The organism is Pseudomonas sp. Leaf15 (assembly GCF_001421425.1).
In the GTDB taxonomy this organism is placed as follows: domain Bacteria; phylum Pseudomonadota; class Gammaproteobacteria; order Pseudomonadales; family Pseudomonadaceae; genus Aquipseudomonas; species Aquipseudomonas salomonii.
Window position 1 is genome coordinate 55,932 of sequence record NZ_LMKI01000009.1, and the last position, 99,009, is coordinate 154,940.

Consider the following 99,009-nt stretch of genomic DNA (forward strand, 5'->3'; position numbering starts at 1 on the left):
CCGATCCCCAGCGGCGGTCCCTGGAACAGCGAGCCCACAAAGGGCAGGGCGCCCAGGTAATCATTGATCAACGGCGACAGGTGTTCGGCCATGAAAGGCCCGAACACAAACAAACCCCACATGCCATAGATGATCGACGGGATACCGGCCAGCAGCTCAATCGCCGAGGCCACCGGCATTTTCAGCCAGGGCGGCGCGACTTCAGTCAGAAAAATCGCAATACCGAAACTCACCGGGACGGCAATCAGTAAGGCCAGAAAGGAGGTGACCAAGGTGCCGTAAATTGGCACCACGGCACCAAAGTGGTTATTGACCGCATCCCACTCGGTGCTGGTGATGAAACCGAAACCAAAGGTCTTGAACGCCAGCCCGCCGCCCCACAGGGTCGAGGCGGCAATAGCGCCCAGCAGCGCCAGTACCAGCATGGCGGCGCCGAACATCGAGCGTTTGAACCACAGGTCGTGGCGTTGATCGCGGGCGGCGCGGCGGTCGCCCCCGGTGTCGCTCGCGTGAGTAGTCATAACCAGGGTGTGGACCGTGTCGTTCATATCAGAGGTGCTCAGCGCCTTCCTCGGTTATCGAGGAAGGCGGTCGTAGGCCGAATCAGTGGGCGAAGTCAGACTTCCAGTAACCTTCGATTCGCGACACCAGGGAGCCCGGCAATGCGACGTAGTCCAGGGCTGCGGCCTGTTCCTGGCCTTTTTCCAGCGACCACTTGAAGAAGCTGAACGCCGCCTGGCTTTGCTCGGCATTCTTGGGCTGCTTGTACATGATGATCCAGGTGGTGGCCGTGATCGGCCATGCGCCTTCACCGGGGGCGTTGGTCATGATCAGGTTGAAGTCTTTCGCACTGGCCCAGTCGGCGGTGTCGGCGGCGGCCTGGAACGCCTTGGCGTTAGGCTCGACGAACTTGCCGGAGGCATTCTTCAGCGAGGCAAAGGTCATTTTGTTCTGCAGGGCGTAGGCGTATTCCACAAAGCCGATCGAGTTCTTGATCTGCTTCACGTAGGCGGAAACCCCTTCGTTGCCCTTGCCGCCCACACCGACCGGCCACGGCACGGTGGTGCCGAAACCAATTCTGGTTTTCCAGCTGTCACTGACTTTGGCCAGGTAGTTGGTGAAGTTATACGAGGTGCCGGAGCCGTCCGAACGGTGCACCACGGTGATGTTCGCGCTTGGCAGCTTCATGCCAGGGTTGAGCGCGGCGATGGCAGGGTCGTTCCAGGCCTTGATGTCACCGAGGAAGATCTTTGCCAGGGTGTCGCCGTCGAGTTTCATCTGGCCTGCGGCCACGCCTTCGACGTTCATCACCGGCACGATGCCGCCGATCACGCTGGGAAACTGACCCAGGCCGCCGGCTTTGAGATCGTCAGCCGACAGTGGTGCGTCAGAGGCGCCGAAGTCAACGGTGGCCGCCTTGATCTGGGCGATGCCGCCGCCGGAGCCGATCGACTGATAGTTGATGCGGTTGCTGGAGTTCTTGCTGTAGTCCTGCGACCACTTGGACAGCACCGGGTAGACGAAGCTGGAGCCGGCACCGGTAACGTCGGTGGCGTGGGCCATGCCGCTCAGGCACAGGGCGCTCAACAAAACAGACAGACTTTTTTTACTCGGCAACATCACGACAACACCTCAAGGGAAGGGGTAAGTGGGGAGGCCCACCTGTCTAAGACGTGACGATTTAATTCCTGATATGTTGCTGTTTAATGACGGTTTGGCTTTATGAAGAAACATTTAGAAATGTTTGCCTGGGTGGCAGCGAGCCTGGCCGCTGCCGCCCAAGCGTTGCTATTTAGCTGCCTTTTTGATCAATCCCCGCCTGTAATTCCTGCTGGTCACTGTGCCCGCCAACCCGCAGCGGCCCCAGGTTGAAAGCCTGATCCTTACGTGTGGCGTCGTCCTGTTTCTGAGTCAGTTCGTCCTTGGCGCCCAGCGCCAGGTTCACCGGCGATTTCGACAGATTCAGCCCGACGTCGGCGCGATAATCGCTGCCCGCCAACGTGGTTGCCGTCACCTTGGAGCCGCCCAACTCGACCTTGCCGTTTTCGGCACTGATCCGTGCGCCGGTCAGCAGCGTGTCGCCAGCCACCTCAAGGTTTACGCCCTGAGCACCGCGAATGCCCGAGGCCTGAGTCACGCTGTCTTTCACCCCATGGCTGACGTCCAGGTTCAGCGTCGGCGTGTAGCGGGTGTTGCCGCTCTTGTCACCGAACAGTACGTTTTGCGCGGTATCGGCCACCTTGCTGCCGGTCGTGTCCTTGCCGCTGACGGTGTAGCTGTCGCTGGTTTTTGGCCAGACTTTGTCCTTGAAGCTGGATAGGCGCGTGCCCAGTGCCTCTTTTTTGTCTGCGAGGTAGGTCTTGGCCTGGTCCACGCGGGTGCCGATGGCGCCACGGGGTTCAGGGTTCACGTCGTAGCTGCCACTGCGGCTGAGCTTTTCGCCCAGGCGCTCCTTGGCGTTGACCACGCTGTCCTTGGCCGAAGCGAGGTGCTCGGTGCCCTTGTCGACGACGTTCTCCAACTTCTCCCGATGCTTGTCGAACGCGCCCTCGGCTTTGGCTTGCACCTTGTCCTTGAGTGGGCCAGTCGTCTTTGCGAGCTTGTTGACCACACCCGGTTGGTTTTTCTCGACGTCGAGCTTGGCGTCGACATTGACCTTGGTGCTGCTGACCTGGTCTTTGCGGCTCTCGACCACAAGATCGCCACCGACCTTACCGCTGACTTGATTGGCCTCAATCCGCGCGCCCGCCAGATGGGTATCACCGGCACTGTTTATCGCCACGTTATCGGCCTTGATCAGGCTATCGTGCTGGGTGGTGCCTTGCACGTGGTCCACATCGACCTTGGCGCGGGCATTGATACCGAGCTGGGTCTTGGGTACGTCGTGTTCACCAGCGTCGGCCAAGGTGGTTTTACCGCCGCTGCCACCTGCGCCGAGGGTCACGCCCCAGCTGTTGTGAGCCTGGGTGGATTGCGCCGACTCTTGCAGGATGCCGCCGTTTTGCGCATCGAGGGTGACCGTATTGGTGGCAATCTGCGTCCCTTGCAGATGGAGATCATCGGCGCTGGTGAGGCTCACATTGCCCTTGCTGTGCAATTGCCCGACCACCACGCCCTGATCGTTTTCCGCCACCTTGCCGATATTGAAGTTGGCGCTCAGGCTGCCAGTCTTGGCGCTGCTGTCGGCGCCACTGGTTTTGCCGGCGCCGACGCTCAGGCCGCCGCCGAGGTTGCTGCCCTTGCTGACATGCGTGCTGGTGGCCGCTTGCAGGTCGAGTTTGCCGCCGGCGTTGAGGCTGATGTCTCCGCTGCTGTCGATCTGCGTGCCTTGCAGGGTCATGTCGGCGCCGCTGCTGAGCTGAATCGGTCCGCTGCCTTGAAGCGTCGCCACTCGCGCCTGGCTGTCCTGGGTGGCCAGTTGTTTGTTATCCAGTTGCCCACCGGCGCCGAGGTTGACGTTGGTACCGTGGGTGCCCGGTGCGGTGCCCACGGTCAATGAACCATTGCCGCGCAGGCTGTTGCTGGTGGTTCTTTGCGTGTCGTTAGCCTGATCAAGCGCCAACGCGCCGCCCGCCTTGAGGTTGACGCCCGCCTTGCCAGCGTTGAACTGGCTGCCCGCGTAACGCGCATCGCCCTTGGCCGTGATGTTCACGCCTTGAGTGCCCGCATAGCTGCCGACCACCGCCGTGCTGCTGGCGTCGCGCACGTCGCTGCTGCCGCCTGCGCCGCTGCCGCGCACGTTCACGTCTTCACCGGTGGTGGTGTAGACCCGCACGCCGGCCTTGGCGTCCACGCCTTGTTCGCTGCTGCTGTGGGTGTTGGCTGCGGCGCTGGCGATATGCTCGCCGGCATCAATCTTCAGCCCGCCATCGGTGGCGCGGTACTGAGTGCCTTGATCCTGCAACTTACCGGCGACATCGACCTGCACCGTGGCGCCACTGAACTGGCTGACCACCGCCGTGCTGTCCTGCTGGGTGTGGGTCTTGTGGGTGTGACCGACTTCCACATCCAGGCCGACGTTCGGCTGCTCGAAAGCATCGAGCAAACCGGGCTGATGGAATTTGGCCTGGGCCACACCTTCGACGGCTTTTTCGATCGGCCGGGTGATGCCTTTGTATTCGACATTGGCGCCGACATCGGCGGTCCAGCCGTTTTCCTTGTGGGTGCTGGTCTGGCTGTTGTGCGCCGCCTGGTTATCGACGTTGCCGGCGTTGACCTGCAATTCGGAGCCTGCCTTGACCTGCGCGCCCTGGCTGGTGAGGCTGTTGCCGGCGTTGAGCGTCAGTTTGCCGGCCGCCGCCACGTTGCTGGTTTGCGCAGTGGTGTTGCTGCTGTTGTCGTGGCTGCTTTGATGGCTGAACTGTGCGCCGTTGCCGGCTTTGTCCAGACCGCCGGTGTAGTAGACGCCACCGCCGGTGGTGGTCTTGTCGGTGGTGTTGCGCGTGCTGTTATCGGTCGCCAGCAACTCGACGTTTTTGCCGCTCAAGGTTGCATCGCCCTGGGTGGCTTGGACGTCGGAACCCTTGATGCTCAGATTGCCACCGGCCGTGACCGCCACACTGGCGCCGCTGAGGCTGGAAGCTTGTTGTTTGGTGGTGTCGGTCTTGCTGGTTTGCTGCTGGTCCTCAAAGCTCACGCCAGCGCGGTACTGGCGGGTGCCTTCGGCGTTTTCCTTGGCATAGCCATCAAAACCACGGGTGTGAGTGGTGGTGGTGTCGTGTGTGGTGTTGTCAGCCGAAGCGATCTTGATATCGCCCTTGGCGTCCGCCTGCAATTGACCTGCGGCCGACACCTGAGAGCCACTGACTTGAATGTCCTTGGCGCTTTGCAGCTTGAGGTTGCTGTCCGAGCGCAGATCGCTGGCCACGACGGTGCTGTCCTTGAGGTTCTTGCGGCTTTCATCCTTGGAGATGCCAAAGAACTTGCTGTCGTTGCTGTAGCTATTGGCGTGGGACGTGTCTTTTACGCCGTCGATCACCAGCGAGCCTTTGTCGCTGATCACACTGGCCTGCTTGCCGCCGCGCGCCTGGCTGCCGCTGATGCGTACGTCGTCGGCCTTGACGATCAGTTTGCCGTCGGCGTTGACCTTGCTGCCAGTGTTCAGGGTTTTGCCCTTGTCGCCATCGCCGCTCTTGCCGAAAAAGCTGCCGCCGGTCAGGTCGCCGGAGTAAGCGTTGTCGCGGCTGACCTGCGTGCGGCTGGCGCTGGAGATTTCCACTTGGCGGCCGGTCAATTGAATATCGCCGGGTGTTTTCAGTTCGGCGCCCTGCAATTGCAGTGTCTGCTGGCTGTTTAGCTCGAGCGTTTTACCGGCCTTGAGGCTGCTGGTGACGCTGCGTTGCTCGCTGGCGGATTTGTCCCAGTTGGCTTTCCACAAGTGCTTGCGATGGTTGCCCTGATCGCGGGTTTCATGGGTTTCGGTGGCGGCGTTCACCTGCAAGTCAGCGCCACTGTTCACACGCAAGGCATTGCCCGCTTCGACCTGGCTGGCCTTGATCGCGGCCTTGGCGCCGGAAGACAGCGTTGCATCCTGCTGCGCAACGACCTTGTTGCCGTGCTGGCGCGAATCTTTATCAGTGGTGGTGCGGTCGTAGGTTTCGTAGGTGAACAGGAAGTTGCTGTTGTCCCACTGTTCACGTTTTTCCTGAAGCTTGCGGCTTTCCAGGCTACTGAGGGTCAGGTTGCGACCGGCGTCGAGCTTGACGTTGCGCCCGCTGACGTCGGTGGCGGCCAGGTTCAAGTCCTTGGCGCTGTGCAAATCCACATCGCCGTGCTGGCTGTGCACACCGGCACGGGTGGCTTCCAGGCTGTTGGCGTGGACCTGGCCGCTTATATCGAGGTCGCCGGCCGAACTGACGTTAACCCCGTCACGACCTTCTACCTGCACGGCGCCTACGCGCACGCCGGCACCTTCGGCGGTGCTGATGATGTTGATGCGCCCGGCCTGCATCGCGCCGAACAGGCTGGCGTCGATACGCTGGTCCTGGGTCTTGCTGGCCGGGTCGACCTGGCGCACTTGGCCACTGGCGAAATCGACCTGGTTGCGGCCCACGGTGAGGTTCAGTTGATCGCGAGCACTCAAGCGCCCGTCGCTGTCGATGCGCGGCGCGATCAGGTTGATCGAGCCCGCGCGGTTCTGCAGGCCCTGGCCGTGCACTGTCAATTGACCGTTCGCGTCGCGGGTGTTCAAGGCTTGCAGCTTGCCGTCATTGAGCTCGGGGCGGCCCACTACCAGGTTGGCGTTCGGGGTGTTGATGAAACTGCCGCCATTCACCGAAATGCCGTTGGGGTTGGCCAACACATAATCGGCGGCCTTACCGAAAATCTCTTGGGCGCCGTTTAAGGTCGAGGCGTTGCGGCTGATCACTTCGTTGAGGATCACGCTCGCCGCCTGGCCCTGGAACTGCGGGTTCGCCGCCAGTTGCCCGGCGAGTTGCGATTGGCCGGCCTGCAGGGCGTTGTTCAGCACCACGCCCTGGCGGTCGACGTTGTAGTCCAGGAACTGGTTATGGGACAGGCCGCCGGCATTCGGCGCGACGATATTGACGATGGGCACGCCTTGCTGGTTTTGCAATTGCGGTATACCGCCAGGCCCTTCGACCACGGTGATGCCGGCGGCCAATACCAGCTGCGGCAGCAGGAACAGGCTGGCGATGGCCCAGCGCAGTTTGCCCTGGGGTGAAAGGTGAAACGTGTGGGTGTCAGTCGGCATAAGTAAGTTCGCTCTGTGTTGGCTGATCCGCCTCGTGCGTTGTTCGTTGCAACGCTACTGGGGTGGTCAGGTACGGCGGTTGTTTCAGGCTAATCGGGTGTTGGTTTAAATCTGCAAGCTAAGTCGCGTCAGCCAGACCTGCGGCTCCTGGCCAAAGCCGGTTGGCGTGTGCAAATTGCGTTGGTAATCGACGTCGAGCTGCACGTTCTTCCAGCTCAGGTTGAGCCCGGCACTCGCGCCACTCAGGCGTTGGCCTGGGGCGCCGTGTTCGCGCTTGACCCAACCGTTGTCCAGGCCCAGGCGCGGGGTGATTTTTACCGGCAGGTCGCTGTTGAGCGGCAGGCGCAAGGTGTTGCGCCACACCGCACCGATGGCGCCCGAGGCACTGTTTTCGCGGTAGCCACGCACAGCCGAATCATCGGTGCCCAGCAGTTGTTCGATGGCGGGCAAGCGGTCCGGGCTGTATTGCGCAGACAGCTGGCTCTGCCACTGCCAGGGTTGCGTGCGCCATTGGCCGTTGCGCCATTGAGTGAGGTTGGCGCGGTACTTGTGGAACTGCGCCTGGGGCAGGTTGTTCTGCACTTGGTCAGCATCACGATCAGCGCCGAACCAGGTCAGGCCCTGGGCGTAATTGACGTCCAGGTTCCACACCGCGCTGTTGAGCCAGAACAGATTCAAACCGGCCTCGGCCACGCTCAGCGTTGGGCTCTGAATGCCCAAACGGACCTTTTGCAGGTAACTGTCGACGTCCTTGTAGGCCAGTTGCAGGTTGGCGCTGAGTTGATGGCCCTGGTCGCGCCACAGCACGCGGTCGGTGCGCAGGCTGACCTGATCGGTACGGCCGCTGTTGTACAGCGTGGTGCTGCTGACCTTGAGCGGTGAGCGGTATTCGGCATGGCTGGCGAACAGGCTGTAGGTCCAGTAGCCGTAGGGAATCGAATAAAACAGGCTGTTGCTGCGGCTGTAACGCGGGCCATGGTTGAGCGTGTCGCTGAAGCTCAGGTTAAGTGAATCGTTGAGTTGCAGCGGGCTGTCCAGGCTCAGGCTGATGGCGTTGCGATCACGGCCGGTGCCGGCGCTGCCAAGGTTATCCACACCCAGGCCCAGCCCCCAACGTGAGGCGGTGCTGCGCGAACGCAGGATGATGCGCGAGGCGCCAGGCTCACTGCCGGGGGCGATATCGGCGGTGAGGTCCACCGAGCGCAGGCGGTTGAGCTGATCCAGGCCTTGCTCCAGGTCGCGCAGGTTCAGTGGCTTGCCGAGCAGCCCGGGGAAGGCGCCGGCCAGCGACACGGGCAGGCTTTGGTCGGCCAGTTCGATGGCTTCGAGGTAGCCTTCTTCGACGTGAATATCCAGTGGTTGCCCGGCCGCCGGGCTGCTGATCAGGTACGGGCGGCTGGCGATATAACCGGCCTCGACGTACAGGCGGGTGATCTCGGCCAGCAGGCGGTTGATCTGGGTGACGCCCATGCATGGGGCGACATACGGCTCGATGTGTTTATTCAACTCGGCCCTGCTGAACAGCGTGACACCGGCCAGGCGTGTGCCGCTTAGCGGCCAGCAGCGTGCATCTTTGACGTTGTCTGCCGGCACAGAGGGGGCGGTCGTTGGTGTGCCGAAGCTGCCTTTCTGCAGTTGGCGCTGGCGTTGCTCCAACTGTATTTGCTGCAGGTCGCGCTGCTGTTGTTGCTGCAAGCGCAGGGCTTCCTGGCCTGGCTGTAAGCCGTCGGCGGCGGCGGCGGGCAGCGCGCACACGCAGAGCAGGGCGATGCCCAATGGGTGGAGATGGCACAAGCGTTTGAGTGAGGGCAGGTTCGGCACTCGACATCCTTAACGTAGAAATACACACGATTCATGCCCCGGAGCCCAAACCGTGAGCTCGGGGACTTGCCGCTCTTGAGTCATGTTTAAACGGATTGTTACATCGCCTGTAGGATTTATTACATAAACGTGATGAATTACACGTAATTCAGCAAGCAAATGCACAAAATTAGTGCGTCAACGGGTTTTTAGGCCTTGAAACCGTGTTTTATGGGGAAGTGGTGCGCTCGGGTGGTTTTGATTGTTACAGCGCAAACGCTTAATCAATGCGTTTAGAGAGGGTGCGATCTTGGGGTATGCCGTGCGGTTAAGGCATTTACGGTCAAAGGTGGGAGCGCACTGTGACGAATGAAACCGGGCAGTCACGATCAGGTTAAAAAGTCATAAAAGGACACGGAAAATCAGGCAAAGTCCTTGAAAATCCTGAGATTGTCCGACAATCCAATGCATGAAAAAACCTTCATAAACGCCCCGCTCGAACGTTGGTAGTTTCCCCAGCGCTGCCCAATAATTCGAGTCCTAATAATGAATAACAAAACTCTTAAAAGCGCCTTGGCGCTCTCCATTTCGCTCGCCTCCACACAGCTGTTTGCCGGTGGCTTCGCCCTCAACGAGCAAAGTGTCAGCTCAATGGGTACAGGCTACGCCGGGCGTTCTTCCTCGGCGGATGACGCCAGCACGGTGTTCGGTAACCCGGCCGGCATGTCGCGCATCAAGCACAATGAAGTCAGCATCGGCGCGACCTACCTGGATGCCAAAACCAACATCAAGGACGCCAGCTCTTCTCAAGGAGGTGTCGACAACCCCGGTACCAACAAAGGCGACATGGTCCCCGGCATTGCCGTGCCGATGGGTTACCTTGTGACGCCGATTGATGAGCACTGGGCCTTTGGCCTTGGGATCTACGCGCCGTTTGGCCTGGTGACCGACTATGAACACAGCTTCCAGGGCAATGGTTTTGGTAACAAGAGCAAGATTCAGGTCATCACCGCGCAGCCGACGGTCAGCTATGCGTTCAACGATAAGGTCTCGGTAGGTTTCGGCCCGACCTTCAACAAAATCAGCGGCGAGCTGGACTCCAAAGTCCCGGCGTTCGGCTTGGGCACCGAGACGGCCAAGATCAAGGGTGACGACACCGCGATGGGCTTCAACGCCGGTATCCTGGTGCAGGCCCTGGACAGCACCCGCGTCGGCGTCACTTACCACTCGCAAGTGGTCTATCACCTGAGCGGCCATACCAACGCCTCGGGCGTGCTCTCCGATGTGCTCGATGGCGGGGCGCAGAAGTATGACGCCAAGCTGAACGTCACCACGCCGTCGTCCGTGGACTTCTCGGTCACCCACCAACTGACCGACGCCCTGACCCTCTACGTGGGCAGCACCTACACGCGCTGGAGCCAGTTGAAGAAGATCACGGTCAATAACGCCGGCGTATCTGACATTACCGCCGAGCTGGCCGGCCTGGGTTCCATTACCGAAGAGCAGCATTGGCATGACACCTGGTCCCACGCGATAGGCCTCTCGTACCAGCTCAACAAGCAGCTGGTGCTGCGTACCGGTTTCTCGGTGGACCAGACGCCAACCAACAACACCGACCGTTCGGTGCGCATTCCGACCGGCGACCGCACCGTCTTCAGCCTGGGTGCCGGTTGGACGCCCGTCGACAACCTGACCTTTGACGTGGCCTATTCCTACCTGAAGGAAGAGCCGATCAAGGTGCGCGACAACAATCCTCAGCTGGCGCTCACTTACGACGCCAAGTATGAAAACAGCGCCAATGGGTTCGGCGGTTCGGTCACTTACCGCTTCTAACCTGCGCCATCACGCAAAGAGCCAGTTTTTTGGCATGGCTCTTTGCCAGTTATTTCGGCTTGCGGGCTGTCAATCACGCTGTGTCTTGGTTAGATTGAAGGCTAATCAGCTTTTAAGACATGGACTGTCATGACTACGCTAACGCCGATCATCGCGACCAATCCCCTCATTCTTCGCGCCGCCACGACCTCACCGCCGGCAGCGCTTGCGAACACCCTCGACGTCTCACCGGCCCGGCCGTCTTCCGTGGTCAGCCTCGGAAATCCAGTGGCCGACGTTATCGATCTCTATTCCAAAAACGGGCAGCTCCCCGGCCGCGAAACCGTATGGGCCTGGGAAAACGATAATCAGGACGCAGTCACCCAGGCGATCAGCCAACGCTTCGGTTCAATCTCCACGGCCAGCCGTTACAGCGGCCTCGGTGCTGCGTTGGTGGATCAGTTCACCGGGGGCGGCGGGGCGGGGATTTCACAATCGGTGCTCAACACCACGGCAGAGCGTGCCGGTGATACGGGCGGGATCAAGGCCGACCAGGCGGTGTTGCACAGCAAGGCCGACAACCAAATCAGCCTCAGCATCAAGACCGCCAGCGGTAAGACGGTGACGTTCAGCCTGTTCAGTCAGAAAGACGGCTTGGGCGTGCAGGCCACCGTCGACGGCGGCGATTTGACCGCGGATGAACTCAAAGCCGTCGGCCAATTGGGGACGGCGTTCCAGGCTTCGGTCGATGGGTTGACCGCCGTACCGCCGAAACTCGACCTGAGCAAACTGACCCAGTTCGACACCAGCGTGTTGGCGTCGGTGGACCTCAACGCCAAAGTCAAAACCCAGGGGGGCGAGGACATGAGCCTGGCGTTCCACGCCGACAGCCAAAGCCGCACCACACGTATGAGTGGCCCGGCCGGCGACGTCGACCTGTCTGTGGACCTGAAAAACCGCGCAAACCTGGGTGACGCCAAACAGCAGGCCAATGCGATGAAAACCTACCTCGCCCAGTTCGACCGGGTGCAACAGCGCGGTAGTGCCAATGCTGATTTGATGGCGATGTTCAAGGATGCGTTCAGCGCCATGAACAGCAACTATCCCCAAGGCGCTGGCGCAACGAATGCATTGAGCAACAACCCGACCGACAAAGGTTTGCTGACAGGGCTGGCGGACTTCAAGGCTTCGATCAAGCAGGCCGTCGGTGCGTCCAACGCAATGCGTCCTACGGAAGTCGACAGCTTCTCCTACACCGTGTCGCAGAAGACCCAGGTCAATGGCCGCAGCAGCGCGGACCGCAGCGTGACCCAGAACCAGCAGTCGGTGCTGTCGGCAAACTTCCACAAAAGCCTCAGCGGTGGCGAGCCACCGGTGTTGGATGGCACCCGCGAATCGCAGAACTACCTGTATATGCAAGTGCAGGACAAGGCCAGCAGCACCGCGAGCTTCTCCTATAAGGATGGCCAACTGGCGAGTGCTTCTGTGTCGCAGTCGGCGGTGCAGAACACCCGGACCCAGAAGTACGAGATGGCCCAGTTGGTGTCAGACACGGTGGTGCCGAAAGAAGGCTCGTCCAAACGCGACTACCTGGCGTTGCTGGAGCACGCAGCCCAGGAGGTTAAAAAGTCCAAGGACGCGCTGGAGCAATCAACCTTGAAGGACGCCCTGGCGGCCATGCAGGATTCGGTGCTGCTAAAGGACTATCCCGCTGTACTGATGCGCTGAGGTTGCGCGCCATGAAAGCGGGAAGGCTCATCACGGGGCCTTCCCGTTTTTTTTGCCCGACAGGCGTGCGCCTGGAGGCCAGATTAGGCTTTTGAATCGATTCGATATTCTGTAGCCTTGCGCAGCTTTCCCCGTGCTTGATGAACACAATCACTTCGTCCGGCGGCGCCCGAAGGGCTCCAGAGCCGGTGGTACACTCGACTTTCGCGCTTACTGCGCTTGCAGGTCTTGCGAACATGACGCAAATTTCCGAACGCCTACTGGTTCAAGCCCACCTCGACGCCAAGCAGCCCAAGGCGCTGAGTGCCGATGAAGAGGCGAGCCTGCGCAGCGCCATCGCCGCCGAGCTCAAGGCTCAGGACGCGGTGCTGGTTGCCCACTTCTATTGCGACCCGGTGATTCAGGCCCTGGCCGAAGAAACCGGTGGCTGCGTGTCCGACTCCCTGGAAATGGCCCGCTTCGGCGCGGCCCACCCGGCCAAGACGGTATTGGTCGCCGGTGTACGTTTCATGGGCGAGACCGCCAAAATCCTTACTCCCGAAAAACGCATCCTCATGCCCACCCTGGAAGCCACGTGCTCCCTGGACCTGGGCTGCCCGGTGGATGAGTTCTCGGCGTTCTGCGACCAGCACCCCGAGCGCACGGTGGTGGTGTACGCCAACACTTCGGCGGCGGTCAAAGCCCGTGCCGACTGGGTGGTTACCTCCAGCTGTGCGCTGGAAATCGTCGAAAGCCTGATGGACAACGGCGAGACGATTATCTGGGGCCCGGACAAGCACCTGGGCACTTACATTCAGCGCCAGACCGGCGCAGACATGTTGTTGTGGGACGGCGCGTGCATCGTCCACGAAGAGTTCAAGTCCAAGCAACTCGAAGACATGAAGGCGCTGTACCCGGACGCCGCGATCCTGGTGCACCCGGAATCGCCGACGGCAGTGATTGAACTGGCGGACGCGGTGGGCTCCACCAGCCAACTGATTGCCGCAGCGCAGCGCTTGCCGAACAAGACCTTCATCGTGGCCACCGACCGCGGCATCTTCTACAAGATGCAGCAGCTGTGCCCGGACAAAGTCTTCGTTGAGGCACCGACCGCCGGCAACGGCGCGGCCTGCCGCAGTTGCGCGCACTGCCCGTGGATGGCGATGAATACGCTGGAGCGCACGCTGCAGTGTTTGCGTGAGGGCAGTAATGAGATCTTCGTTGAGCCCTCGGTGATCCCGCATGCCGTGCGCCCGCTCAAACGCATGCTGGACTTTACCCAGGCTGCGCGCCTCAAACTGGCTGGCAACGCCTGATCCAAGGCGCACCCGGTCAAAAATGTGGGAGCGGGCTTGCTCGCGAATGCGGTGTGTCAGTCGATACATCTGGTGACTGAACCAGCGCATTCGCGAGCAAGCCCGCTCCCACATTAGGATATCCACTCTTTCAGTGGTTACTTCTTCTGCTTCGGAATCTGCACCAACTGCGTATCCGAGTAGATGTCATGCCAGCTGCGCTTGCGCTTATCAAACACCGACCAGACAAACCCCAGCCCCACGCACAACCACGACGCAATCGCCACCACAAACCGCAGCAGCGCCTGCCACAGGCTGATGCGCGAGCCGTCGGCGTTCTGCACACGTACGCCCCACACTTGCATACCCAGCGTCTGCCCGGAATGGGTCCAGAACTTGGCGAAAAAACCAAACAGCACAAAAAACAGAATCGTCGACAGCAGCGGGTCGCCGTCCAGCGCGCCGGACTCGGTGAGCGTGCGCATCCTGGCTTCGCCGATAAACGCCATCCACACCAGCTTGTAGATAAACGCGGTGACGATCAGCAGCGCGGTGCACAACAGGAAGTCATAGAACATCGCTGCCAGACGACGGCCCAGGCCAACGGCGGGGAACTCGCCCTGGGGGCTCAACAAAGGTTTGGGCATGGCCGTCTCTCTTGAGAAAAAAGCCATTTTACGAGCAAACGCACATAAAAAAGCCCCTGATGTCACCATCAGGGGCTTTTTGTCGCAGTAAGGATCAGCCTTCTGCTTGTACTTCGTCAGCCTGCATGCCTTTCTGGCCTTGCACGGCAAGGAAGGTGACTTTCTGGCCTTCTTTGAGGCTCTTGAAGCCGTTGCCCTGAATAGCGCGGAAATGCACGAACAGATCCGGACCGCTTTCTGGAGTGATAAAACCAAACCCTTTCTCGTCGTTAAACCACTTGACGGTACCGCTCTGACGATCAGCCATTTTCTTCTTTCCTTTGACGCTAAAAATTAATGACAGCCCCTTTCACATGAAAGAGTACTGGGCTGGGTTGCAGGAAAGTAAGAGACGTCGAACGGGTTGTAGCAAACTTATAGCTACTGCCCAGGTCCAGGTTCCAAGCGACCCATGCAAACACAGTGGCTAAACTCTACGTCAACTAATACAGAAAAAACAAGCCCCGAAAAAAGCCCAGGTTTTGCTCGGCCATATGACACTTCGTTGACTTAAAGCGGATCCCACATATTCGATAGTGTTGCTCACTTGTTATAGGTGGGCGCCTATTAAAATGTCTATCGTCAATGCACTGTTTTATGGCGGTTGCGTTACAAATTAGTGCGCGTTAACGCAACCGCGTTACTTATAGGAACAGTCAATCAACCACGGTAGTAACGTTGCGGTACAAATGGCATTTTACTTACACGTAGTGGCACCTTTTTCCCACGTACCAACGCAGACACTTCGGTGTCCAGTGCCACAAATGCGCTGTCCAGGTAACCCATGGCCAATGGGCCGCCCAAGGTCGGGCCAAAGCCGCCGCTGCACACGCTGCCGATCACCGTGCCATGCTCATCGACGATGTCTGCACCTTCACGCACCGGGGTGCGTTCCTGTGGCAGCAGGCCCACGCGCTTGCGGCTTACACCGGCTTGCTGCTGGGTGAAGATGCGGTCGGCGCCAGGGAAGCCGCCGGCACGTGCGCCATCGGCACGCCGGGCCTTGGAGATCGCCCACAGCAGGCTGGCTTCAATCGGCGTGGTCTCGGTGTTCATGTCATGCCCGTAGAGGCACAGGCCGGCTTCCAGGCGCAGGGAATCGCGGGCGCCCAGGCCAATGGCTTGAACTTCGGTTTCGGCCAGCAGGCTGCGCGCCAGGCTCTCGGCATTGGCCGCCGGTACGGAGATCTCAAAACCGTCTTCGCCGGTGTAACCCGAGCGGCTCACGTAGCACTCCACGCCCAGCAGGCGCAGGGTGGCGAACTGCATGAAGGTCATCCTGGCCACTTCAGGCGCCAGGCGTGCCAGCACTTTCACCGCTGCCGGGCCTTGCAGGGCCAGCAGGGCGCGCTCTTCGAACAGCGGCTCGATGCTGCACTGCTCGCCAATGTGTTTGCGCAGGTGGGCCAGGTCCTGGTCCTTGCAAGCTGCGTTGACCACCAGGAACAGTTCGTCGTTGCCCAGGTTGGCCACCATCAGGTCGTCGAGGATGCCGCCCTGATCATTGGTGAACATGGCGTAGCGCTGCATGCCCACGGGCAGGTCAATGATGTCGACCGGCACCAGGGTTTCCAGGGCCTTGGCGGCGTTGGCGCCGGTCAGGCGGATCTGGCCCATGTGGGACACGTCGAACAGCCCGGCTTGATCACGGGTGTGCAGGTGTTCCTTCATCACACCCAGCGAATATTGCACCGGCATGTCGTAGCCGGCGAAGGGCACCATGCGTGCGCCCAACTCGATGTGCAGGGCGTGCAATGGGGTTTTCAACAGGGTTTCGGTGGACATGTTCAGCTCCTGAAAAACGTGCGGACGCGCTTGTAGGCGTCAGCACTCGATAATGTTGACGGCCAAACCGCCACGGGCGGTTTCCTTGTATTTGCTTTTCATATCGGCGCCGGTCTGGCGCATGGTGCGGATGACCTTGTCGAGTGACACGAAGTGTTGCCCGTCGCCACGCAAAGCCATGCGCACCGCATTGATCGCCTTGACCGAGCCCATGGCATTGCGCTCGATGCACGGCACCTGCACCAGCCCGCCAATCGGGTCGCAGGTCAGGCCGAGGTTGTGTTCCATGCCGATCTCGGCGGCGTTTTCCACTTGGGACACGCTGCCGCCCAATACTTCGCACAAAGCACCGGCAGCCATGGAACAGGCCACGCCGACCTCGCCCTGGCAGCCGACTTCGGCGCCGGAAATAGAGGCGTTTTCCTTGTACAAAATCCCGATGGCGGCGGCGGTGAGCAGAAAGCGCACCACGCCGTCCTCGTTCGCGCCCGGGATAAAGCGCATGTAGTAATGCAACACCGCCGGCACAATCCCGGCCGCACCGTTGGTAGGCGCGGTGACCACGCGCCCGCCGTTGGCGTTTTCTTCATTGACCGCCAGCGCATACAGGTTGACCCAGTCGAGCACCGACAACGGGTCACGCAGCGCCGATTCGGGGTTCTTGCACAGCTGCCGATGCAGCGCAGCCGCACGGCGCTTGACCTTCAAGCCGCCGGGCAAGATGCCTTCGTTGCGACACCCGGCATCCACGCAGTCCTGCATCACCTGCCAGATGTTCAGCAAACCGGCGCGAGTTTCCGCCTCCGGGCGCCAGGCGCTTTCATTGGTCAGCATCACCTGGCTGATGGACAGCCCGTAAGTGGCGCAATGGCCGAGCAAATCCTTGGCGTGCTTGAAAGGGAAGGTCAGCGGCGTGGTGTCTTCGACGATCCGGTCAGCGCCGGCGGCGTCTTCATCCACCACAAACCCGCCACCGACCGAGTAATACTCGCGGCTGCGGATCTGGATGCCGGCGGCGTCGAAGGCGCGAAAAATCATGCCATTGGGATGGTAGGCGAGAGGCTTGCGAATCATCGCCAGGTGTTCTTTCTCGTTGAACGCAATGCTGTGTTCGCCGAGCAGGTTCAAGCGACCGTCACTGCGCATTTGCGCAAGGCGTGCGGCGACGGTTTCGGTATTCACGGTGTCCGGGTGTTCGCCTTCCAGGCCCAGCAACACGGCCTTGTCGCTGCCGTGGCCTTTGCCGGTGGCGCCCAGTGAGCCATAGAGTTCCACCTTGATGCCGCTGGTGGTGTTCAGCAGGTTGTCACGTTTGAGGCCTTCGACGAATCGAGCCGCCGCACGCATCGGGCCGACGGTGTGGGAGCTGGAGGGGCCGATGCCAATCTTGAACAGGTCGAACACGCTAAGGGACATGGTTGTTCTCCGGTTTCTTATTATTTTTGAAGGCTGGCTCGGTCAATGTAGCAACCGGGCTTGTGTGGGAGCTGGCTTGCCTGCGATAGCATCACCCTGGTCTACCTGATAGACCGAGGTGCCTGCATCGCAGGCAAGCCAGCTCCCACACAAGCCAGCTCCCACATTGACCGAGTTCAGTCAGGTTACGCGTAGCTCTCGATCGACGGGCACGCACACACCAGGTTGCGGTCGCCAAACACGTTGTCAACCCGGCCAACCGGCGGCCAGTACTTGCCTTCGATCAACGACGCCACCGGGTACACCGCCTGTTCACGGCTGTACGGGTGGCTCCATTCACCGACGATTTCAGCCGCCGTGTGCGGGGCGTTTTTCAGTGGGTTGTCGTCCTTGTCCAAGGTGCCGTTTTCCACTGCGCGGATTTCCTCGCGGATGGCGATCATGGCGTCACAGAAGCGGTCCAGTTCTTCCCTGGATTCGCTTTCGGTCGGCTCGATCATCAAGGTGCCCGCCACCGGGAACGACATGGTCGGCGCATGGAAGCCGAAGTCGATCAGGCGCTTGGCCACGTCATCCACGCTGATGCCGCTGCTGTCTTTCAATGGGCGCAGGTCCAGGATGCATTCGTGCGCCACCAGGCCATTGCTGCCGGTGTAGAGCACGGGGTAATGCTCTTCGAGGCGACGGGAAATGTAGTTGGCGTTCAGGATCGCCAACTGCGAAGCGCGCTTGAGGCCCGCGCCGCCCATCATGCTGATGTACATCCAGGTGATCGGCAGAATGCTCGCGCTGCCAAATGGCGCCGCGCACACCGCGCCTTCCTTGCGCTCCATGGCCGCGTGGCCTGGCAGGAATGGCGTGAGGTGGGATTTAACCCCAATCGGGCCAACGCCCGGGCCGCCACCGCCGTGCGGGATGCAGAAGGTTTTGTGCAGGTTCAGGTGGGACACGTCGCCACCGAACTTGCCCGGTGCGCACAGGCCGACCATCGCGTTCATGTTGGCGCCGTCGATGTACACCTGGCCGCCGTTGTCATGAATGATGCCGCAGATTTCGCGGATGCCTTCTTCGAACACGCCGTGGGTGGACGGGTAGGTGATCATCAGCGCGGCGAGGTGCTCGCGGTGCTCGATGGCCTTGGCACGCAAGTCTTCGATGTCAACGTTGCCGCGTGCATCGCAGGCGGTGACCACCACGCGCATACCGGCCATGTTGGCGGTCGCAGGGTTGGTGCCGTGGGCCGACGACGGGATCAGGCAGATGTCGCGGCGTTCTTCGCCACGGCTCTGGTGGTAAGCTCGAATGGCCAAGAGGCCTGCGTATTCACCTTGGGAACCGGCGTTCGGTTGCAGCGAGATCGCGTCGTAACCGGTGGCCGCGCAGAGCATGGCTTCCAGGTCAGAGGTCAGCTCCAGGTAGCCGGCACTTTGTGCGGCCGGGGCGAACGGGTGCAGGGCACCGAATTCGGCCCAGGTGACCGGGATCATTTCGCTGGCGGCGTTGAGTTTCATGGTGCACGAGCCCAGCGGGATCATGGTGCGGTCCAGCGCCAGGTCCTTGTCGGCCAGCTTGCGCAGGTAGCGCATCAGCTCGGTTTCGGAGTGGTAACGGTTGAACACCGGATGGCTGAGGATCGGCGACTGGCGCAGCAGCGCGGCAGGCAGGGTGCTTTCAGTCGCAGCAAAGGCGGGCAGCGCCTTGCCGTCGGCGAAGATCGCCCACAAGGCTTCGATATCGGCCTGGGTGGTGGTTTCGTCGACCGACAGGCCAACGCGCTCGGCATCCACCACGCGCAGGTTGATGCGCTGGGCGCGGGCCTTGTCGTGCAGGGCGGCGGTGTTGGCGCCCGTGTTGAGGGTGATCGTGTCGAAGAAGTTTGCCTGCTCAACCTTAAGGCCCAGAGCGGTCAAGCCTTTGGCCAGGATCGCGGTCAGCTGGTGAATGCGCCGGGCGATCCGGGTCAGGCCTTCAGGGCCGTGGTACACGGCGTACATGCTGGCGATGTTGGCCAACAGGACCTGCGCGGTGCAGATGTTGCTGGTGGCTTTCTCGCGACGGATATGCTGCTCGCGGGTCTGCATGGCCAGGCGCAGGGCCGGCTTGCCGAAACGGTCGACCGACACACCGACCAGACGGCCGGGCATATCGCGCTTGAACGCATCCTTGGTGGAGAAGTACGCCGCGTGCGGGCCACCAAAGCCCAGCGGCACGCCGAAGCGTTGCGCGCTGCCGATGGCCACGTCGGCACCGAACTCACCCGGCGGGGTTAGCAGGGTCAGGGCCAGCAGGTCGGCGGCGACCGCGACCAAGGCATTGGCAGCGTGGAAACGCTCGGTCAGTTCGCGGTAATCAAACACGTCACCGTTGCTGGCCGGGTATTGCAGCAGAGCGCCGAAAAACGCGCTGACGTCGGTCAGCTCGCGTTCATCGCCCACCACCACGTCGATGCCCAACGGCTCGGCACGGGTGCGCAGTACGTCGAGGGTCTGTGGGTGGCTATGCACGGAGGCGAAGAAAGCGTTGCTGCCCTTGTTCTTGCTCAGGCGCTTGCAGAAGGTCATGGCTTCGGCGGCAGCGGTGGCTTCGTCGAGCAAGGAGGCGTTGGCAATCGGCAGGCCGGTGAGGTCGCTGATCAGGGTCTGGAAATTCAACAGCGCTTCCAGGCGGCCTTGGGAAATCTCGGGTTGATACGGGGTGTAGGCGGTGTACCAGGCCGGGTTTTCCAGCAGGTTGCGCAGGATCGGCGACGGCGTGTGGCAGTTGTAGTAGCCCTGGCCGATGTAAGTCTTGAACAGCTGGTTCTTGGCGGCGATGGCCTTGATCTTGGCCAGGGCCTGGGCTTCGCTCAGGCCGTCTTCCAGGCCGAGTACGCTGGTGCCCTTGATGCTTTCCGGGATCACGCTGGCGCTGAGGGCTTCTAGGGAATCAAAACCCAGGCTTGCGAGCATGTGCTGCTCATCTTCCTGGCGCGGGCCGATGTGGCGGGCGATGAATTCGTTGGCGGTGCTGAGATTGATGGTCATGGTGCGCTCCTCAGGCTTCAGCGTTGGCTTTGATCAGGCGGTCGTACGCATCCTGATCCAGCAGTTTAGCTACCGCCTCGGCGTCGGCCGGTTTAAAGCGGAAGAACCAGCCTTCGCCCATCGGGTCTTCGTTGACCAGTTCCGGGCTGTCGCTGAGTGCGTCGTTCACTTCCAGCACTTCACCGGTCAGCGGCATGTACACGCCGCTGGCGGCTTTTACCGATTCCACGGTGGAGGCTTCGGCGCCCTTGTCGTAAGCCTGCAACTCCGGCAGTTGCACGAAAACCACATCACCCAGCGCGTTCTGCGCGAAAGCGGTGATACCCACGGTGACGCTGCCATCGGCTTCGGCGCGCAGCCATTCGTGATCTTCTGTGAAACGCAACTCGCTCATGGAAACTCCTCAGGGCCAGATTCGTCTGGTGGACGGGATTGGAATAATGGGGAGTTGCTTAGCAATATTGCGGCCAATGTTATTAAGTCGTTATAAATCAATTACTTAACTATTTTGGTTATGAGGATATGATTTTCAGCTGTAGCGATTTCGCTACACTTGAGCACAGCAAAAAAAGCCTATGTGGATCAAAGCCTTGCATGGCGCGTAAAAAACAGGGTTGTAGCGATATCGTTACGCTGTAGCGCTTTCAGTACAGCGGATGTCGTTCTCAGACCCAAACTTGGATGCCTTCCATGTGGGAGCGGGCTTGTGTGGGAGCTGGCTTGCCTGCGATAGCATCACCTTGGTCTACCTGACAGACCGAGGTGCCTGCATCGCAGGCAAGCCAGCTCCCACACAAGCCCCACATTTTGATCTCTACATTTTCAGGTTTTGTTTGGAATGCCGTACTTGCGCAAGCGATGGGCAATTGCCGTATGGGATGTCTGCAAGCGGCTCGCCAGTTGGCGGGTCGAGGGGTAACTGGCGTAGAGGGTTTCCAGCAGGTTGCGCTCGAAGTCTTCCACCGCTTGTTCCAGGCTGTCGACTTCGCCGTCGCTCTGGCGGGCGACCGAGGTGCCGGCGATGTCCAGATCGCCAATGTCCACCAAGGTACTTTCGCAGATGGCGGCGGCGCGGAAGATCACGTTTTGCAACTGGCGCACATTACCCGGCCAGCGGTTGCCCAGCAGCGCCGGGTAAGTGCCGGGCGCCAGGCGGCATACCGGGCGCTGGATCTGCGCGCAGGCCTGCTGCATGAAGTAGCGGGCCAGCAGCAGAATGTCCTGGCCGCGCTCGCGCAGTGGCGGCACTTCGACGTTGAGCACATTAAGGCGGTAAAACAGGTCTTCGCGGAACGTGCCCTCGCTGACCATTTTTTCCAGGTCGCGATGGGTGGCGCTGAGGATGCGCACATTGACCTTCACTTCACGGTCGCCACCCACCCGTCGAAAGCTGCCGTCATTCAGAAACCGCAGCAGCTTGGCCTGCAAATACGGCGACATCTCGCCAATTTCATCAAGGAACACCGTGCCCTGATTGGCCAACTCCATCAGCCCCGGCTTGCCGCCACGCTGCGCGCCGGTAAAGGCGCCAGGCGCATAACCGAACAACTCACTTTCGGCCAGGTTCTCCGGCAACGCCGCACAGTTCAAGGCCAAAAACGGTGCACTGTGGCGCGCGCTGATGGCATGGCAGGCGCGCGCGACCAGCTCTTTGCCGGTGCCGGTTTCGCCCTGGATCAACAGCGGCGCATCCAGCGCCGCCACGCGTTGCGCCCGCGCCTTGAGGGTGCGAATCACCGGCGACTCGCCCAGCAATGCATCAAACCCTTCGGCATGGTCGTGATGCAGCGCCGACAGTTGCTCACCGATGCGATTGGGTTGATACAGGGTCAGCAGGGCGCCGGCGTCGGTGATCGGCGTGGCGTCGAGCAAAAAGGTCTGGCCGTTGACGCTGATCTCGCGCAACGGTAAACGAAAGCCCTGTTCGAGCAAAGTCTCCAGCAGCGCCGGGTCGTTGAACAACGCGCTGATGCTTTCACCCGCCGGTTCGCGGCCATACAGCGCGATCAGCGCCGGGTTGGCCAGCAGGATCTTGCCCGCGCTGTCCAGGGCCAGTACCGGGTCGGTCATGGCCGCGAGCAACGCGTCGAGTTGCAGGTGGCGGCGTTGGCCGGGAAGGATATCCACTACGGTGACCGCCTGTACGCCGTGCACGCTGAACAGCGCATCGCGCAGCTCTTCGAGCACCTCCGCGCTCAGGGTCGGCGCGTCGATGTACACGTTGGGCGGCACCATCTCCACCGCATCCAGGTTGAGATTGCGCCCACCGAGCAAGGCCAGGACTTCCTGGGTAATGCCGACGCGGTCGATGAAGCTGACGTGGATACGCATGGGGTGGCGACAAATCTGCAGAGCGAGAGGCCGCAATTATGCCTTGGAGCGGATGGAGATCAAAATGTGGGAGCGGGCTTGCTCGCGAATGCGGTGTGTCAGTCTCTTAATTTATCGACTGAAAGACCGCATTCGCGAGCAAGCCCGCTCCCACATTGATGGTGTTGTCTCAGTGCAAACTTGTTATTCCAGGTGTTCGGGCTTGACCGGATCGCCGGACTTCACATCCAGCTGATGCCTTACATCCTCAAACATCAAGTCGTACTGCTTGTGCATCTGGCCGTTAAGCGTCGCCACCTTCGGCATCCCGTATTTCTGCGCGATGTTCATCGCATGCCGGGCAAAGTCGAAGGCCTGGTCTTTGGGTAAAAAGAACTCCTCCTTGAGGTCCTTGCCCTGCACTGAGCCGTGCAGCTTGAAGAGCATTCCCTTGCCTTCCTTTGGATCCTGGCTGACCTCGTAGTCGATGCACAGGTTGTAGCTGTAGTCCTCCTTGTTGAGCGCGTGACGTTCGATGTGCAGGTGACCGGGTTCAAAGGTGGCCATAGGCGTTTCTCCTCTACTTCACAGGTAGGTGATGCCAGGTTTTGCCGTGCTGATACGCGTGCCGGCGCTGCCCTGGACGATGGCTTCGATGTCCGAGAGTGAACCGATGACGGCAGTTTTGCCAGTCTGGCGGGCGAACTCGCAGGCGGCTTGCACCTTCGGCCCCATGGAGCCGGCGGCGAAGCCGAGCTTCTCCATGTCGTCGGGATGGGCCTGGCCGATGGCCTTCTGGGTTGGATTGCCGAAGTCGATAAAAGCCGCATTCACATCGGTGGCGATCACCAGCAAATCGGCGTCCAGTTGCGAGGCCAGCAAGGATGAGCACAGGTCTTTGTCGATCACCGCTTCAATGCCGCGCAGCTTGCCGTCCTCGCCATACATGGTCGGGATGCCGCCGCCACCGGCGCAAATCACAATGGCGCGTTTTTCCAGCAGCCACTTGATCGGGCGGATTTCAAAGATGCGTTTGGGGCGTGGGCTGGCCACTACGCGACGGTATTTATCGCCATCGGGGGCGATGGCCCAGCCTTTTTCAGCGGCGAGTTTTTCGGCTTCGGCCTTGGAGTACACCGGGCCAATGGGCTTGGTCGGGTTCTGGAAAGCCGGGTCCTTGGCGTCGACTTCCACTTGGGTGAGCAAGGTGGCGAACGGTACTTCGAAGTCCAGCAGGTTGCCCAGTTCCTGTTCGATGATGTAGCCGATCATGCCTTCGGTTTCGGCGCCGAGCACGTCCAGCGGGTACGGCGAAACCTGGGTGTAGGCCGCCGCCTGCAACGACAGCAGGCCGACTTGCGGGCCATTGCCGTGGGCGATCACCAGCTCATTGCCGGGGTGGATCTTGGCGATCTGTTCGGTGGCGATGCGGATATTGGCGCGTTGGTTGTCCGCCGTCATGGGTTCACCACGGCGGAGCAGGGCGTTGCCGCCCAGGGCTACGACGATGCGCATAATGCATTCCTTTTAGAAGGATCGTTCCCACGCTCTGCGTGGGAATGCCTCACTGGACGCTCTGCGTCCGCTCTTGTGACGCAGAGCGTCACTGGCTGCATTCCCACGCAGAGCGTGGGAACGATCAGGGTGGGGTTAGATATCCGCCAGCGCCGACACCAGAATCGCCTTGATGGTATGCATGCGGTTTTCCGCCTGCTCAAACGCGATGTTGGCCGGCGACTCGAACACTTCCTCGGTCACTTCCACGCCATTGGCCAGGTTCGGATAACGCGCGGCGATGTCCTTGCCCACCTTGGTCTCGCTGTTATGGAACGCCGGCAGGCAGTGCATGAACTTCACGCGCGGGTTGCCCGAGGCTTTCATCATCTTGGCGTTGACCTGGTACGGCAGCAGTTGCTCGATACGCTCATCCCACGCTTCCACCGGCTCACCCATCGACACCCAGATATCGGTGTGGATGAAGTCCACGCCTTTGACGGCTTCTTTCGGGTCTTCGGTGATGGTGATGCGTGCGCCGCTTTCTTCGGCAAAGGCCTGGCACTGCTTGATGAAATCTTCATGCGGCCACAGCGCTTTCGGCGCGCCGATGCGCACGTCCATGCCCAGTTTGGCGCCGATCATCAGCAACGAATTGCCCATGTTGTAGCGCGCGTCGCCCAGGTACGCGTAGCTGATGTCATGCAGCGGCTTGTCGCTGTGCTCGCGCATGGTCAGGGTGTCGGCGATCATTTGGGTCGGGTGGAATTCAGCGGTCAGGCCGTTGAACACCGGCACACCGGCGAACTTGGCCAGCTCTTCAACGATTTCCTGCTCAAAGCCACGGTACTCGATGGCATCGAACATGCGGCCCAGGACGCGGGCGGTATCTTTCATGCTTTCCTTGTGGCCGATCTGCGACGACACCGGGTCAATGTAGGTGACGTGGGCGCCCTGGTCATGGGCCGCCACTTCGAACGCGCAACGGGTGCGAGTCGAGGTTTTTTCGAAGATCAGCGCGATGTTTTTGCCTTGCAGGTGCGGCCGCTCGGTGCCGGTGTACTTGGCGCGTTTGAGGTCGCGGGACAGGTCCAGCAGGTAGTTCAGCTCGCGGGTAGTGTGGTGCATCAGCGACAGCAGGCTGCGGTTGCGCATATTAAAAGCCATGATGGATCTCCTTAGGTTTCGGTTATCCCCCTGGCCGCTGCTGGATAAGCAGCGGCCAGGGCCAAAAAATCAATAGTCGATGGGGTCGCGGATGATCGGGCAGGTCATGCAGTGGCCACCGCCACGGCCGCGGCCCAGTTCACCGGCGCTGATGGTGATGACTTCCACACCGGCCTTGCGCAGCAGGGTGTTGGTGTAGGTGTTGCGGTCGTAACCAATCACCACGCCAGGCTCCACGGCCACCACGTTGTTGCCGTCATCCCATTGCTCGCGCTCGGCGGCGAAGCTGTTGCCGCCGGTCTCGACCACACGCAGTGCCTTGAGGTTGAGGGCTGCGGCCACGGTTTCGAGGAAGTTGGTTTTCTCCCGCTGGATGTCGATGCCGTGCGGCTTGCTTTCATCCGGACGCAGGGTGAAGGGCACGATCTGGTTGACCACTTCGGGGAAGATGGTCACCAGGTCGCGGTCGCAGAAGCTGAACACGGTGTCCAGGTGCATCGCCGCACGGGACTTCGGCAGGCCGGCGACGATCACGCGCTCCACGGCTTTGTTCTTGAACAGGTTGCGCGCCAGTTGGCCAATCGCCTGGTGCGAAGAACGCTCGCCCATGCCGATCAACACCACGCCATTGCCAATCGGCATCACGTCGCCGCCTTCCAGCGTGGCGGCGCCGTGTTCCTGGTCGGGGTCGCCGTACCAGATCTGGAAGTCGGCGTTGGTGAACTCGGGGTGGAATTTATAGATGGCGCTGGCCAACAGGGTTTCCTGACGTCGCGCCGGCCAGTACATCGGGTTGAGCGTCACACCGCCGTAGATCCAGCAGGTGGTGTCGCGGGTGAACTGAGTGTTGGGCAGCGGCGGCAGGATGAAGCTTGAGTGGCCGAGGAAGTCGCGGAACATCTCGATGGTTCGGCCACCGAAGCTGCTCGGCAGGTCATCGGCCGACACGCCGCCAATCAGGAACTCGCTGATTTTGCGCGGCTCCAGGCTGCGCAGCCACGAGCCGACTTCATCGACCAGGCCCAGGCCAACGGTGTTGGCGGTGATCTTGCGCTCCAGGATCCAGTCCAGCGCTTCTGGGATGGCGACGATATCGGTCAGCAGGTTGTGCATTTCCAGCACATCAATCTCCCGCTCGCGCATCTTGGTCACGAAGTCGAAGTGGTCGCGTTTGGCCTGGGCCACCCACAACACATCATCGAACAGCAGTTCGTCGCAGTTGTTGGGGGTCAGCCGTTGGTGGGCCAAACCTGGGGAGCACACCATGACTTTGCGCAGTTTGCCGGCTTCGGAATGTACGCCGTACTTCACTTTTTCCGTGGTCATTACAGATCCTCCAGTCAGAATTACAGAGTCAGGAAGCCGTCGTAGAGGCCATAGGCAGCCACCAGGGCGCCAATGACGACTGCGGCAAAAATCAGCTTCTCGACGTGGGTGAAAATCGGTTTGCCCAGTTCATGCTTGGCCTTGGCGAACAGGATCGCGCCGGGGGCATAGAGCAGGGCGGACAGCAGCAGGTATTTGGTGCCACCGGCGTAGAGCAGCCAGACCGCGTAGATCAGGGCAATGGCGCCGATGAAAAGGTCTTTCCTGCGCTCGCGCAGGGCGTTTTCGTAGGTCTCGCCGCGCACCGCCAGCAGCAGCGCGTAGGCCGCCGACCACAGGTAAGGCACCAGGATCATCGAGGTGGCGAGGTAGATCAGTGACAGGTAAGTGCTGGCCGAGAACAGCGTGATCACCAGGAAAACCTGAACCATCGCATTGGTCAGCCACAGGGCATTGACCGGCACATGGTTGGCGTTTTCCTTACGCAGGAACTCCGGCATGGTGTGGTCCTTGGCGGCGGCGAACATGATCTCCGCACACAGCAGCACCCACGACAACAGCGCACCCAGCAGCGAGATGATCAAGCCGACGCTGATCAACACCGCGCCCCAGTGGCCCACCACATGCTCCAGCACGGCAGCCATCGAAGGGTTCTGCAGTTTGGCCAGTTCCGGTTGGGTCATGATGCCCAGGGACAGCACGTTCACCAGCATCAGAAACAACAGCACGGTGATAAAACCGATCACGGTGGCCTTGCCGACGTCGCTGCGTTTTTCTGCACGGGACGAGAAGATGCTCGCGCCTTCGATGCCGATAAACACCCACACGGTGACCAGCATCATGTTGCGCACCTGGTTCATCACGCTGCCCAGGTCGGGGTTTTTCACGCCCCAGATGTCAGCGGTGAAGATGTCCAGCTTGAACGCGAACAGCGCGATCAACACAAACAGCACCAGCGGCACTACCTTGGCGACGGTGGTCACCAGGTTGATGAAGGCTGCTTCCTTGATGCCGCGCAGTACCAGGAAATGCACGGCCCACAGCAGCACTGACGCGCCAATCACGGCAGCAGGCGTGTTGCCTTCGCCGAAGATGGGGAAGAAGTAACCAAGGGTGCTGAACAGCAACACGAAGTAACCGACGTTGCCCAGCCAGGCGCTGATCCAGTAACCCCAGGCCGATGAGAAACCCATGTAGTCGCCGAACCCGGCCTTGGCGTAGGCGTACACGCCGCCGTCGAGGTCAGGCTTGCGGTTGGCCAGGGTCTGGAACACGAAAGCGAGGGTGAGCATGCCGATGGCGGTAATGACCCAGCCGATCAACACCGCGCCGACATCGGCGCTGGCGGCCATGTTTTGCGGGAGTGAGAAGATCCCGCCGCCAATCATTGAGCCCACGACCAGCGCAACCAGGGCGCCGAGTCGAAGTTTTCCGGGAGTGTCAGACATTGCATGACTCCAATGCAGGAGAAGAGAGACCACAGAATAATTCCGTGCGCTAATCAAACAGCTGACTCAGATCACTTCATTGGCACATTCCATTGTGAATTAATGACTTAAGGGTAAAATCCCGAGGCAATAGTTTCCCCCGCAAAGGCGCTGTCCAGAGCGGCTCCTGCGTTTTTATTAATCATTTAGTTCGAGGTGTGGACGTTTGACCCTAGCCCGTTTTGTCGAATGTGAAAACTTTTCTCAATTAAGTGCCTAAGCCAGCACAAACTGGCAAAGTGCCTGCTCTATTTAAATTCTAAATAAGCCTAAACTTTATAAACTGTCATGCCATTGCGTTATGAGCGTGACGGTTTTATCGCGGTCTTTAATAAACGCTACACTCGCTGAGTTAATTAGTTGAGTGCGCGCGTGTTCTCTCAAACTATTTTATTTCAGGAGTTTTCATGTCCCAACCGGCCGAGAAACTACGTCTCAGCGCGTTGATTGCCCTGGTGGTGGGTTCGATGATCGGCGGCGGGATTTTCTCTTTGCCGCAGAACATGGCCGCACGCGCCGAAGTGGGCGCGGTGCTGATCGGCTGGGCCATCACCGCCGTCGGCATGCTCACCCTGGCGTTTGTGTTCCAGACCCTGGCCAATCGCAAACCCGAACTGGATTCCGGCGTGTACGCCTACGCCAAGGCCGGGTTCGGTGACTACATGGGGTTTTCGTCGGCCTGGGGTTATTGGATCAGTGCGTGGATGGGCAACGTCGGTTACTTCGTGTTGCTGTTCAGCACCCTCGGCTACTTTTTCCCGGTGTTCGGCCAGGGCAATACGCCGGTCGCCATCGGCTGTGCCTCGCTGCTGCTGTGGGCGGTGCATTTTCTGGTGCTGCGTGGCATCAAGGAGGCGGCGTTCATCAACCAGATCACTACGGTGGCGAAGATCGTGCCGTTGCTGATGTTTATCGTGATCGCCGCCGTGGCGTTCAAGGCGGATATTTTTACCCGCGATATCTGGGGCCTGGGCAACCCGCAATTTGGCAGCGTGGTCGATCAGGTACGCAACATGATGCTGGTCACTGTGTTCGTGTTTATCGGCATCGAGGGCGCCAGCGTGTACTCGGCGCGCGCCGAGAAGCGCTCGGACGTGGGCCGCGCCACCGTGATCGGCTTTCTCGGTGTGCTGGCACTGCTGGTGCTGGTGAATGTGCTGTCCCTGGGCATCATGAGCCAGCCGGAGCTGGCGCAATTGCAAAACCCTTCACTGGCAGGTGTGCTGGAGCATATCGTCGGGCCGTGGGGCGCGATGGCGATCAGCATCGGCTTGGCCGTGTCGCTGCTCGGCGCCTTGCTCTCATGGGCGCTGCTGTGTGCGGAAATCCTCTACGCCACTGCCCATGACAAGACCATGCCGGCGTTCCTGAAAAAGGAAAACCCCAACCGGGTGCCGGTCAACGCGCTGTGGCTGACCAACCTGATGATCCAGGTGTTCCTGGTGATCACGCTGTTTTCTCACAGCACCTACACCACCCTGATTTACCTGGCCTCGTCGATGATCCTGGTGCCGTACCTGTGGTCGGCGGCGTATGCGGTGCTCTTGAGCGGGCGCGGAGAAACCTATGCCGGTGCCCAGCGCCAGCGTTATAAGGATTTGCTGGTCGGCCTGATTGCCCTCGGCTATGCCGTCTGGCTGCTGTACGCAGGTGGCTTGAAGTACCTGCTGCTCTCGGCATTGTTGTATGCGCCTGGCGTGATCCTGTTTGCCCTGGCCAAGCGCGAACAGGGCCAGCCCTTGTTTACGCACATGGAAAAAGGCATTTTCAGCTGCGTGATCGCGGGCGCGGGGCTGGCGGCTTATGGGCTGTATAGCGGGGTGTTGTCGTTGTGAGATTGGCGTATGAGCCGCCCTATGACTGGGCGGCAATGCTGGGTTTTTTATCGGCGCGGGCCATCACCGGGTTGGAGACCGTGGAGGCCGGCGTGTATCGGCGCAGCATCAGCATTGGCGGGCAACACGGCTGCATCAGCGTGGCGCCGGGCGCGGGGGATTGGCTGGAAGTGGGCGTTGAGTTTCCCGACACGGCGGCGCTGCCCGAGATCGAGCGGCGCCTGCGGGCGATGTTCGATCTGGATGCCCAGCCTGGGGTGATCAATGCGCAACTGGCCACCGACCCGTTGATGGCGCAGCTGGTGGCTGCGCGCCCCGGCCTGCGTGTGCCGGGGACGTGGGACGGTTCGGAGCTGGCGATTCGTGCGGTGCTGGGCCAGCAGATCACGGTAGTCGCAGCCATTCGCCTGGCGGGTAAATTGGTGGCGCAGTATGGCCAGCCGCTGCAAACGCCCCATACCGGAATCACCCATGTGTTTCCTGCTCCTGAAGCCTTGGCGGCGGCGGACCTGGCGACCTTGGGCATGCCCAAGGCGCGGGGCCGTACCTTGTCGGGTGTGGCTCAGGCGTTGCTGGATGATCCAAAGGTGTTTGAACCCAAGGCCAGCCTCAAGGACGGCGTAGCGCGCCTGGTAGCCTTGCCGGGAATCGGCGACTGGACCGCGCAGTACATCGCCATGCGTCAGTTGCGTGAGCCGGATGCGTTTGCGTCGGGGGATATTGGCTTGATCAATGCGCTGGCGGCGCTGGAAGGCGGGCCGGTGTCGGCGCGGCAGTTGTTGGCCAGGGCTGAGGCGTGGCGGCCTTTAAGGGCGTATGCGGCGCAGCATTTGTGGACGTCGTTGAGCAGAATGGATTGATGACATCTTTTAGGGCCTCATCGCAGGCAAGCCAGCTCCCACATTCGACTGTGTTCACACTTTCAAGTGTGAGAGCCAGCTCCCACATTTGACGGTGTTCACACATCCAATGTGGGAGCTGGCTTGCCTGCGATAGCGATCTCAAGTCACCACTGAGCCCGATGTGAGCCCAATTCCCCGGCGGGCAAATCCCACTGCAACGGCGTGCCACTGATGGTCACCGGCGCCAGCAAACGATGGGCCTGGCCCCAGGCGGTCTGCTCCACCACCAAACCCTGATCACCCGGTTCTTCGGCCCGCAACGCCGGCTGCTCCGGCACTTGCCCTGCCTCCACCAGCAACTTCGCGGTGCGCGCCAATGACAAGCGCGCCGAACCACCACGGCCGGTTTTCAGGCGTTCGCTCAAGGCTTGAATGGCACTGGCCGCCATCAAATACCCGGTCCCATGATCCAGCGCCTGCAACGGCAGCGGCACCGGTTTGTCCGCCTGTTTCCAGGCCATGCCGGCGTCGGCAATGCCGCTGCTCATCTGCACCAGGCTGTCGAAGCCGCGACGGTTACGCCACGGGCCGCTCCAGCCGTAGGCGTTGAGGCTTACGTCGATCAGGCCGGGAGCGAGGTGTTGTAAGGCTGTGGCGGTGTAGCCCAACTGCTCCAGCGCGTCGGCGCGGTAGCCGTGGAACAGGATGTCGGCGTCCTTGAGCAGGCTTTCGAACACCTGGCGGTCTTCGGCACTTTTAAGGTCCAGGCGCGCGCAGCGTTTGCCCAGGGTCATTTCCGGCACTACGCCCGGTTCGTTCCAGGTCGGCGAGTCGATGCGCAGTACATCGGCGCCCAGGCCCGCGAGAAAACGACTGGCCACGGGGCCGGCCAACACACGGGTCAAGTCCAGCACCTTGATGCCGGCGAGCGGGCGTGCCACCGAGCCGAGCCACGGTTTGTCGCCAGTGGTGTCGAAGGTCTGGCGCTGCACCAATGGCTCGGCGTTCACCGCCAACCCTTGCGGGTGGGTTTGCCAGGCCTGCCAAGTACGCATCTGCGCCGCGCAACCGCCGGCATCGACGATCGCCTGCTCCAGTTCGGCGGCGTTCCAGGCGGCGACTTTACTGGCCATCTCGGCGCGGTCATTGACCTTGCCCAGCACGCGCTCGGCGGCAGCACGGTGGTGGGGCGCATTGGTGTGCAAACGGATCCAGCCGTCGGCGCTGGCGTAGTCGCCGGCCACCGGGTCCCACAGCGGCGGCACTTGCCAGCCCACCGGGCGAATCGAGGAGGAGAACCAGAAGGAAGCGAGGCGTCGGTCCACGCTCACGCTGGGCAAGCGCCCGGTTTGTTGCTGGATAAGTTGAGCAACCGCCTGGCCGGCAGCGCCGAGGCTGGCGCTGGCCAGTTCGGTCACGGCAAAGGTCGAGGGCAGGGCGCCGGCCTCGGTGAACGTCAGTGGGGTCTGCGGTAAATCGAGTGCGGCTTGGATGGGTGTCAGCAGGTCAGTCATCAAAGGCCCTCCGTGAGAGAAGGGCCACTATAGAAGATCCTCACACGGCTGTGACCACTCCCGGCACCAACGGCAAGTCGATGCTGGCGATAAAACCGCCGTCCGGGTGATTGGCCAGGATCAGGCTGCCGCCATGGCGTTCGGCGGCGCGACGGGCAATCGCCAGGCCCAGCCCGTGGCCTTGGGCCGCTTGACCGGGCGCGCGATAAAACGGCTCGCCCAGTTGGCTCAAGTGTTCGGCTTCAACGCCGGGGCCGTGGTCGCGCACGCTGATCAGGATGCGCTCGCCCTGGTGCTGGGCGCTTAGCTCGATGGGCTGGCCAACGGGGTTAAAGCGCTGGGCGTTACGCAGCAGGTTGTCCACGGCGCGCTCGATCATGGTCGGCCAGCCCTTGAGGTGCAGCTCGGGTTCGGCGCTCAGTTGCACCACCTGTTCCGGCGCACTGAGTTGGGCATCCTTTTGTAAGGTTCTGAGCAGTGGGGTGAGGTCGACCTCTTCGGCGCTGGCGTTGTCGGCGTCCACGCGGGCCAGCACCAGAATCTCGCTGATCAGCGCTTCCAGGCGGTCGCACTCACGGGTCAGGCGCGGCCACAGGCGTTCGCGTTCTTCGGGGCCGGCGCGTTCGGCCAGGGCCAGGGCGATGCGCAAGCGGGCCAGCGGCGAACGCAGCTCGTGGGACACATCGCGCAGCAACTGGCGCTGGCTGCCGATCAGGCTTTGCAGGCGTGCGCCCATGCGGTTGAAGTCAGTGGCGAGCACGCCGAATTCATCGCGGCGGTTGGCCAGTTGCGCCAGGCTGTTTTGCTGATAGGTGGTCTGGCCCAGGTCATGCACTGCGCCGCGCAGGCGGCTGAGTGGGCGGGTAATGGACAAGGTCACCAGCAGGCTGAACAGCGTCAGCACCACCAGGGCAATGGCCAGTGCGCTCAACGGCCACATCAGGCTGCTGCGGTGCCAGGCGTCGAGCTCCGGGTTGGGGATGCGGTAGATCAGCAGGTAGGTGTCACCGGTTTTTTCACTGGTGTACTCGGCGGTCAGGCGGCGCCAGGGCAGATGGCTGTCCTGGTTGTCATTCTGGCGGGCTTCGAAGGCGGCGGCACGGCGCGGGAAGGTGCCGCGTACCACCGGGTCGCCGCTTTCGTTGAGTACCTGCACGTCGATGTGGTACTGGCGTTTGCGTTGTTGCAGCAACTCCTGGGCGGCGTCCTCACCCTGGGCTTCGTAGAGTTGCGTCCACTCTTGCGCCAGGTTGTTGAGGCCGGGATGGCGGCTGAGAATCCAGGTGTCCTGGTTGAGCATGTGCCCAAGCAGGATCGACAGCCCGGCAACCAAGGCGATGGCCAGCCAGAAACTGGCCAGGATGCGCCAGAACAATGAACGCACAGGAAACCCTCAAACAGGAAAAGCCCAGCGGCGCGAGCCACTGGGCTGGGAGGTAACGCTAGAGCATTATTGCGCTTTTTGCGGCTGTTGCGCTTTCCAGGCCTGGAATTCCTTCCACTCGGCGCGGCGCTCGGCTTGCTTCTTGACGATCTCGTCGAATTTCTTCTGTTGATCGGGTTTGAGCACGGCACGGATGTCAGCCTGGGTTTTCTGCTTGGCGGCGGCCATGTCGTTTTTCATGGCTTGCTGGTCAGCGGCCGGCAGTTTGTCCAGGTACTTGCGCACGATTTCTTTGCGGCCGTGCCACTGTTCGCCCATCAGCTTGCCGATTTGCTCGCGCTGTTCGCGGCTCAGGTCGAGCTGGCTGAAGGGGCCGCCTTTGCCACGCGGACCGTGTTCGCCGCCGTGGCCTGGGCCGCCCATCATATGGCCTTCAGGGCCGCCCATCGGGCCTGGGCCTTCTGGCGCTGCGGCCATGGCGATGGTTGGCAGGGCAGCGGCGAACATCAGAGCGATAAGGGTCTTGCGCATGGTGTTTCTCCTGTCTCTATTCCGGTGAGTCCGGATGTGAGTAGGTTACCCAGCGCAAGGTCAGCGGCGGTCAGGGGAGGGTAAAGCTTGGGTAAAGAGGGTTTTGATGTGAACTGACAAAACTGTCGGATCGATGCGATCAAGTGTGGGAGCTGGCTTGCCTGCGAATGCGGCGGGTCAGCTACATGGATGCAAGCTGACCCTGCGCTATCGCAGGCAAGCCAGCTCCCACAAGGCAATTGATCGTTCCCACGCTCTGCGTGGGAATGCATACCGTGACGCTCTGCGTCACCGGCGTACACAGCGGGACGCAGAGCGTCCCCGGCGGCATTACCACGCGGAGCGTGGGAACGATCTTTAAAGGCTGTAGTAGTAGCCGCGGCTGCGCAGCGCCACGATCCGTGGTCGGCCATCCGGGTGTGGGCCGATCTTTTTGCGCAGGTTGCTCACGTGCATGTCCAGGCTGCGATCGTACAGCGTGAGCTTGCGGCCCAGGGCGATCTGCGCCAGTTCCTGCTTGTCCAGCGGCTCGCCGGGCTGGCGCAGCAAGGCTTCGAGCAGGCGGCTTTCGGACACCGTGAGGGTGAATTCCTGCTCGTCGATGCTGACCACGCCGCGCACCGGGCTGAAGCACAAATCGCCCAGCTCCATCTGCGTCGACACCGCCGCCGGGTGGCTGCGGCGCAGTACGGCGCGCAGGCGCGCAGTCAGCTCGCGTGGGTCGCAGGGCTTGGCCAGGTAATCATCGGCACCCAGTTCCAGGCCGAGGATACGGTCCAGCGGTTCGCCACGGGCCGAGAGCATCACCACCGGCAACTCCGGGTGGTCATTGCGCAATTGCTTGAGCAACTCCAGGCCGCTGCCATCCGGCAGCATCACGTCAAGCACCACGGCGGCGGGTGCGGCTTCGGCCAGGGCTTTGCGGGCGCTCAAGCCGTCGTGGCAGGCGCGCACCTGGAAACCTTCCTGGCTCAGCCAACTGGTCAGCAGCTCACAGAGCTCCTGGTCATCATCTATCAGTAACAGCTCGCTCATGACTCACTCAATTTAGCCATTGTCGACGGCGACGGTGCCCACCGCTGGCGAAGATCCCGCACAGCAAGGCGATCAGTGCGACAGCCCCGCCGGTAACAAACCACTGTTGTTGTTCGGTCAGCCAGCGGGTCAAGGCGCCGCCTTGTGTCTCTTTGAGTTGCTGGACCAGGCGTTGGTTCTCCTGGCGCAAGCGATTCAGTTGAGCGCTTTCACGGGCATTCTCGGTGCTTTGCAGTTGTTTGCTCAATTCTTCACGCAGCCGTTCGCTTTCTTTCAAGCGTTGCTGCAACTCGGTGATCTGGCTGCCGACACTCAGGGACAAGGGCGTGGAGCTGCCGGTGTTTGAGGTTTCTTCCGCATGGGCGGTCGCCCCGATCATTAACACTGCCAACAGACACAACGGACGTAAGCGCATCGGAACTCCTGATTCCACACGAATATTCAGAACGTTGTCGGCAGGTTACCGGGAATAATGAGCAATTAGGAGCGCGCCGAACCTATCAGGTTCAGCGCCGCCGGGCTTTAAGGCAGGACTTGCTTGAACGGCTTGACCACCACATCAGCGTAGACGCCCGCTTTGATGTAGGGATCGGCTTTGGCCCAGGCCTGGGCATCGGCCAGCGAGGCGAACTCGGCAATGATCAGGCTGCCGGTGAAGCCGGCGGCGCCTGGGTCATTGCTGTCGACGGCCGGGTGTGGGCCTGCGATCACCAGACGGCCTTCGGCTTGCAGGGTTTTCAGGCGCTCAACGTGCGCCGGGCGCACGCTCAGGCGTTTTTCCAGCGAATCGGCAACGTCGGTGGCAATGATGGCGTAGAGCATGTCAGTCCTCGGTTTTCGGCGTGGTAGGGGCGGTGTCATGCAGATGGCGCGACAGGTAGATACCTTGGCCGATCAGGAACAATACGGTCATGCCCAGGCTGCCGAAGACTTTGAAGTCCACCCAGTAATCCTGGAAGGTAAAGGCCACGAACAGGTTGGCGGCGCCGCAGAACAGGAAAAACACGATCCAGGCCACGTTCAACCGCACCCATACCGGCTCCGGCAGGGTCAACGCGTGGCCCATGATGCGCTTGATCAACAGGCGGTCACCGATGAAGTGGCTGCCGATAAACACCAGCGCGAACAGCCAGTTCACCACCGGGGCTTTCCATTTAAGGAAGGTTTCGCTGTGAAAGGCCAGGGTCAGGCCGCCGAAGACCAGGCAGGCAACCAGGGTGAGCCATTGGCTTTTTTCCAGTTTGCGCTGGGAAATGAAAATGGCGCCGTAGACTACGATAGAACTGACGATCAGCACGGCAGTGGCGCTGTAGATGCCCCCGAACGAGAGCTGATGACCGGCGATATCGACGATCCTGGGGTCGAGTTTGGTAACGATGAAAAACAGCAACAGCGGGATGAAGTCGATGAATTGTTTCACAGTAAGAGCCAGAAGCTGGATGTGGCGGCATAATAACAAACATCCTTGGTAGCGAAAGCGCCAGCTGACTTGAGGTTACACACGCCCGTGAATGTTGATTTGCACTGCCACAGCACAGCCTCCGACGGCGCCCTGGCGCCCGCGGTACTGGTTGCGCGTGCGTTTGAAAAAGGCGTGCGAGTCCTGTCGTTGACCGACCACGACACCCTCGAAGGCCTCGACGAGGCACGCACGGCGGCCCATGCGCTGGGCATGCAACTGGTCAACGGCGTGGAATTGTCCTGCACCTGGGGCGGCGCCACCATTCATGTGCTCGGTTACGGTTTCGATCAAAACGCTGCGCCTTTGGTGGCGGCCATCGCTCAATTGCACGACGGCCGTTGGCTGCGGTCCGAAGAAATAAGCCGCAAGCTCAGCCTTAAAGGCATGCCCAATGCGCTCGACGGCGCCCGCGCCATCCAGCAGGAACTGGGCGACAGCGGCAACGCACCGGCCCGCCCGCATTTTGCCGACTGGATGGTGCGTGAAGGGTTCGTCAAGGACCGCGCCGAAGCGTTTCGCAAGTGGCTGGGCGCCGGCAAATTGGGTGATGTGAAGCAACACTGGCCGACCCTGGAAGACACCGTCGGTACGCTGCGCGCCGCCGGGGCCTGGGTGAGCCTGGCGCATCCCTGGCATTACGATTTCACCCGCAGCAAACGCCGCAAGCTGATTGCCGACTATATTGGAGCGGGCGGCCACGCAATCGAGGTGGTCAACGGGCATCAGCCCGCTGACCAAGTGGGCAGCCTGGCGATTCTTGCCCGCGAATTTGGTCTGCTGGTCAGCGCCGGCAGTGATTTTCATGGCCCAGGCGGCTGGTCCGAGATCGGCGAGTACCGCCAGGTCCCGGAAGACTTGCCGCTGCTGTGGGGGCGATTCAAGCATGACCCCATTATTGCCACCGTCTGAACAGGTAGAACACGTGAGTCAATTCTTCCAGATTCATCCGGAAAACCCTCAAGCGCGCCTGATTAAACAGGCCGTGGAGATCATTCGCGCCGGTGGCGTGGTGATCTACCCGACTGATTCGTCCTACGCCATTGGCTGCCAGATCGGCGACAAAAGCGCGGTTGAACGGGTCAGACGCCTGCGTGACCTGGACAAAAACCACAACTTTGCACTGATCTGCAGCGATTTATCGCAACTCGGCTTGTTCGCCAAAGTCGACACCGGCACCTTCCGCCTGCTCAAGGCCCATACGCCGGGGCCATACACCTTTATTCTCAACGCCACCCGCGAAGTGCCGCGCCTGTTGCTGCACCCCAAAAAGCGCACCATCGGCCTGCGTGTGCCCGAGCACCCGATTGCCCTGGCATTGCTGGCTGAACTGGGTGAGCCGTTGATGAGCGTGTCGCTGATTTTGCCCGGTGAAGAAGAACCGCTGTACGACCCCTACGAGATGCGCCGACTGCTGGAAAAACACGTCGACCTGATCATCGACGGCGGCTACGGCGGCAACAAGGCGTCTACCGTGATCAACCTGGCCGACGGCGAGCCGGAAGTGGTGCGCGTGGGCTGCGGCGACCCGACGCCGTTTATGGTCGAGGCCTGAATGTCGGCCGTGGAAACCGCTGATCCCCAGGCGGGCGCCCAGCAGGAACTGCCGTTTGCCATGGTGTATGGGCAGGCGGTCATGGAAATGCCGCTGGACCTGTATATTCCGCCGGATGCGCTGGAAGTCTTCCTTGAAGCCTTCGAAGGCCCGCTGGACTTGCTGCTGTACCTGATCCGCAAACAGAACATCAATATCCTCGACATCCCGGTGGCGGAAATCACTCGCCAGTACATGGGGTATGTCGAGTTGATGCAGTCGGTGCGCCTGGAGTTGGCCGCCGAGTACCTGGTGATGGCCGCCATGCTCGCCGAGATCAAGTCACGCATGCTGTTGCCGCGCGCCGAGACTATCGAGGCCGAAGAAGACGACCCGCGTGCCGAACTGATCCGTCGCCTGCAGGAATACGAACGCTTCAAGGCCGCCGCCGAAGGCATCGACGGCTTGAGCCGCGTGGGTCGTGATGTGCTGGTGCCCAAGCTCGACGCCCCGGAAGCCCGGGCGCGCAAGCTGTTGCCGGACGTGAGCCTGGAAGAATTGCTGATGTCCATGGCCGAGGTATTGCGCCGTGGTGACATGTTCGAAAGCCACCAGGTCAGCCGCGAAGCGCTGTCGACCCGCGAGCGCATGAGCGATGTGCTGGAGCGCCTCAAGGGCGGCGGGTTTGTGCCGTTTGTCGAGCTGTTTACCAAAGAGGAAGGGCGCCTGGGGGTGGTGGTGACCTTTATGGCCATCCTTGAACTGGTCAAGGAATCCTTGGTCGAGCTGGTCCAGAATGAGCCTTTTGCGGCTATCCACGTGCGGGCGCGAGCCGAATAAAGAGCTGAATCGATGAATCTGACTGAACCCCGCGAACTGGCACCCTTGCTGGAAGCCTTTCTCCTGGCCTCGGGAAAACCGCAATCGCTGGAACGCCTGTTCGAGTTGTTCGAAGAGGCCGAGCGCCCTGAACCACCGGTGTTCAAGAAGGCGCTGGAGATTCTGCGCAAGTCCTGCGATGGCCGCGCCTTTGAACTGCGCGAAGTGGCGTCAGGTTATCGCTTGCAGATCCGTGAGAAATTTTCCCCGTGGGTCGGCCGGTTGTGGGAAGAGCGCCCGCAGCGTTATTCCCGCGCGATGCTGGAGACCATGGCGCTGATTGCCTATCGCCAGCCGATTACCCGGGGCGAGATTGAGGATGTGCGGGGCGTGGCGGTCAACAGCCATATCGTCAAGACGCTGCTGGAGCGCGAGTGGATCCGCATCGTCGGCTACCGCGACGTGCCCGGCAAACCGGCGATGTTCGCCACCACCAAGGTGTTCCTCGATCACTTCAACCTGAAAAACCTCGACGACCTGCCACCGCTTGCCGAATTGCGCGAGATGGAAGCCGAGCCGGTGCTCGACTTCGACGACGCGCCGGTGCCGGCCAGCCTGCAGGAACTGGCCGACGCCACCGCCGAGCCGGAAGAGCCGAAGGACGAAACCAGTTTCCATACCTTGCTGCTTGAGCTGGATGATATGGAGCAGGGCATCAAGACTGACTTTGATGATTTGTTGCGTGACGGCGCGGCTGAGCCGGAAAGCCAGGTGAACGTTGAGGGTGAGGTGGAAGTCGAACCCGAACCCGAACCCGAACCCGAACCCGAACCCGAAGAAGACATCCTCGGCGTGGCCGAAGCCCGTGAAAAGCTCCTGGCCGCTGTTGCCGCCCTTGAACAGCCGCCTTTGAGCGACGAAGAAGACGAAGCCCGGGCGCTGGCTGAAGCCATCGAGGCCGAACGCCGACAGTTCGAGGACTGACCCGCTCTGCCAGACACATAGATCGTTCCCACGCTCTGCGTGGGAATGCCGCCTCGGACGCTCCGCGTCCGCTTGTGACGCGGAGCGTCACGGGATGCATTACCACGCGGAGCGTGGGAACGAGAGCCGTAATGATGAGTTCCACCAAAGACCCTTGCATCAGCATCTGTAAATTCACCGACGACATCTGTGTCGGCTGTGGCCGCAGCAAACGCGAAATCCGCGCCTGGAAGAAGCTCGACAAAGCCGACAAACGCACCGTTCTGGCCGAAGCCGAGCTGCGCCTGCTGGCCCTGGGCGCCACCGGTCGGCGGAAAAGCAAATGACTTGGGCCTTATCGACTAGTCTGTGATGCGAAACCTGCGCCATGCGCGTATGATTCGCGACCCTTTGCCGAGCTATTCGGCCAAAGCCCCGCTTTCAACACTCTTCAGGCCACGCCTGAATCGACCCACCGGGAGGTGCTTAAGATGAACGACCAAGACCAGAACGACAGCCAGGAAATCGGCCCAGCAGGCGAAAAACTGCAAAAGGTGCTGGCGCGTATCGGCGTGGGCTCACGCCGCGACGTCGAAGCCTGGATCACCCAGAAGCGCATCAAGGTCAATGGCGTCGAGGCTACCCTCGGCCAGCGCGTCGACCTGCACGATGCAATCACCATTGATGGCAAGGTCATCAAGCGTGAAGAGGCCGCCGAATCGGTGCGCCGCGTGATCATGTACAACAAGCCCGACGGCGAGATCTGCACCCGTGACGACCCGGAAGGCCGTCCGACCGTGTTCGACAAGATGCCCAAGCCCAAAGAAGGCCGCTGGATCAACATCGGCCGCCTGGACATCAACACCACTGGCTTGCTGATGTTCACCACCGACGGTGAGCTGGCCAACCGCCTGATGCACCCGTCCTACGAGATGGACCGTGAGTACGCTGTACGTGTACGCGGCGAAGTCGATGACGAGATGATCGAACGCCTCAAGGCTGGCGTGGTGCTGGAAGACGGCCCGGCCAAGTTCACCGACATCAAGCAGGCACCCGGTGGCGAAGGTTTCAACCACTGGTACCACTGCGTGGTGATGGAAGGCCGTAACCGTGAAGTCCGTCGCCTGTGGGAATCCCAGGGCCTGGTGGTCAGCCGCCTGAAGCGCGTGCGTTTCGGCCCGGTGTTCCTCAACTCCGACCTGCCGATGGGCCGCTGGCGCGAAATGAGCCAGTACGAAGTCGACATCCTCAGTGCCGAAGTCGGCCTGACGCCGGTGGCCATGCCGCAGATGAACGCCAAGAGCAAAGACAAGCTTGAGCGTATGCAGCGTAAATCCTCGCGTCCTGTGGCGCGTACCGAGCGTGTTGCCCGCACCTTGCGCCCGGCGCTGAATGCACCGGCGACCGGTGGGCGTATCTCCCGTGAGCCGCACATCGAAGGCGAGCGTCGCCCAACCGCGCCATCGCGTCAGGAAGGCGATCGTGCGCCACGCACCCCGCGTCCTGCCCGTGGTGAAGCGCCAAGCGGTGGCCGTAGCAACCGTGGTGAAGCGGACCGCCCAGCGGACAACGCCAGCACCAAGCGCCCAGCCAAGCCAGCGGCGAACAAGCGTCCAGGCCCAAAACTGGTCGCCGATGAGCCGTCGGGCAAGCGCCGTGGCGCCCCGGCAGGTTCGGGTCAGCGTCCGGGTTTTGGTCGCAAGAAGCCGCAGTGATTTAACCGCTGTATAAAAAAACGCCAACCCTCGGGTTGGCGTTTTTTTTTGCCCTTGATTTGAAATGCTTTCAAGTGTGGGAGCTGGCTTGCCTGCGATGCAGACACCTCGGTTTACCAGGCAAACCGCAGTGATGCTATCGCAGGCAAGCCAGCTCCCACAGGGATCCGCTTTGTTTCAACGAGGTGTGTTTAGAACGCAAATCTGCCATCAAACACGGGCTTGTCATCCAGCGCCAACACGCCACTGGCGAAGATCAGGTCCAGGTGATGGCTGCCTTTCTGCCCGCCACCCAAGCCCAGGTGCAGGCCGCAATGGCGCTCTTCGAAGCCGGCATTGCGCGCATACAAGTCTTTCACGCCTTCATTGGTGCCAATCCCCAATTCCTCCACGCGCCGGTTGGACGGGTTGGCATTCAGGTACTTGTTGAAATCATCCGCCAGCCCCGGCACGTCGCTGGCCACGCTGCAAACCGTCGAGTTCTCGATCCACAGTTCCAACGGTGATTGCAGCACGCCGTATTTGCGCGCAAACGGAATGGTGCTGAGGAAGGTGCCGACAAACCGCACCTGACCATTGATGGCCTCGCTGTGGGTGGCGATTTCGCCCGGTGCCAGGTCGTGGTTGCCGACCCCGTTGATATTGGTCCACTTCTTGATGCTGCTCAGCGGCGCCTCAAGGCGGGAGCCGTGTTTGTCGGTAAAGCTCAGCACGTTGGCCTGGGACATGCGCCGGATCAGCGTAGCGTTGAGGTCGGCGATGCGCTGCGGCTCGACGCTGAAGGTGTCGTAGAAATAGTCGCCATAATCCTTGAACAGCAGGGATTTCTTCCAGTGTTCGGCCATTACGCCTTGCAGGGCGCGAATAAAGTCCGGGCCTTCGGCACGTGGGTTGGGCAGAGTCGAAGAGTCATACAGAAACAGGTACAGGTCGCAGGCTTCGATGGCGTGGGCCAGGGTGTCGCTGGGCGTCAGGTCCAGCCGTTGGCATTGGAAATTGAAGCGTGCGGCGCTGCTGTGGGTGATCGCTTCGGCGATGGCATCGTAGCGTTCGGTATGGCCCAGCAACACCGTAGGGCGGCTCAGGCCGTTGAGTGCCGGATGGTGCGCAAGGTAGTAGAGAAAGTGTTCGACGGCGCGGGCCTTGTCCATGACGGGTGTCCTTCTGTGCCTTGGGTAAGGGGGCAGGTGCCGTGCACAGCACCTGCCGGATGCCTGCCGGGTGTTAGAAAGGCCACATCGCGGTGCCAAAGGGCACAACGGCATCGGCTTGCATCATTTCAACGGCGGCCTCATGGGTCGGCGCTTCAAACCAATCGTCGAGTTGCAGTTCGGTTTCCAGGTCGTTTTCCAGTGCTTGCATGGTGTATCTCCTAGAGGACGTTGTTTGAGAACGGCTTGCCAACGGGCTTCGCTGGCAAGTGAAAGAACCTAGGAGAGAGTGTTTGAAAATGCAAAATATTTATTGACACGGTTTCATTTGCATTTTTTCTTCTGTTTTTTCGGTGTAATTCTTTATCGAGAAAAAACAGCCAATTGGCTGAACCGATTCTTCAGACGCGTCCCACTGACAGTTTTCCGTTAACCGACGAAAAAGTCTGGCTGTAACGCTGGCTTTCCGGGGTGTAACGATAGTTTTACGAGTTTGCCCAGGCATTGCGCAGTGCCGTCCCGCTGTAAGGATTAGCTGACAGTTTGTCGCGTGCACCCTGTTGGGGCGTGCTGAAGCTGTTGAGCGGTGTACAATGCGCCGCGTTTTACTGTGACCCCCCTTGCGTATCCACGCATAAGGCCAAGACCTCAGGGTTTACCCACCCTGATCACTCCGTCCGGCCACGAGTCGGACGGGTTCGATTTCGTCACAGATAAAAACAAACAGGTGACGCATGACCGTTAGAAAGACGCTGTACTCCTGGTGCCTGCGCTGGGGTTTGAGCGGCGCTGCTTGAGTCGGTAATTCAAGGCAGCAACCTGCATTCGACATTCTCAAACCTTGCGTGAGACCCTTTTCATGAGTGGACCCCAATCTTCTTCAGGCGAGCTGAAACGCGGCCTGAAAAATCGGCATATCCAGTTGATCGCCCTCGGTGGCGCCATCGGCACCGGCCTGTTCCTGGGCTCGGCCGGCGTGCTCAAATCCGCCGGCCCGTCGATGATCCTGGGTTATGCCATCTGCGGCTTCATCGCCTTCATGATCATGCGCCAGCTCGGCGAAATGATCGTCGAGGAGCCGGTCGCCGGTTCCTTCAGCCACTTTGCTCACAAGTACTGGGGCGGTTTCGCCGGCTTCCTGTCGGGCTGGAACTGCTGGATCCTGTACATTCTGGTGGGCATGTCGGAGCTGACTGCGGTCGGCAAGTACGTGCACTACTGGTGGCCGGAGATCCCGACCTGGGTTTCGGCGGCGGCGTTCTTCGTGTTGATCAACCTGATCAACCTGGCCAACGTCAAAGTCTTCGGTGAGGCCGAATTCTGGTTCGCGATCATCAAGGTCGTGGCCATCGTCGGCATGATTGCCCTGGGCAGCTATTTGCTGGTCAGCGGCAGCGGCGGCCCGCAAGCGTCGGTGAGCAACCTGTGGGACCACGGTGGGTTCTTCCCCCATGGCGTCGGCGGTTTGGTGATGGCCATGGCGATCATCATGTTCTCGTTCGGCGGCCTGGAAATGCTCGGCTTTACCGCTGCCGAGGCCGACCAGCCCCGTACGGTGATCCCCAAGGCGATCAATCAGGTGATCTACCGCATCCTGATTTTCTACATCGGCGCCCTGGTGGTGCTGTTGTCGCTGACGCCGTGGGACAGCCTGCTGGCGACCCTTAACGCGTCCGGCGATGCCTACAGCGGCAGCCCGTTCGTGCAGGTGTTCTCGATGCTGGGCAGCAACACCGCCGCGCACATCCTCAACTTCGTGGTGCTGACGGCGGCCTTGTCGGTGTACAACAGTGGCACCTACTGCAACAGCCGCATGCTGCTGGGCATGGCCGAGCAGGCCGACGCGCCCAAGGCACTCGCCAAGATCGACAAGCGCGGCGTGCCGGTGCGCTCGATTCTTGCCTCGGCGGCGGTCACCCTGGTGGCGGTGCTGATGAACTACTTCATCCCGCAACACGCGCTGGAGTTGCTGATGTCGCTGGTGGTTGCCACCCTGGTAATCAACTGGGCGATGATCAGCTTTTCGCACTTCAAGTTTCGCCAGCACATGAATCGCACCGGCCAGGTGCCGTTGTTCAAGTCGCTGTGGTATCCGTATGGCAATTACATCTGCCTGGCGTTCGTGGTGTTTATCCTGGTGATCATGCTGATGATTCCGGGGATTCAGGTGTCGGTGTTCGCCATCCCGGTGTGGGTAGCGTTCATGGCGGTGTGTTACTGGATCAAAAACAAGCGCAGTGCTGAAGCCACATTGACCACGGCGAGTGCAGCGCTGAAGTAAGCGGCGTTCCATCGGTGATTAATACCCCTCTATTGAGGGGTATTTTTTTTGCGATGAGATTTATCGGCTGTTTGCAATAACGCCACTCATGTAGTCGTTCAAGTCGCGAAAATCCTTGACGCTCCAGGCATGCGGCGCAACCTTCACACCATTGTCTTGCAGGGTTTTGGGGATCAGGTTGCCATTGGGGCGAAGGATCACCGAAGACACAATAACCCCCGGATAATCCGCCAGCCGTTTTTTGAAAGCCGGTGTGGTGAGGTCCGGCGTGGGCGGGCTGCTTTTCCTGGCCAATGGCCCGCTGGCCTTGAGGTCTGGGCCGTGGCACATGGCGCATCGCTGTGAATACAGGTTTTTGCCGTTGGCAGTGTCTGCAAAGGACTGTGACGTTTGAATGAGTGATAAAGTGCCGAGCACAGTGATGAATAGCCTTTTCATGGTCCTGCGTCCTTGTTGTTTATGTGGTTGTCGCCCGTTGCCTAAGGTTTTTGATTGATGCTGGTAATTTCCAACAACGTGCACCTGCCCGATGCCGAGATCGAGTTGACCGCCATTCGCGCCCAGGGCGCCGGTGGGCAGAACGTCAACAAGGTGTCGAGCGCGGTGCACCTGCGGTTTGATATCCCGGCTTCATCGCTGCCGGAGTTCTACAAGGAGCGTTTGCTGGCACTGCGTGACAGTCGTATCACCAGTGAAGGCGTGCTGGTGCTCAAGGCTCAGCAATACCGCACTCAGGAACAGAACCGTGCCGATGCGCTGGAGCGCCTGGTGGAGTTGATCCTCAGCGCCACCAAGGTCGAGAAGAAGCGCCGCCCGACCAAACCCACCCTGGGTTCGAAAAAGCGTCGCCTGGAATCCAAGACCAAGCGCGGCAGCATCAAGGCCGGGCGCGGCAAGGTCGACTTCTAGGCGCCTCTCGCCTCGCGGGCCTTGGGTGCTTGTCGGTACAAATACACACTCAACAGTAAGCCGCCGACGGCAGCCAGGGCAGCAAACAGGAAGATCGACGCAAAGCCGAAGCCTGCCGCCACCGCCCCGGCCAGTGGGCCGGTGATACCCAGCGACAAATCGATAAACAGCGAATAAGCCCCCACCGCCGCGCCACGGCTGGACGCAGGCACCAGGTTGACGGCTTCTACGCCGAGAGCTGGAAACACCAGCGAAAAGCCAAACCCGCTCAACGCCGCACCGGCCAGCGCCCATTGCGCGTCGGGTGCCAGCCACAGTAACAGCAGGCCGAGGGCTTCTACCGACAGGCAGGCAATCGCCACACGGAAGCCGCCGATCCGGTTGATCAAATTGCCGAATAGCAGGCGCGCGCCGATAAAACTGGCGCCGAACAGGCTCAATGCCCACACCGCGTTGTCCCAACTCTGGGTGGTGTAATACAGCGTGATAAAGGTGGCGATGGTGCCAAAACCAATCGAACCCAACGCCAGGGCGCAGCCGTGCGGCAGCACGCGCCCCAGTACATTCATGAAGGGCAGGCGCACGCCGGCCACAATCGGCGCGGCTTCCTTGTTCCAGGCCAGCAGCACGCCGAGCACCGCCAGCAGGATGATGCTGACGCCCATGCTCCACAGCCCCAAGTGGCTGACCAGCAGCACACCCAGCGGCGCACCGATGGCCAGCGCGCCGTAGCTGGCGATGCCGTTCCACGAGATAACCTTGGCTGTATTGGCGGCGCCGACCCGGCCGATGCCCCAGCCGATGGCGCCGGAGCCCACCAGGCTTTCCGCGCTGCCCAGCACCAGCCGGCCAATCAGCAGGCTGATCAAGCTGACGCCCGGCAGGCTGGAGAACCATGCCGCCAGCAACATGAACACGCCGCTCAGGCCGCAACCGACCAAGCCGATCAGCACCGCGCGCTTGCTGCCCAGGTTATCGATGATTTTGCCGGCATACGGACGGCTCAGCAGCGTGGCCAGATATTGCACGCTGATCACCAAGCCCGCGATGACCGCGCCATAGCCCAGTTGGCTGTGCACGTAACCTGGCAATACGGCCAGAGGAATGCCGATGTTGAGGTAGCCAATAAAGGTAAACAGCACGATAGAAACGACTTGCAGCGTGACCGCCATGGGGCGCTGGGTATCTGGCATGGGGGAAGTCCACCGTCGCAGCAGGTAAAGATAGGCTGCTAATGATACCGATGCTTTGGCTTGGGCAGGGCGGTAAAAAGCAAAACGTCAGCGCAAAAAGACCTCAGGCTTGAGGCGGGGCCAGCATTTGCGTGGTCACCAGGGCGGCCAGGGCGTTTTCCTGGGTGCCGAAACGCTTGAGCAGCAGGGCTTGTTTGTCGGCGCTGAGGCGGTTCCAGACTTCGATCATCTGCAAGGCAGCGTCCAGTACTGCGGGGTCCGGGGTGTCGGGGAGGGTGTCGGTCATGGCGGGGTCTCGGTAATTCAGGCAGTGTGGAAAGCGCTTGAAGTGCGCTTTCCACACGGTCTGGTACGGCGTCAGTCCTGGCGTTTGCTGTCGACTGGTTTTGCTTCTTTGGCCTCAGGCTGTTTATTACTGGCCTGCTGCGGTGTTGGCTGCTCAGTTGGGTGCAGGCTTGGGAAGGGGAGATTAGGTATCTCGTGCATCGTCGTCGCTCCTCGCAAGATCTGTTTTATCAATCGCAGGTGATTCCGCGCTCTCAAAAAGCCTTGGCAGGATACAGCACTGAAAATGACAAAAAGAATTTTATGTGGGTGGATGGATGAATTTTCATTTTTTTGCGCAAGTGGCATGGGGTCGCAGGCTGGGTGTCTGGGTTTCTGGGTGTCTGGGGGTATGCTGGGTTTGGGGGTATATCCGTTATTTGGGTGATGGCGGCATAGGGTTCCGCCCTGACGGCGGCTCACTTTTTGAGGGACCAAAAAGTAAGCAAAAAGTCCTCGCCCCAACACTCGGTGCCTCGCTGTGGCTCGGCATGCCCGCAATCCGCCAGTGATTTGGGGGGCCGCCGCCACGCGCCATCCATGGCGCGGGGCGGCTAAACCGGCATCCCTGCCGGTTTACCCCCCAAATCACTGTCGAATTCCGGCCATCGTGTTTGACGGGGCGATTTCAGATCAAGATCAAAAGCGCAGATCAAAAGACCGCCGACTTCGTCAGCGAAAAGGATGTAAGAGCCAGAGCAACAGCAACAGCAACAGCAACAGCAACAGCAACAGCAACAGCAGAGCCATACTCGGTCAAAGGTGGGAGCTGGCTTGCCTGCGATAGCATCAACTCAGTGTGCCTGATGTACCGAGGTGTCTGCATCGCAGGCAAGCCAGCTCCCACAGAAAAGCAGACCCCAGGTGTATGCAAATCCGCTTTTGCTTTTGATCCAACCACTCAGGTCGGCTTTCAGGCCGCCGTGCTGTAGATCTTGATCTTGATCTGCTTTTGATCTGAGAATCTCCCCGTCAACCACGATGGCCGAACGCAGGCTTGAATCCGTGGGTAACCCGGCAGGACGCCGGGTTAGCCGCGCTGGGCCAAGGATGGCCCATCGCGGCGGCCCACGGATTCAAGCCGGAGTGAGGGCATGCCGAGCCACAGCGAGGCACCGAGTGGTGGGGCGAAGACTTTTTGGTTACTTTTGTGTCTTTACAAAAGTGACCCGCCGTCAGGGCGGAACCCTAATCCGCCATCACCCAAATAACGGATATGTACTCAGCAGCCCACCAACCCACAAAAAATCCGCAGATACCTCAAAAAGGCACCTTCCCCAAAATCATGTCGCGATACATCACAAAATCCCCCAACAAACTGTAAAGCGGATGTTGAAACGTCGCCGGCCGGTTCTTTTCGAAGAAGAAGTGCCCGATCCAGGCAAAGGTGTACCCGGCGACCGGCAGGGCCAGCAACAACCCCAATGAGCCACGGCCAATGGCATAAGCCAGAATCCCAATCACCAAGGTGGTGCCGATAAAGTGCAGGCGCCGGCAGGTGCTGTCGGCGTGCTCACTCAGGTAATAAGGGTAAAACTCAGCGAAGCTATTGAATTTATTGACGTTTTCCACAGTGATCGGCCCTGGGCTGGTGATGCCGCTTAACAGGTGTTCGGCGGGGAGCTTATTTGAGTCTAGAGTGATCAGTGGTAACAGCCAGTGACAATAGATGCCACTTTAGTATCCTTGGCTTCCTGGCTGCCGTTTAAGCCTGCTTTTTTCAAGAAGACGCCATGAGCGAACGAACAACTTCTGCAAGCTGGGCAATGGGCATCGTCAAAGCGTTGGAAATGGACGGGCTGGATTGCCGTGTCCTGTTCAAGCAGTTGGGCCTGGACTACGCCGCCCTCAGTGACCCTGACGCGCGTTTTGCGCAAGACTCCATGACCCGGCTGTGGCAGCGCGCTGTCGAGCTGTCAGGCAACCCCGCGATCGGTTTGAACATGGGCAAGGTCGTGCGCCCGGCGTCGTTTCATGTGGCCGGTTACGCCTTGATGTCCAGCAACACCCTGGCCGAAGGTTTTATACGCCTGGTGCGTTATCAGCGCATCATCGCCGAAAGCGCCGACCTGAGTTTCCGGCTGCTGCCTGAAGGGTATGCGCTGATTCTGACGGTGCATGGCGATCACCTGCCGCCTACCCGACAAAGCGCCGAAGCCTCGTTGGCCAGTGCCCTGGCCTTGTGCGGCTGGCTGACCGGCCGCACCCTGCAGCCGCGCAAGGTGGTGCTGCAAGGCGATCAACCGGCTGACCTGGCGCCCTATAAGCAGGCCTTCCATGCGCCGATGGAGTTCAATGCGCCTTACGATGCGCTGATTTTCGAGCAGGCCGACATGGATGCGCCGCTGCCCACCGCCAATGAAGCCATGGCGTTGCTGCATGATCGATTTGCCGGTGAATACCTGGCACGGTTTTCCGAGAGCCGCGTGACCCACAAGGCGCGCCAGGTGCTGTGCCGCTTGCTGCCCCAGGGCGAGCCCAAGCGCGAAGTGGTGGCGCAAACCCTGCATCTGTCCCAGCGCACGTTGCAGCGGCGTTTGCAGGAGGAGGGCACCAGTTTCCAGACGCTGCTCGACGACACGCGCCGCGAGCTTGCCGAGCAGTACCTGGCGCAGCCAAGCATGACCTTGCTGGAAATCGCCTACCTGTTGGGCTTTGCCGACCCGAGCAATTTCTTCCGCGCGTTCCGCCGCTGGTTCGACGTCACGCCCGGCGAATACCGGGCGCGGTTGCTGCAGGCATCGACGGTCAGTGGCGCCAAAACGCCGGAATGCACAGAACAAACACGGTAATAATCTCCAGCCTTCCCAGCAGCATGCCGAATGACAAGATCCACTTGGCCGCATCCGGCAGGCTGGCGAAGTTACCGGCTGGGCCGATGGTTTCGCCAAGGCCGGGGCCGACGCCGGACACGGTACTGGCGGCACCGGTCAGCGCGGTCATCCAGTCCAGCCCCAGCAGCGACAGGGCCAGGGCGATGGCGCAGATGGTGATAGCGAAGAAAAACGAAAACGTCAGGATCGAGCGCACGATTTCTTCGTCGAGACGGTGGCCGTTGTACTTCTGCTTGATCACCGCGCGTGGATGGATCAACTGATTCAAGTTGGCCTTGAGCAGGATATAGGCAACCTGGAAGCGGAAGATCTTGATCCCGCCCGCCGTCGAGCCCGAACAGCCGCCAATAAAGCCCAGGTAGAAGAACAGCATCAGCGAGAAGTTGCCCCACAGGCTGTAGTCCCCCAGTGCAAAGCCGGTTGTGGTCACCACCGAAGTCACGTTCAGGGCGACATGGCGCAGGGCATCCAGCCAGTGCAGGTTGGTCGTCCACCAGTACCAGGTGCCGAGTACCAGCCACGTCACGATCAGCAAACCGAGCAAGCCTTGCACCTGCTGATCCTTGATCAGCGCCCGGCGGTTGCCGCGCAATGTGGCTACATACAGGGTGAACGGCAAGCTGCCGAGGATCATCACCACCACCGCCACCCAGTGCACCGCGGGTTGTTTCCAGTGGGCCAGGGATTCATCGGAGGTGGAAAACCCGCCGGTGGAAATCGCTGACATCGCGTGGTTGATCGCATCAAACAAGCCCATCCCGGCCCACCAGAACGCCAGGCTGCCCAGGATGGTGATGCCCACATACGCCGCCACGATCAGGCGCGCCACCATGTGCGAGCGCGGCATGACCTTTTCCGAGCGGTCCGAGGATTCGGTCTGGAACAGGCGCATGCCACCAATGCGCAGCAGCGGCAGGATCGCTACCGCCATGCCGATAAAGCCGATGCCGCCCAGCCAGTGCAACAGCGAGCGCCACATCAGGATGCCGGGGGACATGCTGTCCAGCCCGCTCAGTACGGTGGAACCGGTGGCGGTGATGCCCGACATGCTTTCAAAGAACGAGTCGGTGTAGCTGATGTGCTGGGTCAGCAAAAACGGCAGCGCGGCGAAGATGCACACCACCAGCCAACTGGTGACGGTCAGCAGGTACATGTCCCGGGGGCGCAGGTGCACGTGTTCAGGGCGGCCAGGGATGACCAGCGCCAGGCCGGCCAGGAAGGTGATCATGCTGGCCCACAGGAACGAGGGCAGGTCGCTGGTGCGTTCGAAGATCACCAGGGTGGCCATCGGGACGACCATGGCGATCGCGAGGGTGATCAGGAAGATGCCGATGATGAAACCGATGATGCGTAGGGTCGGCAACGCCATGAAGAAAGCTCGGGTTTGAGAGAGTGGCGCCATTCTACCTGCGGTGCAGGTCTTGTAAACCGGGGTGTCCGAGGCGATGCAGTTCAACTGTGGGAGCTGGCTTGCCTGCGATGGCGATCTGTCATCCAGCCACTTTGTTGCTGACCCACCGCTATCGCAGGCAAGCCAGCTCCCACAGTGGGTATGGGAAGGGGGAACGCGCACAAAAAAGGCGACCCGAAGGTCGCCTTATTCAGCGCAGGATCAATCAGAACTCGTGATCAGCGTTATCCGGGTTCAAATCGCTGATGCCCAGCTTGCCCGCGGCGGTTTCGATCGCGGCGGTCTGCTTGACCAGTGCCGCAATCGCGTCACGCACGATCTGGTTGCCCTTGTCGTTACCGGCAGCGATCAGCTGGTCGTAGTGCTCACCGGCGTTGGCCTGGTCAACCATGACCTGGATCTTCGCTTCGGTCGACGCCAGGTCGGCCTTGAGCGCCGAGTCGGCGGCTGGATCGGCCTTGGCCACCAGTGACGACAGGCTTGCGCCGGTCATCTTGGTGCCGTCGGTGCGGGTGTACTCGCCCAGGTAAACGTTGCGGATGCCCTTGGCGTCGTAGAAGTGCGAGTTGTGGGTGTTGTCGCTGAAGCAATCCTGTTCGTCTTCCGGCGAGTTGGCTTCCAGGGAAACCTTCATGCGTTCACCGGCCAGCTCGCCCAGGGACAGGCTGCCCATGCCGAACAACATTTTACGCAGGCCGTCGGTGGCAGGTTCTGCCTCCAGGGTGGCACGGTAGTTGTCGTCGACCTTGGGTTTCCAGTTGCCGACCATTTCTTCCAGGTCGCTGACCAGCAGCTGAGTCACGGCGCGCAGGTAAGTGCGACGGCGCTCGTTGTTGCCACCGGTGGCACCGTCGCCGGTCATGTAGTCGGAGGCCGGGCGGTTGCCCGCGCCTGGGCCGGTGCCGTTGAGGTCCTGGCCCCAGAGCAGGAACTCGATGGCGTGGTAGCCGGTGGCGACGTTGGCTTCGGAGCCGCCCAGCTCATTGAGGCTGGCGAGTTTTTCCGGGGTGATTTCCTTGACGTCGACCTTGTCTTCGCCCACCTGGATCTCGGTGTTGGCGATGATGTTGGCATTGGCGCCCGGGTTACCCAGCGCGTGCTCGTAGGATTTGTCTACGTAGTCGATCAGGCCTTCGTCCAGAGGCCAGGCGTTCACCTGGCCTTCCCAGTCGTCGATGATGGTGTTGCCGAAACGGAACACTTCGCTCTGCAGGTACGGCACACGGGCGGCGACCCAGGCGGTGCGGGCAGCTTTCAGGGTGTCGTCGTTCGGGTTGGCGAGGAAGGTGTCGATCGCGGTTTGCAGGGTCTTCGCGGTGGATTCGGCGTCGCTGTACACCGCGAACACCATGTCGGCGTAATGCGCGACAACGGCCTTGGCAGCGGCTTCGTCGACCTGGCCGGCAGGCGTGGCAGCCGCTGGAGCGGTAGTGCTGGCGGCCGGGGTCGGCGCTTGAGGTGCGGCGGCCTTGTCTTTACCTTCGCCGCAACCGGCGAGAGAAATGGCAATGGCCAGCAGACTGGCGGTGGCCAGGGGCATACGAATCATGGCGAACATCCTGCTTCGGTTGTTGATAGGGCGCGCGGGGAAGCGCAAAAACTGCGACATAATGCGAAAGATTTGCATTTTGTGTAAAGGTTTATGCGAGGGAAATATTTGGAATCGATTTGCCGGTTCAGAGAATCGCCGCGTTGTTGCGCTCGGACTGTTTCAAAAATGCCGCCAGCTCACGGGCCTGCAGCGGTTTGCTGTAGTGGTAGCCCTGGCCCTCATGGCAACCTTCGGAAATGATATAGGCCTCCTGCTCGGCGGTTTCCACGCCTTCGGCAATCACCTGCATGCCCAGGCTTTTACCCAGTTGGATGATGGCGCGCACGATGGTTGCGTCGTCGTCGTCATCCAGCAGGTCCTGGACGAAGCTCTTGTCGATCTTGATCTTGTCCAGCGGCAGGCTTTTCAGGTAGCTGAGGGATGAATAGCCGGTGCCGAAGTCATCAATCGCGATCAAGGCCCCGGAGCGGCGCAGGCTCAGCAGGTGCTGGGCGGCAGTGCTGATGTCTTCCATCAGGCCGGTCTCGGTCACTTCCAGCTCCAGGCTGCGTGGCGGCAGGCGGTAGATCTGCATCAGGTTGTTGACCACCCGTGGCAACTCGGTGTGGTGCAACTGCACGGTGGACAGGTTGACCGCCATGCGCAGCTCGGTGAAGCCCAGGTCATGCCATTCACGCAACTGCCGGCAAGCCTGGTCCAGCACCCATTCGCCAATCGGAATAATGGTGCCGTTCTGCTCCGCCAGCGGGATGAACAAGTCCGGCGGCACCAGGCCGTGTTCCGGGTGCTGCCAGCGAAGCAATGCCTCTACGCCCACCACGCGGTGGTCGAGGTAGCTGATCTGCGGTTGGTAGACCAAGTGGAACTGCTCGCGACTCAGGGCATCGCGCAGGTCTTTTTCCAGTTCCCGACGCCGGCGCATCTCGCTGTCGACACTGGCGATATAGAACTGATAGCGGTTGCGCGAGCGGCTCTTGGCCAGGGTCATGGTCTGTTCGGCTTTTTGCAGCAGCTTTTCGGTGCTGTCGCCGTCTTCCGGGAACAGGGTGATGCCGATGGTGGCGCGCAGGCGAATCTGGTCCTGGTCGAGGGCGAATTCGGCTTCCAGGTCATCAAGGATACTTTGCGCCAGCTCGGCAGCTTCGTAAGGCTGGTCGATATCGGCCTGCACCAGCGCAAACTGGTCGCCGCCCAAGCGGGCGAGGGCGCCGAGGCGGCCGCTGTGGGCGCGCAGGCGGTCGGCCAGGGCCAGCAACAATTTGTCGCCGGCCTGGTAGGTGAACTGTTCGTTGACGCTTTTGAAGTCATCCAGCCCTACGCACAGCACCGCCACCCGGCGCTGCCGGCGGCCGGCGTCGGTGAGGATCTTGTCCAGTTGCTCCTGCAGCTTCTGACGGTTCGGCAGGCCGGTAAGAAAGTCGTACTGGGCCATGCGCAACAGGCTCGACTCCGCCTCATGCCGCAAGTGCGTATTGCGTTCGATGGACTCGAGCAACTGGTTGGCGGTGTTGATCCACAGCCCCAGTTCGTTGCGTTCATGGCCCTTGAGCTGGGGGATCTTGTGTTCGCTGGGGCGGTCGGGGTTGATCGAGGTCAAGTGCTCGATAATCCGCGACAACGGCTTGGTCAGCAGCCAGTGATACACCAGGTACAGCACCAGGCCCATGGCCAGGGCGCGCAGCACGCCGGAAATAAAGATGATCACCGAGCTGACAATAAAGCCCTTGCCATAAGTGGCGGTGTCGAGGGTGATGCTCAGGTCGCCGTAATATTCGCTGTAGGGGCCTTTGCCGACCAGTGCGGTGGTGAAGGTGCGTTCCTGGCCAAGTATCGCGTCGGTCAGCCAGCGGGTTGGGGACTGCTGCAAGGCGCGGCTTTTTTCCGCCAGCATGGTTTCGTTGGGGTGGCCGATGGAGGCCATGCGCACGGCGTCGTCCTGAAACAGGCCTTCGATGACCTGCATGCCCATCTCGCGGTCCAGGCTGTAGACGGCCTGGGTGGAGGGGTCGCGAAACATGTCGAGGATCCGCTGCGCGTCACCGGCCACGGCCTGGCGCGTCTTATAGGCATCAAACACGATCTGCGCCACGCTCAGCGCCACGCCCACGATCAATGCCGAAAGCAGCACAACCCGTAGCAACTTCACCGACAAGCTGTTTTTGAGTTCCAGCTTCAAAGGGTCATTCCTTGTTCCATGCGGGTAGCCTCAATATGCCATGAGTATTGGCAATCTCGTGATGGCAGTCAAAGGGACATTGCGGCGAAGGCGTCTGGAGGCTTTAGAGGGCGTATCTGGAAGGAAGAGGGCGATGATATCCATCGCCCTCGGGTACCGCGCAGGAAAGGAAGGGAGCGCCTTCGACATCCCGACATCGAGTGTTGCGGGCTTAAGCTACTTTGATTGAGTTTTGGTTGACGTTGTTGAACGTGATCTGATGCTCGTTCTTCTGGTGGGCATCACCGCCGATTTTGCCTTGAGCCCTACCGGCGGCCTGAGTGGCTGAATTGACCAGCTTGCCCACCAAGTCCATGCCTTTGCCTGCGAGTGGCAACACTGAAGACACGGCTGACATACCCATCGATAACGGATCCATTGCGGACTCTCCTACTGGATGAAATGAGAGAGTTATTTCTCTCGCATGCTGGGTGGCCTGTTTCTCTTGGTGAGTTCCACACATCCTGCATTACCTTCATTTTTCATCGGCCACAAAAAAGCCCGGCAATGGCCGGGCTAAGGTGGTTTGAATGGCCTGAACTCGTGTTTCAGGCTCAGAGGTGTGCCGCTGCTGAAGAAGGTCTACTTGGCCATGGTCAGTAATTTCATCCAAGTACCATTCGGGAAATAGGTTCCGTTTCCAATGAGCGAATTCGCGTTTTTATACTCCTCCCACTCGTCCAAAACACCGGTATTCCCCAAGGCGCCTGTGACAGTGAACACCAGGGTGTTGGTGTCGCCAATCGGATCAAACATTAAAGTCTTCGGTAGCCGAGCATTGCTGTCGAAAGGGAATGGTTCTATCAGACGCAGGGAACGTACGGGACTCATGTTTTTCGGCAAGTCTCCTATGAGTAATCTCGTTCTTTGCATGGGTGAAAGGACCGACGAGCGTTGAAAGATCGTCTTGCTGACGGCACGTGTCGTGTTCCCCAGGCAGCGCGCAAACAGCGCTGCTCTCTGCAATACCTTCTTCGCCAGTGTCGCAAGTCCGCCGGCCACGCCAAACACCAGGGAGGCCCAAGCCAATCCTTTAGACAACTCTGGGTTGCTATCGGCAATAACCACGGACACGATGCCCAGGACGGCTGAAACAGTCGCCAATGTGACCATGGCTGCCGCCATCATTAACGTCGCTCCTCCGGTCATGACAGCCGTGAGTATGCCTAGGCCGGTAAAAATTACAGTTTTAATTAATTCCCCCGCTTTGCCCATGCCAAGAGCTTCAGGGAGTCTGTCGTCCCAAATTCTCCTTAAGCCATCTTGCACCGGATCGTGGCCACTGGGGTCATGAAAGTTGATGGGGTCGACATCGGCACAGTAACTACGAGCGTTCGGGCCGCCCTCGCCAAAGGGGCTGCTTGTATCCCAGGTATTGAATTGGTAGTTGGCGGGAATGAGAAAACGATAACCGCAGCCCAAGGGGTATTGGCCGTTCGTGCTGTCAATGAGTTCGCCATTAGCACCCAGCAATGAGTCAGTATTTTCAAAGAAGTGTTCACCATAGGGGCTATAGGCGTGAAATTTGGTGGTATGGGCTGTCGCGTCATAGGTCACCCAGACCGTACCGTTGAGGTCACACCATTCATACAGGACTCTATCAACTCCAGAAACTCGAGTTAATTGAGCAACGCAGGCAGCACTGCCAGGTTTCAGATGCCGGCAGTCGTTGTTTTCCCCCAGCGCATACTCGCCATTGACCTGCAGGTCGTTATAGATAAATTGACGTTGGTCCGGGCCCTGGTTGTGAGTCATCAGGCGATCGGAGGGGTCGTAGCTATACCGGGCGCTCCCGGCTTGGATCAGCCGTCCGAACGTATCATAGAGGTATTTTTTACCGGTTTGGTCTTGAGCAAGCCTGTCCGCAGCGTCGTACGTCAACGATGCGGATTTTGTGTAATCCGCGTGGGTGTTTCCAATTTTTTCCAGGCGAACGCCCCTTGCGCCGTCGTAGGTGTAGGACGCGGTATTGGACGCGGTAATGCTCTTGTCTTTGAAGGTGCTGATGCATCGGGTGACATTGCCCAGTCCATTGTAGGTGAACTCTTGCTTGTCGATGGGTTTGCCCTTCGGATTCAGTGGTCTCCAAACCCCAGTGGTCGTACACGACTTGAGCCGTCCGCCAGCACTGTAGGTGAAGCTGCGTGAGCCCAGCACGTTGCTCCCTCTTTTCAACTGGACCTGTTTGAATTTGCCATCGGCAAAGTAGGCGGTGGTTATTTCCAGGAGGAGGGGGGTGTTTCGGGGCGGGACGAAGCGACGGCTGATCTCACGCTGCTGAGCGTCATATGTGTACTTTATTTCGACTGTTTGCGTTGCGCCGCTTTTGGTCTCTATCTCTTCTTCTGCCAGTTGCCCCTGGTCGTTGTAAACATAGCGGGTAAAGAAGTCGTTCGCGCTATATATACGTTGCCCTACATTATTGTATCTACACGTGGTTGCTACGCCGAATACGTCGGTGTAACTCAACAAGCGCCCTGCGGGGGAGTAGCTGGAGGACACTTCTTTGGCTTCGCCAGGTTGAGTCTGAACGCGCTGTTGGGTCACGCGTGAGTTGAGATCATGGCTGTATTCAAGAAAATGCTCTCCCTCCCTGGCGGTTGATCGGCGTTGTGCTGCGTGAGCATAGGTGAAGGTTTTCTGCTGGCTGAGGTCCGCAGTGCTGACTTTACTGACTTTGTTTCCCAACTCCTTTATGTACTCGTAGTTGAGCTCGATACCGTCGGCGGTTCTTTTCGTAGCGGGCACCAGGCTGCCGCCATCGTATGTATAGAGTTCGGTTGCATTGCCTCGGTTCAAAGAGATGACCCGATCCCATTCATCGAACTTTCGCTCACCCAATACGTATCTGTGGGTGCCGAAACTGATTTCCACGGTTGTCGGTTCGTTGCTCTGTGAATGCGGGTCATAGGTGTAGCGGTAGGTGTAGGCAAGGTTTAATAAAGGCAGCAATCCTGTGTCATCTTCGACATAAGCCTCCGTCAGCACGCGCCCCAGGATATCGTGGGTGTAGGTGATGGTGGTAACGCCGTGCTCGCCATTGGTTATCAGCTTTTGGAGGAGCTGTGCCCCTGTGTAGGTGGCTGTTTGGGTTTGAAACGTCTTGCCACTCTGATCCTTCCACTCAATTTTTTTGATTGTGTCGTCCTGCAAGTCGTAAGTGGTCACCTTTTGATGTTTGTCAGTGACTTTTCCGGACCACTCAGTTCGAATCTTTGTGACGGGGTTATACCGGTTGAAATACTGGCTGCCATCGCTATAGATACGCCCGTCTGGCTCTCCCCAATTGTCGTAGGTTACCTCGCTCCATTTGCTGAATCGAGGGTCGCTCCCCTGGAAGCTTGCCTGGTAATCGTACTGAGTGCTGCGCAGCTCACGCCCTATCCCATCGTAGCTGACCTCCTTGAGCAATCGTCGAGTGTCCGCTGTAACGTACTCGTACTCTCTTACCAACCGATCCTGCCCATCGTATTCGCTCAAACGAACTTGCCCATTCGCCTCAGTGGTTTTCACTTGCCCGGGGGCTGGGTAGTCATAGGTGGTGGTTTGCTTATAGGTCGGACTTTGCGCACATAAGGTGAGGCTTGCCAGCCTGCCATAGCGGTCATAGGTGTATTCGGAGCGATTACCGTCTTCGTCTACTTGATGAGTGAGGCGCCTGCTAAGGACGCTCTGAGTGAATGAAGAAGTGCGCGTGGACGAGGTCTCAGATGTGTCGGTAATTTGGGTGGTCAGTTGTGTGTTGTTTTCTCCTCCGAGTGTGTACTCGAAAGAGCGTTCAAATGTTCGAGCCGAGTCGCCTCCACGAATGACTGATTGTGGCTTTCCTTTACGAAAGTCATCTTGCGTAAAATAGACAAGGTTTTGATAAAATGAGGTGCGATCTGATGTCGTATTGTTTTTGAAGGTTTCATTTGTATAGTCGAGCTTTGGCTCGCTCATGCCGGCTATAGAGATGTATTCGTATTCTTTTTCATGGCTGAAAGGTGTCAAAAAACTGTAACTTTCCACTGTTTCTTTGACAGGGCGGTCTGAGCCGAACCGTGGGCCATCGGCGTACTTGTAGAGCGTCTGTTTGTCGTTTTCAATGTTCTTCGTTAGAGCTGCGTCTTTATTGAAGTGGGTGACGATTTCAGATTCTCGGCTGCTGGCGTTTTGACGGTAAGTAGTGGTGCGTTGGTTTTTTATTGTGTCTGGGGTTGCGGAGATTGTGTATTTTGTTGTTGTGCTTCTTGTCACGCCGGCGACCGTTTTGGATGCCGATTCCGACAGGATTTCATTGGTTATGTAATCGTACGTGTACTCAGTTCTTCCTTGCTGATTGTTTTTGGTTGTGATGTAGGTTTTAAGGTTGGAGGAACGCTCGTATTCATACCAGTGTGCCACCGCACGGCCGCCGCCATTGGGCGTCAAGGTATGCTCGCTGACGCAGGGCAGCGCCGACAATTTCGGGTCGTCAGGGAAGTTCAATCCATTGTCTTTATACTCAAGCTCTTCTTTCAGACCCTCCCAGCCCGTGTACTTGACCATCAGCCAGCCGGCGCTCTTGTGGTCCAGGTATTCGAACGTGGATTTTATAGCGTCGGCAAGCGCTATCGATTTAAGTGCATAGTTCTCAATATCCAGTTCATAGCGCAGCGTTTCAGTAGGGTCGCCTGGCCAATAGGTTAGGGTCACCGGCGTGATTGCGGTCTCGGCGTTGTCGTCGGCGAGCGTATAGTCGATGTCCAGCAACGTGCGATATTTATCCGTGACGCGCTGCAGCTTGATCTGATGGTATGTTGTGCCATCTATGACATGGGGCGTGACGCTCCAGCTGAAGTTTAAATAGTTATAACCATCGGTGGTCAGCGACTGGGGTACATAAAATAGCGTGTCTTCCAATTTGGAAAGAACTTCTGTTCTGCCGCCCTTGCGGTACACGGTTAAGGTGCCATCGCTGTTCCATTCCACAATCACCGCGGGCTGTTTAAGATTTTTGTCTTTTTCCAGATTGAGCCTTTCCCCAGTACTGAGTGTGAGTGATTTATATTCTTCGCTGAAGATCGTAAAACAGAACTCCCAGCCATCGCCCAATGCGTTAAGGTTGTTTATTATGGGACTATAAAACAAGTCTGTTTCGAACTCGGGGCCGCTGCCGCAATTGCCGATCAGGAGGGGCATTTTTACACAGGCTTCGAATAGCCCGGTGCGGGTGTTGACTGTGTTGTATTTCTGGGTGGTAACGTTAAAAATCTGCTTGCGTCCGTAGTCGACCGGGTCCGTGCCCATTGGATTGTGTGCCATGGTTAATCTCCTTATTACTTGGCCAGTCCTGAGCCTTCAGGACGGATAGGGAGATCTGAGCGTACGCAAAATTTCGCAGTTCAGAACCTGTGAGTTCTGACAGTTTTTTATAAGTTTTAGCTATGGTTTATAGTGTTTTTAGGCGTTAAGGCGCAGGCTTTGAAATGGGCATAAAAAAACCGGTCTCCCTGAATGGGAGTCCGGTTTTTTGCGGTTCACCTAAGTCAACCGCTGTACGGCAAGCCGTGCTTAGGCAGTAAAGGCCTTGCCTTCAAACTGCTCAGCCACGAACTTCCAGTTGACCAGGTTCCAGAACGCTTCCACATACTTTGGACGCACGTTGCGGTAGTCGATGTAGTAAGCGTGTTCCCACACGTCGCAGGTCAGCAGCGGGGTGTCGCCGCTGGTCAGCGGGTTGCCGGCGCCGATGGTGCTGGCCAGGGCCAGGGAACCGTCAGCTTTTTTCACCAGCCAGCCCCAACCGGAACCGAAGGTGCCGACGGACGTCTTGGTGAACTCTTCCTTGAACTTGTCGAACGAACCGAAGGCTGCGTTGATGGCTTCAGCCAGCGCGCCGGTCGGTTGGCCACCGGCGTTTGGCGCCAGGCAGTTCCAGTAGAAAGTGTGGTTCCAGACCTGAGCGGCGTTGTTGAAGATGCCGCCCGACGAAGACTTGACGATTTCTTCCAGGGTCTTGCCTTCGAACTCGGTGCCAGGCACCAGGTTGTTCAGGTTCACGACATAGGTGTTGTGGTGCTTGTCGTGGTGGTACTCCAAGGTTTCCTTGGAAATGTGCGGCTGCAGGGCATCGTGTGCGTAGGGCAGCGGCGGCAATTCGAAAGCCATGATGATTCTCCTAATCAGGTCAGTTGCGGTGAGCGCAAGGCCGATCACGGGCGGCCAAACAAGCGCCGGGGAGTTTGTACTCTTTGCGGCGCAGGGTCCGGATCATAGCACCGGGGGTGCGGCAAAACCACGCAACAACTGTGTGGGATAGAGGTTCCAGAGCGTTTTGGAATATTCATCCGGCACTGATCAGTTGGTAGGCGACGCTGAACATCATCACCGCGACCAGCAGGTCGAGCAGGCGCCAGGTTGCCGGGCGTGCCAGCCACGGCGCTAACCATGCCGCACCGAGTGCCAGGGTGGCGAACCACAGGAACGACGCGCTGGCAGCGCCGGCGACATACGCGCCGGGCTCGGTCTGTTGCGCGCCCAGTGAACCGATCAGCAGCACGGTGTCCAGGTACACATGGGGGTTGAGCAGCGTTACCGCCAAGGCACTGAGCAGCACGGCGCGCAATGAGCGCACCTTGAGGTTGGCGCCTTGTTCCAGGCTTTGCCGGGAACACGCCCGACGCAACGCCAAAGTGCCGTACCACAACAGGAACGCCGCGCCGCCCCAGCGGGCAATCGCCAGCAGCAGCGGGTTTTGCGCCAGCACGGTAGCCAGGCCGAATACCCCGAGCGCCACCAGAATTGCATCACACACGATGCACAGCGCCGCCACCGGCAAGTGATGTTCACGGCGCAGGCTTTGCGCCAACACAAACGCGTTCTGGGTGCCGATCGCCATGATCAGGCCGAGAGCCACCAGCAGCCCGTTTACGTAGCTTTGCCACATGGTCATTACTCCGCGTTTGCTGCCAGTTGGCGCAATACATCCATGGCCCGCTCGGCATCGGCGCGGCCGACGAACAAGTGGTCGTGATAAAACCCGGCAATCACGTTGCAACTGATTCCGGCGCTGCCCAGCGCACTGGCGAACGCGGCCGTGAGGCCCACGGCTTCAAGGGCCGAATGCACATTCAGGGTGATCCAGGCGGCCACATAGTCGAAGGCCAGCCCGGCGTGTTCCGCTTGCTGACGCTCCACAATCAGGGTCAAACCTTCCTGCTCGCGAAAGCTGCCGATGATCTCGCAACCTGCCGGGATACGTGAGTCGGGCAGGGTGCAGAACACGTAGTCGCCTTCGTTTAGATGAGGGCTCATGCTGCGCAGCAGGGTGGTCAGGGCGGTTTCGCCAGCCATGTGTGGGTTCCTTTAATAAAGAGAAGCAATGCTGGTCATTCTCCCGGCTCAGGCTGTATAAGAAAAACCAATATTGCTGATCGCTCATTAGAGAAACTGATGTTCGACTATAAATTGCTTTCCGCCCTGGCGGCGGTGGTGGAGCAGGCCGGCTTCGAGCGTGGCGCCCAGGTGCTGGGGCTTTCGCAGTCGGCGATTTCCCAGCGCATCAAGTTACTGGAGGCGCGTATAGGCCAACCGGTGCTGGTGCGGGCCACGCCACCGACACCCACCGACATCGGCCGGCGGTTGCTTAACCATGTGCAACAGGTGCGTTTGCTCGAGCGCGACCTGCAAAGCCAGGTGCCGGCGCTGGACGAGGAGGGCATGCCCGAGCGCCTGCGCATCGCCTTGAACGCCGACAGCCTCGCCACCTGGTGGGCCGAGGCCGTCAGCGACTTTTGCGCCGAGCAGCATTTGTTGCTGGACCTGGTGGTAGAAGACCAGACCGTGGGCCTCAAGCGCATGCGCGCCGGTGAAGTGGCGGCCTGTATCTGCGCCAGCGAACGCCCGGTAGCCGGGGCGCGCAGCCTGTTGCTCGGTGCCATGCGTTACCGTGCGTTGGCCAGCCCTGCATTTATAACGCGGCATTTTCCTGAAGGCGTGCGTGCCGATCAGTTGGCACGCACGCCGGCGCTGGTGTTCGGCCCGGATGATTTCCTGCAGCACCGCTACCTGGCATCGTTGGGCGTGGACGGCGGTTTCGAGCACCATTTGTGCCCGTCCTCCGAAGGTTTTATTCGCCTGACCGAAGCCGGGCTGGGGTGGGGCCTGGTGCCGGAATTACAGGTGCGCGACCAGTTGCAAACCGGCGTGTTGGTCGAGTTATTGCCAGATAAGCCCATCGACGTGCCGCTGTACTGGCATCATTGGCGCAGTGGCGGGCAATTGTTGGGGTTGCTGACCGATCACTTGGCCCAGGTGTGTGGCCAATGGTTGGTGCCCTATCAGCAGTAACAAGCGTCAAGCTGCAAGCTGCAAGATAAACGCTTGCAGACCGTATTTAACTTGCAGCTTGTAGCTTGGCGCTCGCAGCTGTATCCGTAGGAGACACCATGAAAATTCTGGTCACCGGCGCAAGCGGCTTCATCGGCGGGCGTTTTGCGCGTTTCGCCCTGGAGCAGGGCCTGGACGTGCGGGTCAACGGGCGGCGCGCCGAAGGTGTGGAGCACCTGGTACGGCGCGGCGCCGAGTTTATCCAGGGTGATCTCAATGATGCCGACCTGGTGCGCGAGCTGTGCCGCGATGTCGAGGCCGTGGTGCATTGCGCCGGGGCCGTCGGGTTGTGGGGCAAGTACCAGGACTTCCACCAGGGCAATGTGCTGGTCACCGAAAACGTCGTCGAAGCCTGTCTTAAAGAGCGTGTCGGGCGCCTGGTGCACTTGTCGTCGCCGTCGATCTACTTTGATGGTCGCGATCACCTGGGGCTGACCGAGGAGCAAGTGCCCAAGCGCTTCAAGCATCCGTATGCCGCCACCAAGTACCTGGCGGAACAGAAGGTGTTCGGCGCCCAGGAGTTCGGCCTCGAGGTACTCTCGCTGCGCCCGCGTTTTGTCACCGGGGCCGGCGACATGAGCATCTTCCCGCGCTTGCTTAAAATGCAGCGCAAAAACCGCCTGGCCATCGTCGGCGACGGTTTGAACAAGGTCGATTTCACCAGCGTACACAACCTCAATGAGGCGCTGCTCAGCAGCCTGCTCGCCACCGGCTCGGCGTTGGGTAAAGCCTACAACATCAGCAATGGCGCGCCGGTGCCAGTGTGGGATGTGGTCAATTACGTGATGCGCCAGATGGACATGCCCCAGGTCACCCGGTACCGGTCTTACGGTTTGTCCTACAGCGTGGCGGCGCTGAACGAGGCATTCTGTGCGATGTGGCCGGGGCGCCCGGAGCCGTCGTTGTCGCGTTTGGGCATGCAGGTGATGAACAAAGATTTCACCCTGGACATCAGCCGCGCCAGGCATTATCTCGACTACGAGCCCAAGGTCAGCCTGTGGACGGCGCTCGATGAGTTCTGCAGTTGGTGGAAAGCTCAGGATCCGGGGCTGAAGTAAGCTCACAACCAGCAACACATCGGGAACCGAATTCAGGCTTCCGGGTCGACCAATGCGGCGCGAACGGGGTTTATACTCCGCTCGCTCGGCTACTCCGGTCACCATCTCACCGATTCAGGGTTGATTCATGCGTAACGATGCCAAAGACGATTTCGACAATGTTCCCAGCCTGCGGGCCGACATCGGGGACGATGATGATTTCGAGCCGACTCCCGCCACCTCCGTGCGGTCGCGCGCACCCAAGGTGGTCAAGGTCAAGAGCGCCAGCACCGGCCCCCTGTGGGCCCTGGTCGGTGCGCTGCTGATCGCCTTCGCCGGCCTGGCCTGGTGGAGCTTCCAGCAGATTTCCCTGATGGGCCAGCAGTTGGTCGCCACCCAGGAAAGCTTTGCGCGCATCAGCGAAGAAGCGGCGGGGCGCCTGCAGGACATTTCCGGCAAGGTGGTGGCCAGCGAGGCCAACGTCAACAACGGCAGCGAAGCCCTCAAGGCGCAGATCAAGCAGTTGGAAACCCAATTGCTGGAGCAAGGCAAGCAGCAAGTGGGCGTGGCCGGGCAGGCGACTGAACTGGACCAACGCCTGGCACAGATGAGCGCCAGCACCACCGAGTTGTCGAGCGCGAATGCCAAACTCCAGGGCCAGGTGCAGGCGCTGACCGAGGCCGTGGCCACGCTCAAGGCGGCGCAGGGTGACATCAAGGACCTGTCCGCTGACGTGGCAGCCCTGAAGAAACAAGGCAACCCGAGCGCAGCCATCGCTCGCCTGGAACAAGACCTGCTGGTGCTTAAAAGCGCGCAGGAAAACCAGCCCGCCAATAGCGATGCGCCGACCAATAAAGAGTTCGACGTGTTCCGCATCCAGACCACGCGCAACATCACCACCTTGCAGAGCCAGGTCCAGAACCTTAACCAAAAGCTCAACGCGCCCGCGCGGGTCACCCCACTGGGCCAATGATCGTTCCCACGCTCTGCGTGGGAATGCCGCCATGGACGCTCCGCGTCCCGCTGCGCCACAGGCCGCATTATCACGCGGAGCGTGGGAACGATCAATGTCACAGCCTTGTGACATTTCCCATCCGCTTCGTTACTTGCCCATCCCTCGCCCTTGTTTAGACTCCGGTCATCCCACAAAAACTAAAAAGGGCTACCCATGACCATGCAACCACTGCCTGCCAGCAGTTGGCTGAACGCACCTGCCCATCACGCCTGGCTCGCCAGTGAAGGCCAGCGCCTGCTGGCGTTCGCCAAAGCTTCACGTCTGCCGGACGGCTTCGGCAACCTTGACGACAAAGGCCAGCTGCCGGCCGACGCCCACGCCGAAACCATGAACACGGCGCGCATGACCCACAGCTTTGCCATGGCCCACGCCATGGGTTTGCCGGGGTATGCCGACCTGGTTGCCCATGGTGTTGCCGCCCTCAGTGGTCCCTTGCGCGACTGTGAGCACGGCGGCTGGTTCGCCGCGCCCAACGCCCTGGATGGCAACCGTGGCAAAGCCGCTTACCTGCATGCTTTTGTTGCCCTGGCTGCCAGCTCTGCCGTAGTGGCCGGCGCGCCGGGTGCGCAAAACCTGCTCAACGACGCCGTGCATATCATCGACCAGTTCTTCTGGAGCGAGGAGGAGGGCGTGATGCTCGAGTCCTTCGCCCAGGACTGGAGCGGGGTCGAAGCGTATCGTGGCGCCAACAGCAACATGCACGCCACCGAAGCCTTTCTGGCACTGGCCGATGTCACGGGTGAAACACGCTGGCTGGACCGCGCGCTGCGCATTGTCGAGCGCGTTATCCACACTCACGCTGCCGGCAACCAGTTCATGGTGATCGAGCATTTCGACACCCACTGGCAACCCTTGCTCGGCTACAACGAAGACAACCCTGCCGATGGCTTCCGCCCGTATGGCATTACCCCCGGCCACGGTTTCGAATGGGCACGGTTGGTGCTGCACCTGGAAGCCTCACGCCTGCAAGCCGGGCTGGCCACGCCGGACTGGCTGGTGACCGACGCCCGCGGCCTGTTCGCCAGCGCCTGCGAATACGCCTGGGCTGTGGACGGCGCTCCCGGCATTGTCTACACCCTGGACTGGAACCATCAACCGGTGGTGCGCGAGCGCTTGCACTGGACCCACGCCGAAGCCAGCGCGGCGGCCCAGGCCTTGCTCAAGCGCACTGGCGAGCTGCATTACGAAACCTGGTATCGGCGCTTCTGGGAGTTCTGCGAAACCCGGTTTATCGACCGTATCAACGGCAGCTGGCACCACGAACTCAGCCCGCACAACCAGCCCAGCAGCAAGATCTGGGGTGGCAAGCCGGACCTGTACCATGCCTGGCAAGCGGTCGTACTGCCTGTACTGCCCTTGGCACCGAGTATGACCAGTGCGTTGGGCCAAGGGCGTTATGTCACCAAGTGGTGACATTTGTGCGTCCCTTTGTTACCTGCGCGCTAAAAATCCATGTTTAAACTCCGTGCAGCGCAAGCTCTAGACTTGCATGCATAACAACAAGAAAAGGTATTCAGATGAACGCGATTAATCGCCTCGCCGTTGCTATTTCCATTGCCTCGTTGTTTCCCCTCAGTGCATTTGCCGCCGACTCGAAAGGGACGGTTGAAGTTGTGCATTGGTGGACCTCCGGCGGTGAAAAAGCGGCAGTGGACGTACTGAAGGCTCAAGTTGAGAAAGATGGCTTCGTCTGGAAAGACGGTGCCGTCGCAGGTGGTGGTGGCGCCACTGCAATGACTGTACTGAAAAGCCGTGCAGTCGCGGGTAACCCGCCCGGCGTTGCCCAGATCAAAGGCCCGGACATCCAGGAATGGGCGTCCACTGGCTTGCTCGACACCGACGTGCTCAAAGACGTCGCCAAAGAAGAAAAGTGGGACTCGCTGCTCGACAAAAAAGTCTCCGATACCGTGAAGTACGAAGGTAACTACGTTGCCGTACCGGTCAACATTCACCGCGTTAACTGGCTGTGGATCAACCCGGAAGTCTTCAAGAAAGCCGGTATCACCAAAAACCCGACCACCCTCGAAGAATTCTACGCAGCCGGCGACAAGCTCAAAGCCGCAGGCTTCATCCCGCTCGCCCACGGTGGCCAGCCTTGGCAGGACAGCACCGTATTCGAAGCGGTCGTACTGTCGGTAATGGGTGCTGATGGCTACAAGAAAGCCCTGGTTGACCTGGATAACGACGCGCTGACCGGCCCGCAAATGGTCAAGGCCCTGACTGAGCTGAAAAAGGTCGCGACCTATATGGACGTCGACGGCAAAGGCCAGGACTGGAACCTGGAAGCCGGCAAAGTCATCAACGGCAAGGCCGGCATGCAGATCATGGGTGACTGGGCCAAGTCCGAATGGACTGCCGCCAAGAAAGTCGCCGGCAAAGACTACGAGTGCGTAGCCTTCCCGGGCACCGACAAAGCCTTTACCTACAACATCGACTCCCTGGCGGTGTTCAAGGTTAAAGACAAAGGCACCCAGGAAGGTCAGAAGGACATCGCCAAAGTGGTACTGGGCGAAAACTTCCAGAAAGTCTTCAGCATCAACAAAGGCTCGATCCCGGTTCGTACCGACATGCTCAATGAAATGGACAAGCTCGGTTTCGACTCCTGCGCCCAGACCGCTGCCAAAGACTTCCTGGCGGACGCCAAATCCGGTGGTCTGCAGCCAAGTATGGCCCACAACATGGCCACTACCCTGGCGGTACAAGGCGCGTTCTTTGATGTCGTGACCAACTACATCAACGACCCGAAAGCCGACCCGGCCGACACCGCCAAGAAACTCGGCGCTGCGATCAAGTCTGCCAAGTAACGGTTAGCACGGCTGGTCCTTGTGAGGGGAAACCCCCTGACCCCTCACAAGGCTTGCTTCAGTAGTCTTTTTTCCTGTACTGGATTTTCCCATGAGTTCTGTTGCTGTGTTCAGCAAGGCCTCGCCGTTCGATGCGCTACAGCGCTGGCTCCCTAAACTGGTGCTGGCACCGAGCATGTTCATCGTACTGGTGGGCTTCTACGGCTACATCCTGTGGACATTCGTGCTGTCGTTCACCACGTCCACGTTCCTGCCCAGCTACAAATGGGCCGGTCTTGCGCAATACGCGCGGTTGTTCGACAACGACCGTTGGTGGGTGGCGAGCAAGAACCTGGCGCTGTTCGGCGGGATGTTTATCGGCATCACTTTGGTGATCGGCGTGACGCTGGCGATTTTCCTCGACCAGAAGATCCGCCGCGAAGGTTTTATCCGCACCATTTACCTGTACCCGATGGCGCTCTCGATGATCGTGACCGGTACGGCGTGGAAATGGCTGCTCAACCCGGGCATGGGCCTGGACAAACTTCTGCGTGACTGGGGCTGGGAAGGCTTCCGTCTCGACTGGCTGATCGACCCCGACCGTGTGGTGTATTGCCTGGTGATTGCCGCCGTGTGGCAAGCTTCGGGCTTCATCATGGCGATGTTCCTGGCCGGCCTGCGTGGCGTTGATCAGTCGATCGTGCGCGCCGCGCAAATCGATGGCGCCAGCCTGCCGCGCATCTACTGGAGCGTGGTGCTGCCAAGCCTGCGCCCGGTGTTCTTCAGTGCGGTGATGATCCTCGCGCACATCGCGATCAAGAGCTTCGACCTGGTAGCGGCCATGACCGCCGGCGGCCCGGGCTACTCGTCTGACCTGCCTGCGATGTTCATGTACTCGTTCACCTTCAGTCGTGGCCAGATGGGCATGGGCTCGGCCAGTGCAATCCTGATGCTCGGCGCGATCCTCGCGATCATCGTGCCTTACCTGTATTCCGAGCTGAGGACCAAGCGCAATGACTAGTCTCGCCTCCAAACCTGCCAGCAGCCTGAGTCGCATCGCGATCTACGCGGTGCTGATCCTCGCCGTGCTGCTGTACCTGGTGCCGCTGGTGGTGATGCTGCTGACCAGCTTCAAAACCCCGGAAGACATCAGCACCGGCAACCTGCTGAGCTGGCCGACCGTCGTCACCGGCATCGGCTGGGTCAAGGCCTGGGCCACTGTTGACGGTTACTTCTGGAACTCGATCAAGATCACCGTTCCGGCGGTACTGATCTCCACCGCCATCGGCGCGTTGAATGGCTATGTGCTGTCGTTCTGGCGCTTCAAAGGTTCGCAGCTGTTCTTCGGCCTGCTGCTGTTCGGCTGCTTCCTGCCGTTCCAGACCGTGCTGCTGCCGGCATCGTTCACCCTCGGCAAGATGGGCCTGGCCAGTACCACCACGGGCCTGGTGTTTGTGCACGTGGTCTACGGGTTGGCGTTTACTACACTGTTTTTCCGTAATTACTACGTGAGCATTCCTGACGCGCTGATCAAGGCGGCACGGCTGGACGGTGCAGGTTTCTTCACCATCTTCCGTCAGATCATTCTGCCGATGTCGACGCCGATCATCATGGTCTGCCTGATCTGGCAGTTCACCCAGATCTGGAACGACTTCCTGTTCGGTGTGGTGTTCTCCAGCGGCGACTCGCAGCCCATTACGGTGGCGCTGAACAACCTGGTCAACACCAGCACCGGGGCCAAGGAATATAACGTGGATATGGCGGCGGCGATGATCGCCGGGCTGCCGACCCTGCTGGTCTATGTGATCGCAGGCAAGTATTTCGTGCGCGGCCTCACGGCCGGCGCGGTCAAGGGGTAATCATGGCTACGCTTGAACTTCGCAATGTAAACAAGACCTATGGCGCCGGCCTGCCCGACACCTTGAAGAACATCGAACTGTCGATCAAAGAGGGCGAGTTCCTGATTCTGGTCGGCCCTTCGGGTTGCGGTAAATCGACCTTGATGAACTGCATTGCCGGCCTGGAGACCATCACCGGCGGCGCCATCATGATCGGCGACCAGGACGTGAGCGGCATGAGCCCCAAGGACCGTGACATCGCCATGGTGTTCCAGTCCTACGCGCTGTACCCGACCATGAGCGTGCGTGAGAACATCGAGTTCGGCCTCAAGATCCGCAAGATGCCCCAGGCCGATATCGATGCCGAAGTGGCGCGCGTGGCCAAGCTGCTGCAGATCGAGCACCTGCTTAATCGTAAGCCGGGCCAGCTTTCCGGTGGCCAGCAACAGCGTGTGGCCATGGGCCGCGCCCTGGCACGGCGGCCGAAGATCTACCTGTTCGACGAACCGCTGTCCAACCTCGACGCCAAACTGCGCGTCGAGATGCGCACCGAAATGAAACTGATGCACCAGCGTCTGAAAACCACCACGGTGTACGTCACCCACGACCAGATCGAAGCGATGACCCTGGGCGACAAAGTGGCGGTGATGAAGGATGGCATCATTCAACAATTTGGCACGCCGAAAGAAATCTATAACGACCCGGCCAACCTGTTTGTGGCAAGCTTTATCGGTTCACCTCCAATGAACTTCATACCTTTGCGCCTGCAACGCAAGGACGGTCGCCTGGTGGCACTGCTCGACAGCGGCCAGGCCCGTTGCGAGCTGCCGCTGGGTATGAGTGATGCTGGGCTTGAAGATCGCGATGTGATCCTGGGTCTGCGCCCGGAGCAAATTGTTCTGGCCACGGGTGAAGCGAATGGGTCGTCGAGCATTCGTGCCGAAGTCCAGGTCACTGAGCCGACCGGTCCGGACACGTTGGTGTTTGTGCAACTCAACGACACCAAAGTCTGCTGCCGCCTCGCGCCGGACGTTGCACCGCAGGTCGGTGAGACCCTGACCCTGCAATTCGACCCGGCCAAGGTATTGCTGTTCGACGCCAAAACCGGCGAACGCTTGGGCACTGCTGCCTCATTGCCTGCACACGGGCATGCCGACAACGTGGCCCAATTCAAAGGCCGCTGAAGCAGATAACTTGTTGTTTTGGTTAAAAAAAAGTAACCCGCGTTAGATAAAAACAGTTAAATAACAATAAAGACGAGGATGTAGGGATGAAAAAGCAACACAACAACACTCGGCTGATCTGCCAACTGTCAGCAGCAGCAGCCCTGGTATTGTCCGCCAATGCGATGGCGGCCGATGCATTCAGCGCCGACTCCAAATGGATGACCGGTGATTGGGGTGGCGAGCGTACCAAGCTGATCGAGCAAGGTATCGACATCAAGGCTGACTACGTAGGGGAAATGGGCGCCAACCTGCACGGCGGCTATAACGACGACAAGACCGGCCGTTACTCCGACCAGTTTGGGTTGGGCGTAGCGCTCGATCTGCAAAAGCTGTGGGGCTGGGACAACACCCAGGCCAAGATCCAGTTGACCAACCGTAATGGCCAAAACATCTCCAACGACCGTATCGGTGACCCGCGTGCCGGCACGCTGAGTTCGTCGATGGAAGTCTATGGTCGTGGCCACATGGTGCGTCTGACCCAGTTCTGGATTCAGCACCAGATGTTCGATAACAAGCTGGACGTGAAACTCGGTTACTTCGGTGAAGGCGAAGACTTCAACACCTTCCCGTGCGACTTCCAGAACCTGTCGTTCTGCGGCTCGCAAGTCGGTAACTACGTAAACACCTGGTACAACTGGCCGGTCAGCCAGGCGGCGATCCGCGTGAAGTACAACATCACGCCTGAGCTGTATGCGCAAATCGGTGCGTACAACCAGAACCCGTCGCAGCTGGAACACGGCAACGGCTTCAAACTCAGTGGCAGCGGTACCAAGGGCACCGTATTGCCGGTGGAATTGGTTTGGTCGCCGAAGGTCAATGGCCTGCCAGGCGAATACCGTGTGGGTTACTACAAGAGCACCGCCGACGCTACCGACGTACGTGAAGACGTCAACGGTAACGATGCTGGCACCACTGGCGCAGCCTTCCGCGTTCGCAGCAGCAAAAGCGGTTACTGGGGCGTTCTGCAACAGCAACTCACCACTCACAATGGCGATGCTTCGCGCGGCTTGAATATCGCGGCCAACGTGACCTTCCACGACAAAGACACCAACCTGGTCGACAACTACCAGTCGCTGATGCTTGTGTATAAAGGGCCATTTGACGCACGTGCCAAAGATGACGTGGGTATCGGTGTTTCGCGTATCCATGCCAACAGCGACGTGAAGAAAACCGCTGAACTGCTCAATGCTTCAGGCGGTTTCACCGATTACGACCAAGCGGGTTTCGCCCCGTTGCGTAATACCGAGTACAACGTCGAACTCAACTATGGCTTCCATGTCACCAACTGGCTGACCGTACGCCCGAACCTGCAATACGTCAAAAACCCGGGCGGTGTGAAAGAAGTCGACAACGCGCTGGTAGCGGGCCTGAAAATTCAGTCTACGTTCTAACGCTGTTGCGATAAGCTCCTTCTCTCTGTGCGCATTTTGCGGGTAGCCATGGCTACCCGCTTTTTTTGGGCCGCTGTGCACAATTCATGTGGGGGCTGGCTTGCCCAAGGTTTGAGCAATAATGAATTCCAGGACCGTGGCACATGCATGAGCATCCGCTGCAACGCTTTTTCAAATCCCTGCGTGAACAACCGGTGTTCGCCTGGGAGCGCTTTCAGATGCGCGACGTGTTGGTGATCGACCATCCGCTGTGCCAGGCGGTGTTCAGTCGCCAGGGCGCACAGTTGCTGCATTTTCAGCCTACCGGCCAGAAACCCTGGCTGTGGTGCGCGGCCAAGTGGCCGCAGGTCGGCGCCATCCGGGGTGGCGTGCCGGTGTGCTGGCCGTGGTATGGGCGCCATCCGAGCGAGAACGCGTGGCCGTCCCATGGCTGGGCGCGGCTGATCGACTGGAAACTGCTCGACAGCAGCACCGACGACGACGGCGTGCGCCTGCACTGGCAATTGCAGCTGTGCGACTGGCAGGTGGACCTGCACGCGCACCTGGGCGAAACCCTTGAGTTGCGCTTGAGCACCGAGCACCAGGACGAGTTGCCGTGCCAGTTGAGCCATGCGTTGCACGCTTACTGGCGTATTGGTCACGTCGACGAGATAGCGCTGTCTGGGCTCGATGGCGCGCAAGGTTATGACCAGCTCAGTCGCCAGGTTTGCCAGCAGGAAGGCGAGCTACGGGTGGATGGTGGATGCCAGCGGGTGTTCCAGCATGAGGGCGAATTACAGCTCAAGGACCACGCCTGGCAACGTGAGCTGTGCATCGACACCGGCGACAGTGCTGACACGGTGGTGTGGCATCCAGGCAGCCGGCCGTTGTTGGGCGTGAGCTTTAACGAGGCGTCGGGGTTTGTGTGCGTGGAGTCGGCGATGGCCGGGGCCAGCCTGGCGCCGGGGGAGCGGGCGCATTTGAGTTTGCAGGCGCGGGCCGGGGTTTAGTGGTGGAGCTTATGGCGCTATCGCAGGCAAGCCAGCTCCCACAGGGGAATGCATTCCAAATGGGCAGCTCGGTCCACTGTGGGAGCTGGCTTGCCTGCGATAGGGTCGGTACTGCTGGTGGAGATTGCTGCTAGTTAAACTCATCCCCCACCGGATACCGGCTGTCATTCAAGCTCTCTTTGATCTTGCGCAGATGCGGCTGGAAATCCACCCCGCGGCGCAAGGTCATGCCGGTTGCCAGCACGTCCAGCACCGTTAGCTGAATGATCCGCGACGTCATCGGCATGTAGATGTCGGTGTCTTCCGGCAGCGGGATGTTCAGGCTCACGGTACTGGCCTTGGCCAACGGCGAATTCTCGGCAGTTACGCCCAGCACCGACGCGCCGTTTTCCCGGGCGATACGCGCCACTTCCACCAGCTCCCGGGTGCGCCCGGTGTAGGAAATGATCACAAACAGCTCGCCCGTATGCGCCACAGACGCGATCATGCGTTGCATCAGCACGTCGGCATGGGCAGTCACGGCCAGGTTGAAGCGGAAGAACTTGTGCAGCGCATCCATGGCCACCGGTGCCGAAGCGCCGAGGCCGAAGAAATGGATCTGCCGCGCCTGGATCAACAAATCCACGGCCTTGCTGATCAGTGCCGGGTCGAGGGCCTGGCACGCACTGTCCAGGGAGGCAATGGCGCTGCCAAAGATCTTCTGGGTGTAGGCCTCAGGGTTATCATCGGCTTCCACGGCGCGGCTCACATACGCCGCACCACTGGCCAAACTTTGCGCCAGCTGCAATTTAAGTTCAGGGTAACCGCTGACGCCGAACGAACGGCAGAAACGGTTGACCGTCGGTTCACTGACCGAAGCGGCTTGGGCGAGGGCGGCGATCGAGAAGCGGGTTGCCTGCTGTGGGTTTTGCAGGATGACCTCGGCGACTTTTTTCTCGGCCTTGTTCAATTCTTCGAGGCGGTTCCGGATCTGTTCCAGAAGATTTCGCACGCGGTCCATTCAGTCTTTCCTTCGGGCGACGATGCAAATAAAGGGCGGTAACCAATCGACGAGTGGCCCTTTGCGGTGGCCTATCCTACTGAGGGTAGCTGAACACCACCACTCGGAATGCGTATTTCGGGAAAATGTTGTGGTTATTACTACATTTTTCCTTGAGTGATGCCTTGAAAAAAGGTATTTGTAGCTTAACTTGATAAAAGAACAAACATCATGCCTTCGATAACCGTAGAACCCTGCACCTTTGCCCTGTTTGGCGCCTTGGGTGATCTGGCGCTGCGCAAGTTATTTCCTGCCCTCTACCAACTCGATGGCGCGGGGCTGCTGCACGACGATACGCGCATCCTGGGCCTGGCCCGTGAAGCCGGTTCCGAGCAGGAGCACCTGGCCCATATCGAAAAAGAACTGCGTAAATACGTTGGCAAGGAACTCGATGAGGCCGTGGCCGCGCGCTTCCTGGCGCGTCTGGCCTATGTGCACGTCGACTTCCTGAACGCCGCCGATTATGTCGCCCTGGCCGAAAAGGTCGGTGCCGAACAACGCCTGATCGCCTACTTCGCCACTCCGGCGGCGGTGTATGGCGCGATCTGCGAAAACCTCGCCAAGGTCGGCCTGGCGGACAACACCCGCGTGGTGCTGGAAAAACCCATCGGCTCGGACCTGGAATCCTCGCGCAAGGTCAACGACGCCGTGGCGCAGTTTTTCCCGGAAAACCGCACCTATCGCATCGACCACTACCTGGGCAAAGAGACCGTCCAGAACCTGATCGCGCTGCGTTTCGCCAACAGCCTGTTCGAAACCCAGTGGAACCAGCATTACATTTCCCACGTGGAAATCACCGTGGCCGAGCAGGTCGGTATCGAAGGCCGTTGGGGTTACTTCGACAAGGCCGGCCAACTGCGCGACATGATCCAGAACCACCTGCTGCAGCTGCTGTGCCTGATCGCCATGGACCCACCGGCCGACCTGTCCGCCGACAGCATCCGTGACGAGAAGGTCAAGGTGCTCAAGGCGCTGGCGCCGATCAGCCCGGAAGGCCTGACCACCCAGGTAGTACGCGGCCAGTACATCGCCGGCTACAGCGCCGGCAAGCCGGTACCGGGCTACCTGGAAGAAGAAAACTCCAACACCCAGAGCGACACCGAGACGTTTGTCGCCCTGCGTGCCGATATCCGCAACTGGCGTTGGGCCGGCGTGCCGTTCTACCTGCGCACCGGTAAACGCATGCCGCAAAAGCTGTCGCAGATCGTCATTCACTTCAAGGAACCGTCCCACTACATCTTCGCCCCCGAGCAGCGCCTGCAGATCAGCAACAAACTGATCATCCGCCTGCAGCCGGACGAAGGTATTTCCTTGCGTGTGATGACCAAAGAGCAAGGCCTGGACAAGGGCATGCAACTGCGCAGCGGCCCGCTGCAACTGAATTTTTCCGACACCTATCGCAGCGCGCGGATTCCCGATGCCTACGAGCGGTTGTTGCTGGAAGTAATGCGCGGCAATCAGAACCTGTTTGTTCGCAAAGATGAAATCGAAGCCGCGTGGAAATGGTGTGACCAGTTGATTGCCGGGTGGAAAAAATCCGGTGATGCGCCCAAGCCGTATGCGGCGGGGTCCTGGGGGCCGATGAGCTCGATTGCACTGATCACGCGGGATGGGAGGTCGTGGTATGGCGATATCTGAATTGAAACTGCCTCAGGGCGTGACAGCCCATGAGTACCGCACGCCGGTGTTGCTGGCCGATGGCCTGGCCAATGACGTGGCCGAGCAACTGCGCGCGGCCATCAGTGCCCGTGGCGAAGCGACCCTGGTAGTGTCCGGTGGCCGCAGCCCCGTGGCGTTTTTCCAGAACCTGGCCAAACAAGGCCTGGACTGGTCCAAGGTCACCGTTACCCTGGCCGACGAGCGCTGGGTGCCGGTGGAACACGCCGACAGCAATGCCGGCCTGTTGAAGAAGTATTTGCTCCAGGGCCCGGCGGCCAAGGCCAAGTTCCTCAGCCTGTACACCGTTGCCGCGAACCTTGAAGACGCCGCCGAACTGGCCGATCGCCAGTTGGCAGAGCTGCCTGCTATTGATGTGCTGGTACTCGGCATGGGCGATGATGGCCACACCGCATCGCTGTTCCCCAACAGCCCCAACCTGGGCGAGGCGCTCAAGCCCGACGGCACGCGCCGTTGCTGGCCGATGCTGGCGCCGACCGTGCCGCACCAGCGCCTGACCATGAGTCGCGCGCTGCTGGCCACGGCCCATTACACCGTGCTGTCGATTTCCGGCAGTTCGAAATTGACCACCTTGAGCGCCGCGCTGGCCAGTGACGACGTTGCTGCCATGCCGATTCGCGCGTTTTTGCAACCTACTTTAGAGATTTACTGGTGTCCATGAGCCAAGGATCAGCCGCTATGAAAAGCCCTCAACCGACCGTGTCCATGGCGGACAAAGTTGCCCTGATCGACAGCCTCTGCGCCAAGGCGCGGATCCTGCCGGTGATCACCATCGCCCGCGAACAGGACATCCTGCCGCTGGCCGATGCCCTGGCAGCCGGCGGTTTGACCGCATTGGAAGTGACCCTGCGCTCCGAGTTCGGCCTCAAGGCCATTCAGGTACTGCGCGAGCAACGCCCTGAACTGTGCACCGGTGCCGGCACCGTACTCGACCGCCACATGCTCGAAGCGGCCGAGGTGGCCGGTTCGCAATTCATCGTCACCCCCGGCATTACCCGCGACCTGCTGGAAGCCTCGGTGCACAGCCCGATCCCGCTGCTGCCCGGCATCAGCAATGCTTCCGGCATCATGGAAGGCTACGGCCTGGGTTATCGCCGCTTCAAGCTGTTCCCGGCTGAAGTCAGCGGCGGCGTGGCTGCAATCAAGGCCCTGGGCGGCCCGTTCGGCGAAGTCAAATTCTGCCCAACCGGCGGCGTTGGCCCGGCCAACATCAAAAACTACATGGCGTTGAAAAACGTGATGTGCGTGGGCGGTAGCTGGATGCTGGACCCTGAATGGGTCAAGAACGGCGACTGGGCCCGTATCCAGGAAGTCACCGCACAAGCGCTGGCGCTGCTGGACTGATCTGAATTTACCGAATCGTTGTTGCTGTGCTTAACGGCATTTTTGCGGTGCACTTGGTCGGTGTACCGCTTTTTTTTGCCTGCAAAAAACTCACATTCAACTCCGATCAACTGTGGGAGCTGGCTTGCCTGCGATAGCGGTGGGTCAGGTTAGGATATTTCTACTGATACACCGCCATCGCAGGCAAGCCAGCTCCCACAGTTTTAGTCCGTGCTTAACTCAGTTATTGCGTTGACCAGCCCATCGATGTCCGCCACCGAGGTCACCAGCCCCGGCGTCACCCGAATACAGCTGCCAAACGCCGCGCCCGTGCGCGTGGTGGTAAACAGGTGGTACTCCTTGAGCAATCGATCCGCCATCTCTTGCTGATCGCGCCCAACGAACTTGAACGCCGTTATCGCGCAATACAGCCGCGGATCATCCGGCGTCAGCACCTCAATTGCCGGCAACCCGCGCACCTGGCTCACCCAGCGATCCCGCAGGTAATTGACCCGCGCGCCCTTGGCCGCCGAGCCGCCGAGGTTGCGATGTTCCTCCAGCACCAACGGCAAGGTCATCAACGCTGGAAAATTCGGCGTGCTGTAGGACGTGCGCGCACGCACGTCGCTGGCGGGGTAGTGAAACTCGCCCATGTCCGGGTCGATATCGGCCAGGCGCTCCGGGGCGATATACAGAAAGCCCAGGGTCAGCGGCGCACCGATCCATTTATGCAGGTTGAACCCGGCGAACTGAATGCCCAACTCGGCAAGGTTGAATTCAATCTGGCCCAACGCATGGGCGCCATCCAGAATCACGTCCACGCCATGCTCACGGGCCGCTTTAGAGATGGCTGCGACAGGCATCACCAGGCCGGTGCGGTGGGTGAGATGGGTCAGCGCCATCAGCTTGAGGCGCGGGTACTTCACGAACGCATCGCGATAGGTCTGCACCAGGCTGTCGAAACTGGCCGGGTGGGCGTGGGCAAGTTCGACGACTTCCACGCCGCGAACACCGGCCAACCAGCGCATGGCGCCTTTGACCGTGTCGTACTCCAGATCACTGATCAGCACCTGATCGCCCGGCCGCAGGCCGTTGTAGTTACGGATCAGCGACTGCAAAGCCTCGGTGGCGTTGCGGGTGAAGGCGATCGCGTCCGGGTCCGCATCGATCAGCCCGGCGAGCTGGCGACGGATCTCGACGTTTTCACCCTGCTCGAAGCGCTGGCGCACATACAGCGAGTTGCTGCGGTTGATAAACGCTACATGCTCCAGATACTGCGCCTGTACGGCACGGCTCATGCGCCCGAAGTAACCGTTTTCCAGGTTGATCGGGCCAGGCTCAAGCTCATAGCGCTGGGCGATGGCGTGCCAGTGACGTTCGTTGTCTGCATTCCTTGGCATAACGTGCGCTCTTTAATGACGGGGGGCAGGTTTGCCGTGTTTAACGCGCAGCGGCTCCAGCAGTTCGGACAGGCCGTTGTGGTCGATTTCCTGCATCAAGGCCAGCAAACCGCCCAGCTCGCCGTGAGGAAAGCCTTCACGGGCAAACCAGTTCAGGTAAGGGCCGGGCAGGTCGGCGATGATGCGTCCCTTGTACTTGCCGAAGGGCATTTCGCGGGTGATCAGCAATTCGAGTTTTTCGGGGTTCATGGGCTTCAAGGGTTGGCGTCTGTGCTTGGAAAATACAGGCATTCTGCATGAAGGCCAAATGACAGATCATGCAAATAACGTAGATACAGATGGTTCAATATTTCGTAAGTATATGAAATATATGAATAAAGTAATTTCTCAAAACCTGGCACGGGCGCTGCAATCATTAAGACAACCTTCTAACCCGCACAAGGAATTGAAAAATGACTGACATCAATAAAGAATCGATCTCCGTACTCAACGACCTGATCGAGACCAGCAAAGACGGCCAGAAAGGCTTCGCGACTTGTGCTGAAGACATCAAGCATCCGGAACTGAAAGCACTGTTCCAGAAACGCTCCGCCGATTGCGCCACTGCTGCAGCCGAGCTGCAAACAGCCGTACGTGCCCTGGGCGGCGATCCGGAAGAATCCGGTTCGGTCGCCGGTGCTCTGCACCGTGGCTGGGTCGACGTGAAGTCGCTGGTTACCGGTAAAGATGAAGAGGCGGTGCTGAACGAAGCCGAGCGCGGTGAAGACCACGCCCTTAAGGCTTACAAGGAAGCGATCGAGAAGATCAACAAGCACAACCTGCTGGGTATTCGTGACCTGGTTGAGCGTCAGTTCCACGGCGCACAACGTAACCACGACCAGGTGAAAGCCCTGCGTAATCAGGCTCGCGCTCAGTCGTAAGCACATTGCTGTAATTGCTTATGCTGTAACTGCCTAAGCTGTAACTGAATGTGGGAGCTGGCTTGCCTGCGATAGCATCACCCCGGTGTATCTGATACACCGAGGTGTTTGCATCGCAGGCAAGTCAGCTCCCACATTTGCTTTGTATTGATTTTGAGCTTTCTATCAGCCAATGCTGATCGGCGGCAGCTCGGTCAATGTCACCACTTGCTGCTTGCGCGGCGCGAGAATTTCCGCCTCGCCGTCCACCACCAGCTCATCGCGCTGGTTGAATACACGGGTGGCAATGCGCACGCGAAACTTGGGCAATTTCTCCAGAATTTCCAGGCGCACGGTCAAGGTGTCGCCGATTTTCACCGGCTTCTGGAAGCTCATCTGCTGGCCGATGTAGATAGTGCCCGGCCCAGGCAGCTCGCAGGCTACCGCCGCACTGATCAGTGCGCCGCTGAACATGCCGTGGGCGATACGCTCCTTGAACATGGTCGCCTTGGCGTACTCCGCATCCAGGTGCACTGGGTTATGGTCGCCGGACATCGCCGCGAACAGCTGGATATCTCGCTCTTCAACGGTCTTGCTGTAGCTGGCGGTCTGGCCGACTTCGAGGGCTTCGTATGGGGTGTTGGTAACCTGGGTCATCTAAAGGTGCATCCTGTGGCTAATCGGTAATTTAATAAGCTGATTTTAAAGGAAAAAGTTATTCGCAGCGCGCCGGCCTGCGTAACGTCAGGGCCTGCTCGAGCCACTTCAGCACATCCGCTGTCACTTCATCGCGGTTGGTTTCGTTGAACACTTCATGACGCGCCTGCGGGTAGATAGTCAATTGCAGGTTCTGGCAACCGGCCTCACGCAGGGCATGGGCCAGGCTTTTGAGACGTTTGCCTTCACTCACCGGATCACATTCGCCGCCCATTACCATGATCGGCAGGCCCGGATCGATCTGTGCGAGGTTGGACGCTTTACTGATCTGCTGCAAGCCGCCCAGTAAGTCGATCCACAACTGGTTGGTGCAGCGAAAGCCGCACAGCGGATCGTTGGTGTACTTGTCCACCTCCAGCGGGTCGCGGCTGAGCCAGTCAAACGCGGTGCGGTTGGGCTTGAACGCCTTGTTGAATGAGCCGAACGACAGAAAGTCGATCAATGCACTGCGTCCGCGCAGGCCTTGGCGCGCGCGCTCCAGGCGGGCAATGACGCCGGCGGCGCGGTACAGCGCCACCGGCTGGAAATTCGAACCGCTGAGAATCGCCCCATCCAGGCTCGCGCTGTGGTGCAACAGGTACGCCTGGGCGATATAGCTGCCCATGCTGTGGCCCAGCAAGATGATCGGCAGGCCCGGCTGCTGCTGGCCGATGTGCTGGTTGAGGCTGGCGAGGTCGCCCACCACTTTGTTCCAGCCATCCTTTTCGGCGTACAGCCCCAGCGTGCCTTCATCGGCGGTGCGGCCATGGCCGCGCTGGTCGAGTGCGTACAGGCCGTAGCCGGCCGCGCACAGCGCTTCGGCCAGGCGTGCATAGCGCCCGCTGTGTTCGGCCATGCCGTGGGACAGCATGATCATGGCCTTGGCGGGCCCGTCCGGCAGCCATTGATTGACGTACAGGCGGCTGCGGTCATTCGCGGTCAGCCAGAAGGTGCTGTGGTTCATAGCGCTTCCTTTGCTCAGGGTCGTTGCAGTGTATAGCTCATCTGGCCGGGTCCGGTGTATCTGCCTACACGTTAGGGGCAAGATTCATACAATAAATGACACAGTTGCGCGTATTTGCCTGTTTGGCCATAGCTGCTAACGTCCCCAAAGCTCCGCTTTTTATATCAATGAGAAAGCGGCCGGACACACTCAGGTACGAGGACAAGAATAATGCAACCTGATTTCTGGAATGACAAACGCGCGGCGGGCGTTCCCAATGACATTGACCTCACTACCTACAAATCGGTGATCGAAGTATTCGAACGCTCCTGCAAAGCCTTTGCCGACCGTCCGGCGTTCAGCAACATGGGCATCACCCTGACCTATGCCGAGCTTGAGCGCCAAAGTGCCGCGTTCGCCGGCTACCTGCAAAACCACACCGACCTCAAGCCAGGCGAGCGCATCGCGGTGCAGATGCCCAACGTGCTGCATTACCCGATTGCGGTGTTCGGCGCACTGCGCGCCGGGTTGATCGTGGTCAACACCAACCCGCTGTACACCCCGCGTGAGATGCGCCACCAGTTCAAGGACGCCGGCGTGCGCGCGCTGGTCTACCTCAACCTGTTCGGCGCGCGGGTGCAGGACGTGTGCACCGACACCGAGATCGACTACCTGATCGAAGCCAGAATGGGCGACTTCATGCCCGCCGCCAAAGGCTGGCTGGTCAATACCGTGGTCGACAAGGTCAAGAAAATGGTCCCGGCCTACAGCCTGCCACGTGCGGTGTCGTTCAAGCGCGCCTTGCGCATGGGCGCGGGCCAGGCGGTGGTTCGCCACCCGGTGACGCTGGATGATATCGCCGTGCTGCAATACACCGGCGGCACTACTGGCCTGGCCAAGGGCGCGATGCTCACCCACGGTAACCTGGTGGCGAACATGCAGCAGGCGCGGGCGTGCATGTCCCAGGTCACCGACGATGGCCAGCCGCTGGTGAAGGAAGGGCAGGAGGTGATGATCGCGCCGCTGCCGCTGTACCACATCTATGCCTTTACCGCGAATTGCATGTGCATGATGGTGACCGGCAACCACAACGTGCTGATCACCAACCCGCGTGACATCGGCGGGTTTATCAAGGAGCTGAAAAAGTGGCGGTTCTCCTGCCTGCTCGGGCTGAACACGCTGTTCGTGGCACTGATGGATCACCCCGACTTCAAAACCCTGGATTTCTCCCATCTCAAGATCACCAACTCCGGTGGCACCGCGCTGGTCAAGGCCACTGCCGAGCGCTGGAAGGCACTCACCGGCTGCTCCATCGGCGAAGGCTACGGCCTCACCGAAACCTCGCCGGTGGCCAGCACCAACCCTTACGGCAACCAGTCACGGCTGGGCACCGTGGGCATTCCGGTGCCGGGCACGGCGATGAAAGTGATTGATGATGAAGGCCGCGAGCTGCCCTTGGGCGAGCGCGGCGAGCTGTGCATCAAAGGCCCGCAGGTGATGAAGGGTTACTGGCAGCAACCCGTGGCCACCGCCGAAACCCTGGACGCCGAAGGCTGGCTGAAAACCGGTGATATTGCGGTGATCGACACCGATGGTTTTGTCAGCATCGTCGATCGCAAGAAAGACCTGATCATCGTCTCGGGCTTCAATGTGTACCCCAACGAGATTGAAGACGTGGTGATGGCGCATCCAGCCGTGGCCAACTGCGCGGTAATCGGCGTACCGGACGAACGCACCGGCGAGGCGGTGAAGCTGTTTGTGGTGGCGCGCGCCCAGGGCGTGAGCGTTGACGAGTTGAAGGCGTACTGCAAAACCAACTTCACCGGGTACAAGGTGCCCAAGCACATTGTGTTGCGTGAGTCGCTGCCGATGACGCCGGTGGGCAAGATTTTGCGCAGGGAGCTGCGCGACATCGCCTGATGTGAAATGCAATAAAAAATGTGGGAGCTGGCTTGCCTGCGATAGCGATGTATCAGTCACCCGATTTATCGGCTGAATCACCGCTATCGCAGGTAAGCCAGCTCCCACATTGCTGTTTATCGCTCTGTAAAGCCCATTCCAGAGCCATTTCTTTGTTTATAGAATCTTTGCTCTAAAAATGACCATTAGATATTCTTGAGTCATGTTTATGACTGTAGGGCCTTCTTTTGGCTCTAGGCGGCCCTTGGCAAAGCTGCTACTCTCGGCGCGCTTTGTGACTTCTCGGCCTGCTTGAAAGCGCCAGACTCACCTAAAAAAACATACACCAATAATAATCGCATCAAATGCGATGATGAATTCGCGTCGCTGAGGAGTGGGCTTCCATGAACGAAGACTTTTGGAAGGATAAGTACCCCGCCGGGATTGCTGCAGACATCAATCCAGACGAGTATCAGAATATTCAGGCGGTACTGAAACAGTCCTGCCAGCGCTTCGCCGACAAACCGGCTTTCAGCAACCTGGGCAAGACCATCACCTACGGTGAACTGTACGAATTGTCCGGCGCGTTCGCCGCCTACCTGCAACAGCATACCGACTTGAAGGCGGGCGATCGAATCGCCGTGCAACTGCCCAACGTCCTGCAATACCCGGTGGCCGTGTTCGGCGCCATCCGTGCCGGGCTGATCGTGGTCAACACCAACCCGCTGTACACCGCGCGGGAAATGGAACACCAATTCAATGATTCCGGGGCCAAGGCCCTGGTTTGCCTGGCGAACATGGCGCACCTGGCTGAAAAAGTCGTGCCCAAGACCGCCGTCAAGCACGTGATCGTCACCGAAGTCGCTGACTTGCTGTCGCCGTTCAAGCGCCTGCTGATCAACAGCGTCATCAAGTACGTGAAGAAAATGGTCCCGGCCTATCACTTGCCCAAGGCGATCAAGTTCAACGACGTGCTGGCCAAGGGGCACGGTCAACCGGTCAACGATGCCAGCCCCGCCAGCGGCGATGTGGCCGTGCTGCAATACACCGGCGGCACCACAGGCGTCGCCAAGGGCGCGATGCTCACCCACCGCAACCTCGTCGCCAACATGCTGCAGTGCAAGGCACTGATGGGCTCCAACCTCAACGAAGGCTGCGAGATCCTGATCACGCCGCTGCCGCTGTACCACATCTACGCGTTCACCTTTCATTGCATGGCGATGATGCTGATCGGCAACCACAACATCCTGATCAGCAACCCGCGCGACCTGCCGGCGATGGTCAAGGAACTGTCGAAATGGAAGTTCAGCGGGTTTGTCGGCTTGAACACGCTGTTCGTGGCGCTGTGTAATAACGAGGCGTTCCGCAAGCTGGACTTTTCCGCGCTCAAAGTCACCTTGTCGGGCGGCATGGCCCTGCAACTGGCGGCGGCTGAGCGCTGGAAAGCCGTGACCGGCTGTGGCATCTGTGAAGGTTACGGCATGACCGAGACCAGCCCGGTGGCCACCGTCAACCCGATCCAGCATATCCAGATCGGCACCATCGGCATTCCGGTGCCTTCCACCCTGTGCAAAGTCATCGCCGACGACGGTACCGAGTTGGCACTGGGCGAAACCGGCGAGCTGTGTGTGAAAGGCCCGCAGGTGATGAAGGGCTACTGGTTGCGCGACGACTCCACCGCCGAAATGCTCGACAGCGAAGGCTGGTTGAAGACCGGTGACATCGCGATCATCCAGCAAGACGGTTACATCCGCATTGTCGACCGCAAGAAAGACATGATTCTGGTCTCCGGTTTCAACGTCTACCCCAACGAGCTGGAAGACGTGCTGACAACCTTGCCGGGCGTGCTGCAATGCGCGGCCATCGGTGTGCCGGATGAAAAATCCGGTGAGCACATCAAGATCTTTATCGTGGTCAAGCCAGGGGCGACCCTGACCAAGGACCAGGTGATGGAACACATGCGTGCCAACGTCACCGGCTACAAAGTGCCCAGGGCCGTGGAATTCCGCGATGCATTGCCGACCACCAACGTGGGCAAGATCCTGCGCCGTGAGTTGCGTGATGAAGAGCTGAAGAAGCTCGGCCTTAAAAAGTAACCGATAAAAAACCCGCTGATGCGGGGTTTTTTTGGCATGAACTGTAATGCAGTCCAATGTGGGAGCTGGCTTGCCTGCGATAGCGGTGGATCAGCTAGCCCAACTGTGACGGGTATACCGCCATCGCAGGCAAGCCAGCTCCCACCTGTTTTAATCGAGTTGTTACAGGGCAAACTGCGCAAATCCCACACCAGCACCGGCCGGGCGTACATCCTTCAAGAACGAATCCTTATCCGCGCTCAGCTCCAGGGTAATCTCCGGCTTGCGCTTGCCCGCATTGCGCACCACCAGCCCTTCGATGTGTTCACGCAGGAACGCCGTCGGCACCTTCAGGTGCAGCAACTGGTCAGTTTCAGCGTTGTGCATCAACAAGTGAACCCACTCGTACTGGCCCACACCAATGCGCACCAGCGGCAGGTCGAACCACCAGATGTTGCGTTTGCTGTCCAGGTCGGTGAAGTGGCAGTTGTTGACGCCGAGTACGGCACCGCCCAGTTCCTGGTTTCTACGGGCAATGGCCTGTGCTTTATTGAGTTTCATAACCTTCCTACGGGATCTGTTATTCAGCGTTATAGCCTGAATGTGCCGGGCATTCTCGTGGGTTGGCGGCAAAACATAAAGCCAAACCTGTTCGCTGCGATGAAATGCGCGCTGAAAATAATTGAAACTCTGCCGAACGGCCGCCGGTCAATCTTTAGGTAATGACCAAAACCCTTGATTGTTCTTTCGGAGAAATACCATGAGCAGCACATCGGATAAGGCAAAAGGTTTGGCCAACGAAGCCGTTGGTAACATCAAGCAAGGCGTTGGCAAGGTAACGGGCAACGACAAACTGCGCGCAGAAGGCGTGGTTCAGGAAAAGAAAGGCGAAGTGCAGAAAGCCGTCGGCGACACCAAAGATGCGGTAAAAAAAGCCGTCAAGTAAGACTGAATCGCCGGCTGGATTCATGCAGCCCGACGGCCATCCACGGATGGCCGTTTTTGTGTGAAGCGTGCAACTAAAGTTTGGAAATTGTTTCAAAGTCGCCAAATGGGCTACTTTGATGTAGAAAACGGCCCCTGAGTCGCCCACGACCTCACCCTTTTGCGGCGAAAGGAGACGCTATGATTTTTCCGGTACTAGACGGCCTCAAGCTCCACAAAGTGCTGGTGCGCACCGTCAAGGAATTCGTCGATGACGAAATGCCCACCTACGCCTCGGCACTGGCCTACCAGATGCTGTTTTCGCTGTTTCCCTTCCTGCTGTTCCTTATTGCCCTGATCGGTTTCCTGCACCTGCCGGACTTTTTCACCTGGTTGCGCATGCAGTCGGAACTGGTGTTGCCGCCCCAGGCGCTGGAGCAGGTCAACCCGGTGATCGACCAGTTGCAGCAGTCCAAGGGCGGTTTGCTCTCGGTGGGTATCGTGATCGCGCTGTGGACCGCCTCGGCCGGCGTGCGCCTGATGATGAGCGCAATGAACGCCGCTTATGACGTGGTCGAAGGCCGGCCGATCTGGAAGCGCTTCCCGCTGTCGATCTTCTACACCGTCGGCATCGCCGGCATGCTGCTCGCTGCTGCCGCACTGATGGTGCTGGGGCCGCAAGTGATGGAATGGCTCGCCGGGCAGATCGGCATGCAGGAATTCGTGGTCACCTTATGGACCATCCTGCGCTGGCCGCTGATCGTGATTCTGCTGATGTTCGCCGTGGCCCTCATGTACTACGTGATGCCCGATGTTGAGCAGAAATTCCGCTTTATCACCCCAGGCTCCGTACTGGCTGTGGTGGTGTGGATCATCGCCTCACTGGGCTTTGGTTATTACGTCAAAACCTTTGCTGACTACAACGCCATGTATGGCAGTATCGGTGCGATCATCGTCCTGCTCCTGTACTTCTATATTTCCGCCGCCGTGTTGTTGCTTGGCGCGGAGATGAATGCCGTGATCGAGCATATGTCGGCCGAAGGCAAGGACCCCGGGGAAAAGGAATTCGATGAAGACAGCCACACGGATGAAAAACAGCACGTCTCAGGCCTCGGCCGGGACCACTCCAAGCCCACTACCGATGAAGTCTGATCGATGATCCGTGAAATCCTGAAAATGGGCGACGAGCGCCTGCTGCGCATCGCGTCACCGGTTCCGCCGGAAATGTTCGACAGCCCTGAGCTGTGGCAATTGATTGATGACATGTTCCAGACCATGGAACACGTCGGCGGTGTCGGCCTGGCCGCCCCGCAGATCGGTGTGGACCTGCAGCTGGTGATCTTCGGTTTCGAGGCCAGCGAACGCTACCCGGACGCGCCGCCGGTGCCGCAGACCATCCTGATCAACCCGCTGATCACACCGCTCAGCCCGGTGCTCGAAGAAGGTTACGAAGGTTGCCTGTCGGTGCCCGGCCTGCGCGGTGCGGTGGATCGTTACCAGCAGATTCGCTACGAAGGTTTCGATCCCAAGGGCGAGCCGATCGTGCGCGTTGCCGACGGCTTCCATGCGCGGGTGGTGCAGCACGAATGCGATCACCTGATCGGCCGTCTGTATCCCTCGCGGATTACCGACTTCAGCAAGTTCGGGTTTATCGAAGTGATGTTCCCGGATATGGATCCCACGGCTGACGAGTAATTTTCAGACGGGACGCGATTAAAAAATGTGGGAGCTGAGCTTGTGTGGGAGCTGGCTTGCCTGCGATAGCATCGCCTCGGTGACACTGATAAACCGAGGTGCCTGCATCGCAGGCAAGCCAGCTCCCACACAAGCCCGCTCCCACATTTGGATCGCATTCCAAACAGAATTATCGGGCGGGTTTAACGAACCGCAACGTCATCCGATCCGACTCCCCAATCGCCAGATACCTGGCCTTATCCTGCTCCCCATACCGCAACGACGGCGGCAATGTCCACACGCCGCCTGGGTAATCCTTGGTGTCCTTGGGGTTGGCATTCACCTCGCTCTGCCCGGCCAGCTTGAACCCGGCGTCCGTCGCCAGCTTCACCACTTGCGCCAAGGTCAGGTAGCCGCTGTCCTTGATCGCTTCCAGGTCCGCGCCGTCTTTGGCCCGGTGATCTTCCACGCCCAGCACACCGCCGGGTTTGAGCACGGTGTAGAACGCGCTGAAGGTCGCCGGTGCGGTGCCCGCGTCTACCCAGTTATGCACATTGCGAAAGGTCAGCACGGCGTCCACCGAAGCCGGTTTGCCGAACACCGGGGCTTTGGGGTTGAACTCCACGACGGCCGCCTTGGCATAGCGCGCAGGGTCGGCGGCGAATTTGTTTTTCAGGTTCTGTTCGGACGTCGCGGCGTAAGCGCTGCTGCTGGCGGCTTGCACGGCGGCGATGTAATGCCCGTGGTCCTTGAGCAGCGGCGCGAGTATTTCGCTGAACCAACCGCCACCCGGGGTGATTTCGATCACGCTCTGTTTGGCGCTCAAGCCAAAGAACTCCAGGGTCTGCTGCGGGTGGCGGTAAGCGTCACGCGCGCTATTGGCCGGGTCGCGCCAGCTGCCGGCCAGCACGCTGGCGTACTGCTCGGCGGTAATCGGCGCCTGCGCTGCCTGGCTTAAAGCCGGAACGAGGAGGGCGGTAAGAGACAGCGCTGCAAGCGTGTTTTTCATGATCATCCTGTAAGGGGCCACTGTGCTGTCGAGGCTAGCACGGGCCTTGCACAGGGCGATCACACATTATCCGCAGTGGTCCTCACTAACGGTTCTAAGCCCATGGCGATCATTGGTTTGTTGCGTTTATAGCGCACCAGACGCTCACCCAGGGATTGGGGCAGGGTGGTCTCCTGGGTAAAACCCATGCGCTGATACAAGCCTTCCAGCTCCGGATGACACAGCAGCCACACCCTACCTTCCACATCGGCCACTGCCGCCGCGATCAACCGCGCCGCCAGGCCGTGGCCGCGATAGGCCGGGTCGACAAACACGCCGGTCAACCATTGCCCACCCACCACAGGCGTCAGGCACAGCCCGGCGACAATCTCGCCGTCGCGCGCCACCCACAAGCGCCCGCCCTTGAGCGCCTTCATCGACGAATTATGGCTGCGGTAAAACTTGTTCAGCAGCGGCCACAGCGGCTCTGCCAGCAGTTGAAGGTGCAGTTCGGGCATGGTGTGTGGGCAACGTAATCAAGGGCCGCCGATTATAAGCGCCTTCTGCCGGGCAATAGGTGGTATACCCAGTGTTACATCCCCTTCACGTGGAGCATGCATCATGGCCAAAGGTATGGATTCAAAGAAAGCCGCGAAGAAAAAGCCGGCAAAAACCGCCGATGAAAAACGCGCCGAGAAAAAAACCAAGAAGTCCGAAGCCGGCCTGTTCGGGCACTGAGTTACAAGCTTAGTACCAAACGATCTGCAAGATTTTTGCGCCTCACTGCACAGAGCAGGAAACACCTGCTCTGAGCTGCCGATGGCCAACTACCTTGATCTGACCCAACGCCGGGAAATCGAAGCCCTGGCACGCAGTTTTACCGCAATCACCGAATGGCCGACCTGGCTGTTGCTGATCGGCGTGTACGCCGGCTGGTTCGCCGTGATGTTCGCCAGCCACTGGCTGGGCCTGTGGCTGAGCACGGTGTTGCTGATCCCGTTGGTGACCCTCTGGCTGTCGGTGCAACACGAATTGCTGCATGGCCATCCCACCCGTTCGCCCCTGATCAACAAACTGCTCGGCTACGCGCCTTTTGCCGTGTGGTACCCCTACACGCTGTACCGCGACAGCCATCTGCTGCACCACCACGACGAAGACCTGACCCTGCCGGGCATCGACCCGGAAAGCCGTTACCTCAATCAACACCAGTGGGATAACAGCTCGTTGCTCAATCGAAGCGTTCACTGGCTGACCAAAACCGTACTCGGCCGTTTTCTGCTGGCAGCGCCGCTGGCCATCGCCCGATTGGCACGTCATCAAGTCCAACACCTGCCCCAGGTGTGGCCGATGTGGCTGGCCCACGGCGGCGTGACAATTCTGATGCTGAGCTTTATCGCCCACTACAGCGCAATCCCGGTATGGCATTACCTGCTGCTGGTGACCGCGCCAGCCTTGTCCCTGGCGTCGATCCGTTCCTACTATGAACACCGCCCACACCTGCAGCCGGAACAGCGCACGGTGCTCAACGAAGCGTCCTGGCCGTGGACCTGGCTGTTTCTCAACAACAACCTGCATCTGGTGCACCATGACTTGCCCAAGTTGCCCTGGTATCTGCTGCCCACGGTCTACCGCGCGCGACGTGAACAATGGGTGGCGCGCAGTGGCGGCTTTCTGGTGCAGGGTTATGGCCAGTTGATCAGTCGCCACGGCCTCAAGGCCATCGACAGCCCCCGGCACCCTTTTGCGTGAGAGACGACCATGAGTGACTACTACGCCGAGTTGTTGATGTACGTCGCACCCGCAGCGGTGCAACAGGCCAACCAAGCGTGGCTGACGCGCATTTTCCAACGCCTGAACCTGAACCGCCGCAACGCCGACCACCTCGACCTGCACGGCCTGTGGCTGGCGCCCGAGCTGCTGGTGACGCAAACCTGTGGCTACCCGCTGATGACCCAACTGCGCGGCAAAGTGCGCGTGATCGGCCGCCCGCGCTATGAGCTGGCCCACAGCAGCCAGGGCGAACATTGCAGCCTGCTGCTGACCCGCGACGACAACCCGCGCACTCAGCTCGCGGACTTTTACGACAGCCGCGGCGTGATCAATGGCCACGACTCCAACAGCGGCATGAACCTGCTGCGCGAGCGCCTGGCCCCGCTGCACCGCGACGGCCGCTTCTTCGCCAGCGTCGGTATCAGCGGCGCCCATCGTGAAAGCCTGCGCTGGCTGCGCGAAGGCCGCGCCGACCTTGCCGCCATCGACAGCGTGACCTACGACTACCTCGCCTGTTTCGCCGCCGAAGAAGTGGCAGGGCTGCGCATCATCACCCACAGCGCGCCGAGCCCGACCTTGCCCTTCATCGGCCCGCTGCACTTGAACGATGAGCAAGCCGCGCGCATTCGTGACGTGATGAATCAAGCGTTGCAGGATCTACCGCACGTGGTCGAAACCCTCGGCATCCAGGCAGTCCTGCCTGCCAGCGAAGACGACTACCAAGTCCTGCTGAACTATCAGCAATACGCCGCCACCGCCGGTTACCCGCACCTGCGCTGATCGTTCCCACGCTCCGCGTGGGAATGCCTCCTGTGACGCTCCGCGTCACGCGTTCAGGAGCAGACGCAGAGCGTCCAGGGCTGCATTCCCACGCAGAGCGTGGGAACGATCGGTTATATAAAAATACCTTTTAAATATTATTCAAGAATAAGCAGCCTTGCTAGGATCGCTCCACCGGAACACCGGACATAACGCGCAACCCTCTCAGATGGAGCCACTATGTCCGGCGCCGACACTTCTCACCGCGATTACGTGGGCGGATTGTTCCGCAGTCATTACGACTGGCTGTGCAGCCGTTTGCACCGTCACCTCGATTCCCGCGCACACGCCGAAGACATCGCCGTCGACACCTTTGTCCAGTTGCTGAGTTCGCCCGGCGTGCTGCCGATTCGACAGCCGCGCGCCTTGCTCACCACCATCGCCCAGCGTTTGATGTATCAACTGTGGCGTCGCCGTGACCTGGAACGCGCCTACCTCGATGTGCTGGACAACGACGAAACCTGCAACGCACCGTCGCCCGAAAACCTCGCGCAAATGCTCGAGGCCCTGCAGGCCATCGACCAATTGCTCGACGGCTTGCCGGCCAAGGTCAAGGCGACCTTTTTGCTTTCGCAGCTCAATGGCCTGACCTATCCCGAGATCGCTGCCGAACTGGGGATTTCCCAACGCTCGGTCAGCGACTACATGGCCCGTGCGCTCAACCGTTGCCTGCGCCAGACGCCAGGCCAGCCATACAGCTACACGCGGCTCAGTTATGACTTTTAAACAACTTGAGTAGCACACCGATCCAGTGTGGGAGCTGGCTTGCCTGCGATAGCGACGTTGAAGCCACCATCGCCATCGCAGGCAAGCCAGCTCCCACCGTTGATCTCCTGTGTTCCGGAAAATGAGGTTCTGCATGAAAACAATTAAAAGCCTGCTCGGTGGCTCGCTGCTGGCACTGGCTGTGCTGACGCAGCCAGCCCCGGCCGCCGACGCCATCAAACCCATCCACTTCGGTGACATCACCTGGGAAAGCGGCAGCCTGATCACCGAAGTGCTGCGCCTGATCGTCGAAAAAGGCTACGGCCTGCCTACCGATACCTTGCCCGGCAGTACCGTGAGCCTGGAAGCCGCCCTGGCCAAGGATGACATCCAGGTGATCGGCGAAGAATGGGCCGGGCGCAGTCCGGCGTGGGTCAAGGCCGAGGCCGAAGGCAAAGTGTTCGGCCTGGGCGACACGGTCAAAGGTGCCACCGAGGGCTGGTGGGTGCCCGAATACGTGATCAAGGGTGATGCCGAACGCGGCATCAAAGCGCTGGCGCCGCAGCTTAAGTCAGTGGCTGACCTGGCGCGCTACAAGGACGTGTTCCGCGACCCGGAAGACCCGAGCAAAGGCCGCTTTCTCAACAGCCCCACCGGCTGGACCTCGGAAATCGTCAACAGCCAGAAGCTCAAGGCCTATGGCCTGACCGACACCTTCGTCAACTTCCGCACCGGCTCCGGCGCGGCACTGGATGCTGAAGTGGCCTCCTCGATCCGCCGTGGCAAACCGGTGTTGTTCTACTACTGGTCGCCGACGCCACTGCTGGGCCGCTTCAAACTGATCAAGCTTGAAGAACCACCGTTCAACGCCGACGCCTGGAAAACCCTGGCCGACGCCAACAACCCGCACCCCATTGGCACCCGCTCGATGCCTGCGCATTTGGCGATTGGCGTGTCGGCGCCGTTCAAGGCGCAATACCCGCAGTTGGTCACCTTCTTTGAAAAAGTTGACCTGCCGATCGACCTGCTCAACGGCATCCTCGCGCAGATGAGCGAGAAACGTGAACAGCCGCGCCAGGTCGCGCTGGCGTTCCTCAAAGAGCAGCCGCACGTGTGGCAGCAATGGGTGCCTGCGGATGTCGCGGCCAAGGTCAAAGCTGGCTTGTAGCTGATCGTTCCCACGCTCCGCGTGGGAGTGCCGCCCAGGACGCTCTGCGTCCTGTTTTTACGCCGTGACGCAGAGCGTCACAGGATGCATACCCACGCAGAGCGTGGGAACGATCGAGGTGGTAGAGATGGTTAAGTTTTTCAGTGTGGTCCTGGCTTCACTTGTGTTTTCGGCAGCGGTGTCTGCGGCTGAACCTTCCACCTTGCGCATCGGCTACCAGAAAAGCTCGGTGAGCATGGTGCTGGCCCGTGAACACAAGTTGTTCGAAGAGGCGCTGCCCGGTACCCAGGTGCAATGGACCGAATTCCTCGGCGGCCCGCCGCTGATCGAGGCGCTGAACGCCGGCAGCCTGGACATCGGCAATATCGGCGATATCCCGCCGATCTTCGCCCAGGCCGCCGGTATCGACTTGCAGTACTTCGCCGTCGAGCCCAATGAAGGCAAGACCGAAGCGGTGCTGGTGCCCAAAGCCAGCAGCCTCCAAAGCGTGGCCGAACTCAAGGGCAAGCGCGTGGCGCTGCTCAAGGGCTCCAGCGCACACAACCTGTTCCTCAAGAGCCTGCTGCGCGCGGGCTTGCAGTGGAAGGATGTGAACGTGGTGTACCTGTCGCCATCCGACGGCCGTGCCGCGTTTGAGCAAGGCAAAGTCGACGCCTGGGTGGTGTGGGACCCGTACTACTCGGCGGCCGTGGTCGATGGCTCCGCCCGCGTATTGGGCGACGGCCAGGGCCTTAACCCGGCCGGCAGTTTCTTTGTGGTCAACGGCCCGTTTGCCAAACAGTACCCGCACGCCGTCGCCACCATCATCAAGACGCTCGGCAAGGCCCAGCGCCTGTCCCTGGACCAGCCCGAAGAAAGCATCGCCTTGATGGCAAAGACCCTGGGCCTGCAACCGGCGGTGGTCAAAAGCTACTTCGAACACCGTTCGCCGGAGCCGATTCGCCCGCTGCAAGCGATCGACATCGCCAACCAGCAACGCACTGCCGACCTGTTCTTCGCCAACGGCCTGATCCCGAAAAAGGTTGATGTGCAGCAAATAGTCTTCAAGGCTCTAAACCAATGAACATCAACTGTGGGAGCTGGCTTGCCTGCGATAGCGCTGGCCCGGACAGCACATCATTGCCTGACACACAGTCATCGCAGGCAAGCCAGCTCCCACAGTGGAGTGCATTTCAGGTCATGGATTTTCAGCGGCCAGTGCCGCAGTCACGGCAGGCCGTGCGCCAACGCGTTGCATAAACGCCGTCAGCGCCGGCCACGGCTGCAGGTCAATGTCATGAACTGCCGCCCAGCGCAGCAGCACAAACAAATACGCATCCGCTACCGAGTACTGCTCGCCCAGCACATAATCCTGACGCTCCAGCGTCTGCACCAGAAACTCAAAGCGCTTGAACAACTTGGCCACAAACGTGGCTCGCACTTCGCCTTCAATCGCCGGGTTGAAGAAAATCCCCAGCCCGCCGTGAATCTCGCTGGCGATGAAATTCAGCCATTCCTGCAAACGCACGCGCTCCCAACTGCCATTGGCCGGGGCCAACCGGGCGGCGGGTTTCAGGTCGGCCAGGTATTGCAGGATCGCACTGGCTTCGGTGAGTACCTGGCCGTTATCCAGTTGCAGTGCCGCCACATAGCCCTTGGGGTTTATTTGCAGGAAGTCTTCGCCATCGGCAGTGGTTTTGGCTTTGTTATCGACTCGCACCAAGTCGAACGGCAGCGCCAATTCGCGCAGCACGATATGGGGGGCGAGGGAACAGGCATTCGGGGAAAAATACAGTTTCATGTGGGGCTACTCGGTTGAATTTGCGCCAGTCTCGCGGGCATGGCACCTTGCGTAAAATTAAACCTTCAGACCCCATCCATAAGGACAGCTACTGTCATGATGAACCTGATGCACTGGCGCTTGCTGGTGGCCGTGGCTGATCACGGCAGCATTACGGCGGCTGCCGAGCAGGTGGGCATGACCCAGTCCGCGGCCAGCCAGGCCATGGCCAACATGGAAGCAACCTTGGGTGCGCAATTGTTCACGCGCGAGCCGCGCAAGACCTTGCCCACCGCGCTCGGGTTGAGTGTGATCGAACACGCGCGGGTGATGATGGGGGCGTTGCAGGCGATTCGGACCACGGTCGACGACGCTCGGCCGCTGCTGCGGGGGAGTATTCGTATCGCCAGTTTCCCGATGGTGATGGCGGCTTTTCTGACGCCGCTGCTGCAGCGGTTTCGTCAGTTGAACCCCGGTATTGAAGTGACCGCGCTGGATGTCACGGACAGCGAAGTGCTCACCTTGCTCGACGCCGGCCTGATCGACCTGGGCGTGGTGCTCAACCCCAAGCCCGAGCGCAACGCTACCGTATTGGGGCGAGATTGCTGGATGGCCGTGTTGCCGACCCATCATCCCATGGCGCAGCGCCCGGCCAACGCCGGCGTGTCGTTCGAGGAGCTGCTGGAACAACCCTTTGTGCTTGCCACCGGCGGTTGCACCGCCAGTGCCCGCAGCTTGGCCAGCGCTGCGGGCCTGACCCTGCGCGATATTCGCGTGGAAGTACGCGAATGGAACAGCGCCTACAGCCTGGTACGCGAAGGCGTCGGCGTTACGCTGGTGCCTGAAATGGCGCTGCCGGTAAAGCGTAATGGCTTGCGCGTGATGCCGCTGACCGTCCCGCTGTATCGTGAATTTGCGTTGGTTGCCTCAACTACCCGCCCACTGTGCGCGGCTGCGCATGCATTGTTGAAAATGCTGGCTGACTAGTGGCCTTGCATAGCGCGAAGCCCTGTCTATGCTCACCCAGAACCGTTGATGACGTTTGGCATATAAAGCGTTTCGGATGGTTATTTCCCCATGAAGGTTTGCCAGCACGGTTCAAAAAATAAAAGGAATGCGCCTTTCGGGCGCCGGGAATCAAGGGTGATCTGACCATGTTCAACCGCCATCACAAATCCGACCTGCAAGAAATCGAGCGTTTCTCCTGTGCCCTCACCGAAGCCAACGCCAAACTCGCCGCCATCAGCCGTTCCATGGCGATGATCGAGTTCGACCGCAACGGCGTGATCCTCGATGCCAACGACAACTTCTGCACCGCCATGTGCTACAACGTGGAAGAGGTTCGCGGTAAACATCACCGTATTTTCTGCGAAGAGGCCTACACCCACACCGAGGCCTACACCCAGCTATGGCGCGACCTGGCGCGCGGCGAAGCCCTCAGCGGCACCTTCATGCGCCTGAACAAGCGTGGCGAAGAAGTGTGGCTGGAAGCCAGTTATATGCCGGTGCTCGACAGCAACAATCAGGTACAAAGCGTGATCAAAGTGGCCTCGGATATTTCGGCGCGGGTCCACCATGAACATGAGAATCAGAGCCTGATCGACGCCATCAGCCGTTCCATGGCGGTGATCGAGTTCACGCCCCAGGGCCAGATCCTCAGCGCCAATGACAACTTCCTGCGCACCGTGCAGTACTCACGGGAAGAAATCATCGGCCAGCACCACAGCATGTTCTGCCACCGTGCCGAGGTTGAATCGCCGGCCTACAAGGCATTCTGGGCCTCGCTCAACCGTGGCGAATATCACTCCCATCGCTTCGAGCGCAAGAATAAATACGGCAAGACCCTGTTTCTGGAAGCGTCCTATAACCCGATTTTCGACACCAACGGGCGCCTCTACAAAGTGGTGAAGTTCGCCAGCGACATCACCGACCAGGTCACCACCCTGCGCACCGCCGCCGATTCGGCGCATGCCACCTCGGTGCAAAACGACGCCTGCGCGCGCAAAGGCTCGGAGGTGGTGCAGCAAACCGTGCAGATCATTGAAGAGATTTCCAGCGACTTGAACCAGGCGGCCCAGAGTATCGATGCGGTGAGCAAGCAATCGGACATCATCGGCTCCATCGTGCAGACCATCCGCAGCATTGCCGAACAGACCAATATGCTCGCGCTTAACGCCGCCATTGAAGCGGCGCGGGCCGGCGAGCATGGGCGTGGCTTTGCGGTGGTGGCCGATGAAGTGCGCAGTCTGGCCGCACGCACCAGTCAGGCGACGGTGGAGATTGTGGATGTGGTGCGCAAGAACCACGACCTGTCGTTGAGCGCGGTGTCGAGCATGCAGTCGAGCCTCAGCCGCACTGGGCTGGGTGTGGAATTGGCCAATGAAGCGGGGCAGGTGATCCTGGAGATTCAGGAAGGCTCACGGCATGTGGTGGATGCCATCAGCCAGTTCAACTCGACGTTGCAGTTGCAATAGACATCGTTCCCACGCTCCGCGTGGGAATGCCTCACTGGACGCTCCGCGTCCGCTCTTGGGACGCAGAGCGTCCTTGGCTGCATTCCCACGCGGAGCGTGGCGATCGTTCCCACGCTCCGCGTGGGAATGCCTCACTGGACGCTCCGCGTCCGCTCTTGGGACGCAGAGCGTCCTTGGCTGCATTCCCACGCGGAGCGTGGGAACGATCATCAGSGGKGTCGGTTAGATCGCCGYCAGGGTTTCTTTCACTGACTGCGCCGGGTCAGTGGCTTTCGCCGCTACCTGCTGCTCTTGCTGCTGCTTCACCCGCTCAGCCACTTGCTTGGCAATCGCGTCCTGTTTTTCCTGCGGCATCGCCTGCACTTGCGCCTCGGTCAACCCCTGCTCNACCTGCTGCTCTTGCTGCTGCTTCACCCGCTCAGCCACTTGCTTGGCAATCGCGTCCTGTTTTTCCTGCGGCATCGCCTGCACTTGCGCCTCGGTCAACCCCTGCTCCTTGAGCAACTGCTCGCGGATGCGTTCGGCCGATCGTTCCCACGCTCCGCGTGGGAATGCCTCACTGGACGCTCCGCGTCCGCTCTTGGGACGCAGAGCGTCCTTGGCTGCATTCCCACGCGGAGCGTGG

The 99,009-nt window shown here is 59.9% G+C and carries 86 protein-coding genes and 2 pseudogenes (1 of these 88 cut by a window edge); 41 read left to right on the forward strand and 47 right to left on the reverse strand.

Annotated features, from left to right (window positions below):
* The 4 genes from pstC to ASE80_RS08870 all read right to left on the reverse strand — a co-directional run.
* A protein-coding gene (pstC, locus tag ASE80_RS08855) for a phosphate ABC transporter permease subunit PstC (RefSeq protein WP_017139135.1) crosses the window boundary here: on the reverse strand, nt 1–548 show its 5' portion. The gene continues 448 nt to the left of window position 1, outside the view; 548 of the gene's 996 nt are visible here — the first part of the coding sequence; the start codon lies at nt 546–548; the stop codon falls past the left edge of the window.
* Between the two features lie 55 nt (nt 549–603).
* Nucleotides 604–1,620 (reverse strand): phosphate ABC transporter substrate-binding protein PstS, encoded by a 1,017-nt coding sequence (pstS, locus tag ASE80_RS08860; protein ID WP_082463586.1) that lies wholly within the window; start codon nt 1,618–1,620, stop codon nt 604–606.
* Nucleotides 1,621–1,792: 172 nt separating this feature from the next.
* Nucleotides 1,793–6,712, reverse strand: a complete 4,920-nt coding sequence (locus ASE80_RS08865; protein WP_056858580.1) for a hemagglutinin repeat-containing protein — start codon at nt 6,710–6,712, stop codon at nt 1,793–1,795.
* 105 nt (nt 6,713–6,817) lie between these two features.
* Complete coding sequence (locus ASE80_RS08870) at nt 6,818–8,533, reverse strand: ShlB/FhaC/HecB family hemolysin secretion/activation protein (protein ID WP_056858581.1); 1,716 nt, start codon at nt 8,531–8,533, stop codon at nt 6,818–6,820.
* Between the two features lie 525 nt (nt 8,534–9,058).
* Here ASE80_RS08870 and ASE80_RS08875 point away from each other — a divergent pair.
* The 3 genes from ASE80_RS08875 (at nt 9,059) to nadA (ending at nt 13,347) form a co-directional block, all read left to right on the forward strand.
* Nucleotides 9,059–10,345 (forward strand): OmpP1/FadL family transporter, encoded by a 1,287-nt coding sequence (locus tag ASE80_RS08875; protein WP_056858582.1) that lies wholly within the window; start codon nt 9,059–9,061, stop codon nt 10,343–10,345.
* A 267-nt stretch (nt 10,346–10,612) separates the two neighbouring features.
* On the forward strand, nt 10,613–12,052 hold the full coding sequence (locus ASE80_RS08880; protein ID WP_056858583.1) for a hypothetical protein: 1,440 nt from the start codon (nt 10,613–10,615) through the stop codon (nt 12,050–12,052).
* Between the two features lie 236 nt (nt 12,053–12,288).
* Nucleotides 12,289–13,347 (forward strand): quinolinate synthase NadA, encoded by a 1,059-nt coding sequence (nadA, locus tag ASE80_RS08885; protein WP_056858584.1) that lies wholly within the window; start codon nt 12,289–12,291, stop codon nt 13,345–13,347.
* Nucleotides 13,348–13,484: 137 nt separating this feature from the next.
* On the opposite strand, the gene ASE80_RS08890 is transcribed toward nadA, so the two are convergent.
* From ASE80_RS08890 to arcD (ASE80_RS08945), 12 genes are all read right to left on the reverse strand, one after another.
* Nucleotides 13,485–13,973, reverse strand: a complete 489-nt coding sequence (locus tag ASE80_RS08890) for an RDD family protein (RefSeq protein ID WP_056858585.1) — start codon at nt 13,971–13,973, stop codon at nt 13,485–13,487.
* A gap of 94 nt (nt 13,974–14,067) precedes the next feature.
* Nucleotides 14,068–14,280, reverse strand: coding sequence for a cold-shock protein (locus tag ASE80_RS08895; protein ID WP_056858586.1), 213 nt, complete (start codon nt 14,278–14,280; stop codon nt 14,068–14,070).
* 392 nt (nt 14,281–14,672) lie between these two features.
* Entirely contained in the window at nt 14,673–15,797 is a 1,125-nt protein-coding gene (gcvT, locus tag ASE80_RS08900; protein WP_056858587.1) for a glycine cleavage system aminomethyltransferase GcvT, read from the reverse strand.
* A gap of 39 nt (nt 15,798–15,836) precedes the next feature.
* Entirely contained in the window at nt 15,837–17,213 is a 1,377-nt protein-coding gene (locus ASE80_RS08905) for an L-serine ammonia-lyase (protein WP_056858588.1), read from the reverse strand.
* 185 nt (nt 17,214–17,398) lie between these two features.
* Nucleotides 17,399–20,236 (reverse strand): aminomethyl-transferring glycine dehydrogenase, encoded by a 2,838-nt coding sequence (gcvP, locus tag ASE80_RS08910; protein WP_056858589.1) that lies wholly within the window; start codon nt 20,234–20,236, stop codon nt 17,399–17,401.
* A gap of 10 nt (nt 20,237–20,246) precedes the next feature.
* Nucleotides 20,247–20,630, reverse strand: coding sequence for a glycine cleavage system protein GcvH (gene gcvH, locus ASE80_RS08915; RefSeq protein WP_056858590.1), 384 nt, complete (start codon nt 20,628–20,630; stop codon nt 20,247–20,249).
* 428 nt (nt 20,631–21,058) lie between these two features.
* Complete coding sequence (locus ASE80_RS08920) at nt 21,059–22,567, reverse strand: sigma-54-dependent transcriptional regulator (protein ID WP_056858591.1); 1,509 nt, start codon at nt 22,565–22,567, stop codon at nt 21,059–21,061.
* Between the two features lie 183 nt (nt 22,568–22,750).
* Complete coding sequence (locus ASE80_RS08925) at nt 22,751–23,113, reverse strand: DUF5064 family protein (RefSeq protein ID WP_056858592.1); 363 nt, start codon at nt 23,111–23,113, stop codon at nt 22,751–22,753.
* Between the two features lie 18 nt (nt 23,114–23,131).
* The gene (gene arcC, locus ASE80_RS08930; RefSeq protein WP_056858593.1) at nt 23,132–24,061 is read right to left on the reverse strand and encodes a carbamate kinase; all 930 of its coding nucleotides are present in this window, start codon (nt 24,059–24,061) and stop codon (nt 23,132–23,134) included.
* A 135-nt stretch (nt 24,062–24,196) separates the two neighbouring features.
* A complete protein-coding gene (locus ASE80_RS08935; RefSeq protein WP_015885593.1) occupies nt 24,197–25,207 on the reverse strand; it encodes an ornithine carbamoyltransferase in 1,011 nt (336 codons plus the stop codon).
* A gap of 69 nt (nt 25,208–25,276) precedes the next feature.
* Entirely contained in the window at nt 25,277–26,533 is a 1,257-nt protein-coding gene (arcA, locus tag ASE80_RS08940; RefSeq protein WP_056858594.1) for an arginine deiminase, read from the reverse strand.
* Between the two features lie 20 nt (nt 26,534–26,553).
* Nucleotides 26,554–27,981, reverse strand: coding sequence for an arginine-ornithine antiporter (arcD, locus tag ASE80_RS08945; RefSeq protein WP_056858595.1), 1,428 nt, complete (start codon nt 27,979–27,981; stop codon nt 26,554–26,556).
* 446 nt (nt 27,982–28,427) lie between these two features.
* On the opposite strand from arcD (ASE80_RS08945), the gene arcD (ASE80_RS08950) reads away from it, so the two are divergent.
* Both arcD (ASE80_RS08950) and ASE80_RS08955 read left to right on the forward strand, forming a co-directional pair.
* Nucleotides 28,428–29,855, forward strand: coding sequence for an arginine-ornithine antiporter (gene arcD, locus ASE80_RS08950; protein WP_056858596.1), 1,428 nt, complete (start codon nt 28,428–28,430; stop codon nt 29,853–29,855).
* Nucleotides 29,852–30,715 carry a DNA-3-methyladenine glycosylase family protein gene (locus ASE80_RS08955; protein ID WP_056858597.1) on the forward strand — a complete coding sequence of 288 codons (864 nt, stop codon included), beginning with the start codon at nt 29,852–29,854 and terminating at the stop codon, nt 30,713–30,715. The genes arcD (ASE80_RS08950) and ASE80_RS08955 overlap by 4 nt, the downstream gene beginning before the upstream one ends.
* A 146-nt stretch (nt 30,716–30,861) precedes the next feature.
* Here the strand turns inward: ASE80_RS08955 and ASE80_RS08960 are convergent, their stop codons facing one another.
* The 7 genes from ASE80_RS08960 to ASE80_RS08990 all read right to left on the reverse strand — a co-directional run bounded on the left by ASE80_RS08960 (nt 30,862) and on the right by ASE80_RS08990 (nt 36,581).
* Nucleotides 30,862–32,211: a CoA transferase gene (locus tag ASE80_RS08960; RefSeq protein WP_056858598.1), complete on the reverse strand. Its 1,350-nt coding sequence runs from the start codon at nt 32,209–32,211 to the stop codon at nt 30,862–30,864.
* A 40-nt stretch (nt 32,212–32,251) separates the two neighbouring features.
* Complete coding sequence (locus tag ASE80_RS08965) at nt 32,252–33,595, reverse strand: sensor histidine kinase (protein WP_056858599.1); 1,344 nt, start codon at nt 33,593–33,595, stop codon at nt 32,252–32,254.
* 66 nt (nt 33,596–33,661) lie between these two features.
* Complete coding sequence (locus tag ASE80_RS08970; protein ID WP_056858600.1) at nt 33,662–34,126, reverse strand: LTXXQ domain protein; 465 nt, start codon at nt 34,124–34,126, stop codon at nt 33,662–33,664.
* A gap of 357 nt (nt 34,127–34,483) precedes the next feature.
* Nucleotides 34,484–35,161: a response regulator transcription factor gene (locus tag ASE80_RS08975; RefSeq protein ID WP_056858601.1), complete on the reverse strand. Its 678-nt coding sequence runs from the start codon at nt 35,159–35,161 to the stop codon at nt 34,484–34,486.
* Nucleotides 35,162–35,168: 7 nt separating this feature from the next.
* A complete protein-coding gene (locus tag ASE80_RS08980) occupies nt 35,169–35,576 on the reverse strand; it encodes a hypothetical protein (RefSeq protein ID WP_056858602.1) in 408 nt (135 codons plus the stop codon).
* Nucleotides 35,577–35,683: 107 nt separating this feature from the next.
* The gene (locus ASE80_RS08985; protein WP_056858603.1) at nt 35,684–35,983 is read right to left on the reverse strand and encodes a YciI family protein; all 300 of its coding nucleotides are present in this window, start codon (nt 35,981–35,983) and stop codon (nt 35,684–35,686) included.
* A gap of 1 nt (nt 35,984) precedes the next feature.
* Nucleotides 35,985–36,581 carry a septation protein A gene (locus ASE80_RS08990; protein WP_056858604.1) on the reverse strand — a complete coding sequence of 199 codons (597 nt, stop codon included), beginning with the start codon at nt 36,579–36,581 and terminating at the stop codon, nt 35,985–35,987.
* 87 nt (nt 36,582–36,668) lie between these two features.
* On the opposite strand from ASE80_RS08990, the gene ASE80_RS08995 reads away from it, so the two are divergent.
* From ASE80_RS08995 to rluB, 6 genes are all read left to right on the forward strand, one after another.
* Nucleotides 36,669–37,532, forward strand: a complete 864-nt coding sequence (locus ASE80_RS08995; RefSeq protein WP_056858605.1) for a PHP domain-containing protein — start codon at nt 36,669–36,671, stop codon at nt 37,530–37,532.
* Between the two features lie 13 nt (nt 37,533–37,545).
* Nucleotides 37,546–38,175, forward strand: a complete 630-nt coding sequence (locus ASE80_RS09000) for an L-threonylcarbamoyladenylate synthase (protein ID WP_017139161.1) — start codon at nt 37,546–37,548, stop codon at nt 38,173–38,175.
* A 120-nt stretch (nt 38,176–38,295) separates the two neighbouring features.
* Nucleotides 38,296–38,994 carry a segregation and condensation protein A gene (locus tag ASE80_RS09005; protein WP_170875849.1) on the forward strand — a complete coding sequence of 233 codons (699 nt, stop codon included), beginning with the start codon at nt 38,296–38,298 and terminating at the stop codon, nt 38,992–38,994.
* Between the two features lie 12 nt (nt 38,995–39,006).
* Nucleotides 39,007–39,957, forward strand: a complete 951-nt coding sequence (gene scpB, locus ASE80_RS09010) for an SMC-Scp complex subunit ScpB (RefSeq protein WP_056858607.1) — start codon at nt 39,007–39,009, stop codon at nt 39,955–39,957.
* Nucleotides 39,958–40,091: 134 nt separating this feature from the next.
* On the forward strand, nt 40,092–40,283 hold the full coding sequence (locus ASE80_RS09015; RefSeq protein WP_016973229.1) for a DUF1289 domain-containing protein: 192 nt from the start codon (nt 40,092–40,094) through the stop codon (nt 40,281–40,283).
* A 144-nt stretch (nt 40,284–40,427) separates the two neighbouring features.
* Complete coding sequence (gene rluB / locus ASE80_RS09020; RefSeq protein ID WP_056858608.1) at nt 40,428–41,651, forward strand: 23S rRNA pseudouridine(2605) synthase RluB; 1,224 nt, start codon at nt 40,428–40,430, stop codon at nt 41,649–41,651.
* Nucleotides 41,652–41,842: 191 nt separating this feature from the next.
* Here the strand turns inward: rluB and ASE80_RS09025 are convergent, their stop codons facing one another.
* Together ASE80_RS09025 and ASE80_RS31110 are read right to left on the reverse strand one after the other, a co-directional pair.
* Nucleotides 41,843–42,802: a hypothetical protein gene (locus tag ASE80_RS09025; protein ID WP_056858609.1), complete on the reverse strand. Its 960-nt coding sequence runs from the start codon at nt 42,800–42,802 to the stop codon at nt 41,843–41,845.
* A 73-nt stretch (nt 42,803–42,875) separates the two neighbouring features.
* A complete protein-coding gene (locus tag ASE80_RS31110; RefSeq protein ID WP_003175756.1) occupies nt 42,876–43,013 on the reverse strand; it encodes a hypothetical protein in 138 nt (45 codons plus the stop codon).
* A 648-nt stretch (nt 43,014–43,661) separates the two neighbouring features.
* Between ASE80_RS31110 and ASE80_RS09035 the strand changes: the two genes are divergently transcribed.
* Complete coding sequence (locus tag ASE80_RS09035; protein ID WP_056858610.1) at nt 43,662–45,083, forward strand: amino acid permease; 1,422 nt, start codon at nt 43,662–43,664, stop codon at nt 45,081–45,083.
* Nucleotides 45,084–45,143: 60 nt separating this feature from the next.
* Here the strand turns inward: ASE80_RS09035 and ASE80_RS09040 are convergent, their stop codons facing one another.
* Entirely contained in the window at nt 45,144–45,521 is a 378-nt protein-coding gene (locus tag ASE80_RS09040) for a c-type cytochrome (RefSeq protein WP_056858611.1), read from the reverse strand.
* A 57-nt stretch (nt 45,522–45,578) separates the two neighbouring features.
* On the opposite strand from ASE80_RS09040, the gene arfB reads away from it, so the two are divergent.
* Nucleotides 45,579–45,992 (forward strand): alternative ribosome rescue aminoacyl-tRNA hydrolase ArfB, encoded by a 414-nt coding sequence (gene arfB / locus ASE80_RS09045; protein ID WP_016975416.1) that lies wholly within the window; start codon nt 45,579–45,581, stop codon nt 45,990–45,992.
* On the opposite strand, the gene ASE80_RS09050 is transcribed toward arfB, so the two are convergent.
* The 4 genes from ASE80_RS09050 to ASE80_RS09060 form a co-directional block, all read right to left on the reverse strand.
* Entirely contained in the window at nt 45,989–47,185 is a 1,197-nt protein-coding gene (locus ASE80_RS09050; RefSeq protein ID WP_056858612.1) for an MFS transporter, read from the reverse strand. The genes arfB and ASE80_RS09050 overlap by 4 nt on opposite strands.
* Before the next feature lie 103 nt (nt 47,186–47,288).
* Nucleotides 47,289–47,471, reverse strand: coding sequence for a hypothetical protein (locus ASE80_RS09055; RefSeq protein ID WP_056858613.1), 183 nt, complete (start codon nt 47,469–47,471; stop codon nt 47,289–47,291).
* Between the two features lie 71 nt (nt 47,472–47,542).
* On the reverse strand, nt 47,543–47,818 hold the full coding sequence (locus tag ASE80_RS30695) for a hypothetical protein (RefSeq protein ID WP_133257342.1): 276 nt from the start codon (nt 47,816–47,818) through the stop codon (nt 47,543–47,545).
* A 951-nt stretch (nt 47,819–48,769) separates the two neighbouring features.
* Nucleotides 48,770–49,081: a DUF962 domain-containing protein gene (locus ASE80_RS09060; RefSeq protein WP_056858614.1), complete on the reverse strand. Its 312-nt coding sequence runs from the start codon at nt 49,079–49,081 to the stop codon at nt 48,770–48,772.
* Nucleotides 49,082–49,242: 161 nt separating this feature from the next.
* Here ASE80_RS09060 and ASE80_RS09065 point away from each other — a divergent pair, with 161 nt between their 5' ends.
* Nucleotides 49,243–50,301 carry an AraC family transcriptional regulator gene (locus ASE80_RS09065; RefSeq protein WP_056858615.1) on the forward strand — a complete coding sequence of 353 codons (1,059 nt, stop codon included), beginning with the start codon at nt 49,243–49,245 and terminating at the stop codon, nt 50,299–50,301.
* Here the strand turns inward: ASE80_RS09065 and ASE80_RS09070 are convergent.
* From ASE80_RS09070 to ASE80_RS09105, 8 genes are all read right to left on the reverse strand, one after another.
* Complete coding sequence (locus tag ASE80_RS09070; RefSeq protein WP_056858616.1) at nt 50,258–51,712, reverse strand: TrkH family potassium uptake protein; 1,455 nt, start codon at nt 51,710–51,712, stop codon at nt 50,258–50,260. The two genes, ASE80_RS09065 and ASE80_RS09070, sit on opposite strands and share 44 nt — an antisense overlap.
* Before the next feature lie 247 nt (nt 51,713–51,959).
* Complete coding sequence (locus ASE80_RS09075) at nt 51,960–53,303, reverse strand: imelysin family protein (RefSeq protein WP_056858617.1); 1,344 nt, start codon at nt 53,301–53,303, stop codon at nt 51,960–51,962.
* 127 nt (nt 53,304–53,430) lie between these two features.
* Complete coding sequence (locus ASE80_RS09080; RefSeq protein WP_056858618.1) at nt 53,431–55,482, reverse strand: putative bifunctional diguanylate cyclase/phosphodiesterase; 2,052 nt, start codon at nt 55,480–55,482, stop codon at nt 53,431–53,433.
* Nucleotides 55,483–55,693: 211 nt separating this feature from the next.
* Nucleotides 55,694–55,900, reverse strand: coding sequence for a hypothetical protein (locus ASE80_RS09085; RefSeq protein ID WP_056858619.1), 207 nt, complete (start codon nt 55,898–55,900; stop codon nt 55,694–55,696).
* 203 nt (nt 55,901–56,103) lie between these two features.
* On the reverse strand, nt 56,104–60,807 hold the full coding sequence (locus ASE80_RS09090; RefSeq protein WP_056858620.1) for an RHS repeat domain-containing protein: 4,704 nt from the start codon (nt 60,805–60,807) through the stop codon (nt 56,104–56,106).
* A 249-nt stretch (nt 60,808–61,056) separates the two neighbouring features.
* Nucleotides 61,057–61,653, reverse strand: a complete 597-nt coding sequence (locus ASE80_RS09095; protein WP_043049045.1) for a superoxide dismutase — start codon at nt 61,651–61,653, stop codon at nt 61,057–61,059.
* Nucleotides 61,654–61,828: 175 nt separating this feature from the next.
* On the reverse strand, nt 61,829–62,431 hold the full coding sequence (locus ASE80_RS09100; RefSeq protein WP_056858652.1) for a LysE/ArgO family amino acid transporter: 603 nt from the start codon (nt 62,429–62,431) through the stop codon (nt 61,829–61,831).
* 5 nt (nt 62,432–62,436) lie between these two features.
* A complete protein-coding gene (locus tag ASE80_RS09105) occupies nt 62,437–62,838 on the reverse strand; it encodes an ACT domain-containing protein (RefSeq protein ID WP_056858621.1) in 402 nt (133 codons plus the stop codon).
* 99 nt (nt 62,839–62,937) lie between these two features.
* On the opposite strand from ASE80_RS09105, the gene ASE80_RS09110 reads away from it, so the two are divergent.
* From ASE80_RS09110 to ASE80_RS09155, 10 genes are all read left to right on the forward strand, one after another.
* Nucleotides 62,938–63,834 carry a LysR family transcriptional regulator ArgP gene (locus ASE80_RS09110; protein WP_056858622.1) on the forward strand — a complete coding sequence of 299 codons (897 nt, stop codon included), beginning with the start codon at nt 62,938–62,940 and terminating at the stop codon, nt 63,832–63,834.
* A gap of 98 nt (nt 63,835–63,932) precedes the next feature.
* Nucleotides 63,933–64,931: an NAD-dependent epimerase/dehydratase family protein gene (locus ASE80_RS09115; RefSeq protein WP_056858623.1), complete on the forward strand. Its 999-nt coding sequence runs from the start codon at nt 63,933–63,935 to the stop codon at nt 64,929–64,931.
* A 127-nt stretch (nt 64,932–65,058) separates the two neighbouring features.
* Complete coding sequence (locus ASE80_RS09120; RefSeq protein ID WP_056858624.1) at nt 65,059–65,883, forward strand: hypothetical protein; 825 nt, start codon at nt 65,059–65,061, stop codon at nt 65,881–65,883.
* A 195-nt stretch (nt 65,884–66,078) separates the two neighbouring features.
* Nucleotides 66,079–67,338 (forward strand): D-mannose isomerase, encoded by a 1,260-nt coding sequence (locus ASE80_RS09125; protein ID WP_056858625.1) that lies wholly within the window; start codon nt 66,079–66,081, stop codon nt 67,336–67,338.
* A 104-nt stretch (nt 67,339–67,442) separates the two neighbouring features.
* A complete protein-coding gene (locus tag ASE80_RS09130) occupies nt 67,443–68,729 on the forward strand; it encodes an ABC transporter substrate-binding protein (RefSeq protein WP_056858626.1) in 1,287 nt (428 codons plus the stop codon).
* 91 nt (nt 68,730–68,820) lie between these two features.
* Nucleotides 68,821–69,729 carry a carbohydrate ABC transporter permease gene (locus ASE80_RS09135; protein ID WP_017139183.1) on the forward strand — a complete coding sequence of 303 codons (909 nt, stop codon included), beginning with the start codon at nt 68,821–68,823 and terminating at the stop codon, nt 69,727–69,729.
* Complete coding sequence (locus ASE80_RS09140) at nt 69,722–70,567, forward strand: carbohydrate ABC transporter permease (protein ID WP_056858627.1); 846 nt, start codon at nt 69,722–69,724, stop codon at nt 70,565–70,567. Before ASE80_RS09135 ends, ASE80_RS09140 begins: the two co-directional genes overlap by 8 nt.
* Before the next feature lie 2 nt (nt 70,568–70,569).
* A complete protein-coding gene (locus tag ASE80_RS09145; protein WP_017139185.1) occupies nt 70,570–71,730 on the forward strand; it encodes an ABC transporter ATP-binding protein in 1,161 nt (386 codons plus the stop codon).
* A gap of 86 nt (nt 71,731–71,816) precedes the next feature.
* A complete protein-coding gene (locus ASE80_RS09150; RefSeq protein WP_056858628.1) occupies nt 71,817–73,163 on the forward strand; it encodes a carbohydrate porin in 1,347 nt (448 codons plus the stop codon).
* A 143-nt stretch (nt 73,164–73,306) separates the two neighbouring features.
* Nucleotides 73,307–74,152, forward strand: a complete 846-nt coding sequence (locus ASE80_RS09155; protein ID WP_056858629.1) for a D-hexose-6-phosphate mutarotase — start codon at nt 73,307–73,309, stop codon at nt 74,150–74,152.
* A 130-nt stretch (nt 74,153–74,282) separates the two neighbouring features.
* Here the strand turns inward: ASE80_RS09155 and ASE80_RS09160 are convergent, their stop codons facing one another.
* Entirely contained in the window at nt 74,283–75,143 is an 861-nt protein-coding gene (locus ASE80_RS09160; protein WP_169985276.1) for a MurR/RpiR family transcriptional regulator, read from the reverse strand.
* A 219-nt stretch (nt 75,144–75,362) separates the two neighbouring features.
* Between ASE80_RS09160 and zwf the strand changes: the two genes are divergently transcribed.
* The 3 genes from zwf to ASE80_RS09175 are packed head-to-tail and all read left to right on the forward strand — an operon-like array spanning nt 75,363 to nt 78,212.
* Nucleotides 75,363–76,829: a glucose-6-phosphate dehydrogenase gene (zwf, locus tag ASE80_RS09165; protein WP_056858631.1), complete on the forward strand. Its 1,467-nt coding sequence runs from the start codon at nt 75,363–75,365 to the stop codon at nt 76,827–76,829.
* Complete coding sequence (pgl, locus tag ASE80_RS09170) at nt 76,816–77,529, forward strand: 6-phosphogluconolactonase (protein ID WP_056858632.1); 714 nt, start codon at nt 76,816–76,818, stop codon at nt 77,527–77,529. The genes zwf and pgl overlap by 14 nt, the downstream gene beginning before the upstream one ends.
* Nucleotides 77,530–77,546: 17 nt before the next feature.
* Nucleotides 77,547–78,212, forward strand: a complete 666-nt coding sequence (locus ASE80_RS09175; protein WP_026013852.1) for a bifunctional 4-hydroxy-2-oxoglutarate aldolase/2-dehydro-3-deoxy-phosphogluconate aldolase — start codon at nt 77,547–77,549, stop codon at nt 78,210–78,212.
* A gap of 203 nt (nt 78,213–78,415) precedes the next feature.
* On the opposite strand, the gene ASE80_RS09180 is transcribed toward ASE80_RS09175, so the two are convergent.
* Together ASE80_RS09180 and ASE80_RS09185 are read right to left on the reverse strand one after the other, a co-directional pair.
* The gene (locus tag ASE80_RS09180; RefSeq protein WP_056858633.1) at nt 78,416–79,591 is read right to left on the reverse strand and encodes an aminotransferase class V-fold PLP-dependent enzyme; all 1,176 of its coding nucleotides are present in this window, start codon (nt 79,589–79,591) and stop codon (nt 78,416–78,418) included.
* Nucleotides 79,592–79,603: 12 nt separating this feature from the next.
* Entirely contained in the window at nt 79,604–79,840 is a 237-nt protein-coding gene (locus tag ASE80_RS09185; RefSeq protein WP_017139191.1) for a DUF3820 family protein, read from the reverse strand.
* Nucleotides 79,841–80,043: 203 nt separating this feature from the next.
* Here ASE80_RS09185 and ASE80_RS09190 point away from each other — a divergent pair, with 203 nt between their 5' ends.
* Nucleotides 80,044–80,511, forward strand: a complete 468-nt coding sequence (locus tag ASE80_RS09190; RefSeq protein ID WP_056858634.1) for a ferritin-like domain-containing protein — start codon at nt 80,044–80,046, stop codon at nt 80,509–80,511.
* A 165-nt stretch (nt 80,512–80,676) separates the two neighbouring features.
* Here ASE80_RS09190 and ASE80_RS09195 read toward each other — a convergent pair whose 3' ends face one another.
* Nucleotides 80,677–81,147 (reverse strand): MaoC family dehydratase, encoded by a 471-nt coding sequence (locus ASE80_RS09195; RefSeq protein ID WP_003175719.1) that lies wholly within the window; start codon nt 81,145–81,147, stop codon nt 80,677–80,679.
* A gap of 58 nt (nt 81,148–81,205) precedes the next feature.
* Nucleotides 81,206–82,150: an alpha/beta hydrolase gene (locus tag ASE80_RS09200; protein WP_056858635.1), complete on the reverse strand. Its 945-nt coding sequence runs from the start codon at nt 82,148–82,150 to the stop codon at nt 81,206–81,208.
* Nucleotides 82,151–82,360: 210 nt separating this feature from the next.
* Here ASE80_RS09200 and fadD2 point away from each other — a divergent pair, with 210 nt between their 5' ends.
* Both fadD2 and fadD1 read left to right on the forward strand, forming a co-directional pair.
* A complete protein-coding gene (fadD2, locus tag ASE80_RS09205; protein ID WP_056858636.1) occupies nt 82,361–84,049 on the forward strand; it encodes a long-chain-fatty-acid--CoA ligase FadD2 in 1,689 nt (562 codons plus the stop codon).
* Between the two features lie 383 nt (nt 84,050–84,432).
* Nucleotides 84,433–86,124, forward strand: a complete 1,692-nt coding sequence (gene fadD1, locus ASE80_RS09210; protein WP_056858637.1) for a long-chain-fatty-acid--CoA ligase FadD1 — start codon at nt 84,433–84,435, stop codon at nt 86,122–86,124.
* 162 nt (nt 86,125–86,286) lie between these two features.
* Here the strand turns inward: fadD1 and ASE80_RS09215 are convergent, their stop codons facing one another.
* A complete protein-coding gene (locus ASE80_RS09215) occupies nt 86,287–86,664 on the reverse strand; it encodes a hypothetical protein (RefSeq protein ID WP_017139196.1) in 378 nt (125 codons plus the stop codon).
* A gap of 199 nt (nt 86,665–86,863) precedes the next feature.
* Here ASE80_RS09215 and ASE80_RS09220 point away from each other — a divergent pair, with 199 nt between their 5' ends.
* The 3 genes from ASE80_RS09220 (at nt 86,864) to def (ending at nt 88,722) form a co-directional block, all read left to right on the forward strand.
* The gene (locus tag ASE80_RS09220; protein ID WP_003213044.1) at nt 86,864–87,049 is read left to right on the forward strand and encodes a CsbD family protein; all 186 of its coding nucleotides are present in this window, start codon (nt 86,864–86,866) and stop codon (nt 87,047–87,049) included.
* A gap of 179 nt (nt 87,050–87,228) precedes the next feature.
* On the forward strand, nt 87,229–88,179 hold the full coding sequence (locus ASE80_RS09225) for a YihY/virulence factor BrkB family protein (RefSeq protein ID WP_056858638.1): 951 nt from the start codon (nt 87,229–87,231) through the stop codon (nt 88,177–88,179).
* Nucleotides 88,180–88,182: 3 nt separating this feature from the next.
* Complete coding sequence (gene def, locus ASE80_RS09230; RefSeq protein WP_056858639.1) at nt 88,183–88,722, forward strand: peptide deformylase; 540 nt, start codon at nt 88,183–88,185, stop codon at nt 88,720–88,722.
* Between the two features lie 169 nt (nt 88,723–88,891).
* Here the strand turns inward: def and ASE80_RS09235 are convergent, their stop codons facing one another.
* Nucleotides 88,892–89,710, reverse strand: coding sequence for a class I SAM-dependent methyltransferase (locus ASE80_RS09235; protein WP_056858640.1), 819 nt, complete (start codon nt 89,708–89,710; stop codon nt 88,892–88,894).
* A gap of 59 nt (nt 89,711–89,769) precedes the next feature.
* Nucleotides 89,770–90,207 (reverse strand): GNAT family N-acetyltransferase, encoded by a 438-nt coding sequence (locus tag ASE80_RS09240; protein ID WP_056858641.1) that lies wholly within the window; start codon nt 90,205–90,207, stop codon nt 89,770–89,772.
* A 301-nt stretch (nt 90,208–90,508) separates the two neighbouring features.
* On the opposite strand from ASE80_RS09240, the gene ASE80_RS09245 reads away from it, so the two are divergent.
* The 5 genes from ASE80_RS09245 to ASE80_RS09265 all read left to right on the forward strand — a co-directional run bounded on the left by ASE80_RS09245 (nt 90,509) and on the right by ASE80_RS09265 (nt 95,214).
* The gene (locus ASE80_RS09245; protein ID WP_056858642.1) at nt 90,509–91,438 is read left to right on the forward strand and encodes a fatty acid desaturase; all 930 of its coding nucleotides are present in this window, start codon (nt 90,509–90,511) and stop codon (nt 91,436–91,438) included.
* 9 nt (nt 91,439–91,447) lie between these two features.
* The gene (locus ASE80_RS09250) at nt 91,448–92,239 is read left to right on the forward strand and encodes a phosphate/phosphite/phosphonate ABC transporter substrate-binding protein (protein ID WP_056858643.1); all 792 of its coding nucleotides are present in this window, start codon (nt 91,448–91,450) and stop codon (nt 92,237–92,239) included.
* Between the two features lie 219 nt (nt 92,240–92,458).
* Nucleotides 92,459–93,004 carry a sigma-70 family RNA polymerase sigma factor gene (locus tag ASE80_RS09255; RefSeq protein ID WP_056858644.1) on the forward strand — a complete coding sequence of 182 codons (546 nt, stop codon included), beginning with the start codon at nt 92,459–92,461 and terminating at the stop codon, nt 93,002–93,004.
* Nucleotides 93,005–93,137: 133 nt separating this feature from the next.
* Nucleotides 93,138–94,151, forward strand: coding sequence for an ABC transporter substrate-binding protein (locus tag ASE80_RS09260; protein WP_056858645.1), 1,014 nt, complete (start codon nt 93,138–93,140; stop codon nt 94,149–94,151).
* A gap of 127 nt (nt 94,152–94,278) precedes the next feature.
* On the forward strand, nt 94,279–95,214 hold the full coding sequence (locus ASE80_RS09265) for an aliphatic sulfonate ABC transporter substrate-binding protein (RefSeq protein WP_082463588.1): 936 nt from the start codon (nt 94,279–94,281) through the stop codon (nt 95,212–95,214).
* A 114-nt stretch (nt 95,215–95,328) separates the two neighbouring features.
* Here ASE80_RS09265 and gstA read toward each other — a convergent pair whose 3' ends face one another.
* Nucleotides 95,329–95,931, reverse strand: coding sequence for a glutathione transferase GstA (gstA, locus tag ASE80_RS09270; protein WP_056858647.1), 603 nt, complete (start codon nt 95,929–95,931; stop codon nt 95,329–95,331).
* Nucleotides 95,932–96,027: 96 nt separating this feature from the next.
* On the opposite strand from gstA, the gene ASE80_RS09275 reads away from it, so the two are divergent.
* From ASE80_RS09275 to ASE80_RS31755, 3 genes and pseudogenes are all read left to right on the forward strand, one after another.
* A complete protein-coding gene (locus ASE80_RS09275; RefSeq protein ID WP_056858648.1) occupies nt 96,028–96,897 on the forward strand; it encodes a LysR family transcriptional regulator in 870 nt (289 codons plus the stop codon).
* Between the two features lie 167 nt (nt 96,898–97,064).
* Nucleotides 97,065–97,841: pseudogene (locus ASE80_RS31750) on the forward strand (PAS domain-containing protein); the annotation flags it as partial.
* A 126-nt stretch (nt 97,842–97,967) separates the two neighbouring features.
* Nucleotides 97,968–98,384 (forward strand): annotated as a pseudogene (locus ASE80_RS31755) (methyl-accepting chemotaxis protein); the annotation flags it as partial.
* Nucleotides 98,385–99,009: the final 625 nt, after the last annotated feature.

Excerpts from the sequence above, each read along its gene's own strand:
- scpB (WP_056858607.1), top strand. The coding sequence starts at position 39,007 with ATGAATCTGACTGAACCCCGCGAACTGGCACCCTTGCTGGAAGCCTTT.
- ASE80_RS09200 (WP_056858635.1), bottom strand. The coding sequence starts at position 82,150 with ATGAACCACAGCACCTTCTGGCTGACCGCGAATGACCGCAGCCGCCTG.
- nadA (WP_056858584.1), top strand. The coding sequence starts at position 12,289 with ATGACGCAAATTTCCGAACGCCTACTGGTTCAAGCCCACCTCGACGCC.
- pgl (WP_056858632.1), top strand. The coding sequence starts at position 76,816 with ATGGCGATATCTGAATTGAAACTGCCTCAGGGCGTGACAGCCCATGAG.
- pstS (WP_082463586.1), bottom strand. The coding sequence starts at position 1,620 with ATGTTGCCGAGTAAAAAAAGTCTGTCTGTTTTGTTGAGCGCCCTGTGC.
- ASE80_RS08895 (WP_056858586.1), bottom strand. The coding sequence starts at position 14,280 with ATGGCTGATCGTCAGAGCGGTACCGTCAAGTGGTTTAACGACGAGAAA.
- ASE80_RS09090 (WP_056858620.1), bottom strand. The coding sequence starts at position 60,807 with ATGGCACACAATCCAATGGGCACGGACCCGGTCGACTACGGACGCAAG.
- ASE80_RS09135 (WP_017139183.1), top strand. The coding sequence starts at position 68,821 with ATGAGTTCTGTTGCTGTGTTCAGCAAGGCCTCGCCGTTCGATGCGCTA.
- ASE80_RS09265 (WP_082463588.1), top strand. The coding sequence starts at position 94,279 with ATGGTTAAGTTTTTCAGTGTGGTCCTGGCTTCACTTGTGTTTTCGGCA.
- ASE80_RS08985 (WP_056858603.1), bottom strand. The coding sequence starts at position 35,983 with ATGCTCTACGCCATCATTGCCACCGACGTTGCCGATTCGCTGGAAAAA.
- ASE80_RS09040 (WP_056858611.1), bottom strand. The coding sequence starts at position 45,521 with ATGAAAAGGCTATTCATCACTGTGCTCGGCACTTTATCACTCATTCAA.
- ASE80_RS08925 (WP_056858592.1), bottom strand. The coding sequence starts at position 23,113 with ATGGCCACCTTTGAACCCGGTCACCTGCACATCGAACGTCACGCGCTC.
- ASE80_RS09255 (WP_056858644.1), top strand. The coding sequence starts at position 92,459 with ATGTCCGGCGCCGACACTTCTCACCGCGATTACGTGGGCGGATTGTTC.
- ASE80_RS09220 (WP_003213044.1), top strand. The coding sequence starts at position 86,864 with ATGAGCAGCACATCGGATAAGGCAAAAGGTTTGGCCAACGAAGCCGTT.
- ASE80_RS09190 (WP_056858634.1), top strand. The coding sequence starts at position 80,044 with ATGACTGACATCAATAAAGAATCGATCTCCGTACTCAACGACCTGATC.
- ASE80_RS09140 (WP_056858627.1), top strand. The coding sequence starts at position 69,722 with ATGACTAGTCTCGCCTCCAAACCTGCCAGCAGCCTGAGTCGCATCGCG.
- gcvH (WP_056858590.1), bottom strand. The coding sequence starts at position 20,630 with ATGAGCGAGTTGCGTTTCACAGAAGATCACGAATGGCTGCGCGCCGAA.
- ASE80_RS09225 (WP_056858638.1), top strand. The coding sequence starts at position 87,229 with ATGATTTTTCCGGTACTAGACGGCCTCAAGCTCCACAAAGTGCTGGTG.
- ASE80_RS08865 (WP_056858580.1), bottom strand. The coding sequence starts at position 6,712 with ATGCCGACTGACACCCACACGTTTCACCTTTCACCCCAGGGCAAACTG.
- fadD1 (WP_056858637.1), top strand. The coding sequence starts at position 84,433 with ATGAACGAAGACTTTTGGAAGGATAAGTACCCCGCCGGGATTGCTGCA.
- ASE80_RS09050 (WP_056858612.1), bottom strand. The coding sequence starts at position 47,185 with ATGCCAGATACCCAGCGCCCCATGGCGGTCACGCTGCAAGTCGTTTCT.
- ASE80_RS08960 (WP_056858598.1), bottom strand. The coding sequence starts at position 32,211 with ATGACTGACCTGCTGACACCCATCCAAGCCGCACTCGATTTACCGCAG.
- ASE80_RS09245 (WP_056858642.1), top strand. The coding sequence starts at position 90,509 with ATGGCCAACTACCTTGATCTGACCCAACGCCGGGAAATCGAAGCCCTG.
- ASE80_RS09155 (WP_056858629.1), top strand. The coding sequence starts at position 73,307 with ATGCATGAGCATCCGCTGCAACGCTTTTTCAAATCCCTGCGTGAACAA.
- ASE80_RS09095 (WP_043049045.1), bottom strand. The coding sequence starts at position 61,653 with ATGGCTTTCGAATTGCCGCCGCTGCCCTACGCACACGATGCCCTGCAG.
- ASE80_RS09070 (WP_056858616.1), bottom strand. The coding sequence starts at position 51,712 with ATGGCGTTGCCGACCCTACGCATCATCGGTTTCATCATCGGCATCTTC.
- ASE80_RS09275 (WP_056858648.1), top strand. The coding sequence starts at position 96,028 with ATGATGAACCTGATGCACTGGCGCTTGCTGGTGGCCGTGGCTGATCAC.
- ASE80_RS09260 (WP_056858645.1), top strand. The coding sequence starts at position 93,138 with ATGAAAACAATTAAAAGCCTGCTCGGTGGCTCGCTGCTGGCACTGGCT.
- ASE80_RS08975 (WP_056858601.1), bottom strand. The coding sequence starts at position 35,161 with ATGAGCGAGCTGTTACTGATAGATGATGACCAGGAGCTCTGTGAGCTG.
- arcC (WP_056858593.1), bottom strand. The coding sequence starts at position 24,061 with ATGCGCATCGTCGTAGCCCTGGGCGGCAACGCCCTGCTCCGCCGTGGT.
- ASE80_RS09120 (WP_056858624.1), top strand. The coding sequence starts at position 65,059 with ATGCGTAACGATGCCAAAGACGATTTCGACAATGTTCCCAGCCTGCGG.
- ASE80_RS09125 (WP_056858625.1), top strand. The coding sequence starts at position 66,079 with ATGACCATGCAACCACTGCCTGCCAGCAGTTGGCTGAACGCACCTGCC.
- ASE80_RS08920 (WP_056858591.1), bottom strand. The coding sequence starts at position 22,567 with ATGCGTATCCACGTCAGCTTCATCGACCGCGTCGGCATTACCCAGGAA.
- fadD2 (WP_056858636.1), top strand. The coding sequence starts at position 82,361 with ATGCAACCTGATTTCTGGAATGACAAACGCGCGGCGGGCGTTCCCAAT.
- ASE80_RS09175 (WP_026013852.1), top strand. The coding sequence starts at position 77,547 with ATGAAAAGCCCTCAACCGACCGTGTCCATGGCGGACAAAGTTGCCCTG.
- gstA (WP_056858647.1), bottom strand. The coding sequence starts at position 95,931 with ATGAAACTGTATTTTTCCCCGAATGCCTGTTCCCTCGCCCCCCATATC.
- ASE80_RS09195 (WP_003175719.1), bottom strand. The coding sequence starts at position 81,147 with ATGACCCAGGTTACCAACACCCCATACGAAGCCCTCGAAGTCGGCCAG.
- ASE80_RS08890 (WP_056858585.1), bottom strand. The coding sequence starts at position 13,973 with ATGCCCAAACCTTTGTTGAGCCCCCAGGGCGAGTTCCCCGCCGTTGGC.
- gcvP (WP_056858589.1), bottom strand. The coding sequence starts at position 20,236 with ATGACCATCAATCTCAGCACCGCCAACGAATTCATCGCCCGCCACATC.
- ASE80_RS09025 (WP_056858609.1), bottom strand. The coding sequence starts at position 42,802 with ATGGACAAGGCCCGCGCCGTCGAACACTTTCTCTACTACCTTGCGCAC.
- gcvT (WP_056858587.1), bottom strand. The coding sequence starts at position 15,797 with ATGTCCACCGAAACCCTGTTGAAAACCCCATTGCACGCCCTGCACATC.
- rluB (WP_056858608.1), top strand. The coding sequence starts at position 40,428 with ATGAACGACCAAGACCAGAACGACAGCCAGGAAATCGGCCCAGCAGGC.
- ASE80_RS09085 (WP_056858619.1), bottom strand. The coding sequence starts at position 55,900 with ATGGATCCGTTATCGATGGGTATGTCAGCCGTGTCTTCAGTGTTGCCA.
- ASE80_RS09100 (WP_056858652.1), bottom strand. The coding sequence starts at position 62,431 with ATGTGGCAAAGCTACGTAAACGGGCTGCTGGTGGCTCTCGGCCTGATC.
- ASE80_RS09035 (WP_056858610.1), top strand. The coding sequence starts at position 43,662 with ATGAGTGGACCCCAATCTTCTTCAGGCGAGCTGAAACGCGGCCTGAAA.
- ASE80_RS08970 (WP_056858600.1), bottom strand. The coding sequence starts at position 34,126 with ATGCGCAAGACCCTTATCGCTCTGATGTTCGCCGCTGCCCTGCCAACC.
- ASE80_RS30695 (WP_133257342.1), bottom strand. The coding sequence starts at position 47,818 with ATGCCACTTGCGCAAAAAAATGAAAATTCATCCATCCACCCACATAAA.
- ASE80_RS09150 (WP_056858628.1), top strand. The coding sequence starts at position 71,817 with ATGAAAAAGCAACACAACAACACTCGGCTGATCTGCCAACTGTCAGCA.
- ASE80_RS09235 (WP_056858640.1), bottom strand. The coding sequence starts at position 89,710 with ATGAAAAACACGCTTGCAGCGCTGTCTCTTACCGCCCTCCTCGTTCCG.
- ASE80_RS09055 (WP_056858613.1), bottom strand. The coding sequence starts at position 47,471 with ATGACCGACACCCTCCCCGACACCCCGGACCCCGCAGTACTGGACGCT.
- ASE80_RS09215 (WP_017139196.1), bottom strand. The coding sequence starts at position 86,664 with ATGAAACTCAATAAAGCACAGGCCATTGCCCGTAGAAACCAGGAACTG.
- arcD (WP_056858595.1), bottom strand. The coding sequence starts at position 27,981 with ATGTCTGACACTCCCGGAAAACTTCGACTCGGCGCCCTGGTTGCGCTG.
- ASE80_RS31110 (WP_003175756.1), bottom strand. The coding sequence starts at position 43,013 with ATGCAAGCACTGGAAAACGACCTGGAAACCGAACTGCAACTCGACGAT.
- def (WP_056858639.1), top strand. The coding sequence starts at position 88,183 with ATGATCCGTGAAATCCTGAAAATGGGCGACGAGCGCCTGCTGCGCATC.
- arcD (WP_056858596.1), top strand. The coding sequence starts at position 28,428 with ATGTCCCAACCGGCCGAGAAACTACGTCTCAGCGCGTTGATTGCCCTG.
- ASE80_RS09145 (WP_017139185.1), top strand. The coding sequence starts at position 70,570 with ATGGCTACGCTTGAACTTCGCAATGTAAACAAGACCTATGGCGCCGGC.
- ASE80_RS09240 (WP_056858641.1), bottom strand. The coding sequence starts at position 90,207 with ATGCCCGAACTGCACCTTCAACTGCTGGCAGAGCCGCTGTGGCCGCTG.
- ASE80_RS09065 (WP_056858615.1), top strand. The coding sequence starts at position 49,243 with ATGAGCGAACGAACAACTTCTGCAAGCTGGGCAATGGGCATCGTCAAA.
- ASE80_RS09130 (WP_056858626.1), top strand. The coding sequence starts at position 67,443 with ATGAACGCGATTAATCGCCTCGCCGTTGCTATTTCCATTGCCTCGTTG.
- ASE80_RS08905 (WP_056858588.1), bottom strand. The coding sequence starts at position 17,213 with ATGTCCCTTAGCGTGTTCGACCTGTTCAAGATTGGCATCGGCCCCTCC.
- zwf (WP_056858631.1), top strand. The coding sequence starts at position 75,363 with ATGCCTTCGATAACCGTAGAACCCTGCACCTTTGCCCTGTTTGGCGCC.
- ASE80_RS08980 (WP_056858602.1), bottom strand. The coding sequence starts at position 35,576 with ATGCGCTTACGTCCGTTGTGTCTGTTGGCAGTGTTAATGATCGGGGCG.
- ASE80_RS09110 (WP_056858622.1), top strand. The coding sequence starts at position 62,938 with ATGTTCGACTATAAATTGCTTTCCGCCCTGGCGGCGGTGGTGGAGCAG.
- ASE80_RS08935 (WP_015885593.1), bottom strand. The coding sequence starts at position 25,207 with ATGGCTTTTAATATGCGCAACCGCAGCCTGCTGTCGCTGATGCACCAC.
- ASE80_RS09250 (WP_056858643.1), top strand. The coding sequence starts at position 91,448 with ATGAGTGACTACTACGCCGAGTTGTTGATGTACGTCGCACCCGCAGCG.
- arfB (WP_016975416.1), top strand. The coding sequence starts at position 45,579 with ATGCTGGTAATTTCCAACAACGTGCACCTGCCCGATGCCGAGATCGAG.
- arcA (WP_056858594.1), bottom strand. The coding sequence starts at position 26,533 with ATGACCACGGAAAAAGTGAAGTACGGCGTACATTCCGAAGCCGGCAAA.
- ASE80_RS09105 (WP_056858621.1), bottom strand. The coding sequence starts at position 62,838 with ATGGCTGGCGAAACCGCCCTGACCACCCTGCTGCGCAGCATGAGCCCT.
- ASE80_RS08875 (WP_056858582.1), top strand. The coding sequence starts at position 9,059 with ATGAATAACAAAACTCTTAAAAGCGCCTTGGCGCTCTCCATTTCGCTC.
- ASE80_RS09075 (WP_056858617.1), bottom strand. The coding sequence starts at position 53,303 with ATGATTCGTATGCCCCTGGCCACCGCCAGTCTGCTGGCCATTGCCATT.
- ASE80_RS09180 (WP_056858633.1), bottom strand. The coding sequence starts at position 79,591 with ATGCCAAGGAATGCAGACAACGAACGTCACTGGCACGCCATCGCCCAG.
- ASE80_RS09185 (WP_017139191.1), bottom strand. The coding sequence starts at position 79,840 with ATGAACCCCGAAAAACTCGAATTGCTGATCACCCGCGAAATGCCCTTC.
- ASE80_RS09015 (WP_016973229.1), top strand. The coding sequence starts at position 40,092 with ATGAGTTCCACCAAAGACCCTTGCATCAGCATCTGTAAATTCACCGAC.
- ASE80_RS09115 (WP_056858623.1), top strand. The coding sequence starts at position 63,933 with ATGAAAATTCTGGTCACCGGCGCAAGCGGCTTCATCGGCGGGCGTTTT.